The organism is Oscillibacter ruminantium GH1, assembly GCF_000307265.1.
Classification (GTDB): Bacteria; Bacillota; Clostridia; order Oscillospirales; family Oscillospiraceae; genus Oscillibacter; species Oscillibacter ruminantium.
Genome location: NZ_DF158896.1, coordinates 253,658 through 369,000, shown reverse-complemented (window position 1 = coordinate 369,000; position 115,343 = coordinate 253,658). Strand labels below are relative to the sequence as shown.

Below are 115,343 nucleotides of genomic sequence, written 5' to 3'. Positions count from 1 at the left end.
GATCGGTGCCCTTCTGCGCATCCAAAATGACGGAAGACTCCCAAGTATCGCCGGCGGTGATAGGAATGTTGACGCCGGACTTGGCCGCCTGACCGATGATCAAAGAGGCATAGGTAGTGGCGGAGGGAGCAAAGATCACATCCGCACCGAACGTCACCGCATTCTGGAGATACGCGGAGAAATCAGAGGTTCCCTCTGGGAACGTCTCGGACTTCACCTCGCCGCCCAGATTTTGAAACGCCTGCGTGAAATAGGTGCCAAGGCCGGAGCCGTAGTCCTCGCCCAGCATGGTCAGGACGTAGGCCTTCTTGGCACTGAACTGCTCGGAGACAAAGTTTGCCATAACGCTGCCCTGGAAGGGATCCAGGAAGCAGACGCGGAAGTAATACGGATTCAACTCCGTGACAGCGGGGTTGGTGCAGGAACAGCCGATGGCGGGAATCTGCGCCTGTTCAAAGGTGGGGGCGGCGGCAATGCATACGCCGGAGCCATAGGAGCCCAGCACCACGGACACGCCCGCGTTCACCAAAGACTGGGCGGCGGTGATGGCCTTATCGGTGGTCGACTGGTTATCCACGATCTCCAGCTGGATATCATAGGTCTGACCGCCGATGTCCACCGTGGGAACCACCTGATTGGCGTACTGGATGCCCAGTACCTCCTGCTTGCCTCCGGCGCCGTTGTCGCCGGAAGCGGGCTCAAACACGCCCACCTTCAGCACAGGGTTGCTGCCGGAAGCAGACGCACTGCCGCTGGCGGCGGCTCCACCGCCGGCGTCTTCACCGCAGGCAGCCAGAGCAAAGGTCATCGCAAGGGCCATCGCAAGTGCAAGAAACTTTTTCATGTTCTTTCCTCCTGTCTTCATAAAAGAGAATAGCAGCGCCATTCTCTTTGCATAGGAAACATTTTACGTAATTTTTTCCTGTTTTTCAAGTAGAATTATGTACAGAAAGAATCCTTAAAACCACCCCTATCCGGTAAAATTCAGAACCTTTTGGCGGTTGTTGTGTCTTTGCATCAGAGACAAGTGTAGATATTTTAAAAGAAGCGCTCTACATTTGTCTTTCATACAAGGACAGCGTTTTTAGTAATTTCGCCGAAAGAAGCAAAAAATAATTACCTGTTTCTGGGTTTCACTGTTCAAAACCTCCTGATTCCCGAACGCCGCGTAAAAAATTACGCTTCAAAAGAGGGGCGAGCCTGAAAACAGCCGCTAATTTCAAAAAAGAATGCCCCGCTGTCCGTTGGACAGCGGGGCATAATTACTCGTTTTTTAAGCGCTCATGCTTGAGCGGGGGTGGGAGCACGGTCGCCCACCACGGTCAGGAATTCCGACCGGGTCATCGTCTCGTGGGCCAGCAGATAGTTCGCCACGGATTCCAGCTGCGAGCGGCGGGCTTTCAAAATCTCCTCGCACTGATCATAGGCGGTGGCAATCATGCGGCGCACCTCGTCGTCGATCTGGGCGGCAATCTGCTCAGAATAGCTGCGGCCCTGACTCATGGTCCGGCCGATAAATACCTCGTCGTGTCCGGACTCAAAGGACACGGTGCCAATCTTTTCGCTCATACCGTAGCTGGCCACCATTTTGTGGGCGATCTGCGTGGCCCGCTGAATGTCGTTTCCTGCGCCGGTGGAGATATCCCCCAGCACCATTCTCTCCGCGGCCCGGCCGCCCAGAAGGGCTACGATCTGCTCTTCCAAATACCGTTTGGACATGTAGGACCGATCCTCCTGCGGCAGAGAGATGGTCATGCCGCCCGCCTGTCCCCGGGGAACGATGGAGATCTGATTCACCGGGTCGTGGTTGGGCAGGGCGTGCATCACAATGGCGTGCCCCGCCTCATGAAAGGCGGTGAGCCTGCGCTCGTGTTCCGGGATTACCCGGCTCTTTTTCTCCGGACCGGCGATCACCTTGATCTCCGCCTCCTTCAAATCCGCCATAGTGATGAATTTCTGATTCCGCCGGGCCGCCAGCAGCGCACCCTCATTGGTCAGGTTTTCAAGGTCCGCACCGGTAAAACCGGGAGTTCCCTTGGCGACCTCACTCAGCTCCACATCTTCCGCCAGCGGCTTTCCGCGGGTGTGAACCTTCAAAATTTCCTCCCGGCCCTTGATGTCTGGAAGGCCCACGTACACCTGCCGGTCAAACCGGCCCGGGCGAAGCAGCGCCGGGTCCAGCACATCCACCCGGTTGGTGGCGGCCAAGACCACCACGCCCTCGTTGGCGGAGAAACCGTCCATTTCTACCAGCAGCTGATTCAGCGTCTGCTCCCGTTCGTCGTGTCCGCCGCCCACGCCGGTGCCTCTCTGGCGGCCCACGGCGTCGATCTCGTCGATAAAAATAATGCAGGGGGTGGACTTTGCCGCCTCTTTAAAGAGGTCCCGGACGCGGCTTGCGCCCACGCCGACATACAGCTCCACAAAGTCAGACCCGGAGATGGACAGGAAGCCGACTCCCGCCTCCCCCGCCACGGCCTTGGCCAGCAGTGTCTTTCCGGTGCCCGGAGGACCCACCAGCAGAACGCCCTTCGGAATGCGGGCGCCCAAATCCGTATACTTTTGCGGGTCCTTTAAAAACTCCACAATCTCTTGCAGCTCTTCCTTTTCCTCATCGGCTCCGGCCACGTCCGCAAAGGTGATGGCTTTGTCCTTCTCCGAGAGGGTGTGGGTTCGCGCCTCGCTGAAGCGGCTCATGCGGTCGCCGCCAGCTCCGCTGGCCCGGGCGGTCATAAAGTACCACATGCCGCCCAAAATCAGCGCCACCAACACGTACGGCAGCAAAATCGCCAGCCAGTTGGTGGAGTGGTCCGCGTGATACTCGTAAGAGGCGATAATCCCCTTCTGCGCCTGCTGCCGCACAAGATCATTCAGATCGTCATAAAACAGATCGAAGTCATATAGCTCATAGACGGCGGTGGTGCTGCCGTGGACCGCTTCCCGCAGGTGCATGGTCAACGTGTTATCGGAGACGGTGAAACTCTCCACCTTCTCCTGTTTGAACATCTGCACCACCTCGGAATATTCCAGTGGTTCCGCCGGGGAATTGCTGCGCCACAGATATGCGGCGCACACCAGCATAACGATCGCCAGAAAAATAAAGGTGAGCGCGTTTGTGGTTCTTGGATTTTTCAACAGGACTTCACTCCTTTATGGGCCGGTCCGCCGTTTTACCGGGAATAGACCTCCGGTTTCAGTACGCCGATATAGGGGATATTTCGATACTGCTGGCAGTAGTCCAGTCCATAGCCCACCACGAACTCGTCGGGCACCACGAACCCCGCCAAATCGGCGGTGACGGCCTTTGTCCGGCGGGAGGGTTTATCCAGCAGGGTCACAATGGTGATGGAGGCCGCTCCACGGGTCTTGAAATACTCACTGAGGAATGCCAGGGTATTGCCGGAGTCCAAAATGTCCTCCACCACGATGAGGTTCCGACCCGTGATGTCCTGCTGGATGTCGTGAACGATCTTCACACGGCCGGAGGACGTTGTGGCATTCTCATAGGAGCTGACGGCGATGAACTCCACATCGCTCTTCACCTGACAGGCCCGGACCAGATCCGACATGAACACGAAGGACCCCTTCAGCACACCGAGAAACAGCGGATTTTTTCCATGAAACCGTTCATACAGCTCCGCTCCCAATTCCGTGATGCGGCCCTTCAGTTCCTCTTCGGTCACCAGAACCTTCAGGATATCGTTCTCCATCTCACTTTTCATATTGTTTCTCCCTCTATATAAAATGTTACCTGTGCGTCGGTCTTTCCGGTGGAAAAATCTAAATCGACACCCAAATAGGGCGCGGCCGCGACCCGGCCTTCCAGCCGCAGAACCGGCAGTCCGTCCCGCACGCCGGGCGGGACGCCCACATCGGCCCACAGCCGCTTCAGCGTTCGGCTTCCCCGGCTCCCCGGCAGGGTCATCCGGTCATCGGAACGCCAACAGGTTACCTCGACCGGTCCGGGCAAATTCAGGCGGTATGAAAACCTCTCTGCCGTCTCCTCGCCGTCCAGCGCCACGCACCACGCGCCAAAGCGCACCGTCTCCCCCGGTGCAAGATATACCGCCTCCGGCACAGAAGGCGCTTTGAAAAGTACCAGCGCCTCACCGTTGTTCCGGGCCAGCAGCCCATAGGGAAGCGAATACTCCCGCCCTTTTTTCAGCTCCAAAACCGCTCTTACATGGGCGGCGGACAGATCCCTGCGATGACCGCAGGCCCTCTCCATCAGCCCCAGAACCACCCGGCCCCGGACGGCCTCCGGCACATTTTGCAAAATTGTCCAATCCAGCGAAAGGCCGCCTTCCGCCGTCTCCACCCGGTCAAGCGCTTGCACCGCCAGCGTATCCAACGCCGCATCCTCCGCCGCCAAAAAGCCTGCGGCGCGGGCCATGTTTTCAATCGCTTTGGGATTGATATCCCGCAAAACGGGCAGCACCTTGTGCCGCAAGAGATTTCGTGCGGCAAACTCCTCTTGGTTCGTCTCGTCCTCCACATGGGGTAGCGCGTGAGCGGCGGCATACGCCTCCAGCGACGCGCGGGTAAGCTCCAAAAACGGACGGTACACCTTTCCCCGCACGGCGGGGATACCCAGCCCGGCGGAGCCGGTGCCCCGGCAGAGGTTTAACAGCATGGTTTCCGCGTTGTCGTCGGCATGGTGGGCAGTCAGAATTGCCACGCTTTTCCGCTCCGCCGCGGCGCGCTCCAAAAATTCGTATCGCAGCCGCCGGGCGGCCTCCTCAACGGAAAGTCCCTCCCGCTTGGCTTTTGCCCGGGTATCTCCCCGTCCGGCGACAAACGGAACCTGATGCGCAGCGCAGTATTCCCGCACGAAAGCCTCATCCCGGTCCGCCGTCTTGCCGCGCAGCCCGTGGTTAAAATGGGCGGCGGCAACGGAAATCCCTCGGCCCTCAGCCCAGCGCAAAACAACATCCAGCAGGCACATGGAGTCCAATCCCCCGGACACCGCGCACAAAAGCTCTCCCTGTGCCCCGGAAAAGCAGGTCGTCAAAAACCTTTCAGCGGCTGAAAGTTCATTCATCTTCGTCGTATCGTGTCTCCAGCGTGCCGAACATGGTGTATTCCGGCACCCACTTCAACTCCACCTTGCCCGTTTCGCCGTGGCGGTTTTTCGCCACAATGCACTCGGCGATGTTGCGCTTTTCGGAGTCCTCATTATAATAATCGTCTCGGTACAAAAAGAGAACAATATCCGCATCCTGTTCGATTGCGCCGGATTCGCGCAGATCGGACAGCATGGGCCGCTTGTCGTCCCGCTTTTCGTTGGCACGGCTCAACTGGCTCAGGCACAGCACCGGAACGTCCAGCTCCTTCGCCATGATTTTCAGCGTTCGGGAGATGTCGGAAACCACCTGCTGGCGGTTTTCGCCGCTGTATCCCTTGCCTCCGGCGGAGGTCATCAATTGCAAATAGTCGATGACCACCAGACCAAGGTTATCCAGTCTGCGGCACTTGGCGTTCATGTCCGCCACGGACAGCAGCGGGTTGTCGTCGATGCGGATGTCCACACGGTTCAGCGTTGTGGCGGCGTCCGCAATCTTCTCCCAGTCCGTCTCCCGCAGTTCGCCGGTGCGCAAACGGTTGTTTTCCACCAGCGCCTCGGCAGAGAGGAGCCGCTGGACCAGCTGCTCCTTGGACATTTCCAGTGAGAAGACCGCCACGGTCTTCTCCGACCCCTTGGCAACGCTCAGCGCCATGTTCAGCGCCATGGAGGTCTTACCCATACCGGGCCGGGCTGCCAAGAGGATCAAATCGGACTTGTTCAGACCCGTCAGTTTGGCATCCAGCATGGAAAGGCCGGTGGAAAGTCCCGGCAGTCCCGTGGGGGACTCGCTCATTTCGCTGAGCCGGTCCAGCACGTCCGGCAGCACCTGCCGCACGGGGACCATGCTCTGAGCGCCCTGTCCCCGGCGAATGGCAAAAATTTTCTGTTCTGCCGCCTCCAGTGTGGCGGCGGCCTCGCCGCCGCCCTCCTGCACCATGGCGGTGATCTCCGATGCCGCCTGCGCCACCGACCGCAAAAGCGCTTTGTCCCGCACAATGGCGGCGTACTCCATCACGTTGGCCGCGGTGGGCGTGATCTCCATCAGCTGGGCCAGATAGGAGCGGGTGGTGTTCTCGTCGTAGATGCCGTTTTTCTGCATCGTCTCCGCCACCGTGATTCCGTCAATGGGGCGGGCATAGGTGAACATGGAACAGATCGTCTCAAAAATTTCCCGGTTCTGCCGGAGGTAAAAATCCTCGGGCCGCAGCTTATCCACAACCTCTTTTACGCAGTCGGGGTCAATCAAAATAGAGCCAAGCACCGCCTGCTCCCCCTCCAGCGAATGGGGCATTTGGCGCAGCAGCAGATCCTCAACAGCCATGGATACTCACCTCCGGGAAAGTTGTAAATTCTCAGTATGCAGACTCTGCCGCGTTATTTCTCCTCGTAGACGGACACGTACACCGTGCCGACCACCTCAAAGCCCAGCTTTGCCTTGATCTGATAGTTGCCAAAAGCCTTGATGGGCTCTTCCAGCACCAGCTTCTGCTTGGGAATTTCGATGCTGTACTGGGCTTTCAGCCCGTCGGAAATCTCCTTCGTTGTGACGGCGCCGAACAGCCGCCCGCCGCTGCCGGCCTTGGCGGTGATCTTCACCATGCACTCCTTCAGCTTTTCCACCGTGGCTTCCGCCTCGGCCTTCTGGCGCGCTTCCTCGGCCTTGCGGGCCTTTTCCTTCAGGTTCATGGTGTTGATGGCGTCCGCCGTGGCGGCGGATGCCAGCTTGCGGGGCAGAAGGAAGTTTCGGGCATAGCCCTCGGAAACCTCGATCATCTGGCCCTTTTTTCCCTGACCCTTTACGTCCTGCATCAAAATCACTTTCATGTGTATCTCTCCTTATCCGTTCGGCCTGCTGCGGGCCGCTTGTGAATGCGGTTTTTATTTTTCCAGATAGGCGTCAATTGCCGCCTCCAACTGTTCAAGCACAGTTTTGGGGTCGCTGTTTTCAACGCGGCCGCCCGCTGTTGTGGAATTTCCGCCGCCGCCCAGCGTCTCCAAAATCACCTGCACGTTGATATCTCCCAGCGACCGGGCAGACATCAGCACGCCGTCTCCCGCCCGGTAGATGACAAACGATGCTTTCACGCCCTTGAGCGTCAGCAGTTCGTCGGCAGCCTGGGCCGCGGCAACCCGCTCCATGCCATCCTCCTGCACCGCGGCGATGGCGATTTCGTCCCGGTACATTTCTGCCTGACGGATGATATCATAGCGTGAGACCATTTCGCCCAAATCGTTTTGAAACAGCTTCTGCACATCGCTGGTATCCGCTCCGGCCCGGCGCAAAAACGCCGCCGCCTCAAAGGTTCGCCCGCCGGTGCGCATGGTAAAGTGCTTGGTGTCCAGCACGATGCCGGCAAGCAGCGCTTCGGCCTCCTCGCCCAGAAGATCGCTTGGCTCCACCAGATACTGCAAAAGCTCCGTCACCAGCTCTGACGCGGAGGAGGCATAAGGCTCGTGGAAATTCAGGGCTGCGTTTTCAATGTAGCTGGCGGCCCGCCGGTGGTGGTCAATCACCGCCACCCGGTTGCAGGATTCCAGCAGCGCCGGGCTTTCCACAAAGTCCGGCCGGTTGGTATCCACCACGATCAGCAGAGCCCCCGGCTGCATCCGCAGCAGAGCCTCGTTTCCGCTGATGAACACGTCGGTATATTCCACGCGCGCCCGCAGCTTTTCAAGAACGGCTTCCGCCGCGTTGTGATTGAGGTCGATAACCACCTGCGCCTGCTTGCCCAGTTTTCGCGCGGCACAGCAAAGGCCCGCCGCTGCGCCCACAGCATCCATATCGGCAAAGCTGTGACCCATGATAAAGACCTGCCGTGCGTCGTCCATCAACTCGCTGAGAGCGTTTGCCATCACCCGTGACTTTACCTTGGTGCGCTTTTCCGTGCTCTTGGTTCGTCCGCCGTAGAACTCAAAGTCCAGCTTGCCCCGCACCACCGCCTGATCTCCGCCGCGGCTGAGGGCCATCTCCAGCGACAGATTGGCGTTTTTGTAAAGCTCCACCATGCCGTCGGCCTCCCGGCCCACACCGATGGAGAGCGTGGGGTGGGAATTCTCTCCGCCGATCTCGCGCACCGTGTCCAGCACGGTGAACTTCTCCCCCACCAGGCGGGCATAATCCTTTTCCTCCATCAAAAGGAGGTAGCGGTCCCGGTTCGTTTTCACCAAAAGGCCCGCGTCCACCGCCCACTGGCTCAATTTTTCGTCGATCTGGGCCTGAATGGCGCTGCGCTGCGCCTCGCCGCTGACCTTCATCAGGTCCTCGTAGTTATCCACATTTAAAACCGCCACCACAGGGCGGGAATCTACGAATTTCTCCCGCATGGCGTCATAGTCCGTGGTGTCCACCCAATAGGTGGTTGCCACCAGATTTTGGCTGCCGTCCCGGTCTTTTGCCCGGACGAGGCTGCCGTATACCCGGAAGCGGTGGTTGTTCATCACCACCCGGTCAGGGCACTCCGGCTTTCCTTCCAGCAGCCACTCCACCGGAAAGCCCGGCACCGTGTCCTCCACTTTGATTTCAAACAGATGCTCCCGAACGCCGGCCAGCTGTAAAAAATCCTCGTTGCTCCAAATGACCTCGCCGGTGTCGGGCCGGAAAACCATGATGGGCAGGGGGGAGTTGATGAGGGTGGATTTGCTGGCAGCGTCCACGCTGCCGGTCAGGCTGTTGATATACTTTAAAATGCTCTGCTTGCGCTTTTGGGTGCTGGAGCGAAAAATGCAGTACATCCCCACAGTCACAGCGGCCTCCACCGCCGCCAGCATGGGATTGAAGGGGATGGCCGCTGCTGAAAACAGCAGCATACACAGGAAGTAAAGCTTCAGATTCGGTTCCAGCAGCCGGGAAAATTTTTTGTTCATGTCGATTGATCTCCTCCGGCGCGGTGCGCCGTATGCAATGTGATCGCATACCGATAGATTTTATAAGTATACCACCCCTTGCCTTTTCGGGCAAGATTTTTTCGCTTTCCTCAGGTTTTTTAACGCGGTTTCATGGGTCTTCCCGCATTTCGCGGATCGTTTTTCGAAAAATATGTATACAAATCCCGCAAGCGGTGGTATACTATTTTCTAATTACCACGCAAAAAGTCCCGCGCGCTGCGCGTTGAGCAGGCGTTTTCGCCGCTCCGCCGCCGCGGAATGTTGGTTTTTTTGTATTTCACTGGGCAGAACTGCGGTTCCATCCCGGTTTAATAAACGGACAATCTCATAGGGTGCAGCGCGGACGCAGTCCGTTCTTCCGCCGGCGAAACGGGGCCGAGCGGAGACGGATCGTCCTCGATTTGGTGCGGTTTTTTGCAGAGCAAAAGACCTTTGCGCCTTACTTTGGCACGCGTTTTTCCGCCAATCATCCAGAGATATCTCCGTATTCCTACATCATTTATAAAAGGAGTTCTCTATTTATGGCAGAAAAATTGAAAATTATCCCCCTCGGGGGACTGGATGAAATCGGAAAGAACATGACCGTTTACGAGTGCGGCGGCGAGATGATCGTCGTGGACTGCGGCATGGCCTTTCCCGGAGACGACATGTACGGTATTGATCTGGTGATCCCCGACGTGACGTATCTCATCAAAAACCGCGCCCGCGTCCGGGGCCTGTTCATTACCCACGGCCACGAGGATCACGTTGGCGCGATCCCTTACGTGCTCAAGCAGATCAACATGCCCATCTACTGCACCCGGCTCACCGCTGGCCTCATCAAGCTGAAGCTGGAGGAGCACGGGCTGACAAAGTCCACCAAACTCATTACCGTGGAGCCGGGCGAAACCGTCCGGGCCGGGAAATTCAACGTGGAGTTCATTCATGTGAACCACTCCATTGCGGATTCCGTGGCCTTTGCCATCCACACCCACATGGGCACCGTGGTCCACACCGGCGACTTTAAAATTGACTCCACCCCCATCGACGGCGAGGTCATGGACCTTGCCCGGCTGGGAGCGCTGGGGAAAGAGGGCGTGCTGGCCCTTTGCGCCGACTCCACCAACGTGGAGCGTCCGGGCTTTACCCCCTCCGAAAAACTGGTGGGCGCCACCTTTATGCGCCAGTTCTCCGGATGCAGCGAGCGCATCCTCGTCACCACCTTTGCCTCCAACGTCCACCGCATCCAGCAGGTGCTGGACGCCGCCGCCGCCACAGGGCGGAAGGTGGCCGTCACGGGCCGGTCCATGGAGAACATGATGCGGGTGTCTACGGAGCTTGGCTATATGAAGGTTCCCAAGAACACCCTTGTGGACATCAATAAAATTAAGGGCCTGCCGAAAAACAAGCAGGTCATCGTCACCACCGGCTCTCAGGGCGAGGAAATGAGCGCATTGTACCGCATGGCGTTTTCCACCCACCGCCAAGTGGAGTTGGGCGCGGGAGACAAGGTCATCATCTCCGCCTCCGCCATCCCCGGAAACGAGGTCACGGTGGGCCGGGTCATCAACGAGCTGTTCCGCAAGGGTGTGAACGTGGTCTATGACCGGGCGGACATTCTCCACGTCTCCGGCCACGCCTGTCAGGAGGAATTGAAGATCGTCCACGCGCTGACAAAGCCCCGTTTCTTTATCCCGCTTCACGGCGAACAGCGGATGCTGCAAATCCACTCCAATCTGGCCCAGTCCATGGGCATGGAGCGCAATCACATCGCCATCGGCGAAAACGGCTCCGTCATTGAGATTACCGGTAAGAGCATGAAGCTCAACGGAACCGTTCCCTCCGGCGAAGTGTATGTGGACGGCTCCGGCGTGGGCGATGTGGGCGCGGTGGTCATGCGGGACCGCAAGCGTCTGGCTGAGGACGGTATGGTGGTGGTCATCATGCCCGTCTCCTCCCAAGACGGGCAGCTGCTGTCAAAACCCGAGATTGTCACCCGCGGCTTCATCTACGTGAAGGAGTCCGACGAGATGATGCGGGAACTGGAAAACATCGCCTACGAGGCCGCCGCCAATGCTCCCCGCAAAAAGGGCCGGGACGACGGCGAGATGCGCAGCGCGGTAAAATCCGCTGTCAGCAACTATCTGTTCAAAAACACCCAGCGCAATCCCATGGTCATCCCCGTGGTCACAAAGCTGTAAAAAAGAGAAGTCCGCCCGGAGCGTTGCTCCGGGCGGACTTTTTCTGCATGTTCATGACAGGCGCCGTTGCTTTACTCCCATCCGCCCGATAAAGTACGTTTGAACGGGTATACTGACCGCAAGCATCAATCCCCACACGCGGCAGGCTCACCGGCTGCGTTCCATCAGCTCTCCAACGGCCTGACGCAGTTCCAAAAGCGCCCGCTCCGCCTCTTCGGCACTCTCTCCCCGGCAGGAGAGATAAAATTTGATTTTCGGCTCCGTGCCGGAAGGGCGCACCGTCAGCTTGGCCCCGCCGCTCAGATGAAACTCCAGCACATTGGCGGCAGGCAGTCCCGTGGCCGCGCCGTCCTCATAGTCCACTGCCCGCTCCACGGCGAAACCGCCCAGTGCCGTGGGTGGGGCTGTCCGCAGTCCGTCCATCAGGACGTTCATGGTTTCCATGCCTGCCTGTCCGTCAAAGCCAAAGCTCTCCAGCCCGTTGCGGTAGTAACCAAACTCCCGGTACAGCGCCTCCAAGGCGTCCAAAAGCGTCTCGCCCCGGCGCTTATAGTAATTCGCCATTTCACAGGCCAGCATCACCGCATTCACTGCGTCCTTGTCCCGGACGTGGGGGCCGCTGAGATAGCCATAGCTTTCTTCGCAACCAAAAATAAACCGATCCGTCTGGCCCGCAGCCTCCAAAACGCCGATCTGCTCGCCGATGAATTTGAATCCGGTGAGCATCCGCCGCAGCTCCACGCCGTACTTTTCTGCCACCGGCCCTAGCATCTCCGTGGTGACGATGGTGGTGACCGCCACGGGCCGATCCGGCATGGTTCCGGACTCCGTCCGCCTGCGGCAGATGTAGTCCAGCAGAAGCACGCCCATCTCGTTGCCGGAAATCAGACGGTAGCCGCCCTCCCCATCCGGTACGGCGGAACCCATCCGGTCGCAGTCCGGGTCGGTGGCCAGCAGCAGGTCGGGCCGCACCCGGCGGCACAGGTCCAGTCCCTTTTGCAGCGCCTCCCGAATCTCCGGATTGGGATACGGACAGGTGGGAAAGTGCCCGTCCGGCTCCGCCTGTTCATGAACCAAGGTCACGTCCTTGATCCCCAGCTTTTTCAAAAGCCGCTCCACGCACTCAAGGCCCGCGCCGTTGAGCGGCGTATAAACCAGTTTCAAATCCCAATCGGGCATCGCCTCTCCGGCCATGCGGGCAGGGCTTTGTGCGCACACCGCGTCCACAAACGCGTCCAGACACTCGTCCTGAATTTCGTTGATCAGCGGCGATCCGGCATTGGTCAGGCGCACGCCGTCGAAGCAGTCCACCTGGGCGATCTCCTTTTGAATGGCAGCGGCAGTCTCCAGCGTAATTTGGCAGCCATCGTGTCCGTAGACCTTGTAGCCGTTGTACCGGGCGGGATTATGGCTGGCGGTGACACAGATGCCCGCGCCGCAGTCCAGCGCCCGCACCGCCCAGCTGAGGGCGGGCGTTGGCTCCAGCCGGGGATAGATGTGGACAGTAATGCCGTTGCCCGCCAGCACCCGGGCCGCTTCTGTGGCAAAACGGCGGCTTTTGATCCGGCTGTCACAGCTGATGGCCACCCTGCGGGGCAGGTCTGTGCCGTTTAAATAGTTGGCAAGGCCCTGTGTGGCCTTGCGCACCGTATAAATGTTCATGCGGTTGCTGCCTGCGCCCAACTCGCCCCGCAGTCCGCCGGTTCCAAATTCCAAATCCCGGTAGAACCGATCGTTCAACTCCTCCTTGGAGCCTAGATCGGAAAGCGCCTGAAGATCGGACAGCAGATCCGGATCCTCGATGGCGCGGGTCCTCCAGCGGGTAAAATCTTCCCGAAAAGTCATTGCAGTTGCCCCCTTTTATTCTCCATCCATTGATACCATATCAGCCATCGAGAAGCAAGCAAAAATAAAAAATTTGCGTACATCCATCGGTTTCCAGACAGTTCCAGCGCATCCAGCCGCATAGGGAAACAAATCCTGCGGATAATAACTCCACCAAGCCAAATGATACCTTAGGAGGAATTTATAGATGAAAGCCACTGGAATTGTACGCCGCATAGACGATCTGGGTCGGGTAGTCATCCCCAAGGAAATCCGCCGCACCATGCGCATCCGTGAGGGCGACCCGTTAGAGATTTACACCAGCCGGGACGGCGAGGTGATTTTCAAAAAGTATTCCCTGCTGGGCGGGGTGGAGGATTTTGCGGGACAGCTCTGCGAGTCGGTCAGCAAATCCACCGGGGCCGTCTGCGCTGTCACTGACCGGGACAATGTCGTGGCTGTGGCCGGCGGAGGGCGGAAAGAGCTGCTGGGCAAGCACATTTCTCCGGAGCTGGAGGAACAAATGGAGTCCCGCAAGGTATATCAGTTTGACCCCGCGCAACCGCCCATGCCGGTGAGCGACGCCACCGAAAAATTTCAGACTTTGCTGGCAGCCCCCATCCTTTCAGAAGGCGACCTGCTGGGAGCGGTGGTTTTCGTGGGGCAGGACCCCGCTATCCCCGTCAGCGAAACGGAGTATAAGCTGGCGCAGACCATCGCCGCATTTCTGGGCAAGCATATGGAGAGCTGAATCTTAAAAAACGCGCCGGGAAGCAGCTGCTTCCCGGCGCGTTTCACGCACTCTTTCCACTCACTCCCCCAGCGTGGCCAAGCGGCGCATCCCGTCTAAATCGCCGTTGCTCACCGGTGCGGAGAGAACGCCGCCTAAAACAGGGGTGACCTCGCCCTGCTTGGAGCATACCGCGGTCAACGCCGCCGCAAGCGCCGAGCGAAACGGCTCCCCGGTCAGCGCCGCGTCGCCCGGACGGACCGCCAGCACCGTGTCATAGGATTTCTCCGTGACACCGATGACCGCAGTCTCCTCAAAAATACCGCGGGAACGGTTCAGTCCCGCCTTCCATTGATCCGCAAAATCAATCCGCATATCGGCAGGGATCACCGCGACATCGGCAGTGCCGTCCGCCAGAGCGGAGAGAAGCGAAAAACCGCCGTCTTCCCCAAAGCTGCCGGAGGAAAGATTGCTGAGATCAGAGAGGGTATTCCCTTCGTAGTGATCCGCCAGCCACACAGAGGCCATGTTTTTCCCCTCTACGCCGACGACCCAGACTGCCCGGTCCAGTTCGTCCCATGTAAGGGCCGTGCCGGAAGCGGCCCGGGCCGCCAGCTGGCTGCCATAGTCCGACGGGCCGGCTAAAATCAGCAGTCTCTGTCCACCGGAGGATTCTTCGCTCCAGCTGGTTTCCCGGTCCAGCCAGTCGGCGGCGTCTCCGCTGTCGGGCAGGGCGGTTCGCATCCCCGCCGTCAGCAGCGGAACAGCGTCTCCGCCCATCTGTGCGAAGGTGTCTCCCGGCAGCACCGCCAGATCCACACCGCCTTCCGCCAGCGCCTGCATTGTGGCGGCGGGGGACGCGCCAACGGTGATTTCCACCGTTTCCACCTCCACGCCCTGCTCCGCCAAAGCGGATTTCAGCGTATCGGGCAGCGTTTGCAGCGCCGACATCAGTGCGGAGGCCGATACGTTTTCCCCCCGCGTCAGCTCCAGCCGCAGGGCGTCCAGCTTCACTTGTTCGGCGGACACGGCAGAGGACGCCGCTCCATTCCCCTGTCCGCAGGCGGACAGTCCCGCAAGCAGCAAAAGCATCGCCAGCATAAATCCTGTCTTTTTCATGGCAGCCTCCTGTCATCGTCAATTTAGGCGGAAAAACCGGACGGAAGGTCCGGTCTTTTCCGTAAATGGAAGTTCGATCTTTCTTGTGAGATAAGGGTGGACTTTTCTGGATAAACTTGGTATAATAACCACCAAGTTGTCACAATCCTGTACATATTGCCGTCTAAATCTCCGGCATAGGCGAATTTCCAACCGAGCGATTCCCCGAACGCAATATTGCAGTTGTCAAGCAATCGCCCTATTCGTTTTGCGCACTCCGCACACAAGGATTTCTATGATCTAATTGTACCACCGGAATCCGCCGGACGCAAGTCGGCGGCATGGTTATCAAGAATAGGAGGGCTTTAAAATGTATCAATTATCAGCAGATTGTCCCCGCGAAGAACGGCAGGTAGGCGGTGGGACAGGTCTTGTCCGTATGCAGGTGTTGGCACGGGCGGAGCAAATGTACCACAGCGCCCGGCTATTCAACCATATCACGCTGGACCCCGGCTGCTCCATCGGGTATCACGCGCACGAGCACGAAACGGAGTTCTATTACATACTTAGCGGCGAAGCCGTTTTTAACGACAACGGCAAAGAAGTTGTCCTTCACGCCGGAGATGTCACCGAGACTGGTTACGGTCAGTCCCACGGCATGGAAAACCGCAGTACCGCCCCGGTCGAGCTGATTGCCCTGATCGTCACGGAGTAAGGCGGCGATTCACATGAGTGAACTGACTGAACGGCTCCGCACTGCGGGCGCGGATATGGACGGCGCTATGAACCGGTTGATGAACGACGAGGCGCTTTACGCCACTTGCTTCAACTACTTTATGGAGGATCCGTCCTTTGTCGCGCTGGGCGAAGCACTGCGTACAAAGGACTATACCGCCGCATTCGAGGCATCTCACGCGCTGAAGGGCGTGGCGGGAAACCTGGGTCTGACTCAGCTGTATCAGCTCAGCGGTCAGCTGGTGGAGCCGCTGCGCCACGGTCAGCCCGAGAACACCGATCTGGCAGGCCTGTACGAAGCGCTTATCAAGGAGAGGGATTCCTTGAAAGCTCTGACAGGAACGCAATAACTACCCAAGCAGGGTGGAAAAGCAAGATTTTCCACCCTGCGTTTTTCTGCTTATTTTCGTGCGCACAATCGTTCTGCCCTGCCAGCACACGGATACTCCGTATTATGCTCCCGCAAAATACGCCAGGATACTTCATTTATCTAACGAGTTATGGTAATAAAGCCCAAAATGTCATTTGATTTTTTGTAAATATATGATATAATCTCTGTTAATTAGTTGTTATATCTCATTCGCTCATTTTGCATATAGGCACAAAAATTTCAGCCGGTGGCTGAAACATGGAGTTATGATATGGCGAACGAGCTTCGCTGAATTCATACCCCATGCGGCGTTCTGCCCGATTGCCGAGACGCTGCGCAGAATTTATTGAATAAGGAAGTGACTCGAATTGGTTCGCACCGCATACGAACATCTGAAAAAATGGAAAGAACGAAAGACCCGGCGGCCCCTGATCCTGCGCGGTCCCCGGCAAGTGGGAAAAACATGGCTGCTGCGGGAATTTGGTGAAAAGGAGTACGAATGCTCCGTCTATATCAACTTTGAAGAGAACACGCAGATCGCCAGCCTTTTTTCCGGTCCCCCCTCGGTGGATCGGATCATCACGGGACTCGGCCTATGCGCCGGGCACTCCATCGACCCGGCATCCACCCTGCTGATCTTTGACGAGATTCAAGCCGTTCCTCAGGCACTCTCCTGTTTGAAGACCTTCAGCAAGGACGCGCCGGAGTTTCACATTCTCTGCGCCAGCAGCGGACTGGACGCGGCGCTGCGCGCGGGGGCGGCCTTTCCCGCGGAATGGGTGGAGGTTTTCGATCTGCACCCCATGTCATTCTTTGAATTTCTTCTGGCCGCAGGCAAGGAATCGTACGTCACAATGCTTCGTGAGCGCCGCTATGACCTGACGCCCAGCTATCGTCAGGATTACATCCGTTTTTTGAAATATTACTGCTTTGTTGGCGGTATGCCGGAGGCTGTGGCGGCTTTTTCAGAAAGGCGGGACTTCTCCGCTGCCCGGGAGGCACAGCGCCGCATCCTGACCGTCTACGAACAGGGGTTTTCTAAGTCCGCTCCCGCCGAGGCATTGCCGCGCATTCGGATGCTCTGGAACAGCATTCCCCGGCAGTTGGATCGGGATAACCGAAAGTTTATCTTCGGGGCGATGAAGGAGGGGGCCAGAGCGCGGGACTTTGAAACCGCTCTGGCTTGGCTGACGGACAACGGTCTTGTTCGGGACATTCATCGCGCGTCACTGCCGGAATCGCCGCTGGAGGCCAGCGAAGACGTTCGGGCGTTTAAACTGTTTTTGCCGGATGTGGGCCTTCTGGGCTGCCTGCTGGGGCTGCGGCAGGATACCCTTTTGGATGACAACGCCGTGTTTTGGGCATATCACGGGGCGTTGACGGAACAGTATGTCCTCCAGCAGCTGGATTCTCTGAATCAAATGGTAGTGTGCTACTGGGTTGCCGAACGGGGAACGGCGGAAGTGGAGTTTTTGGTGGACAACTGCATGGATGCCATTCCTGTGGAAATCGCCGTGGAACAGAATTTGCAGTCCAAAAAGCTGAAGGTCTTCCGGGAAAAGTTTCATCCCAAGCAGTCCATCCGCACCTCTCTTTCGGACTACCGCCGGGAACCGGGGCTTTTGAACCTGCCCCTCTGGGCACTTGAAACGCTGTAAACCGGATTTTACAAATCAAAACAAAAGCGCTCCGCGGTTCGATTGAACCGCGGAGCGCTTTTGCGTATTCTATTTAAAGGGAGCGCCGGTCAAAGGTCCCACTGCTGTCCCAGACGCTCCACCGGCAGCACCGTTTTCTTCCATTGCGGATATTCCCGCAAAAACGCTTCCGTGGGACGGTAGTCCTCCCACTGGTGCATGGGGATAACCTTCTCCACCCGGGCAAGCTCCAGAAGATACCGAAGGCCCCAATCGGCGGCTCCCGCCTGCCGGGGGTCCAGCGGGACAAAAGCCAGATCAATCTTCCGATCCCGCAGCGGTTCAATGTACCGCTTGAAGTCCGCCTCCATATTTCGGTTCCACGCTTTGTCCTCTTCCTCCCAGTGCCACCAGTTCAAATCCCCGGCGTGGTAAAGGGTCTTCCCTTCGCAGGTGATGAGAAACGCCACTCCCTCGTCGGTAGACGGCAGTGTCTCCACCGTCACACCATGGGGCAGGTCTATTTTCTCATTTCCCCCCAGAATGGAGCACTTTTCTGCCGTTTCATTCGACAGGCCCCACTTTTCCCGATTATGGTCCGAGAGTATGATGTCCTTTCCCAGCAGGAACCGAATCTCCCGCGTATCGTTGTCCAGCGAGAAAATATGGGGATCAAAATGGTCGTGGTGCTGATGGCTGGCAAAGCAGAGCAGGGGTTTGTCGGGCAACGGCTGCAAATCCCCTTTCCACCAGTCCAGAAGCAGACAGAGGTTCTCCAGCTCCACCAAAAAGCCGCTGTGGGCCAAAAAGGTCACCCGCATCATTTGAACTTCACAGCCGTGCCGTAGGCCACCACTTCGGCCGCCCCCTGCATCACGGACGAGGACGCATACCGCATCCCCACCACCGCGTCGGCGCCCAGATTCTCCGCCGCGTCCGCCATGCGCTTGGTGGCAATGGCCCGGGCCTCGTTCAGCATTTCGGTGTAGCCCACAATTTCGCCGCCCACCAGCGTCTTCATCCCGGCCATAAAGTCCCGGCCAAAGTTCTTGCTGTAAACCACGGTGCCTTTCACCACATCCAGCGCCTCAAATTCCTGTCCGGGAATCGTCTCAATAGTTACCAGCTTCATCTTCTTCTCCTCCTGCAATTTCTTTCATTCTTTGATGTCTTACAATTAAAATTGGTATAATCAAAGCCGCGTCCACCGCAGCCAAACACAGCAAAATGATCCCCATTGTGCTGGCGGGGCCGCACCGTCCCCGCAGCCACAGCAGCACTGCGGCCATCGCCGCCTCCCAGAGCACGGCAACGAGCGTGTCTGCGTTGGCTTTTCTGCGGCGTTCCCGCTGCCGGGATTCAAAATCGCCTTGCATCATCTTCCTCCCGCTTGCCAATCTCTCTGAGCCGCTGGATCAGCGCAATGCCCACGCCGATGATAACCACGGCGGGAATTCCGATAAACAGCGCCAGCACCGGCATCGGCGGCGCGCCCGCCGGGTCCGTGTCAAAGCCCCAGAGCATCAGCCAGATTACGCCGATCATCAGCATCGCCATCAAAACCGCGCACACGATGGGGGCCACGTACCGTCTGCGCACATCGTCTTTCTGCTTGTTCATAAAGGTCGTTCCCTCCTGTTCCATCTGTTCCATCTGCGCAAGCACCGCCGCCGCATCCAGATCCTCCAGCGTGATTCCGTTTTCCGCCAGCTGACCGCACACCGTCCGCGCCTTGCTCAGGTTCTCCGTCTCCCGGTCGATGGCCACCTGATGGCGGCGCATGGCGTCCGCCACCGTCAGCCGCCCGCTTTGAAGCCGCCGGATTTCCTCAATGGGAACGCCCAGCTTGCGTAGCAGCTTAATCCGCCGCAGGGCCTCCACATCGCCGTCGCCATAGTTCCGGTAGCCATTTTCGCTGTTGCGCTGGGGATTTAGAAGTCCTTCCGCCTCGTAAAATCGGATGTTCTTCTTGGTGATACCCACCAACTGTTCCACTTCGTTGATCTTCAAAGCCCGTTCCCTCGCTTTCACGTTGTATCCTATACCCTCCACCAAGGGAAAGGTCAAGTGGTTTTGATAAATTTCTAAAAAAAAATATCCCGCCGTGCCCGGGATATGATATACTGAGAAGCAATCAAAAAGAGTGGAACGCGCAAACAGTTACGGCGGCGGTCTCTCGCGGATCAGGACACGGCTTCGTGCGTAATCGCGCCGCAAAATGCGAAATTCAATTAGGAGTATATAATATCATGCCCCATACCCCGCTGACAACTCTATCGGAAATTGTTTTGCCTTTACTGGCGTGGTATCATACCAGCGCCCGGGATTTGCCTTGGCGGAAAACACGGGATCCCTACCCCATCTGGGTGTCGGAGATCATGCTCCAGCAAACCCGTGTGGCGGCGGTTTTGGGCTATTATCAGCGTTTTCTTGCAGCCTTCCCCTCGGTGGAAGCTCTGGCCAACGCGCCGGAAGAGCAGTTGATGAAGCTGTGGGAAGGTCTTGGTTATTACAGCCGGGCCAGAAATTTGCAAAAAGCGGCCAAGACCGTGATGCAGGATTTTGCCGGGAAATTTCCGGATACCTACGAGGAGCTTTTAACCCTGCCGGGGATTGGGGACTACACCGCCTCGGCCATTGCCTCCGCCGCCTTCGGTCGGCGGGAACCGGCGGTGGACGGAAACGTACTCCGGGTATTTTCCCGGCTGGAGGACGATCACAGCGACATAGGGGACCCGAAAACAAAAAAGGCCGTCCGGGCGCGAATTGAGGAGATCATGCCCGACAGTTCGGAGGATATCCGCGTCTTCAATCAGGCGTTTATGGAGCTGGGGGCCGTGGTATGCGTCCCCAACGGCCCTCCGAAATGCCTGCTCTGCCCGCTGGCGGAGCGATGCCTTGGCCGAAAGCGGGGCACGGCGGAGAGCCTTCCGGTGAAAGCGCCCAAAAAGGCGCGGCGGGTGGAGGAAAAAACGGTGTTCATCTTTTCACGGGAGGGGAAAATCGCCCTGCGCAAGCGACCCGAAGACGGCCTGCTGGCAGGTCTGTGGGAATTTCCAAACGTGGATGGCACACTGGACGAGGCCGCTGCCGGAGCACAGGCTGCCCTCTGGGATTTGACGCCGGTGGACTGGGACCGGCGGCTGACGGCAAAGCACATCTTCTCCCATGTGGAGTGGCGCATGACCGGATACGTGTTAAGCGTTGCCGGAAATGGACCGGAGGACTTTTTCTGGGCGGATGGAGCGACGCTGGAAGAGCGGGCCGTGCCGTCGGCTTTCGCCCGCTTTTTGACCGAAGCGAAGACCGCGCTGAACAAGGAGAACCCGGAGCCATAAAATCATAAGGGAGGTCTGTGCCATGGATTTGACGCTGGAGCTTGCGTATGACGATCAGCAGGAGATTCGGCCCCTGTTTCAGGAGTACACGGATATGCTGGTGCAGGAAAGTCCTTCCTTTGCAAATTATCTGCGCATTCAGCACTACGGCGCGGAGCTGGACGATCTGCGGAGCAAATATGGCCTGCCGGACGGGCGGCTGTATCTGGCCCGGGCGGACGGGGCTGTGGCCGGGTGCGCGGCGCTGCGAAAGCTGGACGATACGCGCTGTGAGCTGAAGCGGATGTACGTCCGGCCCCCATTCCGGGGTCTGGGGATTTCCGCAGTCCTTCTGGATCGGATTCTGGCGGACGCGCGGGAAATTGGCTACCGCAAAATTCTGCTGGACACTCTCCCCTTTCTCACCACCGCCATTGCCATGTACAAGCGGCGGGGATTTACAGAGATTCCCTGCTATAACGACAGTCCCCTGCCGGAGACGATTTACCTGTGTCTGACGCTGTGACGCGGCGGCGCAAGTCTTGGAATGCGAACGGAAAGCGAGGAACAAATCATGTTACTGACATTGGAATCGGCCTATGAACAGCCGGAGGTCATGCGCTCCATGATCCAAGAATATGTGGACACTCTGATTTTGGCGGTGCCGCCCTTTGCGTCCTATTTGCAGGTGCAGCACTGCGACGCGGAGCTGGCCAACCTGCGCCAGAAGTACGGCAAACCCGACGGGCGGCTGTATCTGGCCCGGGCGGACGGAAAACCGGCGGGCTGCGTGGCATTGCGAAAGCTGGACGACAAAACCTGCGAGATGAAACGGCTGTATGTCCGGCCCCAGTTCCGGAGAAAGCGAATCGGGGCGGCGCTGGTGAACCGTCTTCTTTCCGACGCGCGGGAAATCGGTTACCAGTACATGAATCTCGATACCCTGCCCATGCTGACCACCGCCATCCACATGTACCGCAGGCTGGGGTTTTACGAGATTCCCCGATACAACGACAGTCCCCTGCCGGAGACGATTTTCATGCAGCTGAAGCTATAATGCGGACAAAGGAGGAATGACGACATGGCCTTTTGGAACCGAGACGACGAGGGTGAGTGGGAAAAATACCAGAAGTCCAGAGGAAAACAGCCGCAGAAACCGCCCCAGCAGCCTCAAGAGCCTCAGGAATCTTGTCAGGAGGACGCGCCCTCCTTTTCCGACGAGTTCCGCGCCTATTTTAAAACCGTACGGCAGGCCCGGCCCGCGGAAAGCAGCGATGCGACCAAGCCGAACGAATCGGGCTTGACAGCAAGGGGCATGCTGGACAGTTTTATTTCCAGCTTTAAGCCCGATCATCACGACAAGCCGGAGGAGCCGGAATCACCGCCGGAGAAATGCCCGTGGTGCGGAAAAGATATGCAAAAGGGCTATCTATCTGGCGGGCGGGACGGCGCCCGCTGGTCAGCAGAAACACCGGGATTGCTGGTCAGCACGGTGTCGATTCAGGACGAGGGCGGCTGGCTGGACAGCGCCTATAAGGTCTGCTGGTTCTGCAAGGACTGTCAAAAAATTTTTTTTGACACGGCAAATCTGGACGCGCCGCTGGGTACAAAGCCCCTCTCCGACAGTATTTTGAATACGCTGTCCGACGCGGAAAAGATGTCTTACGCGGTGCATCAGGGATGCGAAACAGCGCCGCCCGATCATCCGGGAGAAACATACGAGGAAACAGAAAAGGGAGAATAAACAGCAATGGCACAGCTTTACTTCAAGTACGGAGCCATGGGCTCCAGCAAAACGGCAAACGCTCTGATGACCCGCTTCAACTATGAGGAGCGGGGCCAGCAGACGCTTTTGGTAAAACCCCGGCTGGATCAGCGGGACGGCGACCACATGGTTTCCTCCCGCATCGGCCTGAGATACCCCTGCATCTACTTTGACGAAATGCGAAAGATCAACCCCATGGAATTGCAACAAAATGCTTGTATCATCGTGGATGAGGCCCAGTTCCTGTCGAAAGAGGAAGTGGACTATCTCGTCTCTCTGGTGGACGACTGCGGCATCCCTGTCATCTGCTATGGGCTGCGGGCTGACTTCAAGGGCGACCTGTTCCCCGGCAGCGAGGAGCTTTTGGTGATGGCGGACAAGATCGAGGAGGTCAAGACCATCTGCTGGTGCGGAAAAAAGGCCACATTCAACGCCCGGTTTGACAAGGACGGCCATGTGCTGAAAGAGGGCGCGCAGGTGGTGCTGGGAGCCAACGACCAGTACATCGGCTTGTGCCGCCGCCACTGGCGGGAGGGAAATCTCGGCCCGGATTTCAAGGCGGACCAGACATGATCTGTACGCTCTGTCCCCGTTCTTGCGGCGCAGAGCGGACGGAAACCGTCCCTGGCGGTGTCTGCGGTCAACCGCTGACCCCGGTGGCGGCGAAAGCCATGCTCCATCAGTGGGAGGAACCGTGCCTTGTGGGAGTCCACGGCGCGGGATGCGTCTTTTTCTCCGGCTGCAATCTCCGGTGCTGCTTCTGCCAAAACGACCCCATTTCCCTTCAGGGGCAGGGAAAGCCCGTCAGCGCGGCGCGTTTGCGGGAAATTTACGGGGAGCTGATTGCGCAGGGCGCGGCCTGCATTGATCTGGTCACGCCCACCCATTTCACACCCGTCATCGCGGAATCTTTGGAACCGGCGCTGCCGGTTCCGGTGGTGTGGAACTCGGGCGGCTATGAAAACCCGGAAACCCTCCGTATGCTTGCGGGCAAGGTGGATATCTATCTGCCGGACCTGAAATACGCCCTGTCCGCCCCGGCGAAAAAATACTCTGGCGCGGAGGACTATTTCGACTGGGCCAGCGCCGCGATTTTGGAGATGTTCCACCAGACAGGCCCGTACAAAATGGAAAACGGACAGCTGAAATCTGGTGTGCTGATCCGCCACCTTCTGCTGCCCGGAGAACTGGAAAACACCCGCCGCGTGATCGACTGGGTGGCGGAGACGTTCCGCCCCGGCGACGTGCTGTTTTCCCTGATGGCGCAGTATACGCCCCAGCCGGGTGCGGTTGGGAATCTGGCCCGCCATGTGACGAAGGCGGAATATGCCGCCGCCGTGCAATATCTGGAAAACTGCGGTGTTACCGACGGATATACTCAGGAGCGCACTTCCGCAAAAGAGGAATATACGCCGAATTTTGACCTTTCCGGGCTGTAAGGCGGCGCGGCATATTGCGTATTCGGTGTCGCGCGGGAATTATATGGGACTGCCCGGAACAAACTTTCTTTCATAAGCAAGCGGATTCCCCGCAAAAGTCACATGACTTTTGCGGGGAATCCGCTTATCGTATATTTATGAAAGTCTCTTTGCCGACCAACGCTCTGTCTATCCCGGCACTTACACCATTTTTTCAGGGCGCACCGCCTCGTCAAATTCCGTCTCGCTGAGCAGCCCCAGCGCCAGCACCGCCGCTTTCAGGGTCGTGCCGTCATGCAGCGCTTTTTTCGCGCACTGCGCCGCCTTTTCATAGCCGATCTTCGGCGTCAGGCAGGTCACCAGCATCAGAGAATTGTGAAGGTTAAAGTCCATCTTCTCCCGATTTGCCGTCAAGCCCTCCAAACAGTGGACGCGGAAGGATTCCATGGCGTCCGCCAGCAGACGGGCAGACTGCAAAAAGTTCTGCGCGCTCACCGGCAAAAACACGTTCAGCTGGAAATTTCCCTGAGACGCGGCAAAGCCCACTGCCGCGTCGTTGCCCATCACCTGCACCGCCACCATGGTCACTGCCTCGCACTGGGTGGGATTCACCTTTCCCGGCATGATGGAGCTGCCCGGTTCGTTCTCCGGGATATGAATCTCTCCCAGCCCGCAGCGGGGGCCGCCGGCATACCAACGGATATCGTTGGCAATTTTCATCAAGTTCGCCGCCAATGCCTTCAGCGCACCGTGAGAAAAGACCAGTGCGTCCTTGCTGGTGAGGGCGTGAAATTTATTTTGATCGGGGACGAACGTCGTTCCTGTCAAATTCGTGAGATAGCCGCAGACCCGTGCGTCGTATCCCTGCGGTGCGTTCAAGCCGGTGCCCACGGCGGTGCCGCCGATGGCGAGCCGCCGCAGCTCTGAAAGAGACGCTTCCAGCATCCGGCAAGGCGCGTCCACCAGCTCCCGCCAGCCGGAAATCTCCTGCGAAAAGCGGAGCGGCGTGGCATCCTGCAAATGGGTGCGGCCGATTTTGATCACGTCCCGATTCTCCTCCTCCAGCCGCAGAAACGTCTCGCTGAGCCGCTTTGCCGCAGGTAAAACGCTGTTCGCAACCGCCAGAACCGCCGCAATGTGCAGCGCCGAGGGAAAGGTGTCGTTGCTGGACTGGGAGGCATTGACATGGTCATTGGGGTGGAGGGAAATGCCCTGTTCCGCCGCCAGATGGGCGATCACCTCGTTGACATTCATGTTGGTCTGGGTGCCGGAGCCGGTCTGCCAGACGGCCAGCGGGAACTCTCCATCCCACTTCCCATCCCGAATCTCGGCGCACACGGTGGCAACCGCGCCCGCCTGCTCCCCTGTCAGCTTGCCGCAGTCCGCGTTGGCCCGGGCGCAGGCCTCTTTTAAATAAGCAAAGGCCGAGATGATCTCCTTTGGCATCTTCTCCGTGCCAATCTTGAAATTTTCAAAACTCCGCTGAGTCTGCGCGCCCCAAAAATGCTCCGCCGGGACGGCAATCTCCCCCATCGTATCATGCTCCAGTCTTGTCGCCATCTTATGCTCCCCCGTTTTTTTAATCGTTTTCGTGCGGTGCGGAAAGGTCTTTCATTTCTTTCTGCCGCCCTCTGTGTGCTTGTCCGGTGCAGGCCGTGTCCAGTAAACTTGATTGCTGTTTTTCCTCATTATAGCGGGGTTTTTTCCCCTGCGCAAGTCCCCCATGCGGTCATGCGGCTTTCCCTTTGACATCGAAGGCAGGCAAGTTGCGGCGGGGAGGTTCTTTCTTGACACGTCCGGTCACTTGTGATACCGTAAGGACTCAGGAATATACCCCAAATTCACGGGAATATGGAGGAACGATATGACAACGCAAGAGTTGGAACAATTCTGTGCGGCAGTGCGGCGGGACATCATCAACATGACCGCTAACGCCGGCAGTGGGCACCCCGGCGGGTCTTTGTCCGCCGTGGAGCTGATGAGCGCCGCGTTCTGCACCCAGATGCGGGTGGACCCCAAGAATCCAAAGGACCCCAACCGGGATCGCTTTGTTTTGAGCAAGGGCCATGCCGCCCCCTGCTATTACGGCGTTTTGGCGGAGCTGGGCTTCTTCTCCAAAGAGGAATTTAAAAACTTCCGCCAGCTTCACAGCATCCTGCAGGGCCACCCCGACGCGAAGAAGGTCCCCGGAGTGGACGCGTCCACCGGCTCTTTGGGTCAGGGAGTATCCATTGCCGTTGGCATGGCCCTCGCCGCCAAGCATATGGGCAAGGATACGAAGGTTTTCGCAATGTGCGGCGACGGCGAAGCACAGGAAGGCCAGATTTGGGAGGCCTTTATGTCCGCCGCTCATTATAAGCTGGACAACCTCACCGTCCTTTTTGATAACAACGGCCTTCAGATCGACGGCTCCAATGAGCAGGTGATGAGCCTTGGCGACCTGCCGGCCAAACTCCGGGCCTTCGGCTTTGATCTCATTGAACTGGCCGACGGCAACGATGCCGCCGCCGTGATGGAAGCCATGGCCCGCCCCATTGTTCCCGGCAAGCCCCGCTGCATCTTGGGCCACACGGTCAAGGGCAAGGGCGTGTCCTTTATGGAAAATCAGGTGGGCTGGCACGGCAAGGCCCCCAACGAGGATCAGCGGGCACAGGCCCTTGCGGAACTGGAGGGAAAGTAAGATGGCAGAAAAAATCGCTACCCGCGCTGCATACGGCGAGGCGCTGATCGAGCTGGGTGCGCAGAACGACAAGGTCGTTGTTCTGGACGCGGATCTGGCCAACGCCACCCAGACCGGAAAGTTCCAAAAGGTCTATCCCGACCGCCATTTCAACATGGGCATTGCCGAGGCAAACATGGTGGATGTGGCCGCCGGTATGTCCACCATGGGTCTTGTCCCCTTCTGCTCCACCTTTGCCATGTTCGGCGCTGGCCGGGCCTATGAGCAGGTGCGCAACTCCGTGGCTTATCCCCATTTCAACGTGAAGCTGTGCATGACTCATGCGGGCGTGTCCGTGGGTGAAGACGGCGGCAGCCATCAGGCCATTGAGGACCTTGCCCTCATGCGGGTGATTCCCGGCATGACGGTGGTGGTCCCCGCCGACGCCAAGGAGGCCAAAAAGGCCGTTTTCGCACTGGCGGAGTATGACGGCCCCGCGTATCTGCGGCTGGCCCGTCTGGCATCCCCCGTGTTTGAGGAGGACTATCCCTTTGAACTGGGCAAGGCCAACGTGATGCGCGAAGGTGCCGATGTGGCGGTCTTCACCTGCGGTCTGATGGTTTCCGAGTGTTTGGAAGCCGCAAAGCTGCTGGAAGCCGACGGCATCCACGCCGCCGTCATCAATGTCCACACCATCAAGCCCATCGACGCGGACTGCGTCACAAGGTACGCAAAGCAGTGCGGTGCGGTGGTCACCGTGGAGGAGCACAGCGTCATCGGCGGGCTTGGCGACGCGGTAGCGGACGTGCTGATGGGCAAGGTTTCCTGCAAGTTCCAAAAGCTGGGCGTCAGCGACCAGTTCGGCCAGTCCGGCAAGGCCGCAGATGTTCTGCGGGAATACGGTCTTACCGCTGACCAGATCGCGGCAAACATCAAGGCCGGACTGTAAGCCTTTGGTTTTTTCTCAAAGATCACATTAAAAAAACTGGCCGCCGGAAATTCCGGCGGCCAGTCCTTTATATTTTCAGCGATCTGAATGATTCCAAGACTTTGGTAAATCATAGGGACGGTAAGCAGAGGTAAGCACCTTTTCAAAGATCGGCGCGTCCGGGTCCTCCACCCGCTTTAAAATCTCTTCTCCAGCGGCGGTACCCAGCTCGTCCACCGGCTGAATGATGGAGTCGATCTGATTGGCATAAAGCTCATAAAAATCCGACTCGTAATCCACAAAGCTGACAAGATCAATGTCTCCCGCCAGCTGCACGCCCTTGCGGTGCAGATAAATAATGGACTCCGCGGCCATCAGGCCGTTGGTCACGATCACCGCGTCGCACTTTTGCTCCATCAATTCATCAAGACAGACCCGGGCGCTGTTTTCCATGGAGTCGCCATAGCGGATAAACGTCTCCTCCGGTGCAAGACCGCAGTCAGAAATTGCCTGCTGATAGGCGGAAATACGCTCCTTTGTGGTAGACAGGCGGGGCAGACCTCCGATGATGCCGATGCGCCGATCCCCCTTGCCCACCAGACGGCAGACGCTGCGGTAAATCGGCTGGAAATTGGAAACGCACACGGAGCTGAACTTTTTCTCGTTGAACACCCGGTCCACCAGCACCACCGGAAATCCGGCGGGGAGCAGACCGTTCAGCCGATCAAAATTGTCCATGGTACTGGCGATCAAAAGACCGTCCACCAGTCCTGCGGTCAGAAGACGGATGTTTTTCTCCTCCCGCTCCATATCCTCCTTGGTGTTGGCAATAATCAGGTGATACCCTGCAGCCGCCAGATGATTTTCCACCGATTCAATCATCGTGGCGAAAAATTTATTCGAAATATCGGGCACAATAAAGCCGATGGTCTTTTTCTTTCCGGTCCGAAAACTCCGGGCGGAGGCATCCGGCGTGTAGCCCAGCTGGGAAATCGCGGCGTAGACCCTTTCCCGCGTCTCCTCTGAGACGTATCGCGTGTTGTTGATGGTGTGAGAGACGGTAGCCGTGGACACACCGGCCATCTTCGCCACATCGCTGATGGTCACTTTCATATTGGAGGACCGTTCCTTTCTCACTTTCTCGTTTTTGCCGAACCGTCCGTAAACGGTTCCGGCAGAGTGCGGGCGCATGGCGCCATCAGGAGCAAGTCCCGTTTTCCGCGGCTTTTGCCCCTTGCGTAAGCTGTTCGGATCTTACGTAATCATTTAATTTGAGTTTAGTATATGCTCCTTCCGTCCCAACGTCAACCCCCCGCTTTGTCTTTTTCATGAAAATCTGTGCACTTTTCCCATGCATTATGGGTTTTATACAAGGAATTCAGGGAAAGCTTATAGTTTTTGACACTTGAAAAAAAAATCAAGTTGTGATACTATGCTTATGCAAACGATTAACAAAACGTTTGCGCAATCGGTTTTTTAGCGGCTCGATCTGGGCCGTAACTTTGAAAGGGGACTTTATTTCATGAAGACTCAAATTGGTATTAATGGTTTTGGCCGCATCGGCCGTCTGGTTTTTCGCGCCGCTCTGACTCGTGACGACGTGGAAGTTGTTGCCCTGAACGATCCGTTCATGACCCCCGACTATATGGCCTATATGCTGAAGTACGACACCACCCACGGCCGGTTCAACGGCACGGTGGAGTTTGACGAGAACCATCTGATCGTCAACGGCCAGAAGATTACCGTTTTCTTCGAGAAGGAAGTCTCCAACATTCCTTGGGGCAAGGTTGGCGCAGAGTATATCTGCGAGTGCACCGGCCAGCATCTGAGCAAGGATCTGTGCCAAGGCCACATCGACGGCGGCGCGAAGCACGTTGTCATGGGCGCTCCCTCCAAGGATGACACCCCGATGTTCGTCATGGGCGTGAACAACCAGAAGTACACCTCCGACATGAAGTTCGTGTCCAACGCCTCCTGCACCACCAACTGCCTCGCCCCCATCGCCAAGGTTCTTCAGGAGAACTTCGGCATCAAGGAAGGCCTGATGACCACCGTTCACTCCGTCACTCCCACCCAGAAGATTCTGGACGGCGCTTCCCTGAAGGATTGGCGCGGCGGCCGCGCTGCCTGCGGCAACATCATCCCCTCCTCCACCGGCGCGGCCAAGGCCGTGGGCAAGGTTATTCCCGAGCTGAACGGCAAGCTGACCGGCATGAGCATGCGCGTCCCCACTCTGGACGTGTCTGTCGTCGATCTGACCGTTACGCTGGAGAAGCCCGCCTCTTATGAGGACATCTGCAAGGCTATGAAGGCCGCTTCCGAGGGCGAGCTGAAGGGCGTTCTGGGTTACACCGAGGACCCCGTTGTCTCCTCCGACTTCCTGGGCGATCCCCGCACCTCCGTGTTCGACGCCAAGGCCGGTATCGCTCTGACCGACACCTTCGTGAAGGTCGTTTCTTGGTACGACAACGAGTGCGGCTACTCTAACAAGATGGTGGATCTGATCCGCTACATGTCCTCCGTGGATCACAAGTAATCGCTTTTCGCAGACAAACTTTCAAGGGCGCGCCGCAATGCGGCGCGCCCTTGCGTTTTTATCTAGTTTTTCAGACAAGTTAGGCGGAAAGCGCCCCGAAAAGTCAACCGACTTTTCGGGGCGCTTTTTAATGCGTACGCGGCCGCGTATTATTCAACGCTTCCGGGAGACTCTGGAAGCTCCACCTCCGGCATCAGTTCCTCGCTTACGATACTGAGCATTTCTGTCAGCTTCGCCCGATCCTCCGCAGAAAACCGCCGGTCCATCCTTGCTACCACTTCCTTCACATAGGAAGTGCTGATGTTGTAATAGTCAATATACTTCTGCGTCGCCCGCAGGTGGAACTCCCGACGGTCTTCCGGCGACTGAATCCGATTCACATACCCCTTTTTCACAAGGCTGTTGACCTTGTAAGCCGCGTTGGACGGCGAGATATGCAGGAAGGAGGCAAACTCATTGATGGTGGGGCTCCCAAGCGCCTGAATGGATTCCATACAAAAGGTTTCCACCGTGGTGAGGCTGGCCTCCCGCGACTGAAAGCGGGTCAGAACCTCCTGATAAAAATGCAATTTGAACTTGGTGTAGACCTCAAAAAACAGCTGATCCAGCATGGCAAACTCCGCCCTCTCAAAAATTTGTGCCGGGTTCCCGATTCTCACAGTGAGCCGCTGGGCGGCAGTATCACTGTCCGATGGCGAAGGTCAGCTCCGCCGTGGCAACGACCGCTCCATCCACTCTGACCTCCGCCTCCCCGATGCCTACCGGGCCGCGCTGCTTTGTCAGGGTGCAGGTGATCTCCAGTACATCGCCGGGAGTGACCTGCCGCTTGAAGCGCGCGTTTTTTACCGCCCCCAGCAGGGCGATCTTCCCCCGATTGGCCGGCAGGGCCAGCACGGCCACGCCGCCCACCTGCGCCATGGCCTCGATGAGCAATACACCGGGCATCACATGCTTTTGTGGAAAATGCCCCTGAAAGAACGGCTCATTCACCGTGACGCACTTAATTCCCTTGGCCCACTTGCCCTCTTCCCCATCCACAATCCTGTCCACCAGTGCAAAGGGATACCGGTGGGGCAGAATTTGGGCAATCTGGTCGGAATCGTACTGCATTCCCATGCTCACGCCTCCCATTTCTTCAGCAGGATACTGCCGTTGTGTCCGCCAAAGCCCAGAGAGTTGGACAGAGCGTATCGCAGGTCGCTGTCGCGGCCCACATTGGGCACCACATCCAAATCGCAGGCGGGGTCGGGCACCTGATAGTTGATGGTAGCGGGCAGATAGCCTTCTTTCAGCGCCAGCGCGGAAAAAAGCGCCTCCACAGCGCCCGCCGCGCCCAGCATGTGGCCGGTCATGGACTTGGTGGAGCTGACAGCCAGCTTTTTCGCGTGGTCACCAAACACCGTCTTGATCGCCAACGTCTCACCCGCGTCGTTCAAGGGGGTGGACGTGCCATGGGCATTGATGTAGTCCACGTCCTCCGGCTTCGCGCCCGCATCCGCGAGCGCCAGCGCCATAGCCTTCGCGCCGCCGCTGCCGTCCGGCAGGGGGGCGGTCATGTGGTAAGCGTCGCAGGTGACGCCATAACCCACAAACTCTGCATAAATCTTCGCGCCGCGGGCCTGCGCGTGGCCCAGCTCCTCCAGCAGCAGGATCGCCGCGCCCTCGCCCAGCACAAAGCCGCTGCGCTCCGCGTCAAACGGAATGGAAGCGCGGCTGGGGTCCTCGCTCTGCGTCAGCGCCTTCATGGTGGTGAACCCGCCCACGGCCAGCGGCGTCACAGCGGACTCGCTGCCGCCGCAGAGCATCGCGTCGGCGTAGCCGTCCCGGATGTAGTGGAACGCATCGCCCACGGCGTTGGTTCCTCCTGCGCAGGCCGTCACCGGGCAGGAGCACATGCCCCGGAAGCCCGCGTCGATGGCAATGCGGCCCGCCGCCATATTGCAGATGCTCATGGGAATGTAAAAGGGCGACACACGGTCAAAGCCCTTTTCGCGGCCCCGGTCGTGTTCGTCTTCGGTATTCTGCAAAGCGCCAATACCGCTGGACACGATCACGCCGCAACGGTCCAAATCCGCCTGCTCCGCATTGAAACCGCTGTCTTGCAGCGCCTCCCGGGCGGCAATCATGGCAAACTGGGTAAACCGGGCCATATGCTTGGCCTCTTTTTTATCCAAGAAATTTTCCGGCTGGTAATCCTTGACCTCCGCCGCCAGTTTAACCCTCTGATCGGCGGTGTCATATGCAGTGATGGGCGCGACGCCGCACACCCCATTACGTGCTGCCTGCCAGCTCTCAGTGGCAGAGTGTCCGATGGGCGTGATGGCACCGATGCCGGTGATCACAACTCGTCTTTTTTCCATAGTGTTCTCCTTATTTAGGCACTCGTCCCGGCGGACCGCAGTTTTCAATATACCGCGTTTGTTTGCCGGGACAGCGAATCCAGTTACAATTACTTCCGTGGCGGGAAAGCGAGAGATAGGAGGGCTTGCCGTGCTCCTCGTCCCTCTCCTCGGCAAGGACGCAGCGCAATGAGCGAGCTTTCCCAGCAAGGGAAAGGGAGGGATAGGGAGCTTGCGGCTTTGTCACATACCCATGCCGCCGTCCACACCCAGCACCTGACCGGTGATATACGCGGCCTCGTCGCTGGCGAGGAACGCCACGGCACACGCCACATCCTCCGGCGCGCCCAGACGGGCCTGCGGAATGGTGGCAAGCAGCGCAGTCTTCGCCGATTCCGGCAGAGCGGCAGTCATGTCGGTGGTGATGAAGCCGGGAGCCACGGCGTTCACCGTGACGCCCTTGGCCGCCAACTCCTTGGCCAAAGACTTCGTCATGCCGATCACGCCTGCCTTGCTGGCGGCGTAGTTCACCTGTCCGGCGTTGCCGTGAACACCCACCACAGAGCTGAGGTTCACGATCCGTCCGTACTTCTGGCGGAGCATGACGCGGCTCACCGCCTTCATGCATAGAAACGTTCCCTTTAGGTTCGTATCAATGACCGCGTCGAAATCTTCCTCTTTTGTCATCATCAAAAGCCCGTCCCGGGTGATGCCCGCGTTGTTCACCAGAATGTCAATCCGGCCAAATTCCTTCATGGCGGCATCCATCAGGGCCTTAACGGCGTCCGTGTCCGCCACATTTCCCTGCACGGCAAGCGCCTTGCAGTCCAGTGCTCTCAACTCGTCCAGCGTCTCCTGCGCGGCGGCGGTATTCCCCGCGTAGGAAAAGACGACGTTTGCGCCGCCCTCCGCCAGACGGCGGCAGATGGCGCGGCCCAGTCCCCGGCTTCCGCCGGTGACCACGGCGGTCTTTCCTGTAAAGCTCATTTGAATGCCACCTCTTTCAACAGTTCCGGCAGCTTTTCCACGTCCTCCGCCGTCTCCACGGCGAAAACCGGAAAGCCCGGCAGTGTCTTTTTCACAAACCCGCTCAAAGCCTTGCCCGGCCCGATCTCCACCATGGCGTCCACGCCCAGCGCCGCCATGGCGCGAATGCAGTCCTCCATGTACACGCTGGACTGCACCTGCCGCTCCAGCAATGCGGGAATCGTGTCGGATGCGGCTTTTTCGCCGCCCAAGCAGTTGTGCAGCACGGGAATTTTCGGCTCCTTGAATGTCACTGTTTTGAAGTATTCCGCCAGCGCGTCCCCGGCGGGCTTTAAAAGCCGGGTGTGGAACGGGCCGCTGACCTTCAGCGGCATACAGCGCTTCGCGCCGTTCTCTTTTGCAATGGAGGCAGCCTTTTCAACAGCGGCCTTCTCTCCGCCGATGACGATCTGGCCCGGGCAGTTGAAGTTGCAAGGTTCCGCCACGCCCAAGTCGGATGCGGCCTTGCAGGCCGCCGATACCGTTTCGCGGTCCGCGCCTAGCACCGCCATCATGGCGGATTCCACGCCCTTTGCCGCGTCAGTCATAGCTTTTCCGCGAAAGGAAACCATCTTTACAGCATCTGCGCCGTCCAGCACTCCGGCCGCATACAGCGCGGAATACTCGCCCAGCGAAAGACCTGCGGCGGCAGCGGGGACGATCCCCTTCTCCGCCAGCACATCGGTCAACCCCACGGCGAAAGCCACCATGCAGGGCTGGGTATACTCCGTCTCGTTCAAAACACCGTCCGGGTCCGTGAAGGAGACCGTCTTCACGTCAAAGTCCGCGCCGTCCAGCGCGGCACGAAAGGCCGGGTATTTCTCATACAGGTCCGCACCCATGCCGGGGTGCTGCGCACCCTGTCCGGCGTATAAAAAACCCAGCTTCATACTGTCTCCGCCAATTCCCGGATACGCGCGTCACCGCCGGCAACCAGTTCCGCAAAAATCTGACGCACGGGCTTGATCTCATGGAGCATACCGGCCACCTGTCCGGTCATGACGCTGCCAGTCTCCACATCGCCCTCCAGCACCGCCCGGCGCAGGCCGCCCAGCGTGACGGTTTCCAGCTCCTCCAGCGTGGCGTTGCGCTTTTCCAGCTCCAGATAGGTGCGGGACATCTTGTTTTTCAGCACCCGCACCGGCCCGCCGATGCTGCGGCCCGTGACCACGGTATCGGAGTCCTTAGCCTTTAAAATCGCCTGCTTATAGTTTTCATGGATGGGGCACTCCCGGCTTGCCAGCAGGCACGTCCCCACCTGCGCGCCGATGGCGCCCAGCGCATAGGCGGCGGCCAACTGCCGTCCGTCGGCAATGCCGCCCGCCGCAATGACGGGGACGCTTACCGCGTCGATCACCTGCGGCACCAGCGCCATGGTGGTCATCTCGCCCACATGACCGCCGGACTCGGTGCCCTCGGCAATGAAGGCATCCACGCCGTAGCGTTTCAGCCGCTTGGCCAGCACCGCCGCCGCCACCACGGGCATCACCTTGATGCCCGCCTCTTTCCAGGCGGGAATATATTTTCCGGGGTTGCCCGCGCCGGTGGTCACCACCTTCACGCCCTCTTCCAAAATCACACGGGCGATGTCGTCCGCAAAGGGACTCATCAGCATCAGGTTCACGCCGAAGGGCTTGTCCGTCAGCTCCTTGGCCCGACGGATTTCCGTCCGGAGACGGTCGCCGTCCCAGCCGCCGGTGGCAATCATGCCCAGCGCCCCCGCGTTGGAGCAGGCGGCGGCAAACTCGCCGGTGGCAATATTTGCCATACCGCCCTGAATGATGGGAAACTCCGTTCCCAGCAATTCGTTCAGTCTCATATCGTACCACTCCCCCGCAAAATGCCGCGCAAGATGCGGAAGTCCTTTCTATTTACTTAAATTCCACCAGCGCCGCGCCCCATGTGAGGCCGCCGCCGAAGCCCACCAGCATCACGCGGCTGCCGGAAGCAACCTTTCCAAACTGGGAAAGCTCGCTAAGTACCATGGGGATGCTGGCGGCAGATGTATTGCCATACTTTTCAATATTCTTGTAGTATTTTTCTTCCGGGATGTGGTATTTCCGCACCGCCAGATCAATGATGCGGGTATTGGCCTGATGGAACACGAAGAAGTCCACATCATCAATCGTTCTGCCGTTGCGCTTGAGCACCTGATCGATGCACCAAGGGACGGCGGTGACAGCAAATTTGAACACCGGCTGACCGTTCATGAAAATCTGAGGCGGGTCCTTATGCCCCGCGCCGGTGACGCCCAGCATGTCGCTGTCGCCGTGGCAGCCCAGCAGCGCGTGGATGGACTCATAGTCCTCGTTCCACTCCACCACCGCCGCGCCCGCCGCGTCGCCGAAGAGGACGCAGGTGGAGCGATCCTCCCAGTTGATAAACCGGCTCAGCATCTCCGCGCCGATGACCAGACCATGCTTCTGGGGCGACGCCGCCAACATGCACTCCATGGTGTGCATGGCAAACAAGAAGCCGCTGCACGCGCCATTGAGGTCAAAACAGATCGTATCGTCCTGCAATCCTAGATCCCGCTGCACAAGGCATGCGGCAGAGGGAGCCAAAAAGTCCGAAGTGAGAGTGGCCACGATGCAAACGCCGATCTCCTCCGGCTTGATCCCCGCCTTTTCCAGCGCCATTTTCGCCGCCTCGCGGCACATATCGGAGTGAGTCTCCTCCACGCAGTGGTGGCGGGTTGTGATGCCGGTCCGAGAGGTGATCCACTCGTCGCTGGTATCCACAATCTTCTCCAAGTCGGCGTTGGTCATCAGCTTCGGCGGGGTATAGTGCCCCATGCCGCAAATCTTGATTCCGCTCATTGGTCCTCCTTCGGGGGTGTCCCCATCTGTCTGAATTTCTGATACCGCCCGGCCGCCAGCGCGTCTCCGCTCTGCCGGGAGAGGGCCTTAAGAGTTCGGTCCAGCGCGGCGTCCAGCTCCCGCAGAGCGATCTCCGGCGCAAGGTGGGCACCGCCCGCAGGCTCCGGGATAATCTCGTCGATGACGCCCAACCGCTTCAAATCCGGAGCCGTCAGCTGCATCAGCTGGCAGGCCTCCTCGTGCCGGGAGGAATCCTTCCACAAAATCGTGGCAAAGCCCTCCGGCGAAAGGATGGAGTACACGGCATTGGACAGCATCAGCACCCGGTCGGCAACGCCCAGCGCCAGCGCGCCGCCGGAGTTTCCCTCCCCGGTGACGGTAGCCACCACCGGCACGGTGAGCCGGCTCATTTCCATGAGATTCCGGGCGATGGCCTCGCCCTGTCCCCGCTCCTCCGCCTCCATACCGGGATAAGCTCCCGGCGTGTCGATAAAGGTCAGGATGGGGCGGTGAAATTTTTCTGCCTGCTTCATCAGGCGCAGCGCCTTGCGGTAGCCCTCCGGCGAGGGCATTCCGAAATTGTATTTGAGGTTTTCCTCCAGCGTCCGCCCCTTACGTGTGGCAATGACGGTGACGGGCCGCCCATGGAACCGGGCGATCCCGCCTAAGACGCTCTCGTCCTCGCCCGCGAAGCGGTCGCCCCGCTGGGCAAAGAAGTCCGTGAACAGTCCGTCAATCCATTCCCGCGCGTTGGGGCGCTGGGGATGGCGGGCAATCGTCACCTTCTGCGCGGCTGTGATCGGTTCAGCCATTGCGGCCTCCTTTCTCGTGGAGCGCCAGCAGCTGGGAAATCGTCTGGCGCAGCTCGCTGCGGGGCACCACCGCGTCCACAAACCCGTGCTCCATCTGGAATTCCGCCCGCTGGAAACCCTCCGGCAGTGTTTGGCCGATGGTCTGCTCGATGACCCGGGGTCCGGCAAAGCCAATCAGCGCTCCCGGCTCCGCCAGAATTACATCGCCAAGGCTGGCAAAACTGGCGGTGACGCCGCCGGTGGTTGGATTCGTCAAAATTGATAGAAAGAATCCGCCCTTTTCGTCAAATCGCGCCAGCGCCGCGCTGGTTTTCGCCATCTGCATCAGGGAGAGAATCCCCTCCTGCATCCGCGCACCACCGCTGGCGGAGAAAAGGACTAGAGGCAGCTTGGTTTTCCCGGCGTACTCGATGGCGCGGGTGATCTTCTCCCCCACGGCGGCGCTCATGCTGCCGAGGAAAAACCGTCCGTCCAAAACGCCTGCCACGCATTTATGCCCATCCACCGTGCCCACGGCGGTGACCACCGCCTCGTTCAGTCCGGTCTTCTTCCGGGCAATTTCCAGCTTTGCCTGATAGCCGGGAAAGTGAAGCGGATCTGTGGAGGTGATACGCGGGTTCAACTCCCGAAAAGAACCGGGGTCCAAAATCGTGCTGAGGCGGTAGTATCCGCCCAGCGGCAGGTGATGTCCGCACAGGGGGCAGACATACTGCGCCTGCACCAGCGCACCGGCGCTCACGGTTTGACCGCAGCCGGGGCAGGCCGTTCCGGCGGGAACCACATGAGTCCGCCCGTCCCGGAACGCCTTCATCGCCAGCAGCTTTTGCCGCCGCTGAGCAAAAATCGAAGTCATTGTGTCGCCTCACTTTCCGCCGCCAAACGGTCCCAATCCAAAAGCTCTTGCAGGTGATTTTCGAGGAACGCGGTGGTGCACACGCCCCGCACATAGTCGGGATGGCATAAAATCAAATGGCTCAGTCCCGCGTTGGTGGGGAACCCCTCGATGGTCAGCTCCTCCAGCGCCCGGCGCATCCGGCGGATGGCTTCCAGCCGGGTGGGGGCGTGGACCAAAACCTTCGCCGCCAGAGAATCGTAATAGGGCGGCAGCATGTATCCGCTGTACAGGCCGGAGTCAATGCGCACGCCGGTGCCGCCGGGGAAATAGACAAAGCTGGCCGTGCCGGGACAGGGGCGGAAATTCGCCGCCGGGTCCTCCGCGTTGACGCGGCACTCGATGGCATGACCGCTCAACTTCACGTCCGCCTGCTCCATCCCTAAGGGCAGGCCCGCGGCAATGCGGATCTGCTGGCGCACGATGTCAACCCCGGTGACCATCTCCGTGACGCCGTGCTCCACCTGAACGCGGGTATTCATCTCGCAGAAGTAAAACCGGTTGTCCTCCGCCAGCAGAAATTCCACGGTTCCGGCGTTTTCGTATGCAACGGCCTGTGCCGCCCGGACTGCCGCCGCGCCCATCTCACGCCGAAGCTCCGGCGTGAGGCACCGGGCGGGCGCCTCCTCAATCAGCTTTTGGTTCCGGCGCTGAACCGAGCAGTCCCGGTCATAGAGATGGATGGTACGGCCCTGACTGTCTGCCAAAATCTGAAACTCAATATGCCGGGGATTCACCACGAATTTTTCAAGATACATGGTTCCGTCGCCAAAGCAGGCCACCGCCTCGCTTCTTGCCTCGTGAAACGCGGCGGGAAGGTCCTCGGCGGACTCCACTTTACGGATGCCCCGTCCGCCGCCGCCGGCGCTGGCCTTGAGCAGCACGGGATAGCCCACCTCCGCCGCAATTTTCAGCGCGGCGTTCTCGTCGGCCACCGGGCCGTTGGACCCGGGGACCGTGGGGACTCCCGCGGCCTTCATCAGCGCGCAGGCCGCTGCCTTGCTCCCCGCCTTGCGGATAGAGTCCCCAGAGGGGCCGATGAATTTTAGCCCCGCCTGTGCACAGGCGTCCGCAAAATCAGCGTTTTCCGATAAAAAGCCGTATCCGGGGTGAATGGCGTCGCAGCCCGTGGACTTTGCCACGGTCAGCAGTGCCGCCTGATTGAGATAACTGTCGGCGGCCTTGGGCGGGCCGATGCAAACGCTCTGGGTAGCCAGCTGGACATGGAGCGCGTCCGCATCGGCGGTGGAATACACCGCCACGGTTTCGATCTCCATTTCCCGGCAGGCCCGCAGCACCCGCAGCGCGATCTCGCCCCGGTTCGCGATCAAAATGCGCTTGAACATGCTTATGCCTCCCGATAGCGGAAGATGGGCGCGTCAAACGCCAGCAGCTCGCCGTTTGTCGCCAGCACTTCCTCAATCACGCAGTCGCAGGGGGCGGTCACCTCGCTCATCATCTTCATGGCCTCGATCAGGCACACGGTCTGGCCCTTGCGGACCGGATCGCCCACTTTTACCAGCGGCGGCTGATCGGGGGCGGGAGCGGCGTAAAACGTCCCCACCAGCGGGGCGCGGATGACGGGGCCGCTTTCTTCAGCAGGGGCAAAAGCAGAGGCGACTGCGGCGGTTGCGGCGGGGACTGCAGGAGCCGCGGCGCTTCCCGCTCGGCTCAACTCCAGCGTATCTCCGCCAATCGTCACCTTCATGGTCAAAACGCTGCTGCGTTCAAAGCGGTCCAACAATTCAAAAATTTCGGAATTGGTCATGGTTTTCCTTCCTTTTTTCAGCGGCGGCCGGAGGCATCTCCGGCCGCCGCGCGGCCCTTTGACGCCCTTTCGGGCAGTTCAAAAAACTTAAGCCCCGGATTCACAAGCAGGATTAAAGCAACACAGACGGGCTGCCCGCGCTTGTGCATACCGGCTCTTACATGGAGCGTGAAAGGGAACCGGACCGGTTCCCTTTCACGCACTTTGCAAAATCAGGCTTTGTGGTCTTCCAGATACTTCACGATATCGCCCACGGTCTTCAGATTGGGCAGTTCTGCGTCATCAATCGCAACGCCGGTGGCCTCTTCCAGTGCCATGACCAGCTCCACAGAAGCCAAAGAATCGGCGCCCAGATCGTCCGCCAGAGAGGCTTCCATAGTCACCTGCTCGGCCTCGCAGGCCAGAGTCTCCACGATCACGTCGCGTACTTTTTCAAAATCCATGATAAAATCTCCTTAAATCAAATGTTCATTTTTAGCTGTTCATTTTTTAGTCAAAAAAATTGAACTAAAATGTTTGAAGTAATTTTAACCGCCGTGTTCCTGTTTGTCAATAGCAAAAAGCGTGAGATTTTGTCGCCTCTCCCAGTTGGGAAGTGTATATCTTTACCTGACAGGCTTCAAAGGTTTGAAAACAGTGGTCTGCGGGATTGCGCTCAAGGAAAAAGCGTGATAAAATACCAAATCACAAGGGTTTCCGACCCCGCAATACCTTATTATATAATGTATAAACAGTCTTAGAAAGTGAGGGCATTATGAGATATGATTTTGACACTGTGATTGACCGTTCCGGCAATCGCGCAGCAAAATACGACGAGCGGATGAAAAAGTTTGGCACGGAAGACGTGATCCCCCTGTGGATCGCGGATATGGATTTTCGGACCGCCCAGCCCATCATCGACGCGCTGAAAGCCCGGGCCGAGGAGGGTATCTGGGGCTATACCGCCCGGCCCGACAGCTACTTTTCCGCCATCCGGGGCTGGCAGAAGCGGCGCAACGGCTGGGACATTGACCAAAACCTGATGAGCTGGAGTTTGGGCGTGGTGCAGACCATTTCCGCCTGCGTGCGGTTGTTCACGCCGGAGGGCGGCAGCGTCCTGATTCAGACGCCGGTGTACTCCGAGTTTTACGACATGACCGAGGCATGGAACCGCAAGGTGGTGGAAAGCCCCTTTGTGGAGAAGGACGGCGTTTGGGCTGTGGATTGGGCGGACTTTGAAGAAAAGCTCCGCCAGAGCGACCTGTTTCTGCTGTGCAATCCCCACAACCCGCTGGGCATTGTCTGGACGCCGGAGGAGCTGCGAAAAATGGCGGCGCTGTGCGAGAAATACCATGTAACGCTGGTATCCGATGAGATTCATTCCGATTTGATTTTCCATGGTAAAAAGCACACTCCCACCGCCGCCGTGGCCAACAACGTCATTACCTGCATCTCCGGTACGAAGACCTTCAATCTGGCGGGACTGCAAGCATCCGCGGTGGTGTTCCCCGACGCGCACAAGAAGGAGGTTTACGACCACTTCTGGCAGCGCATGGACATCCACCGCAACAACGCCTTCTCGCTGACCGCCATGGAGGCCGCCTTTACCTCCGGCGACGAGTGGCTGGATCAGCTTTTGCCCTATCTCAGCGCCAATTTTGATTATATCCGGGACTACTGTGCTGCAAACATTCCCCAAATCAAACCCAATTTGCCAGACGCCACCTATCTGGTCTGGCTGGACTGCCGGGACTTGGGGTTCAGCAATCAGGAGCTGCACGATTTCATGATTCAAAAGGCAAAGCTGGGCCTGAATGACGGCGTCTCCTTTGGCCGCAGTCTCAGCGGCTTTATGCGGCTGAACGCCGCCTGCCCCCGCTCTGTGCTGGAGCAGGCCATGAGACAGCTGAAGGCGGCTGTGGACGGTCTGGGGCTGTAAGGCCGCACTGCAATCCCGCGCTTTGGCGCGCACATACTTAAAGAACGTGGATTCACTTACGAACGGTTAAAAAAAGGGGAATTGCTATGGACCTGCGCGCGCCGGATTATTTTGAACAATTTCACTGTCTTGCGGGCGCATGTCCCCATTCCTGCTGCGAAGGGTGGGAGGTGGAGATTGACGGAGCTTCGGCCGATTTTTACCGTGCGCTCCCCGGTCCGCTGGGGGAGCGCCTTCGCGCAGCCTTGCAAACCGAGGACGGCGAGGACTATTTTGCTCTGACCGGCACGGGCCGCTGTCCCTTTTGGGACGCGGACGGCCTGTGCGCCATCCACCGCGCGCTGGGACCGGAACATACCGGCGAGGTCTGCCGCAGCCATCCCCGCTTTATCGAGGATTATGGGCCGCTGCGGGAGACTTCCCTCTGCGCCTCCTGTCCGGAGGCCTGCCGCCTGCTGCTGGATTCCACCGCGCCGCTGACATTCCCCCTCACCCAAACAAACAAGGCCGGGGAACCGCCGGACCCATGGCTCTCTCCCCTGCTGGTGTGGCGGGCAAAGGCGCTGGAACTGCTGCAAAACCGTTCTCAGCCTCTTTATTTTCGCCTTGGAGCACTGTTGACCTTTGCCGACGCGGCGCAGGCACTTCTGGATGAGGATGCGGCGGAGGAAATTCCAAGTCTATGCCGGGATTGGACCGGAACGGTCCTGCCCATTCCGCCCGTCGGAGAGGGTCTTTTTCCCGAGGGCTGGGCACTTTTGTCCGGTCTTGAGATTCTTGGGGACGACTGGCGGACACTGCTGCGCCAGGGCGGAGAAACCGTCCCTGGCGCAGTGGCGGAGCCTCTGCTGGAACGGATCACCGCCTACTTTTTATTTCGTTACGCGCTGAAGTCCATCAACGACGGTGATCTGCTGGGACGGATTCAATTCGTCCTGTTCAGCACCTTGACGGTGGAGCGGGCGGCGAGCCTCCTGCCCCTCTCCGAAGCCTTGCGGCTCTATTGCCGGGAGATTGAGCACGACGCGGAGAATTTGGACGCGCTGCTTCTGGCTTTCCGCACCAATTCCGCCTTTGCTCCAGCCTCTTTTCTGAGAACCCTGCGGATTAACAAACTACCTGATATTTGATAAATTACGCAAAAAGTTGCAACCGCATCGTTTATTTTGCACATATTTCAACTTGTCAATCGTCGCAAAATGTAGAAACACACAAATTCCTCTTGACTTTTACGCGGTAATGTGGTATTTAATAATTACCGGAAGGGAGTGAGTCCAATGGGCTAGCACCAGCGGAATCCAATCTCATTTCTCACCGCCGCGTTTGGAAGAAGCCAGCAAATTCTTCGGCAGCAAATCTTTTTTCAGTACCCCGGCAGACCTTGACGAATGTTTAGCAGTTTCCAATGAAACCTCGGCAGAGACCAAAAACGAAACACAGCTCATTTTGATGAGGATCACGAGATTCGGTTTTGGCAGTGTCCAAGGCAAGCTATCTGCGTGTACCTGATGTTTTATGGATTGGCTATCCACCGAACAGTTTCTCGGTTTCTCGGCAATCTCGCAAGTGTTTCCGGTTTCCCGCAAAGCATTTTCTGGTTTCCAATTCCAAAGCCTTCCAAACGTGATTCCACGAAAGTACGAGGTAAAAACATGACAGAAAACCCCAGTCAGAAGTGACCCCCCATCTGCGTTGGACAGATGGGGGGTCGGTTTTTTATGCCGCAGAGAAAGCTGCGGTCTTTTTTGTCTCCTCAAAAAGTGCTTTGATATTTCGTCCTTCTTCGCATTTTAAAGTGCGAATTTATGCAACCATCTCTGTATAGCGCTGAACTGTTGAGATTTTAGGTAAAAACATTCATTTTATATTGAATTTTTATAGGGAAAATGATAGAGTAATGGCGAAATGGTCATCTCCCAGCCCAGCATATGGTCCCATTGCTTGTTTAAACCGCAGTGGGAAGGAGGTCGCAGATGTATACGACAGCAAGAGTTTCATATATCCGACGTTTTGTCGATATTTGGCTGCAGCACAGCGCCAAGTTCTTTCTGTTTTCCGCTCTCTGTATCCATGCTCTGGAAATACCGGTCTGTCTGTTTCTGGACTCTCTGCCGTTGCTCTTTCTGAACGGCCTCAGCTGCTCAATTTATCTGCTTTTGCTGCATACGGAAAAGAAACGGCCGGATCTGGCCGTCACGTTCGCCGAGGTAGAGGTTCTCTTTTTTTCCATCAGCGCCAGCTCCGTTGCCGGACTGGCAAGCGGTTTTTTTCTTTACCTTATCTGCCTGCTGGCCATCAGTTCATATCTGAGCGACGCGGTAAAACATTGCTCTGTCGCTGCGGTGCAGGTGCTGGATTTGGAGGGCATTGTGGTGCTGCTGTGTATCAGCAGCAACATTCCTCTGAAAATCGAGGGCGTTCCCGCGCTGTCGGACGCAGCTTTGCATATACTGTTTGTTATGAATCTGTTGATCTGCGTATGCACCACGCTGTTGTCCGTTTATCTGTCCAGCCAGACACTGCGCCGCCGCAATCAGGAGTTGGAGGCCGCTAACCGCAATCTGGAATACATTGCCTCACACGACCCGCTGACGGGCCTTCAGAACCGCCGAAACTTATACAAGCAGTTGGAGTCGCTCTGTCTGGATGCGGACCGGGATGGCACCGTCTTTTGTGCGGCGATGGCGGATATCGACGATTTCAAGTCCTTCAACGACCAATATGGGCACAACCACGGCGATCTCGTTTTGACCACTATTGCAAGCTGCGCCTGCTCTCGCATTGGGGAGAAGGACATCATCTGCCGCTGGGGTGGAGAGGAAATCCTGATCCTATTTGTCAACACGTCAATTACCGCTGCAAAAAACATTCTGGTCCAGATTCAATCAGATTTACATGCCTTGACTGCGGTGAGAAACCCTCCCTTTTTTCAAGAGGTAACATTGACTTTTGGTCTGGCGCAGCATGTCTTCGGCCAATCCGCGCAGGAACTGGTATCGGAGGTGGACCGTTTGCTCTATCGTGGAAAGCTGGCAGGCAAAAACTGCGTGGTGTGCTGAATTTGTTTTCATATTTGACTCCGAAAGCTAAAAAAGCCCCCGGCGGATTTTATCCGCCGGGGGCTTTTTTCTTCTTCTTCCGGCTCAGGCCTTCCGGAAAAAACCAATGCCAAGCGTATTTTGGCCGCAGTGAGAAAAAATCGTACACCCGGCCTTGCTCTCCAAAATTTCGCCAAAGCGTCCGTCCGCCCGCAGGACCTCCCGGGCCACGTCCGCCAGCTCCGGCCCAAACGCGCTGTCCACCAGCCAGACCCGCTCTGTGTCAATGTCCGTTCGCCCGTCCAGCCGGTCGTGGATATACTCCATCACGACCCGCTCCATGGACCCGCGGTACTTTTTCGTCACGGACATCTTTCCGTCGATAACCTCCACGCAGGGGTGGAGTTTCAAAAGATTCGCGCCAATCGCCGTGACAGCGCTGCACCGTCCGCCCTTTTTCATGTAGTCCAACCGTTCCAGCACAAAGCTGACTTCGGCTCTGTCCCGCAACGCTTCCAGCTCTTCCACAATCTCGGTGGGAGACTTGCCGGCCTGCGCAGACGCAGCAGCCCGCAAGGCCAACTCGCCGATTCCAATCGTCAGATTGGCAGAGTCGACGATATAGACTCCCGGCAGCTCCGCTGCCGCAATGCGGGCATTCTGATAGCAGCTGGAAAATTTAGAACCCAGATTGACATGGACCACCGCGTCATACTTTTCCAGCAGGCGGCTGAACAAATCATGGTAATCCGCTGCGTTCACCGCGGTGGTTGTGGTAATATCTCCGCCTGCATCCACATGGGCAGCAATATCCGCCGGGTGAATATTCACACCGTCCTGATAGAGCTTTTCACCTTTCACAATGCCCAGCGGCACCACCGTAATATCATTTTTCTGCAGCAGCGCGTCAGGCAGATCGCAGGTACTGTCCGTGGTAATTTTGATCATGGGCGGGTCTGCTCCTTTTCATACGTCTGATTTTTAAAAGCTATCCCATATATCCGCAAGCGGCATGGCGCATTTTAAAATAAGATTCATTTTATCATAGCTTGCCCGAAATTTCAAGGTTGCGGCGCAGCCGCAATATATCCTCCGCGGCGGCGCACGATCCCCCCTGCTGCGCAGGCGGGCCGTTTCCTATCAAACGTTATCCGTAAAATCAGATTTCCCTTTACAGGTATTCTATTACAGAGTATACACACTGTCCGGTAAAAATTCAACACTCTATATAAATCTCTCAAAAACCCGATGTGGCCTAGGCCACATCGGGTTCTGCAATACACGACCCGCCCATTAGGGCGCGTCTATCCTTTCCAATTCCAACCCCACGATTCTGGCTTCCAGTCCCGCCGCGTCAGACCGGTCGTGGGTCACCAGCAAAACCGTCTTCCCCGCCGCGCGGCGGCGGATGCAGGTGATGGCCCGTTTTCGATTTTCCTCGTCCAGTCCCGTAAACGGCTCATCCAGTACCAAAAAGTCAAAGGGGACGCTCAGTGCCCGGGCCAGCGCCAGACGGCGCTTCATGCCCCCGGAATACTCCCCGGCGGGCTTTTTCTCCCCAAGGTCCAGACCCAGCTCCGCCAAAAGCTCCGCGGCCGCCTTTTCCTCGTAGTCCCCGCCCAGAATAAAGCGGAGATTGCCGGCCGCATCCAGCCGATCCAGCAGGCGGTCTTCTTGAAACACGGCGGAAAGGCGGGCCTTTTCCAGCCCCATGACTGTGCCGCCGTCCGGCTGTTCCAGTCCCAGAAGAATACGTACCAGCGTAGTTTTTCCCCCACCGGAAGCAGCCATCAGGCAAGTTACGCCGGGGCGGAGCGTCAAGCTGACGCCTTGCAGCACCGGCGTGCCGCCGTAACTCTTCGTAAGATTTTGAATTTCCACGGTCATGACTTCTCCCCCCTTGCGCTCAGCCGGTCCAGCAGGCAGAGAACCAGACGCTCAAAAACAGCGGACACCGCCACAATGCTTACCGTCCAGGCAAACAATTCCGGTGTTTCCAGATAAATTTTCGCGGTGTAGAGCCGCTCGCCCACGGACATAGGGGGCAGGCCGATGACCTCCGCCGCCACGCCGGACTTCCAGCAAAGGCCCAGTCCCAGCGAACAGGCGGAGCGAAACCACGGCAGCACCTGGGGCAGATAAATATCGCGCAGCCGCCGGGAAAGCGGGACACGGAACACCCATGCCATCTCCAAAAGCGCCCGGTCTGTGCGATCCACGCCCTCTAGGAGATTTAGATACACCGTTGGAAACACCATCAGCGCGGAAATAAACCACGAAAGGTGACGGGAGGGCAGCCACACCAGCGCCAAAATAATGAATGACACTACCGGCACCGCCTTTACCGCTGTTACCAGCGGGGCCAGCAGCTCCCGTACGGGGCGGAACCGGGCGGCGAGGGCCGCCAGTACCACTGCCAGCGCGCAGGCCGTGAGAAAGCCCCCCAGAATCCGGGCGGCGGACCAGCCCACCGAATGCCAAAAGTCGGCGGTGACCGCCAGACGGACAAGGCAGACCAAGACTTCCGCCGGAGAGGGCAGCAGCAGCCTCTGCCCCAGCGCTAAGGCCCCCAACTGCCACAATCCCAGCCAGAATGCCACGGCCCAGACCCGGGCGCCGCCCTTTTGGGCAGGACGGGGACCGCCGTCAAAAAGACGGCGGTCCCCTGTTCTCTTTTTTTGCGGTTTACGCGCCGAAGTAGAAATCATCTTTTGGCAAGGCCCCGCCCACGGACGCGGGGTTCAGGTCGAACAACACGGTAAGATAGCCGGAGAGCTTTCCGCTCATCTCCGGTCCCGTCAAGCACACGATGTTGCAGGCGGGCAGCGCCTTTTCCGCCACCGCCGCGTCCACGATGTCATAGGAGCCGATCAGCTGGGCTGCATCCGCCGCGTTGGCATTCACCCAATCCACAGAAGCGGCATAATCCTTTAAAAATGCGTTGACCGCACCGAGGTTTTTCTCCACAACTTCTTTCCGGGCCACCACCACGCCGGTGATAAGAGAGGAACCGTTATTCAGCGCGTCCCACTCCGCCGTCAGATCCAGCGCCACCCGCAGGTCGGCCAGCTTGCTCTGGGCCACGGTGACAAAGGGCTGGGGCAGCAGCGCCACGGTCGCCTCGCCGGATGCCAGCGCGCTGACGCATTCGCTATGCTCGCTCTTCCAGTCGATGGTCACATCCCTATCCGGGTCCACGCCGTTTTCACTCAGCAGATACCGCAGCGCATATTCCGGGGTGGAACCCTTTCCCGCCGCCACAATGGTCATGCCCGTGAGGTCGCGCACAGACTGCACCGCATTGCCGTTTTCCACGAGGTAGAGCACGCCCAGCGTGTTCACCGCCAGCGTCACGATCTGTCCTTCGGTCTTGTTGTACAGCACAGAGGCAAGATTCGCCGGGACACAAGCCATGTCCAGCTCGCCCTGAATCAGCTTGGGGGTGATCTCATCCGGGGACGCCGCCAGCGTAAAGGTATAATCGTTGCCAGTCCCGCCAGCCTTGTCCGTGTCGTCCATCAGCTTGACAAGGCCCATAGCGGTGGGGCCTTTCAGCGCGGCAACGGAATAGCTCTCCCGCGTGTAGGTGCCGTCTCCCGGGGCGGAGACCGAACCGGAGGACGCGCCGTTATTTCCCCCGCAGGCGGCCAGACTCAACGCCATGACCAGAGCCAAAAGCATCGCGGAGATTTTTGTTCTTTTCATCGTTTCTTCCTCTTTTCAGTGATTTTCTTCCAGCTTTTCAGCTGGAGCATAGACGGTCTTCGCAGTGACGCCGCGCAGCCTTCCGATTTTCCCCGACAGCGCGGACACCGTCTCCTGCGGTGCATCCACCGCCACGGAAATGATGTTGATTCCCCGCTTGGGATAAGGCACTCCCATGCGCCCGATGATAGATTGCCCAAATTCGTGCAAAAGGCCATTCAGCGCCTCCACAGAATCCGGGTTGTGGACCAAAATGGCGATCACCGCCACGCGGCTGTCCAAAAAACCAGCTCCTTCCCAATTTCTGCCGTTCAAACCGGCTAAAGGCATTATTTTGCGCTAAAAAATCCCCTCTGCCAAAAGGCAGAGGGGAGAACGTACCACAACGGTGCGCAGGTCATCCCTGCGCTTCCTCCTCCGTCTTCCGGCTCGGAACATATCCTTGCCAATCAGATGAACAGATCATTCAAAGGTGGGCGGGCAGAACGCATCTTTCCGCTCACGGGAAAATCATAGCACGCTTTTTCAGTTTCGTCAACCGCCCGATTTTGACCCAAAGTCCAATCTCAGCCCTTGCCGTTTTTTGAAAAATAAGCTGTCAAAATTTTCAGGCTCTCTTCTCGAAGTATGCCGGATGTGACCTCCGGCTTCCAGCCGGAGTTTTCAAAAACCAGCCGGCAGCATTCCGCGCCCGTCTCCCCCAAAATTTTGCACAGGTCGATATCGCTGGCGCCGTATACCAAACGGCCCAGCTTTGTCCACACCATGGCCCCGCAGCACATGAAGCAAGGCTCGCAGCTGGAGTAAAGCGTATACGAGCGCAGATCCGTGACCCCAGTTTCTCCGCAAAAGCGCCGCAGCAGCCCCGCCTCTGCGTGAAAGGTGGGATCAGTACAAGTATAAATCTGGTTTTCGTTGCTGTATACAACCTCCCCATCCTTCACCAGAACCGCCCCAAAGGGTTCGTTCCCGTGAGCTACCGCCAATTCAGACAGACGGACCGCCTCTTTCATAAACAACGCATCGTTTTCCATATCCGATTCCTCCATTCACATCATTCGCCGTCCATCAGCCGATCCGGGGCGGGCAGCGGCCCGCGTCCAGCGTGAGCTGATAGATTTCGTCTGCCAGCGCGTTCAAATCCACGTCCGAAACCATGCGCCAGCGCCAGTTTCCGTTGGCGGTTCCGGGGACGTTGATCCGGCCGGTATCCCCCAGATAATCCTGCATCTGGGCGATGAACGTGTCTGCCACGCTGGTCTGCCCCGCCAAAAGCAGGCGGCGGCGCAGTTCCTCCGGTGTTTTTGCGCCCAGATACCGTTTGGCGTAAACCGTCTCCGTCCCGTCCGCCGTCCAAGCGGCGGCGGGAGCGTTGTCGTGCGTCCCCGTATACAAAACGCAGTTTTTCACGCAGTTGTGAGGCAGATAACCGTTTTCCGGGCCGTCAAACGCGAATTCCAGTACCTTCATCCCCGGCAGGCCGGATGCTTTCAGCAGCTCGCCCACATCCGGCGTCAGCATCCCCAAATCCTCTGCGATAAACCGCAAATGGGGAAACCAGCTGGTGAGCACGCCCACCAAATCCATGCCGGGGCCGGTTTCCCAGCGGCCCTCCTTGGCAATAGATGCTCCGGCTGGGACGGACCAATAGCTTGCCAGCGCCCGGAAGTGGTCGATGCGGATGGCGTCGAACAACTCCCCCGCCCGCTCCACCCGGCGAATCCACCAGCCAAAGCCGTCCGCTTTCATGTAGGGCCAGTTATACAGGGGATTTCCCCACAGCTGGCCCTCGGCGCAGAAATAGTCCGGCGGAACGCCCGCCACAGCGGCAGGACGACCCTCCCCGTCCAGCAAAAACTGCTCCCGCTCCGCCCACACGTCGGCAGAATCCAGCGAGACATAGATGGGCAGGTCCCCCAGGATTCTGACGCCCGCGGCGTTGGCATAGGTTTTCAAGGCGGTCCACTGCTTTGAAAACACATACTGCACCCAAATCTGATACGCTAAATCCTCCCCATGCTCCGCCTGCCAGCGCTCCACCGCAGAAGGCTCCCGGCGGCGCAAGCCCTCGTCCGGCCAGTCCTGCCACGGCAGGCCGCCAAAGGAATCCTTGATTGCCTGATAGGCCGCATAGTCCCGCAGCCACAGACGCTGGGCGGCAAACGCCGCCGCGCTGTCCCGGTCGCGCGCTCGGGAAAAGGCCAGCCGCAGCAAGCGGACGCGGCTGGCGTTGACGGCGGGATAGTCCACTGCCCGACTGTCTCCCGCCGGAATCGAGGCCAGCTCCTCCGCCGTCAGAAGTCCGTCCTCCGCCAGCAGGTCAAGGTCAATGAACACCGGATTTCCGGCGTGGGTAGAGACGCTTTGATAGGGGGAGTCTCCGTTCCCCGCAGGTCCCACCGGAAGAATCTGCCACCAAGTCTGGCCCGCGCGGCGGAGAAAATCCACAAAATCCCGGGCACTTTGGCCCAGAGAGCCGATTCCATAGGGGGACGGCAGGGAAAAGACTGGCATTAAAATGCCGGCAGTGCGCTCCATTGGCAAGCCCTCGCTTTTCAACATGAATTCAGATACTCAGTTTATGCGATCCCCTGTCGGATGTCAAGAACGGGAGATACGCAAAGGCCAAAGCCGCGCCGTGTGAACACGGCGCGGCTTTGCTTTATTTCATCAGGCAGTACATGATCGCCTTAATGGTGTGCATCCGGTTTTCCGCCTCGTCGAAGACGATAGACTGGGGAGACTCAAACACCTCGTCGGTCACCTCCATGGCCTCCCGCCCAAACTTTTCCCCCATCTCCTTGCCTACCTTGGTCTTATGATCGTGATAGGCGGGCAGGCAGTGCATAAAGCGGCATTGTGGCCCGGCGTTATCCATCAGCTGTTTGGTAACCTGATAGGGACCAAGGGCCGCGATACGCTCCGCCCAAACTTCGGTCGGCTCGCCCATGGACACCCACACATCGGTGTAGAGCACGTCGGCATTTTTCGTGGCAACCATAGGGTCCTCTTCAAATTCCAGCGTTGCGCCCGTCTCTTCGGCAATGGCCTGGCACTGGTCAATCAGCGCCTGATCGGGGAAGTACGCCTTGGGGGCGCAGGCGACAAAGTGCATCCCCATTTTTGCGCAGCCCACCATCAGAGAGTTTCCCATGTTGTACCGGGCATCCCCCAGATACACCAGCTTCACGCCTTTGAGCTTTCCGAAATGCTCCTGCACCGTGAGGAAATCGGCCAAAATCTGCGTAGGGTGAAATTCGTTGGTCAGCCCATTGAACACGGGGACTCCGGCATACTGCGCCAGTTCCTCCACAATGTCCTGGCCAAAACCACGGTACTCAATGCCGTCATACATCCGCCCCAGCACCCGCGCGGTGTCTGCGGTGGACTCCTTCACGCCGATCTGAGAGCCGGTCGGTGCCAAATAGGTGCTGCCCATTCCCAAATCCTGCGCCGCCACTTCAAAAGCGCAGCGGGTGCGGGTGGAGGTCTTTTCAAAAATCAGAGCCACGTTTTTCCCCGCAAGATATTGGTGAGGAACGTTCGCTTTCTTTTTCGCCTTAAAATCGGCGGCGGTATCCAAAAACTCCTGAATTTCCTCAGGAGTAAAGTCCAGCAGCTTTAAAAAGTGGGTATGTCCGTTCACGTTGCTTCCTCTCTTTCTCTCAGCCAAGCGTCTTTTTCATGATGGCGATGCCCGCATCCATCTCCTCTTTGGTGATGACCAGCGGAGGCAGCAGACGCATCCCCGGCCCGGCCGTCAGCACCAGCAGTCCGGCCTCTACCAGCTTGTTGGCAATTTCGCCGTTCCTGTACCCCTCAGCCATCTCAATGCCGATCATCAGTCCCAAACCACGGGTCTTGCCGAAGCAGGGCAGGCACAGCGTCTCGATCTGGGCGCGCAGGTACTCGCCCTTTTCCCGCACCTGCGCCAAAAACTCGTCAGACAGGACATCCTGCACCACAAGACCCGCCGCGCCGCACACGGGGTTTGCCCCAAAGGTGGTGGCGTGGGTGCCGGGGGCCAAGACGTTCCGGCATTTCTCGTTGGCCATGATGCCGCTCATGGGAAGACCGCCCGCAATGCCCTTGGCAAAGGAGCATACATCCGGCAGAATCCCGTACTGCTGGAACGTGAACAGACTGCCGGTACGGCCCACGCCGGTCTGCACCTCATCCACCAGCAGCAGCCAGTCCTTCTCCGCGCAGAGCTTTGCAACCGCCTGCACATAGTTCTTGTCCAGCGGCAGCACGCCGCCCTCGCCCTGTACCAGCTCCATCATCACGGCGCAGGTATCGTCTCCGGCAACGGCTTTCAGAGAGTCGAGACTGTTGGCCTCGGCAAATTTGAAGCCCTCCACAAAGGGGAAGAAATAGTTATGGAATTGATCCTGCCCGGTAGCGGTCAGAGTGGCCATGGTGCGCCCGTGGAAGGAGTTTTTCAGGGGGATGATCGTGGCTCGGCCCTTGCCGTACTTATCAAAGCTGTATTTTCTCGCCAGCTTAATCATGCCCTCGTTGGCCTCGCCGCCGCCATTTGCAAAGAAGACGTTGCTCATTCCGGTGCGCTTGCAGAGCTTTTCCGCAAGGCGGGCGCACGGCTCCGTGTAAAACAGGTTGGACGTGTGCCCTGCCTTTTTCGCCTGCGTGAAAGCAGCCTGAGCCCAAAGCTCATTGCCATAGCCCAGATCACACACGCCGATGCCGCTGGTAAAGTCGATGTACTCTTTGCCCTCCGGGCTGTAAAGCCTCGCGCCCTTACCGTGGTCGATCACCACGTCAAAGCGGCCGTAGGTATTCATTACATATTGATTGGTAAGGCTTTTAATCTCCTGAGAAGTCATCACTCAGTCCTCCTTTTTCAGCATGGTGCCGATTCCGGCATCTGAAAGCAGTTCAATTAGTATGGAATGGGGAATTCGTCCGTCTAGAATGTGAACCCGCTCCACGCCGCCGGAAATCGCCGACACGCAGCACTCCATCTTGGGGATCATGCCCCCGGAGATCACGCCGTCTGCGACCAGCGCCGCCACCTCTTGCGTGTGAACCACACGAATCAAGGTTTCGTCGTCATGAGGGTCTTGAAGCAATCCCCTGACGTCGGTGAGCAAAATCAGCTTTTCGGCTTTCAGCGCCTGCGCCAGCTTGGCGGCAGCGGTGTCCGCGTTGATGTTATAGGCGGTGTCCGCGTCCGTCCCCTGTGCCACGGTGGAGACGATGGGAATGTATCCGGCGGCAAGCGCGTCCTCCACCGGTTTTGGATTCACGGTCGTGATCTCGCCTACCAGACCGTATTTTTCATCCAGCAGCTTCGCCTGAAACAGACCGCCATCCAGACCGCACAGGCCAATCGCGTGTCCGCCCAGCCGCTCCGCCAGAGAGACGAGGTCCTTGTTCACCTTGCCGCAGAGGATCTGCTGAACCACGTCCATCGTCTCTTCGTCGGTGTAACGCAGACCGTCCACAAATTTGGACGCCTTGCCCAGTTTTTTCAGCATGGCGCCGATCTCCGGGCCGCCACCATGCACCACTACTACCCGGATACCCACAAGGCTCAAAAGGATGATATCACTCATCACCGCCCGCCGCAGTTCCTGCGAGATCATGGCGTTTCCGCCGTATTTCACCACGATGGTTTTGCCGGTGAACTTTTGAATATAGGGCAGTGCCTCCACCAGTGTGCGGGCCTGCTGTTCATGTGATGCCATGGATGTTCAGCTCCTTGTGTAGATTGCCGTCTCGCGGCAGGAATCAGTGGCAGGGATTTTGCTCCTATCTTCCCTTCTCCCCGTTCGTCTCGCGGAAAGCCCCCGCTTTTTTCGGAAGAGGAGGCGCAAGGGAGCGAAGCGCAGTTTTCGCCAGCAAGGCGGAAACGAAGCGCGGCGGACTTTGCGCCGACGAGTCAAGTGCGGTAGTCCCCGTTAATCTTGATATAATCATATGTAATGTCGCAGCCCCAGCAGGTGCAAGCGGCCTTGCCCTCGCCCATCTGAACATTGATCTCCACATCGTGCTCCGTGAGGATGGTTTTTGCCAGCATCTCGTCAAAATCCAAGCCCCGGCCCTGATGGCAGACCTCGATGCTGCCCGCCGTACTGGCAAACCAGACATTCACCTTTTCCGGGTCAAATTCCACGCCGGAATAGCCCATGGCGCACAGCACCCGGCCCCAGTTAGCGTCCGCGCCGAAGACAGCCGCTTTGGTCAGCGTGGAGGAAATGACAGACTTACACACCGTCTCGGCGGTCTTCTCATCCGCTGCGCCTGTAACCGTGCAGGTCACCAGATGCTTGGCTCCCTCGCCGTCGCTTGCCATCTTCTTCGCCAAGGCGATAGCAAGAGTCTGAAGCGCCTCTAAAAATTCGCCGTAAGCGGCATTTTTCTCGGTAATCAGCTCATTGCCCGCCAAGCCGTTGGCCAGAACGCAGCAGGTATCGTTGGTGGAGGTGTCTCCGTCCACGCTGATGCGGTTGAAGCTGACCCCCACCGTGTCCAGCAGCGCGGCATGAATCATCTCCGAAGAAATGGCACAGTCGGTGGTGAGGAAGCAGAGCATGGTACCCATGTTGGGGTGAATCATGCCGCTGCCCTTGGCAATGCCGCCCATGCGAACGGTCTTTCCGCCCACGCTTGTTTCCACCGCCACTTCCTTTTTGACCGTGTCGGTGGTCATGATGGCGCAGGCCGCCGCATCGGAGCCTTCCGCGCTGGCGGTAAGGTTTTTTACCAGCTCTGGCACCGCATCCTCAATGACCTTTACCGGCAGGGTCTGACCGATCACGCCGGTGGAGGACACCAGCACATTCTCTGCCGGAATCCCCAGCGCCTTTGCAACGGCGGCGCACTCCGCCTCAGCGTTTTCCTTGCCCATGGGGGCGCAGGCGTTGGCATTGCCGCTGTTGGCAATGATGGCCCGGGCCCTGCCGTCGGTCAGGTGGGCCTTGTCCACATGGATGGGGGCCGCCTTTACCACATTTTTTGTAAAAACCGCCGCCGCCGCACAATCCACGTCGGACACGATCAGCGCCACGTCCTTTTTCTGTAAATTATGGGTCTTAACGCCCGCGTGAAGGCCGGATGCGCGAAAGCCCTGCGCGGCGCAAACGCCGCCATCAATCAATTTCATCTGATTCTCTCCTTATTCCTGTTCCCCAGTTGGCGGGCCAAACGGGGGCCTCCGCTGATTTGACTTGTACGGCGCACACGCGCCGCTGCGTTACTCCAGCCCCGCGCCTTCGTCAAAGCCCAGCACCAGATTCATGTTTTGCACCGCCGCGCCGGAGGCGCCTTTTCCCAGATTATCGAACAGCGCCGTCACGGTGATCTGTTCGTCGTTTCCGGCCACCTCCAACTTCAGCTGATTCGTCCCCGCCAGCATGGCGGCAAACAGCACCGGCCCATCCCCGCCGTAAGGGGCAACAGAAACAAATTTCTGTTCCGCGTAGTACGATGCCAGCGCATCCCGCAGTTCCCGCCCGGACAGTTTTCGGGTCAGCAGATCCCTCTGAAGCATAATCGTGGTGGCCATTCCCTTATAAAAATCGCCCACCACCGGGACAAAGATCGGCGGATGTGTCAGTCCGCAAATCTGTTCCATCTCCGGCAGGTGCTTGTGGTTCTGGTTCAGCCCGTAAATCCGCTCGGATGCAAGCAGCCCGTCCGAATCCTCCGCCTCATACTCCGCGATCATCTGCTTTCCCCCGCCGGAATAGCCGGTGAGGGAAAAGCAGGTCAGGGGATAGTCAGATGGGAGAATCCCCATCCGCACCAGCGGCGCGGCGGAGGAGATCAGGCCGGTGGCGTGGCAGCCGGGATTTGCAATGCGCTTTGCACCCTTGATGGCGGCGCGCTGCTCCTCGGACAGTTCCGGGTAGCCATAGACCCAGCCGGGGGCTGTGCGGTGGGCGGTGGAAGCGTCAATGATACAGGTGTTGGGGTTTTCCACCAACGCCACAGCCTGCCGCGCCCCGTCGTCGGGAAGGCAGAGAAAGGCTACATCCGCCGCGTTCAGAAATTTCTTCCGCTCCTCATCGTCGTGGCGCTTCTCGTCGTCGATGCGGAGAAGCTGGATGTCTTCCCGGCCCTCCAGCCGCTCCCAAATCTGCAATCCGGTGGTGCCGGACTGTCCGTCGATATAGACCTTTGGTTTCATAAAAGCACCCTCTTTTTACTGCATGCTTCGGGCCTTTACAAAGTCCTCCACCGCCTTGATCTGCCGGGCAGTTTCCGCCACGGCAGGCCCGCCGTAGCTGGATCGCTGACCCATGCAGGTTTCAAGACTCAGCGCATCGTATACATCGTCTCCAAAAAGAGGCGAAACCGTTTTCAGCTCCTTGAGACTCAGCTCTTCCAGCGTCTTCCCCTGCTGGCCGCACAAGGCCACCAGATGCCCCACCACGGTGTACGCATCCCGGAAGGGCATCCCCTTTTTCGTCAGATAGTCGGCGCAGTCTGTCGCGTTGATGAAACCATGGCCGGCAGCCTTGCGCATATTTTCCGGATGAACGGTCATTGTGTCGATCATGGCGGTAAACACGGGGAGACACATCTCCACGGTGTCGATGGCGTCGAACACCGGCTCCTTGTCTTCCTGCATGTCCTTGTTATAGGCCAGAGGCAAGCCCTTCATGGCGGTGAGCAGACCCATCAGATCGCCGTATACCCGCCCGGTCTTGCCCCGAACCAGCTCCGCCACATCCGGGTTCTTCTTCTGAGGCATGATGGAAGATCCGGTGGCATACGCGTCGTCCAAATCAATGAATTTAAATTCCCAGCTGCACCAGAGGATGACCTCCTCGGAAAAACGGGAGAGGTGCATCATCAAAATGGACAGGGCCGACAAAAGCTCCAGCGCGTAATCCCGGTCGGAGACGCCGTCCAGCGAGTTTCCCATGGGAGCGTCAAAATCCAGTGCCTTGGCTGTCTCCCACCGGTCGATGGGATAAGTGGTTCCCGCCAGCGCGCCGGAACCGAGGGGGCATTCATTCAGGCGCTTTTTGCAGTCCTCCAGCCGCGTCACGTCCCGGCTCAACATCGCCGCATAGGCCAGCAGATGCTGGGCAAAGGAGATGGGCTGGGCTCGCTGCAAATGGGTGTATCCGGGCATCACCACGGTCTGGTACTTCGCCGCCTGCTTTGCAAGGACGGACTGGAAGTCCAGCAGCTGCGCGATGATGGCAGGAATCTCACGCCGGACGTACATCCGAAAGTCCAGCGCCACCTGATCGTTGCGGCTGCGGGCGGTGTGGAGCCGTTTTCCCGCGTCGCCGATGCGGGCGGTGAGCAGCGCCTCCACATTCATGTGGATATCCTCGTTGTCGGCGGTGAATTCCACCTTGCCCGCCTCGATATCCGCCAAAATGGCCTTCAGGCCTTCGGAGATGGCTTTTGCGTCCTCTTGGGAGATCACGCCGCAGTCCCCCAGCATTTTCGCGTGGGCAAGGCTGCCGGTGATATCCTCCTTGTAAAGCCGCTGGTCAAATTGGATGGAGGCGTTGAAGTCGTTCACCAGCGCGTCGGTTTCCTTTCCGAATCGTCCGGACCAGAGTTTCATAATCTTGCTCCTTAATAGAAATCGGCGGGAGTAAAAGGCTCCCGCCCGATTTCTGTAATTTCAGAGGGGCCGCCGGGCCGGGGGACCGTCCCGGTGGTTCCCGGCGGAACTTCATTTCGCCGGGAGGCGAAAATCAGTTTGGATTACAGCTTGTGCTGCTCTCTCAGCGCCTGCACGGTGTCCGGCAGGCCCCAGAGGTTGATGAAGCCGGTGGCATCGTTTTGGTTGTAGTCGCTTTCCTCAAACGTCACCAGATTTTCGGAATACAGACTGCAAGGAGAGGTAATCCCCGCGTTGATGATGTTGCCCTTGTAGAGCTTCAGCTTCACCTCGCCGGTGACATGCTCCTGCGTCTTGTCGGCAAAGGCGCTGAGGGCCTCCCGCAGAGGGCTGAACCACTTGCCGTTATAGATCAGATCCGCAAAGTCCACCGCCAGCTTCGTCTTCATGTGGGCGGTGTCTTTATCCACGGTGATCATCTCCAGGGCCGCGTGAGCATGATATAAAATCGTGCCGCCCGGGGTTTCGTAAACGCCCCGGTCCTTCATGCCCACCAAACGGTTTTCCACAATGTCCAAAAGGCCGATGCCGTTCTTTCCGCCCAGTTCATTGCACTTGCGGACAATATCGCTGCCCTTCATCTTTTCGCCGTCGATGGAGACGGGAACGCCCTTTTCAAAACCGATGGTCACATAGGTCGGTACGTCGGGCGCGTCCACCGGACTGACGCCCATTTCCAAAAAGCCCGGCTGTTCATACTTTGGCTCGTTGGCGGGGTCTTCCAAATCCAGCCCTTCGTGAGAGAGATGCCACAGATTCTTGTCCTTGGAGTAGTTTGTCTCGCGGCTGATCTTCAGGGGGACATTGTGGACCTCGGCATAGTCGATTTCCTCATCACGGCCCTTGATGTCCCATTCACGCCAAGGGGCAATGATGGTCATTTCTGGCGCAAAGCGCTTGATGGCCAGTTCAAACCGGACCTGATCGTTGCCCTTTCCGGTGCAGCCGTGACAGATGGCGTCGGCGTGCTCCTTCTTGGCAATCTCCACCAGCCGCTTGCCAATGATAGGACGGGCAAAGGCGGTACCCAGCAAATACTGCTCGTAAGTCGCGCCCATCTTCATGGACGGGAAAATCACCTCGTCCACCATTTCGTCGGTCAGATCCTCGATGTACAGCTTGGACGCGCCGGTCTTCTTGGCCTTCTCCTCCAAGCCCTCCAGCTCGTCCGCCTGCCCCACGTTGCCGGAAACGGCAATGATCTCAGGGTCGTTGTAGTTCTCCTTCAGCCAAGGAATGATGATGGACGTATCCAAACCGCCGGAGTATGCCAGCACGATCTTCTTGATATCTTTTTTATCTTTCATAACAGGAATTCCTCCATCGAACATTTTTGATGGGTTTATTATACGGTACTATCGGATATTTATTCAAGTGTAATCCTGCACAAAGATTTTACCAAACTTTGGGTGCTTTTGCATTTATTGATGTTTTATTCTTTGTAAAATGTATATTTTCAATAGTTATACATTTATAGATGGTTTTTTATTATATCGCATCTCTTATATACAAATATACACGCAGATGTGAAATATTCACACCTGCGTGTATACTGAAAATTTATTCTGTTTTTTGAGCAACGCCGCGCAACTCGGCAAGGATGATTTGCAAAGGGCCGCAGGCGCATTGTGCGGCGCTGCCTTAGTTAATTCAGAGACTTCCACGCCGTCTCCAGCGCAATCTCCATCATCTCGTGGAAGGAATCCTGCCGTTCCTGAGGGGATAGGGCCTCGCCGGTAAAGATGTGGTCGGAGATGGTCAGGATGGACAGCGCCTGCTTTCCGGCCCGCTGGGCAGTCCAGTAAAGCCCCGCCGTCTCCATCTCCAACGCCAGAATACCGAACTTGCGGTACATCTCGCCCGCGGCGGCGTTGTCGTTGTAAAATTGATCGGCGGTAAACACCTGACCCACGTCCGCCCGCACACCCAGACATTCCGCCGCCGCCACCGCGTCTTTCAGCAGCGGATAGCTGGCCGTGGCAGCCAGCTGGCCCGGAAAGCCGTATTGATCGGCAAAGTGGGAATTGGTGGAAGCGCCCAGCGCGATCACCACATCCCGGACGCGGACGCTGTCCCCCACGCCCCCCGCAGAGCCGATGCGGATGATGGAATCCACATCATACATATGATATAGTTCGTAGGTATACAACCCAATGGAGGGCACGCCCATCCCGTGTCCCATGACGGATATCTGTTTGCCCCGATAGGTGCCGGTGTAGCCCAGCATACTGCGAACCATGTTGAAGCAGACCGGGTTTTCCAGATAGTGTTCGGCCACATATTTGGCGCGCAGAGGATCGCCGGGCATCAAAACTGCCTTTGCGATTTCGCCGGGCTTTGCCTCATTGCAGGCGGAAGGAGTCGCCACAGTTGATTCCTCCTTGTAATATTATTTGCTGAATACTCCGTTTTGTTGTCGAAATCTTTAAAATTTGTGAAGATTAAATCAGTTTCCCTTGAACAGTGCCGCAAGGGATTTGGTATACGGAGGGCGGCACACGCCCTGCTCTGTAACAATGCCGGAAATCAGCGTGTGATCCGTCACATCGAAGGCCGGGTTATAACACTTCACCTCGGGCAGAGCCATGGGCTTTTCGTACCACAGGTTCTTGATCTCCTCCGGGTCCCGCAGTTCGATGGGAATGTGCTCCCCATCGGGACAGTCCATATCGATGGTGGAGGTGGGGCCTAACACATAGAGCGGAATGCCGTAATGCTTGGCCAAAATCGCCACGCCGGAGGTCCCGATTTTGTTAGCGGTGTCGCCATTGACGGCAATGCGGTCACAGCCCACAAAGCAGGCCTGTACCCAGCCGTTTTTCATCACAATGGAGGCCATATTGTCGCAGATCAGCGTCACATCCACGCCGGAGCGCTGCAACTCATAGCTGGTGAGCCGCGCGCCCTGCAAAAGAGGGCGTGTCTCGTCGGAGTAGACCTTAAACTTCATTCCCCGCTCCGTTCCCAGCAGAATGGGACCCAGAGCCGTTCCGTACCGGGAGGTGGCAAGTGGTCCCGCATTACAGTGTGTCAGGATACCGTCCCCGTCCTTTACCAACGTCAAGCCGTATTCGCTGATGGCCTTGCACTTGGCAATGTCATCCTCGTGGATCGCCACCGCCTCTTCATACAGCGCATCCAGCATCTGTCCCCGGGTGCAGCCCACATGTTCAAGGGCTGTGCGCAGCATCCGGCGAATTGCCCAGTTCAGATTCACCGCCGTGGGACGGGAGGAATCCAAATATTCGCCGTAGTCGCTGAGTTTTTTGAAAAACACCTGCTGATCCTCGCCCCGGATGGACTTGGCCAGCACATACATGCAATATCCTGCGCAGATGCCGATGGCGGGCGCGCCCCGGACCTTCAGCGTCCGAATGGCGTCGTACATCTCCTCCGCCGTTTGAAGGTGGATTTCCTTTTCCTCGCCCGGAAGCAAGGTCTGGTCAATGATATAAAGGGCTTCCGCTTTTCGGTCATAACGGATGTTTTGCGCGTGTATCACGCTTTGAAGTTCAGTCATGTCCACTCCTCAAACCCGGACGATATAGCCGTCCTTACGAGGCGCGGGCGCGTTAGGCTCCATCGCCACATAACCCAGAACGCAGTTGCCAACGCCGATCAGCGTCTCGGGAAGATTCCACTTTTTCAGCAGAGCCTTACCCTCGGGCCGTTCAAAGGTTTCTTTTGCCCGGTTGATCCAGCAGGAGCCAACGCCCTCCGCTGCCGCCGCGTTCATCAGGTTGCCCATTACCAGCGCCCCGTCGCACCGGGCGTTGGCCTCGTTAGTCAGCGTGGGGTCCGCCAGCACCACCGCCACGGTGGGCGCGCCGTAAAACGGGTCCGCGCCGGAATTGCCCTGAATCTCGGCGTTGAGCTGGGAAAGCTGGGCAATTGTCTCCGGGTCCTGCACCAGAACAATGGTGGCGGACTGCTTGCCCATCGCGCTGGGGGCATAGGTTCCGGCCTTCAAAATCTCCTCAAGGGCCGCAGCCTCCACCTGACGGGGCTGATACTTGCGGATACTTCTGCGCTCCAGAAGAGTTTTTACCGTCTCGTTCACAGTTGATCTTCCTTTCTGTCATGACGCCCGCGCCCAATTCGGCGCGGGCGTCTTACCATTCCAAGCAGGCAGGCCCCCGGGACCTTTGCTCAGCGAATTTTAAATTTCTGCATGAGTTCCAACAGGGTCTGCGCCTGCCGCAGCAGATCATCGCTGGTGGCGGCGCTCTCCTCCGCTGTGGCGGAGTTGGTCTGCACAACGCCGGAGATCTGCTCGATGCCCTGATTGATTTGTGCGGCGGAGGATGCCTCCTGCGCGGCGTTGTCCGAGATCTCGGTCACCGTCTTGTTGACTTCGTTCACGCCGTTTACCACGCGCATCAGCGACTGGGCAGTTTTATCCGCGATACCCGTGCCGCGATGCACCGCGTTCAACGCGTTTTCAATCAGCGCCGCCGTATCCTTGGATGCTTCCGCGCTCTTTCCGGCGAGGTTTCGCACCTCGTCCGCCACAACGGCAAAGCCCTTGCCAGCGCTGCCGGCGCGGGCAGCCTCCACAGCGGCGTTCAGCGCGAGGATGTTGGTCTGGAAAGCGATGTCCTCAATGGTTTTGATAATCTTGTCGATCTGGTCGGACGCAGTTTTGATATCCGTCATGGCCTGAAGCATTTCGTTCATCTGACGGTTGCTCTCCTCCGCCTCTTGGCCCACGGCATATACGCGCTGGTTGGCCTGCACCGCACTGTTGGCGCTGGAGGAAATTGAATCGTTGATTTCATTGATCGTTGCCGCCAGTTCCTCCACAGAGGAAGCCTGCTCGGTCGCGCCCTGACTCAGCGTCTGCGCTCCGGCAGAGAACTGGGCGGCGCTGCTGGACACCTGAGAGGTAGCATTCAGGAATTCATGGAACGTCTCGTTCAAAGAATCCAAAATCTGATCCATGGACTTTCGGATCTCTGTGAACTCGCCTCGGAAATCCGCCTGCGGCATTACGAGAAGATTTCCTTTGGAAATCTCCCGCAGGACGTTGTCAATATCCTTAATATAGGATTTCAGAGCCTCCACTGTTTCGTAAAACGCTCCGGTGAGCGTTCCGATCTCGTCCTTGCGCTTGGAAACCTTCACCTCGCTGCTCAAATCGCCCTGCGCCAGCCGATACATCCGCTCTGTCGCCTCGCGGATGGGATTGGCCACGCTGGTAACATACTTTCCCACCAGAATCACGCCCACCACCATGCACACGATGGAGCAGAGCAGCAGCGTCATAACGATATACACAATCGATGCGGTCATTTCCCGCATGGGCGCCACCGCACCCACCGACCAGCCTTCGGCCTCCGTTACCGGGCGGAATGCGCAAATGCGCGCCCCCGTCTCGTAGCTGTACTCATCCACGCCGGTTTCGCCGTTGATCATGCGGGTGTACACCGCGGCCGTGGCCTCATAGCCCGGGTCCGTCTTGCCTTTTTCAATGAAATTCTGCTGTTCTTCCACAAGCTGCGGATTCTTACTGGCGATCATCACACCATCAGCGTCAATCATAAAGACGTTGCCGCTGGTTCCAACCACCACATCCTTGATTTGGTCGCTGAAATACTGCGCGTCCACCGTCAGGAGCACACAGCCGGTGCTGGTGGGCGCAGCGACAAAAAACCGCACTGAGCCGTCTTTCAGCTTTCGGGTGGTGCTCATAGCAGCCTTGCCGCTTTTCGCTTGCTGCACGCACGGGTCAGACAGCAGGTCGGCATTGGAGAGAAATTCGTCCGTTTTTAATACATTTTGCCCAAAAATAATTGCCGCATCGGAAAAACCATAATCCGCAAGCGACTTTTTCACCCGAATGAACGCAGACATCTGTCCGTCCGTCTCCGCCGCGTCATAAATCCGCGCCATAGATTCCGCGTTGCTCTTCAAATTTCGAATCTCGCTGGACACTGCCTTCTCCGCCACCTGACTTATGGCACCCATATCCTCGCGGACGTTGTTCTTAATGGCGTATGTACTGGAAATGATCCCCGCCGCCACGGTCAAAACAATGGTAACGAGAAAAATGGATGTCACCGCGGCAATCATCTGACTGCGCAGTGTGGTCACCTTTGCCCGCTTTTCCTTCTTGGCACCGTTCTTCTTAGCGCTGTTCTTGCTGGCGTCGCTTTTTTCAGCGACGCCGCTCACCTTTTTCTTCTTCATCTTGTTCCTCCCACCGGTATTTCTCTATTTTTCTTTTTATTCTGGTGGGACGCATATCCGCAGGACACGCGTCTTCAGATACCATTCTACTTATCGGCAAAAACGATACAAAATATAAGGGGGGTTTGCAATTTTTAGGTAAATATTCCCCCACACACCGTCGGGCGGCCCCTCAGCAGTCCGTATCTTCCTTGGCGGGGCGCCTCGCTTGCTCCCGGCGGCGGTATTCCTCGCGAAATTCCGCCATCTCCTCTTCGTCCCGGTCATCCAGTCCGTGCAGTCCGCCAAGGCCCTCCATATGGTGGGTCAGCTCGTGGGAGAGGGTGGTCCAAAGTTCATCGGACCAGTCCTCCTCCGTCCACTCCTCTTTTTGGGCCAGAGCGGCGAAAGACCCATAGTAAAGGTTGATATACTTCCCCAAGCAGTCGTCGCAGAATTCCCCCATGATGTACAGCTCTCCGCCGGGAAATTCCGGGTCCTCCACCGCGTCCTCCAGCAGATTCACCCCGCCGTTGAGTCCCCGGAACAAAGCCTGCGGAAACTGCTCGGCAATCTCATCCAGCGCGTCGCCCGTCTCGTCAAAGGTCAGCATGGTCACAGGAATCCGCCTCCTATTTGTTACTTCGCCTGCTTCATGGAAAGGGAGATTCGCTTTTTCTTCGCGTCCACTTCCAGCACAACCACCTTCACCACATCTCCCACGGATACGGCCTCGGAGGGGTGCTTGATGAACTTGTCGCAGACCTGTGAAATATGCACCAGTCCGTCCTGATGAACGCCGATATCCACAAACACGCCAAAGTCGATCACGTTGCGGACCGTTCCGGTCAGCGTCATGCCGGGCTTCAAATCCTTCATATCCAACACATCCGTGCGCAGCACGGGCTTTGGCAGCTCGTCCCGGGGATCGCGGCCCGGCTTTTGCAGCTCCGCCGCCACGTCCAGCAGCGTCGGCAGGCCCACGCCGCACTCCGCCGCCGCCTTTTCTTCGCCATAGGCCTTCAACCGGTCGGGCAGGCCCCCAAGCGTCCCGGCCTTCACGTCGTCCATGGTATATCCAGTCAATTTCAGCAGCTTTTCCGCTGCGGCATAGCTCTCGGGGTGGACGGCGGTGTTATCCATCACATTTTTGCTCTCCGGCACCCGCAAAAAGCCCGCGCACTGTTCAAATGCCTTTGGCCCCAGCTTTGGTACCTTCAAAATCTGTTTGCGCGCGGTGAACGGGCCGTTTTCCTCCCGGTATTTCACCACGTTTTTAGCCGTGGTCCCGTTCAGTCCCGCCACATAGCCCAAAAGGGAGGGCGACGCCGTGTTCACGTCCACGCCCACGGCGTTCACGCAGTCCTCCACCACGCCGCCCAGTGCCTCGTCCAACTGCTTTGCGGGGCAGTCGTGCTGGTACTGGCCCACGCCGATGGCCTTAGGGTCGATTTTTACCAGCTCCGCCAGCGGGTCTTGCAGCCGCCGGGCGATGGACACGGCGGAGCGGAGGTTCACGTCGTACTGCGGAAATTCCTCCGCCGCCAGCGGACTTGCGGAATAGACGGAGGCCCCGGCCTCCGAAACAATCATGTAGCTTAGCTTTCGGCCCATGGCGGAAAGTTTTTCAATCAGCTCCACCGCCATCTGCTCCGTCTCCCGGCTGGCGGTGCCGTTGCCGATGGCGATATGCTCCACGCCGCAGCTCACGGCCATACCGGCCAGCTTGTTGATGGCCTCGTTTTTCTGCCGCTCGCCATAGGTTGGATACACCACGGCGGTGTCCAGCACCTTGCCGGTGCCGTCCACCACAGCGACTTTACAGCCGTTGCGGTAGCCGGGGTCCAACCCCATGGTGACCTTGCCCTTCACCGGCGGCTGCATCAAAAGCGGTTTTAGATTCAGCGCAAACTGCCCGATGGCCCCTTCGCTGGCGCTGTCGGTGAGAAAATTACGAATTTCCCGCTCAAGGGAGGGAAACAGCAAACGATCCCACGCGTCGTCCGCTGCCGCGCGGACAAAGGCGTTGGCGGCGGAGCCGGGACGCAGCACCATGCGCCGCAGCGTTACCAGCGCGGCCTCCCGGTCGATCTCAAGGCCGACTTTCAGTTTTTCCTCCCGTTCACCCCGGTTGACAGCCAAAATTTGATGACCCTGCAAACGGGAGACGGACTGGTTGAAATCGTAATACAGGCGATAGACCGTATCCTCGTCGGTTGCGGCCTCGCTGTAGAGGATTGCCTGCCGCTGCAAGAACCCCCGCAGGGTCTTACGGACCTCTGCATCGTCGCTGATCCTCTCGGCCACGATGTCGGAAGCCCCCGCCAGCGCGTCCTCCGCCGTTTCCACTCCTTTTTCCGGGTCGATGTATTTCGCGGCTTCCAAAAGCGGGTCGGGGCAGTCCCGTTCCTGCGCGTACAGCAGCAGCGCCAGCGGCTCCAGCCCCTTTTCCTTTGCCACGGTTGCGCGGGTACGGCGCTTTTGCTTATAGGGTCTGTAAAGGTCCTCCACCTCTGCCAGCGTCTTTGCGCTGTCAATGGCGCAGGCCAGTTCCTCCGTCAGCTTGCCCTGGGTTTCAATAGCGGACTTCACCGTCTCCCGCCGCTCCTGCAAACCCCTCAAATAGGTGAGCCGCTCGTCCAGCGTCCGCAAAACCGTGTCGTCCATCGCTCCGTGAAGCTCTTTGCGATAGCGGGCAATAAAGGGAATGGTGTTGCCCTCGTCGATGAGCTTCACCACGTTTTCCACATACTGCGGATTTTGCTTCAATTCCTCGGCCAGTTGTTGAATGATCGGGTCCATAGATCTCGTCCTTATCTTCAGATTTGTACGTTTCCCTTATTTATGATACAGCGCTCCGCTGCCGAATTTCGCCTCGCAGCTCACCCGGATTCCCAACCGCCGCAGCAGCTGCTCGTCCACCGGGGAGAGAATCACGGTGAAATGTGCCTCGCAGTCCCGCAGCTTTGGCAGCTGCTGCTGGGCAAGCTCCGCCAGCGGGTTGGTCAACGCGGAGATGGTCAGTGCCAGGAGCACCTCGTCCGTGTGGAGGCGGGGGTTTTTGTGGCTGAGATATTCCGTTTTCAGGCGGCATACCGGCTCCAGCACCTGCGCGGAGATCAGCTCCAGCTGATCGGCGATGCCGCCCAACGTTTTCAGCGCGTTCAGCAGCAAGGCCGACGCCGCCCCCAGCGTGGCGGAGGTCTTACCCGTGACGATGCGTCCGTCCGGCAGAAGCATGGCTCCGGCGGGCGCGCCGGTGTCCTCCGCCTTGGCAAGGGCCGCTCCCACCGCAGGACAAACCTCCGGCGTCACGTCGGCCTGATTCATTAAAAGCTCCAGCTTTCGAACCGCTTCCGCATCTCCCCGGCCCCGGGCCGCATCTGCCTTTGCGGTGTAAAACCGCCGCAAAATCTCCCGCCGGGATGCCAAACGGCACACCTCGTCATCCACAATGCAGTTGCCCGCCTGATTGACCCCCATGTCCGTGGGGGACTTGTAGGGCGAGGAGCCTTGAATCTTGCGGAACATGGCGTCCAGCACCGGGAAGATTTCTACGTCCCGGTTGTAGTTCACCGCTGTTTTGCCATAGGCCTCCAGATGGAAGGGGTCGATCATATTCACGTCGGAAAGGTCCGCCGTGGCGGCCTCATAGGCCACGTTTACCGGGTGCTTCAGCGGCAGGTTCCAGATGGGGAACGTCTCGAATTTCGCGTATCCCGCCTGCACGCCCCGCTTGTGCTCATGATAGAGCTGGCTGAGACAGGTGGCCATTTTCCCGCTGCCGGGGCCGGGAGCCGTCACCACCACAAGAGAACGGCTTGTCTCGATGAAATCGTTTTTCCCCAGTCCTCCGTCACTGACGATATGCTCCACATCCGCAGGATAGCCTGCAATGGGATAGTGGCGGTAACACCGCACGCCCAGACTCTCCAACCGGTAGCGGAAGCTCTCGGCGGCGTCCTGTCCCTCCCACCGGGTGATGACCACGCTGCCCACGTACAGTCCCAGCGCTCGGAAATTATCAATCAGGCGCAAAACATCCTCATCATAAGGAATGCCCAGATCGCCCCGAATTTTATTTTTTTCGATATCCCCCGCCGCGATGGCGATGACAATCTCCACATCGCTTGAAAGCTGCTGAAGCATCCGCACTTTGCTGTCCGGTGCAAAGCCCGGCAGCACCCGGGAAGCGTGGTAATCGTCAAAAAGTTTTCCGCCGAATTCCAGATAGAGCTTTCCCCCAAAATCCCCGATTCGGCGGCGGATATGTTCCGACTGGAGTTTTAAATATTTTTCGTTGTCAAATCCGATGTTTTCCATGTTGCGCGTCCCCTCCCGCGTTTTTTCACTGTTTTCTATATAATAAAGGTATCCCATCTCCGCTGTCCGGACATGATAGCGGCAGACGTTCCTTCGATCCTCCGCAAAGCGGAGGAGAAAGCGATGGTCTGTCTGTAAAGCGGCCGACATCCGGATAGTTTGCCAAAGGCGCAGAGCGCCGTTGTAGTAAATGATATCCATCTGCAAAATAGCCGCTCATGGTTATTCTACCACGAACATTGTCTTTTGAAAAGCGCACTTCCTCTTTTTTACCGGAAAGCGCGTCGGAACGGTTGACTTCCCGGCCGGAGCCGGATACAATTTTGATATCAGCGCATTATCCGACCACTTGTTTCCCATTTTAGGCCGTCGGCGTGGTTTTTTTCTCGCGCCGGACTGGCACAGCCGGAAAACCATATTTGACGAGGGGGCCGAACCATGTCGAGAACGCCCAATGCCTGTCTGCTCTGCGGTGCGCCGCTGCGGTATTACGAACGGGAGCGGGAATTTGAATGCGCCGTCTGCCACAAGCATTTTCCCGCCAACGCCGATTGCGAAAACGGACACTTTGTCTGCGACGGGTGCCACGAAGCGCAAGGCGTGGCTGTCATCCGGGAGGTCTGCCTTTCCAGCTGCGAGCGAGATCCCGTGGCTCTCATGTACTCCATCATGGAATTACCCGCCATTTATATGCACGGCCCGGAGCACCACATTCTGGTGGGCGCGGCGCTGTTGAGCGCCTATCGCAATTCCGGCGGAGCGTTGGACTGGCCGGATGCGCTGGAGGAAATGATCCGCCGCGGGCAAAAAGTTCCCGGGGGAACCTGCGGCTTTTGGGGCTGCTGCGGAGCAGCGGTATCCGCCGGGATGTTCGTCAGCATCGCCGCTGGAGCCACGCCCCTGTCCGGCGAGGCTTGGGGCCTTGCCAACCGCATGACGGCGCTGGCGCTGGACCGCATCGGATCGCTTGGCGGGCCGCGGTGCTGCAAGCGGGATTCCTTTACCGCCGTTTTGGCGGCAATTGAATTTTCCGAGCAACATCTGGGCGTGCGCATGGAGGCACCGGAACAGGTGACCTGCTCCTTTTTTCCGGAAAACGCCCAGTGTTTGGGGCGGCGGTGCCCCTATCATCCCCGGAACACAAAATACGTCCAGTAAACGCGGTATTTGTAAAATTGATATTCGACATTAAAAACGAATCCTTTACTTATGCCCGTTTCACCTGTATAATTAATAAGGTTGTGGGTCTTCACTGAAGAAGATTTTCCCCAACCAAAACGAATGAAACTTTTGGGAGGCTGGCGCTATGGCTAACTGCGCGATTGTAGGCATCAACTGGGGCGACGAAGGAAAGGGTCGGATGGTGGACCTCATCACCGACCAATACGACGTGGTCATCCGCTATCAGGGCGGCGGCAACGCCGGACACACCGTGATGAACGAGTTTGGCAAGTTTGCTCTGCACCTGCTGCCCTCCGGCATCTTCCGCAAGGGCGTGGTCAATATTCTGGGCAACGGCGTGGCCGTGGACTGTGAGAGCCTGTGGTCGGAGATGGAGGACGTGCGCGCCAAGGGCGTTTCCATTACACCGGAAAACCTGAAGATCAGCGACCGGGCCTCTTTGCTGCTGCCTTGGCACCGTCTGCTGGACGGGCTGGAGGAAGCCCGCCTGAAGGACAAGAAATACGGCTCCACCAAGCAGGGCATTGCCCCCTTCTATTCCGATAAGTTCCAGAAGAAGACCATTCAGGCCGGGGAGCTTTTGTATCCCGAGCACCTGAAGGCTCACCTTGCCGACCTTCTGGAGTGGAAAAACCTCACCATTGAAAAAGTATATGGTGCAAAGCCCTATACCTTGGATGATTTAATGGCGTGGGTGAACGATTTCGGCGAAAAACTGAAGCCCTTCGTGTGCGACACCGGCGCATTTTTGCGTCAGGCCCAGAGCGAGGGGAAGAAATTCCTGTTTGAAGCCCAGTTGGGCTCTCTGCGGGATCTGGACTACGGCATTTACCCCTACACCACCTCCTCCAACGCCATCGCGGCCTATGCCCCCGTTGGTTCCGGCGCGCCTTGGGCGAAGATTGACGAGGTCGTGGGCGTGGTAAAGGCCTATTCCTCCTGCGTGGGCGAGGGTCCTTTCACCTGCGAGTGGTTCGGCGACGAGGCTGAAAAGCTGCGGGAAGCCGGAAATGAGTACGGCGCGAAGACCGGACGGCCCCGCCGGGTCGGCCCTATTGATCTGGTCGCCACCCGCTACGGCGTGGAGGTTCAGGGCGCCACCAACATTGCCCTGACCAAGCTGGATGTGCTCAGCTATCTGGATAAAATCCCCGTGTGCTCCCACTATGAGTTGGACGGCAAGCAGACCGACGCATTCCCCTTCCCCGCCGTTTTGGCTGACGCAAAGCCGGTGACGGAATATGTGGACGGCTGGAAGTGCGACATCTCCGGTGTGCGCAACTGGGACGATCTGCCCAAGGCCGCCCGGGATTATGTGGAGATGGTGGAAAAGGCCATCGGCTGCCACATCGGATATGTCTCCGTGGGTCCGGAGCGGGACTCTATCATCCTTCGATAACGCGCTTCAAGAGGGGCTTTGCCCCTCTTGTTCCGCTTCATCACGAAACAGAAAGAGGTTGACCTATGTCCAAAGATCATTATGAATCCCCGCTGGCGTCGCGGTACGCCTCGGAATATATGCTGCATTTGTTCTCCCCCGACACAAAGTTCCAGACTTGGCGGAAGCTCTGGGTGGAGCTGGCCCGGGCAGAACACGAGCTGGGACTGCCGGTAACGGCGGCACAGGTGGAGGAGCTTTCCGCTCACATCTCCGACATCGACTATGACTGCGCCGCCAAGCGGGAAAAGGAAGTCCGCCACGACGTGATGGCTCACGTCTACACTTATGGACAGGCCGCGCCCTCCGCCGCAGGCATTATCCATCTGGGCGCAACCAGCTGCTATGTCACCGACAACGCCGACCTCGTGATCTATCGGGACGGGCTGAACTATCTCCGGGGCGAGTTGTGTGCGGTGCTGCGGAATTTGGGCAAGTTCGCTGAAACCTACAAGGCCATGCCCACTCTGGGCTACACCCACTATCAACCCGCGCAGCTGGTCACCGTGGGTAAGCGGGCCACCCTCTGGATGCAGGATCTTCTGGCCGATCTGGAAGAGCTGGACTTTGTGGTGGACAACATGAAGTTTTTGGGCTGCCGGGGCACTACCGGCACGGAGGCCAGCTTCCTTGATCTGTTCGAGGGCGACGGGGCCAAAATCGACGAGATGAATCGCCGCATCGCCGCCGCATTTGGCTTTGACAAGTGCTTTGCCGTGTGCGGTCAGACCTATCCCCGAAAGTTTGACAGCCGAGTGCTGAATGTCCTCTCCTCGATTGCGCAGAGCTGCTATCGGTTCGCAAACGACCTGCGGCTTTTGCAGCACGACCGGCAGCTGGAGGAGCCTTTTGAAAAGAATCAGATCGGTTCCTCCGCCATGCCCTACAAGCGCAACCCAATGCGCTCCGAGCGCATCTGCTCTTTGAGCCGTTATCTGATGGCGGATGCCATGAACGCCTCCATGACCGCCTCCGTCCAGTGGCTGGAGCGGACGCTGGACGACTCCGCCAATCGGCGCATCAGCCTTCCCGAGGGCTTTCTCTGCGCCGATGCGATTTTGCGCCTGATGACGAACGTCACCGACGGGCTCCACGTCAACGAGAAAATCGTGGACCGGACGGTGCGGGAGTATCTCCCCTTTATTTCCACGGAGAATTTGATGATGGAGGCTGTGAAGCGGGGCGGAGACCGCCAGCAGCTCCACGAGATCATTCGGGAAAACTCCATGGCCGCCACCGCCAGAATGAAGCAGGGTGAGCCTTGCGACCTGATGGAGCGGCTGACCAAGGAGCCGGCATTCAAGATGACCCCTGCGGAGATTGAGGCTATTTTGGACCCAAAGCTCTACATTGGCCGCTGCCCCGCTCAGGTGGACGCATTTTTGGCGCAGGCTCGCCCCGTGTTTGCGGGCGCGTCGGCGGAAAACGTAGAGATCAACCTTTAATTGTCCGGGCGGACCGGCTGTGCCGGTCCGCCCCCTTTATCTCCACAGAGGGAAGCTTTTTTTCATTCAGCTGCACAAAGTACCCCGTCCGGCAACATCCGTCCGCCATCCAGCGCACTTCTTTGTGGATTATGACACCGCAATTAGAAAAATTGCAGAAATCCGCTATGGATATTCGTCTATTTTGACGTTGACAGTCCGCCCCGCGAATGATAAACTTTCACCATCGAATCCAAAAGGGTCGTACCAAACAATTGAAACATCGGCAATGGCGTTGATGGAGAAAAGTACCGCGGAAAATCGGTCAAAGTGAGCAGGCGGCAGTGGAAAGCCTGTACAAGAGTCCGCGCGAAGAACACTCCGGAGCTGCGATCTGAACGCGGGATTCCCGCTAATAAGAAAGACGAGTTGCGATCGTTATCTCGCACGGGCTTGTTGGAGCCTTGAAGGTGACTGTTTTTACAGTAAGTTAGGTGGCACCGCGGATAGCAGCTATTCGTCCTAAAATTTTAGGATATAGCTGCGTTTTTATACCCTCTCCCAGCGAGAGGTAAAAAAATCCGGAGGTGCTTTTATTTATGTGTTCCATCATGGGTTTTTCCAGCAAAGTGCTGACACAGGAAGAGCTGCGCGTCTATTTTGACCGCACCCTTTCCCGCGGCCCCGATATGAGCCGCATCGTTGAGACAAAATCCGGCTATCTCTGCTTCCACCGTTTGGCCATTATGGGGCTGAACGAGGCGGGGATGCAGCCCTTCGAGCTGGAGGGGGATTGCGTGGTCTGCAACGGCGAGATTTACGGGTTCCGCCCTCTCCGCCGCCAACTGAGCGAGCACTATGCGTTCAAGAGCGAGAGCGACTGCGAGATTCTGCTCCCCATGTTCCATGAATACGGTCTTTCCATGTTCTCCCGGTTGGACGCGGAATTCTCCATGATTATCTACGATTCCATGACCGACTCTCTGATTGCTGCCCGGGACCCCATCGGCATCCGCCCCCTGTTCTACGGGTACGATGCGGTTGGTTCCATCGTCTTCGCCAGTGAGGCGAAAAATTTGATCGGTCTATGTGACGAGGTCTGTCCCTTCCCTCCCGGCTGCTACTATGCCTACGGCAAATTTATCCGGTACGCCGACATCACCAGCGTGAAATCCTACACCCGGGACAATCTGGAAACCACCTGCAAAACCATCCGCAACAAGCTGATTGCCGCCGTGGATAAGCGGCTGGATGCGGACGCCCCGCTGGGCTTTCTCCTTTCCGGGGGCCTTGATTCCTCTTTGGTTTGCGCCATCAGCTCCGTGGTTTTAGGTAAGAAGATTCGGACCTTTGCCATCGGTATGGACAAAGACGCCATCGACCTGAAGTACGCCCGGGAGGCCGCCGATTTCATCGGATCGGACCACACCGAGATTTATATGACCCGGGACGATGTAATCAAGGCACTCCCTGATGTAATCGCCCTTTTGGGCACTTGGGACATCACCACCATCCGCGCCAGCATGGGCATGTACCTTTGCTGCAAAGCCATCCACGAGCAGACCGACGTTCGGGTTCTGTTGACCGGCGAGATTTCCGACGAACTGTTCGGCTATAAATACACGGATTTCGCCCCCTCCGCCGCGGCGTTCCAGCAGGAATCCAAAAAGCGGGTTGATGAACTCTATATGTACGACGTGCTCCGGGCCGACCGCTGCATCTCCGCCAACTCCATCGAGGCCCGCGTCCCCTTTGGCGATCTGGACTTCGTTAAGTACGTGATGGGCATTGACCCCGCCATGAAGCTCAACACCTATGACATGGGCAAGTACCTCCTGCGCCACGCCTTTGAAAAGGACCATCTGCTGCCGGACGACATTTTGTGGCGGCAGAAGGCAGCCTTCTCCGACGCCGTGGGCCACTCCATGGTGGACGATTTAAAGGCCTATGCCTCATCGGTATATACCGATGAGGAATTTGACTGCAAGCGCCGCAAATACGACCATTGTATGCCTTTCACGAAGGAGAGCCTCCTTTATCGGGAGCTGTTTGAACAGTCCTATCCCGGTCAGGCCAAAATGATCAAGGATTTTTGGATGCCAAACAAGACTTGGGAGGGCTGCAATGTGGATGACCCCTCTGCCCGCGTCCTTTCCAACTACGGCCAGAGCGGCAAATAAGGATATTCCGGGATTTCCGGCTCCCGATCTCGGCGATTATAATTGTGATAATGTCATCAGACAGAAAATAGGAGGATGAATGATATGATTACCACCCCGACTACCATGCCCGAACTGTTCGGCAGCCTCGTCTTTAACGAGGAGACGATGCAGCAGCGTCTGTCTCCTGCTTCCTACGCGGCCTGGAAAAAGTGCATTACCGACGGCACCTCCTTGGACATCTCCATCGCCAATGAGATTGCCGAATCCATGAAGCAGTGGGCCGTGGAGCATGGCGCAACCCACTTTACCCACTGGTTCCAGCCCATGACCGGGGTGACCGCCGAGAAGCACGACAGCTTCGTCTCCCCCATCGGCGGCGGAAAGATCGTGATGGAGTTCTCCGGCAAGGAACTGGTCCGGGGTGAGCCGGACGCATCCTCCTTCCCCTCCGGCGGTCTGCGGGCCACTTTTGAGGCCCGTGGTTATACCGCTTGGGACCCCACCTCCTTTGCTTTCATCAAGGACGGCAGCCTTTGCATTCCCACGATTTTCTGCTCTTATTCCGGCGAGGCGCTGGATAAGAAAATGCCGCTGCTGCGCTCCATGGACGAGGTCAGCCGTCAGGCCGTCCGCATCTTGCGTCTGTTCGGCGATACGGAAACTAAGCGCGTCATCCCGCAGGTAGGGGCGGAGCAGGAATATTTCCTGATCGACAAAGAGGGCTATAAACAGCGCGAGGACCTGCGGATGTGCGGCCGGACACTGTTCGGCGCCAAGCCCCCCAAGGGGCAGGAGCTGGAGGATCACTATTTCGGAGCCATCCGTCCCCGGGTTGCCGCCTACATGCAGGAGCTGGACGAGGAGCTGTGGAAGGTCGGCGTTCTCTCCAAGACCAAGCACAACGAGGTGGCTCCCTGCCAGCACGAGATGGCCCCCATCTATACCGACGCCAACACCGCCTGCGACCACAATCAGCTGGCCATGGAGCTGATGAAAAAGGTTGCCGACCGCCACGGTCTGGTCTGCCTGCTCCATGAAAAGCCCTTCGCCGGTGTGAACGGTTCCGGCAAGCACGACAACTGGTCCTTGAGCACCGACTCCGGCAAAAACCTTCTGAAGCCCGGCTCCACCCCCAGCCAGAACGCGCAGTTCCTGCTGTTCTTGGCCGCTTTTATTAAGGGAGTGGACGAATATCAGGACTTTTTGCGTGCCACCGTTGCCTTTGCGGGCAACGATCACCGTCTGGGCGCGCAGGAAGCGCCTCCCGCGGTGGTGTCCATTTTCTTGGGCGATGAGCTGAACGCCGTTGTGGAATCCATCATCAACGGCACGAAGTATACCGACGCGGGCAAGCGGACGCTGGAAGTGGGCGTGGATGTGCTCCCCTCCATTCGGCAGGACAATACCGACCGCAACCGCACCTCTCCCATGGCCTTCACCGGCAACAAGTTTGAATTCCGGATGCTGGGTTCCTCCCAGTCTGTCTCCGGCCCCAATATCGCGCTGAACACCATGATGGCAGAACAGCTGGAGGAGTTTGCCGACCAGCTGGAGAAGGCCAAGGACTTCACCGGCGAATTGCAGGCTCTGATCCGCAAGACCCTCACCGAGCATCAGCGCATTATTTTCAACGGCAACGGCTATGAAGACGCTTGGATCAAGGAGGCGGAAAAGCGGGGTCTTTCCAACCTGACCTCCACTGCCGACGCCCTGCCCGCCTATACCGCCAAGAAGAACATCGACCTGTTCACCAGACACGGCATCTACACCAAGAGCGAGATCGAGGCCCGTGCCGAGATTCACATGGAGAACTATGTCACCACCCTCACCATTGAGGGCAACACCATGGTGGATATGATCCAGCATCAGATTCTCCCCGCCGTCAGCAACTACGCCGACCATCTGTGCCAGCGGATCTATCACAAGGACGCTTCGGGCGTGTCCTGCAAGTTTGAAACCGTCACGGCTAAGAAGATCGCCGATCTGACCGACAAGCTGATGGATGCCGCGGAGAAGCTGGAACAGGATCTGAGCAAGGTTCCCAGCGAATCCAGAAAGGCCATGGACTACATCCACAAAACTCTGCTGGGCGACATGTCCACCGCCCGGAAGCTGGCCGACCAACTGGAGACTGCCACTGCCAAGGAATATTGGCCCTTCCCCGTGTACAGCGATCTGCTGTTCTATATGTAATCAAATTTCCTCCGGGTGCGCAGATTGCGAGAGCAAGCGCAGAAATCGGCGCACCGGCGCAAAAAGCCCCCTGACGCGATTGCGTCAGGGGGCTTTTGGACGGAAAAGTTAGGGCAGCAGGTCAAAGATCAGCGACAGCAGCGAGGTGAGCAAGCCGCACAGTCCGATGGCAAGGCCGCTCATGGCCCCCTCCGTCTCGCCCAATTCCAGCGCCTTGGCGGTTCCCATGGCGTGGCTGCACGCACCGATGCCCAAGCCCGCCGCCAGCGGCTCCCGCACGCGGAACAGCCGGATCATCAGCGGAGCGCACAGATTTCCTATAATTCCGGTGAAGCACACCGCCGCCACCGCCAGAGAGACGATTCCGCCATGACCGCCAGCCACCGCCGCGGCGATGGGTGTGGTAACGGATTTTGGCAGCAGGGACATGGTCAGTTCCCGGTCCAGCCCAAACAGGCGGCACAGGCCGTATACACAGCCGATAGAGGTGACGGTTCCCACCGAACAGCCCACCACCACAGGCAACCAATATTTTTTCAAAAGGTCGATCTTCATATAGATCGACACGGCGAGACAGGCCGTGGCAGGCCCCAGAAACAGGTTAATCAGGCTTCCGCCCTGATAATAATTTTCATAGGGAATCTGCAAAACCGTCAGCGTCAGGATCACCAGCACCACCGCGATCAGCATTCCGTTGCAGATCACCTTGTTCACTTTTTTCTGGATAGCCATGCCGATCCAATAGGCCGCAATCGTCAGCGTCACACCGAAAAGCGGCGAGGAGGTCAATTCCATCATCATTTTCGGTTCCTCCTGTCGATCAGCTTCATCGTCAGCTGCACGGCCCAAGCGGTAGCGGCAAAGGTAGCTATCATGCTGACCACACAGACCACCAAAAACGCGGTGGCGTTGCTCAAAACAGTCTCTTTATATTGGATGATGCCCACGGTGGCGGGAATGAAGAAAAAGGGGAGGTTCCCCAGCAAAAAATCGGACTTCTCCCGCACATGATCCACCTTCACAACTCTCACCAGCAGCAAAATCAGCAAAAGCACCAGTGCAATGACGCTGGATGGGAAGGTAATGGGCAGCAGCTTTTCAATCAGCAGACTGATCCAGCACAAGCCGAAGAGAATCGCCACCTGCTTTAAAATTTTCATAGGAACCGACCTTTCTCTTTAAAGTAATGCAATGTTTCTATTTTACGGTCGATTCCGGGGGAATGTCAAACGGAACCGTGGTCTTCCCGTTCATTTTCAGCGGAAAGCACAGAGCCTTCCCCACAATGCAGGAAGGCTCTGTGCTGTTTGCCACTGCCGCGTCAAAACGGCATGGATTTTTTCAGTTCCTCCCGAAAATCCGGGTGTGCAATGGAAATCAGCGCCTTGGCCCGCTCCAGCGTACTCTTGTAGCGCAGATCCGCCACGCCGTATTCCGTCACCACATACTGCACAAAGGTGCGGGGCGTGGTGACCGCCGCGCCGAGCGCCAGCGTGGGGACGATTTTGGAACGAAGTTGCCCGTCCCGATCCCGATAGGCGGATCGCAGCGCGATCACGCTTTTGCCACCCCGGGACCACTGGGAGCCGATCACCCATTCCAACTGTCCGCCGGTACCGGAATACTGCTTTGCACCCACAGTCTCGGCGTTGACCTGTCCCGTGAGGTCAATCTCCATGGCGTTGTTGATGGAGACTACCTTGTCGTTTTGGCAGATGTTGCGCGGTTCGTTGGTCCAGCTGACTTCCTTCAGGCAAACAGCCGGGTTATCCGCCGCAAAGCGCCACAGCGCTTTGTCTCCCACAATATGACTGGTGACCAAGCGGCCGGGCAGCAGCTGTTTCTTCGCCCCGGTGATGACCCCCTTTTCCACCAGTTCCATCACGCAGTTGGTCAAAACCTCCGTGTGCAGGCCCAGATCCCGCTTTCCCGCGTGGGCAAGGCACGAGCCTACGGCGTTGGCAAGACCCCCCAGTCCAAACTGGACACAGGCTCCGTCCGGCACCATCTCCGCGATATATCCGGCGATGGCCTGATCCGTCTGGTCGGCGGGGGCCACGGTGGATTCTGTGAGAAGAAAATCATCCTCAATAATCCCATCTACCTCGGACACATGGATCAGCGCGTGTTCCTCCCCATCGCTGCAAATGTACGGCAGATTCCGGTTCACCACAACGATCAGCCGGACATCGGGCCGCTCAAAGACGCACCGGTTCAGCGTCCCGCTCCAAAGGCTCCGACTCATCCATCCTTCGGCGTTGGGCGGTGACACGGCCGCCACCACCGTCTTGGGGCTTCGGGACGCCATCCAGGCCCCGGTCTTACCCAGATGCGCGGGCACAAAATGCAGGTTGCCCTGCGCCGCGAATTTGCGCTCCAGCGTAAAGAAATCCGAATTGCACGTCACATGATCCCGGCAGTCCGGACCCATCAATGCCGTGGGGTGGAGCATGAACAGCGCGTCCAGCTCAATGTGCCCGTTTTCCCGAAGCAGACGGTTTGCCAGCGCCGCGTCAAATTTCTCCGGCCAGTTGGACGCTCCGCTGATGGCAATGGGACCGTCAAGGGAAACTTGAGCGGCAGCTTTCTCCGCATCGGTCAACAGCGCCTGATACTGGGCCTTCCAGTCCATCTGCCCCGTCAGGCGGCCCCGGCGCGTGGGTTGCAGTTCTTTCACGGCTCTTCCTCCTTTTGTGGTATGACAACAAGTCCCGTTGTATGATGTTTTTATCATAGCATGGGGCTAAAAAAAGCGCAAGGCAAAAAAATCGCTGAAATTCACACTCTTTTAAGATTTATACACTTGTAATTCAAACGGCATCCGTGATATAGTGAAGGCACTTTTCAGGAGGCGTGCTTTTTCGCCGCCATCCCAAACAGGAGGTACACTTTGCAGAAACGCAGTCATAAGCTCTTGGCGTCCACTCTGCTGGAGGCTCAGAACGGATTTCAGCGAAAACGATTTGAACTCGCTTTTCTGTTCGGCTCTTTTCAACCGGACTGTAACCCCCTCTCTTATCTGAAAGGATCTATTCGCAGCTATACGTTTCGCGGACATAATTATACAAATTCCGACCAGTATATTGCCAGCCGCATCGGGCGGCTCCAGCACCGGAATAAAAACTGGACCTGCTGGCAGTATTATACGCTGGGCAAGCTCACGCACTATCTGGCGGACGCTTTTACCTATCCCCACAACGAGAACTACCCCGATTCCCTGATGGAGCATCGGCGGTATGAAGACGCGCTGCGGGAATATCTCAGCTCTTATCTAAAGGTCTGGGGGTTGCGCCCCGCTCACCCCGCCGGTGAGGATTTGGCGGACTGCCTGCAAGCCTTGCACCAGCAGTATATGGATGCCGGAGCGGACATGCGCCGGGACGTGCGCTATATCATTGAGGCCACAAGCCTGCTGATGAGCGGCGTTTTGCCGGAACCGATTCTGGCAGCAGTTTGATGGATTTGTCCAATTTTTAGTGGTGTATTTGTAATTATTTGGCTATTTTGCCCCTGTTCTTTTAACATCGGGCATGGTATGATCTCAGTAATTTAAAGCATCACAATGAGGAGACTATTTATGTCCACTTTCACTTTTGCAGCTGAATACCGTTACTTTAGCTTTACCTATTATTTTGGTAAGGCTTATTTTGGTTGGGCTGAAAACGAGTGTTTGTGCGACTGATATTGTCAGGAACTATCAGTACATGACGACCCGCAGCCAACCGGCTGCGGGTCTTTTTTGTACCATTTTTAGGAGGAAAACGCTATGATCGTCATTCTCAAGAGCAATCCCAACCGCGAACAGTTGGAGAGTCTTATCAATTGGCTTCAGGAAAAAGGCATCACCATCCACACCAGCATCGGCGAGTCCCACACCATTTTAGGTCTGGTGGGCGACACCTCTCAGCTGGACATCGACCTGATCGCGGCGTTGGACATCGTGGACGACGTGAAGCGGGTGCAGGAGCCTTACAAAAACGCCAACCGCAAATTCCATCCCGAAGACACGGTGGTGAAGGTGCGAGACACCCAGATCGGCGGCGGCACGCTCACGATTATGGCGGGGCCTTGCTCTGTGGAAAGCGAGGAGCAGGTCGTTTCCATTGCCAAAGCCGTGAAGGCCAGCGGGGCCACCATGCTCCGCGGCGGCGCGTTCAAGCCCCGCACCTCTCCCTACTCCTTTCAAGGTCTTGGCGCGCAGGGACTGGAATTTCTCAAGGTCGCCCGGCAGGAAACGGGTCTGCCCATCGTCACCGAACTGATGGATATCTCCCAAATCCCGCTGTTTGACGACGTGGACGTGATTCAGATCGGCGCACGGAACATGCAGAATTTCAACCTTTTAAAAGAAGTCGGCAAGCTGGATAAGCCCATTATGATCAAGAGGGGCATGTCTGCCACCTATGAAGAGTGGCTCATGAGCGCTGAATACGTCATGGCCAGCGGCAACCAGGACGTGATTCTCTGCGAGCGGGGCATCCGTACCTTTGAAAGCTACACCCGCAACACTCTGGATCTGGCCTGCATTCCCGTTTTGCGCAAGCTGACCCACCTGCCTATCATCATCGACCCCAGCCACGCCACCGGCAAAAGCTGGCTGGTGGACCCCTTGGCGGTGGGCGCGGTAGCCACCGGAGCGGACGGTCTTTTGATCGAGGTTCACAACGACCCGGCCCACGCTTTGTGCGACGGCGCACAGTCCCTTAAGCCCGAGGCGTTTGACACGCTGGCAAAGAAGCTGCTCAAGATGCATAACTTCTGTGCCGCCTTGGAGGGCTGAGGCCATGAACGTTGGCATCATCGGTCTGGGCCTGATCGGCGGGTCCATGGCAAAAAGTGTGAAGGCCCGCACGGCCCACACCGTTTGGGGCCTTGACACAGACGCCGAAACCATGACGCTGGCCCGCATCTGCGGCGCCATTGACGGAACGCTGACCGACGAGAACCTGCCTCAGTGTGATCTGATTCTGGCCGCCGTCCGTCCCGGCGCGGCGATTGCGTGGGTGGAGACGCACGCAGAGAAAATTGCAAAGTCCGCCATTTTGGTGGATCTCTGCGGGGTGAAGCGGGCAGTCGTCGAAAAAATCGCACCCATTGCGGAAAAACGCGGCTTCGCCTATATCGGCGGGCATCCCATGGCGGGCTTGGAACGGGGTGGTTTTGTCAATTCCAGCGCCGGTCTTTATGACGGGGCCTCCATGATCCTAACACCCGATAAGAGGACGGACATGCAGCTGCTGGAAACGTTGAAAGCCTTCTTTTTGGATATTGGCTTTGCCAATCTCACCTTCTCCACCCCTGACGAGCACGACCGCATCATTGCCTACACCTCTCAGCTGGCTCACATCTCTTCCAGCGCATACGTGAAGTCGCCGGAGGCGCAGAAGCGCCGGGGATTTTCTGCCGGGAGTTTCCGGGACATGACCCGGGTGGCTCGGCTGGACGAGGCCATGTGGACCGAATTGTTTTTGGACAACGCGGATTACCTCACGGAGGAATTGGACATTCTCATTGAACACCTGAATCAATATCTGGGCGCTTTGCAGAGCCGGGACGCGGAAACGCTGCGCAGTCTCCTGAAAGAGGGCCGGGATCGGAAGGCGACCGCAGGCGGCAATTGAGAGAGCCGCAAGCTCCATATCCCTCGCTTTGGCCCGATGGGCCATAGCTCCCTCTTTTCGCGGCGTCTCTCTCTTCCGGTGCAAACGCTTTGCTGGTTTGCCCCGGAGCTAGGACGGGGGATGCGTTCCGCAAGCTCCATATCCCTCGCTTTGGCCCGATGGGCCATAGCTCCCTCTTTTCGCGGCGTCTCTCTCTTCCGGTGCAAACGCTTTGCTGGTTTGCCCCGGAGCTAGGACGGGGGATGCGTTCCGCAAGCTCCATATCCCTCGCCATTGCGAGGAATCCAAAACATTTTAAACGACGGGAGGCCGTTATGGCAAACACCATCCGAACCATACCGATCAAAACACACCCGGACTACACCGTCTCCATCGGCCCGGGGCTTCTGGGCCGATGCGGAGAGCTGATTGCCTCCGCACTGCCCCCCTGCCGCGTGGCCGTGGTGACGGACAGCAACGTTGCAAAGCTCTATCTGCCCCAAGTGACGCAGAGTCTTCAGGCGGCGGGGTTTTCCGTCTGTACCCACGTTTTTTCCGCCGGGGAGGCGCACAAAAACCTCTCCACCCTCTCTGAGGTATTGGAGTTTCTGGCGGAGGAGCAGCTCACCCGCAGCGACTGCGTGGCGGCTCTGGGCGGCGGTGTGTGCGGCGATATGGCGGGCTTTGCTGCGGGCTGCTATCTGCGGGGCGTGAACTACGTTCAGCTTCCCACCACGCTGCTCTCCGCGGTGGATTCCTCCGTGGGCGGCAAAACCGCCGTGGACCTTCAGCATGGGAAAAACCTGGCGGGACTTTTTTTGCAGCCCTCCGCCGTTGTCTGCGACACGGACTGTCTTAAAACCCTTCCCCCGCTGGAGCGGGCGGACGGAGCCGCTGAGGCCATCAAGACCGGCGTTCTTTCGGACGAGGGACTGTTTTCCCTGTTTGACACGGACGATTTCACCGCCGACCTCGGAGAGATTGTGGCGCGGTGCATTGCCTTCAAAGGCTCCGTGGTGGAGCAGGACGAGCTGGACAACGGTCTTCGACGGACGCTGAATCTGGGGCATACCGCCGGTCACGCCATCGAAAAGTGCAGTGCTTACGCCATCCACCACGGGCACGCCGTGGCGGCGGGTCTTGCAATCATTGCCCGGGCGGCAGAAGCGCTTGGTTGGACAGAAGCGCCCTGTGCGGCGCGGATTTGCGGCGTGCTCAGGCGCAACGGACTTCCCACCGGAACGGAGTATTCCCCCGCGCAGCTGGCGCAGGCGGCGCTGGCGGACAAAAAGCGCCGGGGCGGCGAAATATCTCTGGTGATTCCCCGAAAAATCGGAACGTGCGAGATGAAGACCGTCCCCGTCGGGGAGCTGGAGTCCATCTTCGCCGCTGGGTGGGAGGACCGCTGATGGACATCCGCATCAACCCCAAGCCCCTTGGCGGCACGGTAACGCCGCCAAGCAGCAAATCCATGGCCCACCGCCTGCTGATCGCCGCCGCGCTGGCAAACGGCGTGAGTACCGTGTGCAATGTGGCCCTTTCTCAAGACATTGCCGCCACGCTCCGGTGCGTGGCGGCTCTGGGCAGCACATGGGAGCAGCCAGAGGCAGGCGTGATCCGCATCCGGGGAATCGGCGGAAAGCTGCCGAAGCGAAATAGTCCGCTGCCCCGCTTTGACTGCGGGGAATCCGGTTCCACGCTGCGGTTTTTGATTCCCATTGCCCTTGCGACAGCGGGAGGCGGGGTCTTCACCGGACAGGGCCGATTGATGGAGCGGCCTCAGCAGCCCTATTTCGACCTGTTTGATGAACGGGGCATTGTTCACGAATGGAACGAGGGCGTGCTGACCGTTCAGGGTGCTTTGCCCAGCGGAGAATATCGGCTTCCCGGCAATGTTTCCAGCCAGTTTTTCACGGGTCTTTTGTTTGCTCTGCCTTTGCTTGCGGGGAACAGTACGCTGGTAAGCACCACAACGCTGGAGTCCTCCGGCTATATTTCCATGACGTTGGAGGCGCTTCGCGCCGCCGGAATCACGGCGGTGGGCCGCCCTGAACAGGGCCTCTATCAGGTGCGTTCCGGCGCCTATCGGCCCTTTAACGCCACGGTGGAGGCTGACTGGTCTCAAGCCGCTTTTTGGTACGCTGCAAACGTTTTGGGCGGCGATCTCCAAATTAACGGGCTGAACGCCTGCTCCGCGCAAGGCGACATGGCTGTGTCGGAATACGCCCGCACCCTGTCCCGCCCCGGCGACGTCTCCATCGACGTATCCGGCTGCCCCGACCTTGTCCCGCCGCTGGCGGTGATGGCGGCCGTGCGTCAGGGTACTACCCATTTGACCAACGCTGCCCGGCTCCGGCTGAAGGAGAGTGACCGGCTGAAAACCACCGCCGCCATGCTGACCGCCTTGGGCGGCGATGCGGAAGAGGGAGCGGACAGTCTTATGATTCGCGGCGTCCCTCATCTTTCCGGTGGCACGGTGGACGGAGCCAACGACCACCGCATCGTTATGGCCGCGGCGATTGCCGCCACCCGCTGCGCCGGCCCCGTCACCATTTTGGGTTCCGAGGCGATCAACAAGTCCTATCCCTCGTTTTTTGAAGACTATCTCGCTTTAGGAGGTGACGTACATGGCGTCTGAATTTGGAAACAACCTGCGCGTCAGCATTTTCGGGCAATCCCACGGCGCGGCCATCGGCGTGGTGGCAGACGGTCTGCCCGCCGGCGAGTCCGTCAACATGGATGAACTGGCTCATTTCATGGCGCGCCGCCGCCCCGGAAAGAACGCGCTTTCCACCGCGCGGCAGGAGACGGATATCCCCGCCTTTCTTTCGGGACTTCAGGACAACGTAACCTGCGGCTCTCCGCTGTGTGCAGTCATCGAAAACCGGGATCAGCACTCCGGGGACTATGCCGCGCTGTCGGATACCCCCCGTCCCGGCCACGCGGACTACACCGCATGGGTTAAATGGGGCGGCAAGGCGGACATGCGGGGCGGCGGGCATTTTTCCGGCCGTCTCACCGCGCCGCTGTGCGTGATCGGCGGGATCGCCAAGCAGATTCTGGCTCGGCGGGGCGTCTACGTGGGTGCGCACCTGCTCTCCGTGGGCGAGGAGGGCGACATTCCCTTTCCCTCCCGGCCCACATCGGCTCTTTTTGAAGAGGTTTCCGCAAAGTCCTTTCCCGTGCTGGACGACGTGTGCGGTGAACGGATGAAAGGCGTGATCATGGCCGCGTCTCAAGAGGGAGACAGCGTTGGCGGCGTGGTAGAGTGCGCGGCAGTCGGCCTGCCCGCGGGCCTTGGCGAGCCGATGTTCGGCGGAATGGAAAATCGTCTGGCTGCGGTGCTGTTCGGCATCCCCGCCATGAAGGGGCTGGAATTCGGCGCGGGGTTCGAGGCCGCAGCCCTGCGGGGCAGCGTTAACAACGACCCCTTCTGCATCCGAAACGGACGAGTGGAAACCACCCGGAACCGCTGCGGCGGAATTTTGGGGGGCATCACCAACGGGATGCCTTTGACACTGCGGGCGGCGTTCAAGCCTACGCCCTCCATCGCAAAGCCCCAACAGACCGTGCGTCTGAGCCGCATGGAGGAGACGGAGCTGGTCATCTCCGGGCGACACGACCCCTGCATTGCCCACCGGGCCGTTCCGGTGGTAGAGGCCGTGGTCGCCACAGTCCTGCTGGACATTTTACTGGATGAAAATTAAAAGGAGGCCCACATATGGAACTTTCTGAGATTCGGGAAAAAATCGACACGGCGGACGAGGCCCTGCTGAAGCTGTTTTTGGAGCGCATGGCTCTCTCTGAGGACGTTGCCGCCGCCAAGGCTGAACAAGGACTGCCCATCTCCAACCGGACGCGGGAACGGGAGATTCTGGCCAAGGTAACCGCAGAGGCCGGAGACAAGGAGCGCTACGCCTATCACCTCTTCACCACACTGTTCCACCTTTCCCGTGCGCGGCAGGCGGAACTCACCGGCGCGCCCACGCAGGTGGCGGCGCGGGTGCGGGCCTCTTTGGAAGCAGGGGGCGAGGTCTTCCCCCAGACGGGTCTTGTGGCCTGTCAGGGCATGGAGGGCGCCAACTCTCAGGCCGCCTGCGACCGCCTTCTGCCTCGGGGCAACATCGTCTATGTGAAGAGTTTTGAGGCGGTGGTTTCCGCCGTGCAGTCCGGGTTGTGCAAGTTCGGTGTTCTTCCTATTGAAAACAGCTCCAACGGCTCGGTTCGCGCAGTATATGACCTGCTGCAAACCAAGCACCTCTCCATTGTCCGCAGCACCCGCCTTTGCATCCGCCACGAGCTGCTGGGCCTTCCCGGCGCAAAACTGGAGGATCTGACGGAAATTTACTCCCACCCGCAGGCCATCGGCCAGTGCGGGCATTTTCTGGAGAGTCTTTCCGGCGTACGAGTGATTCCCTGCGACAACACCGCCTCCGCCTCCCAGATGGTGTCCCAGTGCAAAGACCCCCATGTGGCAGCTTTGTCCTCTCATGCCTGCGCGGAGCTGTACGGCCTCAGCGTTTTGAAAGAGGATGTGCAGGACAGCGACAACAATTACACCCGCTTCATCTGCGTCACCAAGGACCCCGCCATCTACGCGGGTGCCAGCCGGATCAGTCTGATCTTCGCCTGCGACAACAAGCCCGGCGCACTGTATGACATTCTCTCCAAGCCCGCGGCTTTGGGCATCAACATGACGAAACTGGAAAGCTGCCCCGTCACGGGCCGGAATTTTGAGTTCATCTTCTTCATTGAGCTGGAGGCCGATTTGAAGGATCCGGGCGTTCTGCCCATGCTGGAGGAGATGGAGCGCTCCTGCCAGAGCTTCCACTTCCTGGGCAACTACGCGGAAGTGTGAGCCGATGCCGGAGAAGATTTACGGCCTGCTGGGCCGAACGCTGGGCCACAGCTGGTCCGTTTCCATCCACGCGGCGGTGGGCAATCAGGGCTATCGATTGATCGAGTTGGAGCCGGAGGAGCTTCCCGCCTTTTTGGCACGCCCCGATATCGGCGGACTGAACGTCACCATTCCTTACAAGCGGGACGTGATGGCTTACTGTGACGTGATCGACCCTGCCGCACAGGCCATCGGCAGTGTGAATACGCTGGTGCGCCGTCCGGATGGAAAACTCTACGCTTGGAACACGGATATCTCCGGCTTTTTGTACATGGCTCGCCGGGCGGGCGTGGAGATGAAGGACCGTAAAGTGATGATCCTTGGCAGCGGCGGAACCTCTCTTACGGCGCAGGCGGCAGCTCGGGCCTGCGGCGCGCGGGAAATCGTGGTCGTCTCCCGCCACGGCGCGGATAATTATGACAATCTCAGCCGCCATGGCGACGCAGAGATCGTGGTAAACACCACGCCGGTGGGCATGTACCCTCACACCGGAGAATCTGCCGCCGATTTGACAAGGTTTCCCGCCTGTCAGGGCGTGCTGGACGTGGTGTACAACCCCCGGAGGACGGCGCTGCTGCTTCAGGCGGAGGCGCTGGGCCTTCCCTGCTCCGACGGGCTGCCCATGCTGGTCTTTCAGGCCACGGCGGCGGAGGAGTATTTCTTCGACCGGAAAATAAATCCTGCCGAAAACGAGCGCATTTTGGCTCTTTTGCGCCGAGAGATGGAGAACATTGTTTTAATCGGGATGCCCGGCTGCGGAAAATCCACCGTGGGTGCGGAATTAGCCGCCTTGACCGGGCGGGGGGCGGTGGACTTGGACGCGGAAATCGTGAAGACCGCCGGAAAGTCCATTCCCGATATTTTTGCACAGGACGGCGAACCCGCTTTTCGGGCTCTGGAGCAGCAGGCGGCAGAGCGATTCGGAAGGGAGAGCAAGAAAATTCTGATCTGCGGCGGTGGGATTGTAAAGTCCCCTCAGAATTACGGATTCCTTCACCAGAACGGCCGAATTTACCAGCTGGATCGCTGCCTTGAAAAGCTCCCCACCGACGGTCGTCCCCTGTCTCAAGGGGCAGACCTCGCCACTATGGCGGCGGAGCGCGCCCCGCTGTACCGGCGGTTCCGGGACGCATTGATTGACAACAACGGCGCGCCTCAAGACGCCGCCGAGCGGATTTGGAGGGATTTTTGTGCGGATACTGATTCTCAACGGACCTAATCTGAACATGCTGGGGATCCGGGAGCCGGAGATTTACGGGCACGAAACCTATAACGATCTGTGCTCCATGATCCAGAAGGAGGCGAGTCACCTTGACGTGGGTGTGGAGTTTTACCAGTCCAACCACGAGGGGGGACTGGTGGACGCCATCCAGCGGGCCTATGGGATGATGGACGGTATTGTGATCAATCCCGGCGCTTACACCCACACCAGCGTAGCCCTGCTGGACGCGGTGAAGGCCGTTGGCATTCCCACGGTGGAGGTTCATATCTCCGACCCGGACACCCGAGAGGATTTCCGCAAAATCTCTTACATTCGTGCGGCCTGCGTCAAAACCATCAAAGGCCACGGCCTTTCCGGCTATGTGGAAGCGCTGCGGTTCCTCTGCGGTAAATAAACCAGTAACCATGAAACCCCGGACCCTCGTCTTGCGGCGAAGGTTCGGGGTTTTTGCGCCAGTTTTCGGTTCGGTTCGTTTTTGGACCGAAGCCGCTTCGCGTCCGCAGACAGGGCAAAAGAAATCATCCCTGTTTTCGGGTAAGCAGTGCCTTCCGTTTGGGCCCCTTCTCTATTTGCCGGGTTCCATCATTCGGTCCCTCATCATCAGTATGCAGGCATCAAAAAAGTCCACCCCGGCTTAAGCCGGGGCGGACTTGCTGACAGCGGTAATCAGGGAACCATCAGAGCCTAATTACTTCTTAGACTCAGCAGGCTTCTTGCTGGTCAGGGTCTTCCAACCCTCAACCACCAGAATGAAGGCCAGCACAAACAGCACTGCGGAGAACAGCACCTGCAGCACGTCGGCAGGCACAGTGGGAACCTCGGGGGGATTCATCAGCCGACCGAGTTTCGTCTTGAAGGTAATGGCCAGAGAAGTCAAAGTTGCGAGCAGCATGAAGACCATGGGGATATAGAACATCTTGTTGTTCTTGCCCACGTTGCCCAGCCATGCGGCACAAGCCAGCAGAGCCAGAGCAGCCAGCAGCTGGTTGGCAGCGCCGAACAGCGGCCAAATCTTGTCGTAACCGCCCAGCATCAGCATACCGCCCAGAATGACGGTAATGAGGGTGGAGACAAAGGGATTGGAGATCAGCTTCTTGAAGCCGGTGAGGTTCTTGACATCCTCGCCCTCGTCCACGAAGAACTCCTGCAGCATGTAACGGGCCAGACGAGTGGCAGTATCCAGAGAAGTCAGGCAGAAAGCGGACACAGCCAGAATCAGCACGGAATACATCACATCGTAGGGCATGCCAACCTTAGTCAGCATGAATGCAACGCCGGTAGCAAACACGGCGGTGGGAGAGCCGGAGGGCATACCGCTCTCAGCAAGAGCCATGCTGCTGCCCACAGAGGCCAGCGCATCGCTGTTGCCAAACAGAACGCCCACGCAGATCAGGGAGATCACAGCCAGACCGCACTCGATCAGCATGCCGCCGTAACCAATGGCCATGGCGTCCTTCTCGTTGTCCAGCTGCTTAGCGGTGGTGCCGGAGCCCACCAGAGAGTGGAAGCCGGAGATTGCGCCGCAAGCCACAGTGATGAACAGCACGGGGAAGAGCTGGCTGTTGCCGTTGATGCCGCTAAAGCCCGTGGCCGCAGGCAGAGCCATGGAGGGATGAGCCACCAGAATGCCGATAAAGGCCAGCGCGATCATGCCGTACAGCAGGAAGCTGTTCAGGTAGTCACGGGGCTGGAGCAGAATCCACACAGGGGTGACGGAAGCGATCAGAATGTAAGCCAGAACGAACACGTTCCAGAAGTTGGCACCCATGTGAATGGGGAAGTTGTAGCCCAGCACAATGCACAGCACCAGCGCGGCAACGCCGATCACCGTGGACACGCCCAGAGGCGCGTTGCGGCGATAGACAAAGAAACCGAACGCGACAGCCAGCACGATGAACAGCAAGGAGATGGAAGCGGTGCGACCGTTGGCGATGTTATAAGCGTCGCTTCCCGCAGCGCCGGAAGCGAAGGTGCCCACCACGATGGAGCCGAAAGCAGCAACCACCAGCAGCAGAGTCAAATAAGCGAACACCAGGAACAGCTTCTTGCCCCGGCGGCCGATGTTGACCTCAATCACATGGCCGATGGACTTGCCCTCGTGACGGATGGAGGAGAACAGAGCAGCAAAGTCATGCGTGGCGCCGAAGAAGACGCCGCCGACGAGGATCCACAGCAGGACGGGGACCCAGCCGAACACAGCTGCCTGAATGGGGCCGTTGATAGGGCCTGCGCCGGCGATGGAGGCGAAGTGATGGCCCAGCAGGACGGGGGCCTTCGCGGGGCAGTAGTCGAGGCCGTCGGCCAAGGTGTGGGCCGGGGTCTCGCGAGAGGGATCAACACCCCATTCTTTTGCCAGCCACTTGCCATAGAACAAGTAACCGCAGACAAGAACAACGATGCTGATCAGCAGGATAACCAGTGAGTTCATACAGTACTCTCCCTTCTTAATTTGCCTTGGGTTGGAAATTGCGCTCGAGATTTTTGCGGGCTTCCTTGCCGGCTGGATTGCTGAGGAAGGTCATGCTCGAAGTTTCCATTGCCGCTATGTGATACTCCATCCAGCCACGGAGTGTCAGCCAAAAGTTCTTGCGGTACCGATACCGCTTGAGGGCCTTTTTTGCGTCCTCGTCGATGGTGTCCGCCAGAATCACCAGCGTCACATAGGAGAACATGTGCTCACCGTGAGGGTTCACCTTTTTGGCGCCCGCCTCCCGCGAGAGATCAATCTCCTTTTTCAGGGTTTCAAGATCCAGATGCTCCGTTAAATAAAAGTAAACATACTCATGTTGCTCCGACGCGTAAACCGTGTGGGCGCGGGTTGCCACATAATTTTCCTCGCGGAAGTGATAGTCCGCCGCAGCGGAAAAAGAGCCGCCTTCCACCTCTACGTCACGTTCCACATCAAAGTAGTAAGCGTAGGCCTTCAGCAGCTTTTCCAGATTTTCCTGCAATTGGGCATTTTCCATAATATCGATTACCTTGTCTCACAATTTTCTCAATTCTAATTACAATGCCATTATACACGTCCATGTTTTGTTTGTTAAGGGGGTTTTCTTAAATTTGTGTACAATTTGTGAATAGGACCTATAAAATTGTAGAAATTAGCAATAAACTCCTGTGACTGCTAAGTTGTATGTCCGCTTTTTCAACAATAAATTATAGATATTTTTATTTAATTTTACCATATGATTTGTTAATATAGATATGCAGGCATCATTTCGCAGGTCTGTATTTTGAGTGAAAAAAGGCGAACTCCTATGCCGTTATTTGCGTAATTGGTAACTTTTTTGCACAAAATAAAGCGCGCCCTGAATCCAGGGCGCGCCGCAGGTTGTTAAAAAAAGTCCATTTTCCGTTTACGCTCTTAACGCATCGATCAAATGTTCCAAATGAATCGTTCTATCATAATAGATGAATCGTATGCACAGCGAGGTCCGTTAAGAAAGTTTCGATTATCGTTCACACTCTTAACGTGTGGATCAGATGCTTCATGTGAATGCTCATCGCGTGGCGCGCACCCACATCGTCCCGCCGCAGCAAAAATTCTAAAATCATTCGGTTGTCCGCCACAGCCACTTCCTGCATGTGCTGGCGGTTCTCGGAAATTTGCAGAATCTCGCTGACAGCGTCATTGATGATGGGGTACAAACGGCGCATGTATTCATTGTGGGATGCCCGGATGATGCTCAAGTGAAAGTCCTGATCCGCCGCGGGCCAGTCCCCCCCGGCGGCGGCGATTTGCTCCATCCGTTCCGCCTTGCGGCGAATTTGCTCCAGCTCTTCGTCGCTGGCCCGGAGGCAGGCCAGCGCCACCGTTGCCGGCTCAAAAATCAGCCGCATTTCAAACAGGTCCTTGGCTCTGGCGCGGGACTTTAAATCGCTCAGAGTCGTCATATCCACCGGGAAACGGGGCAGTTCCTTTGCCACAAACGTCCCTTTTCCCCGCTTGATCTCCAGCACACCCTGCGCCACCAGAAACGAGATCGCCTCCCGCAGCGTGGTGCGACTGACTCCCAAAAGATCGCTTAATTCATTTTCATTGGGCAGCTTGCTGCCGCTTTCATAGCGATGCTCCTCTGTAATCATATCCAACAGCTGTTCCGCCGCCTGTTCGGACAGCTTGGCTTTTTTCGGTTCTTCCATTGCGTTCCTCCTCCGGTGCGCATGCAACGCACACCTCTTTTTCCCATCATTTCCATTCCTTACGCGTATTACCCATACTATATCAGATATGCGTTCGGCGAAAAGCACAAGAACTTCTCTTGACATATGATGTCGAATCAGTTATACTGACATCATACAACGCATATTAAAATAATACAACTCTTTTTTGAGCATTTGAAAGCGAGGGTCCGCTTTGATAGCATCTGCTGATCAGGTTTGTTCCAACCGCGTTGTCCTTGTGTGCGGGCATTATGGAACCGGGAAAACCGAGTTTGCCGTGAACTATGCGCTGGCGCTGGCTCACGCAGGCCATACCGCCATGCTGGCGGACGTGGACATCGTCAATCCTTACTTCCGTTCCCGGGAGCGGAAGGAGCTGCTGGAAAGCGCAGGGGTCCGGGTCATCTGCTCCTCGCAGGCTTGTACCGATGCGGACGTGCCCGCCCTGCCGGCAGAGATTTTAACCATTCTCGAAAACCGGGAAGTCCGCGGCGTTTTGGACGTGGGCGGCGACCCGGTGGGCGCCCGGGTTCTGGCCCGGTTCCAGCCCAAGATTGTTCAAGAGGACTATAACCTCCTGTTCGTTCTGAACGCCAACCGTCCGGAAGTGCGGACGGTGGAGTCTGCATTGCTGTATCTCAGGAGCATTGAGGCTGTCACCGGCCTCACCTGCGGCGGCATTGTGAACAACACCCATCTATGCGGCGAGACAACGCCCCACGAAATTCTAAAAGGCGCGGAGCTGGCCGAGGCGGTCTCGAAGGAGGCCGGAATTCCTGTTGTGTGCCATGTGGCGGAGCAGCGCTTCACCGGCGAGGAGAGCCTCGCGGAACTGAACCTGTTTCCCATTGACATTTATATGAAAAAACCGTGGGAACTGTAAAAAAGGTTTTTAAACGAAGGGAGGCAAATGAGTATCATGACAGCAAAGGTAACATTTGACCGGGACCGGTGCAAGGGCTGCGAACTGTGCGTTTCCGTCTGTCCGAAGCACATCGTCGCCATCGACATGGATTCTATCAACCGCAAGGGCTATCACCCCGCCGGCGTGACGGACATCGCATCGTGCATCGCCTGCGCCAGCTGCGCCAAGATCTGCCCGGATTCCATCATCACTGTTGAAAAGTTCTGATAAAGGAGGTCGAGTTTTCGTGGAAAAGGAATTGTGGAAAGGCAACGAAGCGATTGCGGAGGCCGCGATTCGCGGCGGCTGCGACTGCTTCTTCGGGTATCCCATCACCCCGCAGAGCGAGGTGCCGGAATATCTTTCGTTACATATGCCCCAGCACGGCAAGGTTTTCGTTCAGGCCGAGTCCGAAGTAGCCGCTATTAACATGGTGTACGGCGCTGCCGGCTCCGGTATGCGAGCTATGACCTCCTCCTCCTCTCCCGGCGTTTCCCTGAAGCAGGAGGGCATCACCTATCTCGCCGGCGCGGAGCTTCCCGCCGTCATCGTCAACTGCATGCGCGGCGGCCCCGGCCTCGGGACCATCCAGCCGGCTCAGGGCGACTATTTTCAGGCTACCCGCGGCGGCGGCAACGGCGACTACCGCACCCTTGTTCTGGCTCCCTCCAACATTCAGGAAGCCGTGGACTTTGTGCAGGAGGCGTTTGACATCGCCGACCAGTACCGCAACCCCGTTCTGGTGCTGGCGGACGGTCTGATCGGCCAGATGATGGAGCCCATCGAATGGCACGAGATCCCCAAGCGCACCCTCCCCGCCAAGGATTGGGCCGCCACCGGCCTTCACGGCCGCGGCCACCACAACGTCATCAACTCCCTGTATATGGACCCGGACGAGTGTGATGATTTTAACGCGCATCTTGCCAAGAAGTATCAGACCATTAAGGAAAACGAGGTTCGTTACGACACGAAGGACACCGAGGATGCCGAGCTTTTGATCACGGCCTACGGTACTCCCGCGCGTATCGTTTTGACCGCGCTGGAGCAGCTCCGCGCTGCGGGCATCAAGGCCGGACTCTTCCGCCCCATTACCCTGTGGCCCTTCCCGGAGAAGGCGCTGCACGATCTGGCGGGCGAGAGCCATATTAAGGCGATTCTGGACGTAGAAATGAGCATCGACGGTCAGATGATCGACGACGTGCGCCTGAGCGTGGAGGGCCAGAAGCCCATCAGCTATCTGGGCCATGCCGGCGGCGTGATCCCCACCGTTGAGGAAATGGTAGAAGCGGGCAAAAAGGCCCTGAAGGAGGCAGAGTAACATGGCAGTGGTCTATCAGAAGTCCAAGGGACTGACGGATAAGGAACTTCACTATTGCCCCGGCTGTAACCACGGCATCATCCACAAGCTGGTGGCCGAGTCTTTGGATGAGCTGGGTCTGCTGGACGACGCCATCGGCGTGTGCCCCGTGGGCTGCTCCGTGTTCGCCTATAACTACTTCAGCTGCGATATGCAGGAGGCCGCCCACGGCCGCGCTCCCGCTGTTGCAACCGGAATCAAACGCACCCATCCCACCCAGCCGGTCTTCACCTATCAGGGCGACGGCGACCTGGCCTCCATCGGCGCAGCTGAGATCGTTCATGCCGCTATGCGGGGTGAGAAGTTTACCACCATCTTTATCAACAATGCCATTTACGGCATGACCGGCGGCCAGATGGCCCCCACCACCCTGATCGGCCAGAAGGCCACCACCTGCCCGCTGGGCCGGACGCAGGAGCAGGCCGGTATGCCCATCCGCGTGTCCGAGATGCTGAGCACGCTGGACGGCTGCGTGTACGCCGAGCGCGTCTGCGTCACGGATATCGCCAACCTGAACAAGGCCAAAAAGGCCATCAAGAAGGCGTTCCAGCTTCAGATGGAGGGCAAGGGCTTTACCTTTGTGGAGGTCCTGTCCACCTGCCCCACCAACTGGGGCATGACGGCACTGAAATCCATTGATTGGCTGAAGGAGAACATGATCCCCTACTATCCCCTCGGCGTCATCAAGGATACCAGCGCGGAGGTGAAATAAGATGAAGAAAGAAATCATTATTTCCGGGTTTGGCGGTCAGGGCGGTCTGGCCATCGGCAAGAATCTGGCGGAAGCCGGCATGGCCGAGGGCATGAACGTCACTTGGGCCCCGTCCTATGGTCCCGAGATGCGCGGCGGCACGGCCAACTGCTCCGTGGTCCTCTCTGACAAGCCGGTGGGTTCCCCCATCTTCAACCATCCCACCGAGCTGATCGCCCTGAACGCCCCCTCTCTGGAGAAGTTTGAGGCGGGCGTGGTTTCCGGCGGCACCGTGTTTGTCAACAGCGACGTGGTCACCGACAAGGTGTCCCGCGCAGACCTGAAGGCCTATTATGTCCCCTGTGCCAAAATTGCCGACGAAGTGGGCAATCCCAAGGTGGGCAACATGGTCATGCTGGGCGCGTATGTGGCTGCCACAAAGGTGCTCAAGCCCGAAGCCATCGAGAACATGATTCAGGAAATGTTTGCCGGTGCCAAGGCAAAATTTATTCCGCTGAATATTGAAGCGTTCCATCGCGGTATGGCCTGCATTCAGTAATCCAATTTCCCGGACGATCAATTGCCCGGCCGTCGGAAAACCGGCGGTCGGGCGACCTCCCACATACTTTCGTGCAAAATTACGATTGACTTTCTATTCCAGACGGGGTATAAATAAATTTAATCCTTTAACTGAATAGCATAACGCGATGAACGGAAATTGCCGTCGGGATCGCCGCTTCAGAGAGCTGCCGCATGGTGCGAGGCAGCGGACGCGGCCCGCCGGTCTGGTCTGGGAGCGGTCCCGCCTAAGGGGAGTTTTTCCCTGTTAAGCGGCAACGGAAGCCCTCCGATAGCGGGACAGTACGCGAAAGCGTGCAGAAGTGGCCGCAGAACGCGGCAAAGAGAGTGGTACCACGGAAGTTTGGCTTTCGTCTCCCTGTTTAACAGGTTGGCGAGAGCCTTTTGTTTTATAACTTCAAAAAATATGTAAGGGAGAGTCTTAAAATGCTGAATATCAAGATCACCAAAACCACTTCCCCCAAGGCGAAACCCACCGATGAGTCCAAATTGGGTTTTGGCAAGACCTTTACCGACCATATGTTTATTATGGACTATACCCTGGGCCAAGGCTGGCACGACGCCCGCATCGTCCCCTATGCCCCCATCTCTCTGGACCCCTCTGCCGTGGTATTCCACTATGCACAGGAGTGCTTTGAAGGCATGAAGGCCTATCGCACCGCCGAGAACAAGATCCAGCTGTTCCGCCCGGACTGCAACGCCCGCCGCATGAACAACACGCAGGATCGTCTGTGCATCCCCGAAATCCCCGTGGAGGACTTTGTGCAGGCCGTTAAGGCTCTGGTCGAGGTTGAGAAGGATTGGGTTCCCCACGCTGACGGCGCTTCCCTGTACATCCGTCCCTTCACCATTGCCACCATGGCCCAACTGGGCGTTCATGCCTCCAGCAGCTATCAGTTCATCATCATCTGTGCTCCTTCCGGCGCTTATTATGCCGCAGGTCTGGCTCCTATCGACATCTATGTGGAGGACACCTATGTCCGTGCCTGCCCGGGCGGCACCGGCTTTACCAAGTGCGGCGGCAACTACGCCGTGTCTCTGCTGGCCGGAAAGATTGCCGAGGAGAAGGGTTACAGTCAGGTTCTGTGGCTGGACGGCGTGGAGCGCAAGTATGTGGAAGAAGTGGGCGCCATGAACATCTTCTTTAAGATTAATGGCAAGCTCTATACCGCTTTGGCACAGGACAAGGACGGTACCGTGCTCCCCGGTGTCACCCGCCGCTCCATCATTGAACTGCTGAAGGACTGGGGCTACGAGGTTATCGAGGGCAAGCTGGCCATTGACGATATCATGAAGGCATCCAAGGAAGGCAAGCTGGAGGAAGTTTTCGGCACCGGCACCGCCGCTGTCGTCTCCCCCGTCAAAAAGCTGGACTACGAGGATCAGAGCGCGCTCATCGGCAACGGCGAGATCGGTGAACTGACCCAGAAGCTGTATGATACCCTCACCGGCATCCAGTGGGGCAAAATCCCCGACACCAAGGGCTGGATTGTTCCTGTCTGCAACGGCTGATTGTTCTCCCTTTCCATATGCGGTTTGCCCGGCTGCTTTTGCAGCCGGGCAAACCTTTTTTGTGCGCCGCGATTAGAATCTCCTCACAGATTGCACAACCTGAGAAACCGTGAAGGGTTCGGCACTTCCATGGGCTAAAATCCGGGGCCGCGCTTCTTCCTCTCGGAAGGGCGCGACCCCGGCAAGCTGTTCTTCCGCAGGAAATCCGTTTCCCCGCTTCAGCCGATAAATCCCCCGTCGGCGGTCAGGACCTGTCCGGTAATGAAGGAGGCGTCCTCTCCTGCCAAAAACGCCACCGCCGCCGCGATATCCTCCGGCGTTCCCAAGCGGCCCAGAGGCGTGTCCTGCGCCAGAGCATCCATCGTTTCCCGCCCCAAAGAGCTAACCATGTCCGTGTCGATGCAGCCGGGAGCCACGGCGTTCACCCGAATATGCGATGGAGCCAGTTCCAGCGCCAGAGATCGGGTAAGCCCCACCACGGCGGCCTTTGTGCAGGCGTAAGTCACCTCGCAGGAGGCGCCGCGCAGCCCCCAGATAGAGGAGAGATTAACGATGCTCCCCCGCTTTTCATGCAGCATGTGGGGCAGCACCGCCCGAATCACATTGCGCATTCCACCTACATTCACGGCAAAAGCCCTGTTCCAAGTTTCGTCGTCCACATCCTGAAACAGCCCTCCCGGCAAAGCGATTCCGGCATTGTTCACCAACGTCTCCACCGGGCCTAATTCCGTCTCCACGGCGTGAAGCATAGCTTTTACCGCATTCGGCTCTGCCACATCTGCCTGAAACGCGCCAGCGCGGCAGCCTGCCTGCCGCAGTTCATTTACCAACTCCTCCGCTACCGCGCGGCTCTGCTGGTAATTCACAGCCACATCGTATCCCTGTTCTGCCAACTTTCGGGCAATTGCCCGTCCAATACCCCGTCCGCCGCCGGTAACCAGCGCTACTTTTTTCAAAGTCTCCCGCTCCCTTCTTCCCGCCCGTCAAGCGGCCCGGGTTCTAAATCACATTGATGCTATTATAAATACTTTTTCCCGTAACTGCAACCCACATTCGCAGTCCTCAGAGCAGCTCGCGTCCACGATACGCTCTGTTCAGCGCGTAAAAGCGGCGCGTGCCGCACGCGCATTCTCAGGCTGCGCCAATGGCAAAGTTCTCCCGCTTTCCGATTGACAGCGGGGTGGAAAGCGGGTACAATACCAATTGGTCCTGTTTTTCCCGCATTTTTTGATTGGAACGGTGTACTTTGCACCGAATGCTTATCCATCCTGCATCACACGCTATGTCTCTGTAATTCAGTTTGACCGAGCGTCCGCTTTCAAAAGGACCTGCTGTGTTTTCTTTTCTGCATCGTCCATGCACTCCGAAATTGGATATGTCTCCGTAGCTCAGCTGGATAGAGCATCCGCCTCCTAAGCGGAAGGCCAGCGGTTCGAATCCGCTCGGGGACGCCAAAAGCAATGCCCAAAGCCTTGATTTTACAAGGCTTTGGGCGTTGCTTTTATCTTGTGCGTTTCACTTCCCTACTGATGAAGGCTGGATAGGCGGGAAATGTTGCGTTGGCAAAGCGAGGTTGGTGGTAAGCAGCACGGAAAAAGATATCACTCCCAGCCGTCTTACATCCTCAAGCACTTCATATTCTTGCAGTTTGGAGATAGCAGCCGGTTTCCTTCATGCAATCAGATCGCGGCTTTCTATCACTCCACCTTCATCATTCGGTACCCCACGCCGATATGCGTTTGAATGTACTGCGGTGCGTTTGTATCTTTCTCCAGTTTTTTTCTGAGCGTCGCCATAAATACGCGCAGGGAGGCAACATCGTTGTCCCAGCTGCTGCCCCAAACCCTTTGCGTAATAAACCTATGGGTCAGCACCTTTCCAACGTTTTTGGCAAGTAGAACAAGCAGCTTATACTCAATCGGCGTCAGGTGCAGCTCCTCCTTATTGAGATAGGCGCAGCCGGCGGCATAGTCGATGCTCAGATTACCATTCGTAAACATGGCATTGGATGCAAGGGTTTCCCCCTGCATGACCGCAAGCCGCCGCTGAGTCACGCGCAGCCGCGCCAACAGCTCCTCAACGGAGAAAGGCTTGGTCAGGTAATCGTCCGCGCCGGCGTCCAGCGCGTCTATCTTATCCGTATCCTCACTCCGGGCGCTGATGACGATGATAGGGAGGTTCGACCATGTGCGGATTTTCTTGATAACCTCCACCCCGTCCATGTCCGGCAGGCCCAAATCAAGCAGCACAATTTCAGGATTATGGGAAGAAGTTTCAAGAATCGCCCCATCGCCCGAACTCGCGGAGAGAAAACGATAATCATGCGCTCTGAGCGTGGTTGTAATCAGGTTACGAACCGGCGCATCATCCTCAACGACTAATACCAACGGTTTATTCATGCAAGGTTACCTCCCCTATCGGCAGTGAAAATACAAATACTGTCCCCTGCGGCACATTGTCCGAGACGGATATTTTTCCGCCGTGCGCCTGAATGATGGATTTACAGAGAGAAAGCCCCAAGCCAAGGCTGCGGCGGCTGTCGGCAACCCGGTTATTCCCGCTGTAAAACATATCGAATACACGCTTCTTTACGTCGTTTGAAATGCCGGGCCCGTCGTCCGCGATGCTGACAAGAACTTGATGTTCCTTTTTTTCTGTAAAAATGGTGATTGTAGACCCCGCAGGTGTATATTTGATTGCGTTATCCACAATGTTGATGACCACCTGAACAATCAGCTTCGCGTCCATTTTGGCGAGAATGAAGTCCTCCGCACTTTTCGTGATGATGGTATGCTGGACACATTTGCGATTCACATGACACAGCGCTTCGGCAATCACTTCGTCCATCAGCTCGCTCGTTAGGTTCAAATTCATCCGGCCTTCCTCAATCCGGGTGACAGACAGAAGATTCTCCACCAAGTTGATCAGCCACATGGAGTCGTCGTAAATGTCCGAGTAAATATGCTTTTTCGTGTCCTCATCAAAGCAGTCGCCGTTTGAAAGCAGGTTGCTGGCGTTGCCGGATATAGAGGTCAGCGGTGTACGCAGGTCGTGTGAGATCGCCCGAAGAAGATTTGCCCGGAGCTGCTCGTTCTTTGCGGCGACCGCCGCTTCCTCTTTTTCCCGCGCGTTTTTTTCGTTTTCAAGGGCAAGGGCACACTCGCCGAGAATAGAGAGCACCACACTGTTTTCAAATACATCCAAAGGCCGTTCCCCGATCTCAATCCCCACCACGCCATATACGCTTTGATTGACGCGGATAGCGAGATAGAGGCATTTTGCACCGGAGAGTGTGTCCGTGGTCGCTCCTGCGTGTTTGTTGTTCTCGGATACCCAAACCGCCACAGCTCTTTCATTTTCGGTCATGCAGCTATCGTCACAGGAATCCTTCTCCACAAAAAACATATGCGGCTTGCCAAGTTCCCCGCCTTCCAGGGGATAGGCTATGATGTTTTTACCTAGCAGCTTTACAAGCTGCTCAGCCGTGGCCGATAGAATGGACGCGCTGTCTTTTGCCTGTTGTAAGAGCTGATTGGTGTCGAACAAAATCTTGGTGCGGTAGGCGGCCTGCGCCGACTTTTTGGCGTGTTCTTTCAGCTTTGCCGCAAGAGAGCCCATAATGAACGCAGCCGTGAACATGACGGCAAACGTAACGGGATAACTGCTGTCATACGCCTGAAAGGTATACCGCGGCGTTGTGAAGAAGAAGTTAAACACCATCACGCTGACAACGGAGGCCACCAGGCTGTAAGCCCGATTCGTTGTGATGATCGAAATAATGAGAACCCCAAGGATGTATACCGTGATGATGTTGGCCTCGGTAAAGCCCAGTTTGTAAAACAGCAATCCGGCCAGTGTTGCCAAAAATAAAACGCCAATGGTTTTTGCGATATCTCCAAGGGAAAGGACGTTCTTTGTCCGTTTTGCTTTTCGCTCCCGATAGTCCGCGCCTGTCTCGCTGTCCGGGATGATATGAACATCGAGACTCGGCGTATTTGCAATCAGCCGTTCTGTCAGGGTGGGCTTTGCGAAGAACCATCGGCGCGTTGCCGTGCTTCTTCCTATCACGACCTTAGAAACGCCGGAAAGCCGCGCAAACTCAGCAATTTGCAGCGGCACGTCGTCCCCGAAAACCGTTTCAATTTGTGCGCCAAGCTGCTGGGCCAGTCGCGTATTGGTTTGCAGCCGCTTTTTGTTTTCGTCACTCATGGCGGAAAAGTTGGGCGTTTCTACAAACAGCGCCGTAAACGCCCCCTTAAAAGCGGCGGCCATGCGCGCAGCCGTGCGGATAATTTTCGCATTGGACGGAGCCGAGGAAAGGCAGACCAAAATATGCTCATCGGTACGATAGTCGCCGTTTGCCTGTACCCGCGCGCTTTCCGTCAGAAGATTCATGCGGTCGGCACACCGGCGCAGAGCCAATTCCCGGAGCGCGGTTAAGTTTTCCACCGTGAAGAAGTTCTGTGCCGCGCGCTCGGCCTGTTCATCCTGATATACGTTGCCGCCGCTTAATCTTTCCAGCAGTTCCTGCGGCTCTATGTCAATCAGCTTCACCTGATTGGCATTGTCAAACACAGAGTCCGGGATTCGCTCCCGCACCGTGACGCCGGTTATGGACGCCACAATATCGTTCAAGCTCTCAATATGCTGGACGTTGACTGTGGAATAGACGTCGATGCCCGCGTTCAGCAATTCCTCCACGTCCTGATAACGCTTTGCATGCCGGCAGCCGTCCGCGTTGGTATGGGCAAGTTCGTCTACCAGAATAAGCTGGGGCTTTCTCTTCATTGCGGCGTCCAGATCAAATTCGCGCAAAAGAATGCCGTTATGCTGTATCTTCAAGCAGGGAAGCTGCTCCAAGCCATTCAAAAGTGTAGAAGTTTGCGGTCTTGCGTGGGGCTCCACATAGCCTGCGGCCACGTCAATGCCGCTCTTTTTTGCAGCGTGCGCGGCTTTTAGCATGGCGTAGGTCTTTCCCACGCCTGCGGCGTATCCGAAGAATATTTTGAGGTGGCCTTTATGCTGCGGCTGTTCCTCCCGCGCGATTGCGGCCAGCAGCTTATCGGGATCTTGCCTTTGCAGCGTCATAGATTCACCTTCTTCCTGTTGCAAAGCAATTATACCTTTTCCCAGCACGCATTTCCAGCCTGTTGCTGTAAATCATGTGCGGCTTGCGCTGCAAAATCCTCAGCCACGCCATTACAAGCCCCTTTTACCCAAACAAGCTGCTGCAAAACCCCTTTTGTTTCAAGGGGGCATAGCGGCAGAGCGGCGTCTTTTACCAGCACGGCGCTGGGTCTGACCAAAACATCCTCCCTGCCGTATTGAGAGGATTTTTGGCCAGCCGTCTCACAGGGGATTATCGCAGCATCCAATTGCCCGCCATGCAGCCGCGCAAGAATGATATTGGCGTCCGCCGTGTAAAGATAGACCGCAGTATCGGGATGTGCTTTGCAGATCAGCTCCAAGGTCCGCGAAACCGCACCCGCAGCCATAGGGTCAGAAAAGGCGATGCGCAAGGCATGTGCCCCACCAGCCGCTCTTTCTTGAATCTCCTGTGCATTGCGTTTTAAAAAGGCGTCCAGCCGCTTCATGACGAACCACCCAAACGAAAAAACCGCAGCGACGCCGAGAAGCAATCCGATGTCCTGCATAATACGCTCCCCCCTTGCAGCATCAACCGGTCAAATATGAAAGCATTTTTGAATATCCCGATTGCTTCCCAGTACCAGCATGGTTGCGTCGGCAGGCAAGCGGGTGTCGGATGTTATCGACATTTCAAGCTGTCCATTTCTTTTCAGCGCCATGATGTTGACACTATACTTTCGCCGAATATCCACCGCGCCTATGGTCTTGCCCACCCAGCTTTCCGGGATTGCGATTTCAAAAATAGAGTGGGTGTCGTTTAATTCTATGTAGTCGAAAATATGCTCGGAGCTGTACCGGATTGCCGTCCATGTGGCAAGCTGCTTTTCCGGGTACACAATCTCGTCTGCGCCATTTCGCAGGAGAAACTTGGCCTGCACATCCCGCGCCGCGCGGGACACAACGAGCTTCGCGCCCAATTCCTTCAGCAGCGAGGTCGTTTCCAAAGAGCCTTGAAAATCGTTTCCTATGGCAACGATACACACGTCGAAATTGCGAATGCCCAAGGATTTTAGAAACGCCTCGTTTGTGCTGTCCCCGATCTGCGCGTTGGTGACATAGGGCAGTATCTCGTCGATTCTCTCCTCGCATTTGTCCACAGCCATTACCTGATTGTTCAATTCCTTGAGCTTCAGGGCTATATGCCGCCCAAATCGGCCCAAGCCTATTAACAATATTGATCTCATCGCGCAGCTCCTTATCCAACCGTTATTTTTTCTTGAGGCAGTTTGGAGACATTTTCCTTTGTGCCAGATAGAACAGCAAAGATCAAGGTAAGTCCGCCCACTCTGCCAAAATACATCAGCAGAATCAGGATGAGCCTTGACGCAGGGCCAAGCCCCGGCGTAATCCCCAGCGACAGCCCCACTGTGCCGATGGCCGAGGCCGTTTCAAACAGGCAGGTCAGCATGGGCAATCCCTCCATAGAACTAATCAAAAAACCGCCCAGAAGAAAAAGCAGAAGATACATCATGGAGACGACCGCCGCATATTTGACCGTTTCGCTCGCGATCCGCCGCCCGAAGCAGCAGGTATCGTCCCGCTTGTGAAACACCGCAAACGCGGTGAACAGCAGCACAGCCAGCGTTGTGGTTTTCATGCCGCCCGCGGTGGAGCCGGGAGAGCCGCCGATCAGCATCAAAATCGTCAATAGTATCTGCCCCGGCTCGCTGAGAGCGGTGAGGTCCACGGTGTTAAACCCAGCCGTCCGCGGGGTAATGGACTGAAAAACCGAGGAAAGCACCCGCTCGCCTGTGGGCATATCCGCCCAGACAGGAGCGGCGAACTCAACGAAATAGAAGTATAATGCCGGGAGTATAATCAGCGCCGCTGTTGTGCTCAGGATCACCTTGCTCTGCATCCGGTATTTTGAAAGATGCAGCCTGTTTGTCTTGATATCATCCCAAGTCAAAAACCCGATACCGCCGACCACGATCAATGTGGGAATAGTCAGACTGACAACGGGGTTTGCCGAATAGGCGGTCAAGGACGAAAACGGCGCTTTCAGCCCCATTAAATCGAATCCGGCGTTGCAAAAAGCGGAAATGGAATGAAACAGCGCATACCACGTTCCTTTTGCCGCGCCAAAGTCCCGGATGAACACGGGAGCCATGACCGCCGCGCCGATCAGCTCAACGGCAAAGGTAGTTTTTAAGACAAAGCCTGTGAGCCGCACAATACCGCCCACCTGCGGCGCGGCGATGGCCTCCTGCATCGTGCTGCGCTGCATAAGGCCGATTTTCTTTCCGGACACGATGGCAATGGATATTGCCACCGTCACGACCCCCATACCGCCGATCTGAATCAGCAGCAAAATGACCGCCTGCCCGAACAGCGACCAATAAGAGGCCGTGTCGTGGATTACCAGTCCGGTCACACACACGGCAGAGGTGGATGTAAAAAGCGCATCAGAGAAGGATGCTCCCAACCCGTCCCGCGTGGCGAAGGACAGCGTGAGCAGCAGCGCACCGAATAGGATCACCAGCAGAAAACCAAATAGGATAATCTGAAAGGACGATAACCTTCTCTTTTTTAAAAGCAAACCCTGTAGCCCCATGCCCTTAAGCCTCCTGACGACACTCTCGCTTTAATGCCTCTTTATCGTATCTTAATTATGCAAGCAGCCGCACAAAGACGGCGTAAGCGAATAGGAAGGTACATTAAGGTCGCATTAAGATGGGCTCTGAGGGAGTTCCGTTATGCGGGCAATATCCCATCCAGCATCAGGTTCGTCTCCAGCACGTTGACTGTTTCCTCTCCAAAAATACCGAGAAATTTTCCGGTTGTGCACGCGGCAATGATCTCCCGAATTTTCGCCTCACTTTTGTTGGAGGCCGCAGCGATACGTGCCACCTGATATTCAGCCGCCGCCGGAGAAATGTGCGGGTCGAGTCCGCTGCCGGAACAGGTCACAAGGTCTACGGGTATGGCTTTTTCATCCATAGCGGGATTTGCCCCACGTATTTTTTCAACCCGCGCCGCTATAAGCGCGGCATATTCCTCGCTCGTGGGACTGAGGTTAGAGGGCGCGGAATACAGGAGCGTATCGCCATCGGCATCCTGATAAGTAGTTACATCCAGATTCATGATGCGTCCCCACAGATGGGCGTCGTCGGTATAGGTTTGTCCAAGCAGCTCGCTCCCGTATTTTACGCCGTCTGCCTCAATGATGCTGCCGTTTGCCTGATTGGGAAACAAAACCTGTGCAAAACCTGTTACAATCCCGGTGTACGCCACGCCGCACAGCAGCGTGAAAATCAGGAAAAGCCCCGCCGCACGGGATAAGATTTCTTTTGCTGTTTTCATAATGGTTCCTCCTTATGCAAGACCACATGCGGTCAAAAGCATATCAATGAGCTTCACAAAGATAAAAGGTGCCGCCAGACCGCCAAGGCCGTATATCAGCAGATTTCTGCTCAGTAATTTCCCGGCGGACACCTCACGGTACTTCACGCCCTTAAGCGCCAAGGGAATGAGCGCAATGATAATAAGGGCGTTGTATATGATCGCCGACAGCACCGCGCTTTGCGGGGAATGCAGCTCCATGATATTCAGCGCCGTCAGGCCCGGGTATAGGCCCATAAACAATGCGGGAATGATGGCAAAATATTTTGCCACATCGTTTGCAATGGAAAAGGTGGTCAAGCTGCCGCGTGTCATGAGAAGCTGCTTGCCGATCCGCACGATGTCAATGAGCTTGGTCGGCGAGGAATCCAAGTCCACCATATTGCCCGCTTCCTTTGCCGCCTGTGTGCCGGTGTTCATGGCAACCGCTACGTCGGCCTGCGCCAATGCGGGCGCATCGTTTGTCCCGTCGCCGGTCATGGCTACCAGATGTCCCTTGCTTTGAAAGTCGCGAATCATCGTCAGCTTTCCTTCCGGTGTTGCCTCCGCGAGAAAGTCGTCTACGCCGGCCTCCGCCGCGATGGCGGCGGCTGTCAGGGGGTTGTCCCCGGTAATCATGATGGTCTTGATGCCCATTTTGCGCAGGTCCGCGAACTTCTCCTGCACCCCCTGCTTCATGATATCCTTCAGGTGGACGACGCCAAGAATTTTCCGGTTTTTTGCAACCACCAGCGGAGTACCCCCTTGGCGGGATATCTCCTTCACCGTCTGGTCGCACTCGTCGGAATAGATTCCCCCGCTTGCCTCCACATAAGCTCGAACAGAATCCGCCGCACCCTTGCGGATCTCCTGCCCGTCATAGTCCACACCGCTCATGCGCGTGGCCGCTGTGAAAGGAATGAAACGCATCCCCTTGTCTTGCAGCGTTCTGCCTCTAAGGCCAAACTTTTCTTTTGCCAGCACCACAACGCTTCTGCCCTCCGGTGTCTCGTCGGCAAGGGAGGAAAGCTGGGCGGCGTCGGCAAGCTCGTGGGGGTCGGATCCATCCACGGAGATAAAATTGCAAGCCTGCCGGTTGCCCAGCGTGATCGTGCCGGTCTTATCCAGCATCAGAATATCAACATCCCCGGCGGCTTCAATGGCACGGCCAGACATGGCCAGCACATTTGCCTGATTGAGGCGGCTCATACCGGCGATTCCAATGGCGGAGAGCAGCGCGCCGATGGTCGTGGGCGCAAGGCAGACCAGCAATGCAACGAGCGTTGTGAGCGAGGTTGGATTGGCAATACCCGCCTGTCTCGCTGAAAAAGCAGAGTACGCATACAGGGACACTGTGACCAGAATGAAGATGATAGACAACGCCACAAGGAAAATCTGAAGCGCAATCTCATTGGGTGTCTTTTTCCGGGACGCTCCCTCCACCATGGCGATCATCTTGTCAAGGAAACTCTCTCCTGCCTCATTTGTGACCTGAACTACGATCCAGTCGGAAAGAACGGTTGTCCCGCCCGTAACGGCGCTGCGGTCGCCGCCCGCCTCCCGGATGACCGGAGCAGACTCGCCGGTGATGGCGCTTTCATCTATGCTGGCCGCGCCCTCTACAACCTCACCGTCCGCAGGTATCTGTTCTCCCATTTTGACGAGTACGATGTCGCCCTTTTTCAAAAGAGCCGAGGATACCGTTGTCACGTCCTCCTTGCGGTTGATAGCCGGGATGCAGTGCGCTTCCACATCCTTTTTTGCCGCCCGCAGGGAATCCGCCTGCGCCTTGCCGCGCCCCTCGGCAATGGCTTCGGCAAAGTTTGCGAACAGGCAGGTGAACCACAGAATAATTGCAATGGTCAGCGTATAGCCAGAGGGCGCGTCCATAATTCCGAACAGGGATATGATCCACAGGACGCTTGTCAAAATCGCGGAAATATAGACGAGCAGCATCACCGGATTTTGCGCCTGCGTTTTAGGCGCAAGTTTTACAAAGGAATCTTTCACGGCCCTGCCGAGCATTCTTTTGTCTGTAAATGCACCGTTTGTTTTTGTTACCATTTAAGTACCCTCCTTTAGGCGATGCCGCCGAAGAATTCAGCCAGCGGCCCCAGCGCAAGCGCGGGAAAGAAACTGAGCGCGCCGATAAGCAGCACCACAAAAATCAACAGAAATACAAACATTCCATTGGTTGTGGAAAGCGTACCCGCCGTCATGGCGATCCGTTTCTTCCCCGCCAAGCTGCCTGCAATCGCCAGCGTGCCAGCTATGGGAAGAAAGCGGGCAAACAGCATTACAAGGCCAAGGGAAACATCCAGGAAAACGGTGTTCGCGTTGAACCCCGCAAAAGCGGAGCCATTGTTGCCGCCCGCTGATGAAAAAGCGTAAAGCAGTTCGGAAAATCCGTGCGCGCCGCTATTATTCAGGCTCTGCGCCACCTCCGGCACCATTGCCGCAGCGCCGCTGCCTACCAAGATTGCAATCGGTGTTGCAAGGCACATCAGCACAGCCCATTTCATTTCGTAAGGCTCAATTTTTTTACCGAGGAATTCCGGCGTTCGACCAACCATCAGGCCCGCAATAAAGACCGTGAGGATTGCAAAAGCCAGCATACCGTAAAGTCCGCAGCCCACACCGCCGAAAATGACCTCGCCAAGCTGCATTTGCAGCATCTGCACCATCCCGCCCAACGGCGTATAGCTGTCGTGCATGGAGTTGACCGAGCCGTTGGAGGCCGCTGTGGTAAATGCCGCCCATGTTGCAGATGCGACAATGCCGAAGCGAGACTCCTTGCCCTCCATGTTGCCTCCGGCCTGATCTGCCATGCTCACATCCACGGCGCTGTTTTCGGAAAGTGCCGTGGCAGCGTTTTGTTCATTCACCGCAAGGACCCCCAGGGCGGCGGCAAGCATCAGGAACATGGCCAGAAAAATTGCAGTGCCCTGTTTTTTGTTTTGAACCGCTTTTCCAAAGGTAAAGCAAAGCGCGGCAGGGATCAGCAGCAAGGAAATCATCTCAATCAGATTGGTAAAGGCGCTGGGGTTCTCCAGCGGATGTGCGGAGTTGACGCCAAAAAAACCGCCGCCGTTTGTACCGGTCTGCTTGATTGCAATCTGACTGGCCGCAGGGCCAAGGGGAACAAACTGCTCCGTCACAATCTCCGCGTCGGAAACAATTTTACCGTCCACGCTGACGGTTTTGGCCGCAAGGTCAATAACCGCATCCTCGAGTATTTCACCCTCCGCGCTGACGGCGACAGGCTCAAGCAGCGTCACCGTCTCAGCAGACTTCAAGCTCTGCACAACGCCGCCGCCCACCAGCAGCAAAGTGATGGCAAGATTCAGCGGCAGCAGAATCTGTACAATGATCCGCGTCATATCCACCCAAAAACTGCCCAGTCCTTTTTCTTTCACCTTCGTAAAGCCGCGGATGAGTGCAAACAATACCGCAATGCCGGTGGCAGCAGACACAAAGTTTTGCACCGTCAGTCCCAGAGCCTGCGTCAGATAGCTCAGAGTCGCTTCGCCGGAATACGCCTGCCAGTTGGTATTGGTCACAAAGCTGGCAGCGGTATTGAAAGACAAATCCCAGTTCACTCCTCCAAGCCCCTGCGGATTTCCCGGCAGGACTCCTTGCAGGAGTTGAAGCAAAAACAAAAAAACAAATCCGATGCCGGAAAATATAAGAATAGAAACAAGGTATTGCTTCCACGTCATATCCTCGTCCCCCTTGATGCGGAGGACTTTGTAAACAGCCCGCTCACAGGGAGTAAATATTTTTGAGAACGTGGTTTTCTCGCCATACATGACGCGCTTGATGTACGCGCCCAGCGGAATTGCCAGCGCAACTAAAATTGTGAGATAAAGAACATATTGTATAATGGACCCGGCCATGGCGCCTTCCTCCTTCATAAATCGCGTGCGCTGTGTTTGTGCGCATCATGCGTGTGTTTGGATACTTTTTCATATATAAATGTAAACAGAGCGAAGGCTGCGATGGTGATAACCCCAAGACCCATGCGCCACAAAAAGTAGGTTCCCATTATTGCCTGTCTCCCTTCATCAGAATGTAGATGTAATCGATCAGCAGCGCAGCGGCGCATACGCCAATCATGCCAATAAGAACTTGCATCGTTTGTTTCCTCCATATCGCAACAAATTGTAGCCTTCAACTGGTAAAAAAGGCATTAGCAGTTCTGGAGCAGCATTAAGTCTGCGTAAATTCACAGCCAGTCAAGCAGCCACGAAACAGGAAGCATCATGAGTGTCGTGCCGGCACAGACCGCGATCAGAACAAAAATCGGCACCCCTATAAACATTCCCAAAAAGCCCAAGACTGGATGCCTAAAAAGAAACCGTTCGGCTTCTTGGTTAAAGGCGCTCTCCCACTTCCTGATTTTCTGAATCATACATGCCACGTCTCATTCCTCCTTGCGCATTCAGAATAACAGAGGAGATATAAAAGCGGGCAAAAAGTACAGCTTGTGAGATTAAGGTAAAATAAGCGGGCCGCCTGCAATTGATACAGGCGGCCCGTTCTGAAATTTGAATGGTCAATTCTAAAAAGCAAATGATGACTGCTTGCCGCCCCCCTGCGTCAATATTTCCGTTAATCGCACACGATTTTCATAGCGGCATGAAGGGTTTCATCGGAAAATCAGAAGACATAGGAATTGCTCAAATCCGTTGCTGTTTCAGCGTATCAGATTTCCCGGCAGGCGGCTTGTTTGAAGCGCAAGTCTGATGGCTCCGGCCCGTCTGACCATGGATATCATGTTTCGCTTGCGGAAGGGACTTGAAACATCAGGCAGGCCACAAGTTCAAAGCGGTTGCCGATCACCTTTGTATCCAGCGTCCCGCCGTATCGGGCGGCGATTTCGTGCATTCCGCGGATACCAAACCCATGCGCTTCTGCGTTCTCTTTCATTGTGGCAAACATTCCACGTTTTTCGGTCGTCGCATCCTCAAAGCTGTTTTCCACCCGCAGCATCAGCATCCCCCGATCCGCCCGGACGCGAATCTCCACCCGCTTGTCCTGCGCGTTTGCGGCGGCCTCCATGGCGTTATCCAACGCATTTCCCAACAGCGCACACAGATCGGTGTCGGCAATCGGCAGATTTTCCGGCAGCTTTTAGAGACTTGCAGCGTTTTATTTTTAATATCGGATACAGGAAAGCCAACCGCTATTTGTAAAATATTTTCCGGTAAACTCTTAAACTTTACGGAATTATTTGCTAAAATAGAAAATGAACAGGTACTTGCCAATTGCACTGTCCCATGCTTCTTTTAAAAGAGATGGAACATACGCTGCATGTTTTGGTCATGACCGCGTTTTTGAAAATTGCAGCGCTCAAAAATTTTTGCGGGAATCATGATAGATCGGGGTTTTCTATGGAACTGCTTGTGATATCGCTGTTTTGTTTCGCCCTGCTTTTGTGCGTTTTGCTGAACTTTTCGATTCTCTACGCACTGGTGGGCGGTCTGTGTATCTTTCTGCTCTATGGGGTACAGAAAGGATTCACATGGCGGCAAATGATTCGGATGTCTTTTGCCGGAGTCAAAACAGCAAAAAATGTCCTGCTCACTTTCTTCCTGATCGGAATTCTAACGGCTCTATGGAGGGCGGCGGGAACCATTCCAACCATTGTTTGCTACGCTTCTTCCCTGTTTCAGCCTTCTTTATTTCTTCTCATGTCCTTTTTGCTCAACTGCGTGGTATCGGTGCTGACCGGCACAGCCTTTGGCACGGCCGCAACCATGGGCGTGATCTGCGCGACCATGGCGGTGACCATGGGCATTCCCCTTGTGCTTGTTGGCGGCACGGTTCTTTCCGGGGTCTATTTTGGCGACCGGTGTTCCCCGGTATCCACCAGCGCATTGCTGGTCGCGGAACTGACGGATACCAACATTTTCGAAAACATTCGGAAAATGCTCAAAACCGCCCTGCTCCCTTTCCTAGCCAGCTGCTTTGTCTATCTGCTGATCGGCTTCTTCACGCCCCACGGCGGTGCAGTTATGGATCTTGTTCCTCTGTTTGGACGAGAATTCCAACTGCACTGGATCGCGCTGCTGCCTGCGGTCCTGATTTTGGGTTTATCGGTTTTTCGGGTCAGCGTCAAGTTGTCCATGTCCCTCAGTATACTGACTGCAATTCCCATCTGCCTGCTGTTGCAGCGAATTTCCATCCGCAATTGTGTCGTTTTCGCCATATTTGGGTACAGGGCTCAGGATACCGAGGTAGCCGCCATGCTGAACGGCGGAGGAATCATTTCCATGCTGCGGGTTGCCGCCATCGTGTGCCTTTCGTCCGCGTACTCCGGGATTTTCCAGCAGACCGGACTGCTGGACGGTATCCGCTGTAAAATTCTTGCGCTGGGAAAACGCTTTACACCCTATGCAGCCATGCTCTGTACCTCCGCTCTGACCGGTCTGGTGGCCTGCAACCAAACGCTGACCATTCTGCTGACCCATCAGCTGTGCAGAGAGGATGAGTCAGATCCGCAGACCTTGGCAATTCAGCTGGAAAACACCGCCGTTGTGGTGGCGCCGCTGATCCCATGGTCAATTGCCGGAGCGGTTCCCCTTGCATCCGTCGGCGCACCCACGGTCAGCATCCTTCTGGCGGTCTTTCTTTATCTGCTGCCCATTTACCGCCTGTTCCTCTCTTTCCTTGAAAAACGGAGGCAGCCACAAACATCTTGAATTCATTCAGCTTACAAGGCACTTTGCTTGCCATGATACAAGTTGGCACACTGCTGTAAAAATGGAGAATTATTGGTAATGGTTGAAAACGATTCCCTCTTTGCAGCAAAGCATGTGGTCACGATACTTCTTTCCATGCCGACTCTGCTGATTTGGTGTTCCCTCCTCAGATAATCCGATCCACAACTCTGCCCCATACAGCAGCGGAGACGCCCCCCATTTTCAAGTGCGGCTATCTAAATACCGATTCCTAATAAAACCACTGAAGTCTGGACGGTCTTTTTCTGCGCAGCATCGTTGTTGTCCTTGCCGGGGGGGTCGCCCAACTGCGTCCTCCGCCGATACAGCGTTTCTATTCGTAATTCACATAAAACATCTGTGCAAAACAGCACCCCAAAGTTATTAGTAACTTTGGGGTGCTGTTTCCTTTAGTTTCCGTGCGGGGGGTCATTCTCCGGCCCGTCGCCGGAAATGTCAGCGGGGGACGAATCGACGCTCTGCGCAGAATTCTGCGTCTCAGCGCCTTCGGCGGACGGCTCCGCCGGCTCTTCCGCAGGAGCGGGTGCTTCGATCTTCTCGGAGATCATATGCACCTTTTTGGCAGGAGCCTCGATGCCCGGTGTTTCCTGACGGGTGGAGGCATATTCATCCTCCACCAGCGCCGGGTCCCGGCCCTCGATAATGGCCACCATCTCCGCGCCGGTAATGGTTTCCTTTTCCAGAAGATAGGCAACCACCTTGTCCATATCCTCGCGGCAGTCCTTAATGACCTCTACCGCCTGAAGGTAGCAGTCGTTCAAAATCTCCCGAACCGCCTTGTCCATGGCGGCGGCGGTATCCTGCGCACAGTCCATGCCGTATCCGCCGTCCAGATACTGGTTGCGGCGGGAGGCCAGCGCCATCATGCCGAACTCGCCGCTCATGCCGTACATGGCGACCATGTTCCGGGCCACCTGCGTGGCGTCCTGAATGTCCTGAGACGCGCCGTTGGTCATGGTGTTCATCACCACTTCCTCGGCGGCTCGGCCGCCCATGGACACCTTGATTTTCGCCATCAGCTCATCCCGGGTGCGCAGCTCCGTCTTGTCCTCCTCCGGCATCAGCAGGGTGTAACCCAAAGACCCCTGCGTATGGGGAACGATGGTGATCTTCTGCACCGGCTCGCTGTTTTTCTGCTTGAAAGCCACCATGGCGTGGCCCACCTCGTGGTACGCCACCAGTTTTTTCTCAAATTCCGTCAGAACGCTGCCCTTTTTCTCCGTTCCGGCGATGACCAGCTCAAACGCGGCCAAAAGGTCCGCCTGATTGACGGCCTTGCGCCCCAAACGCACCGCCCGCAGCGCCGCCTCGTTCACCAAGTTTGCAAGGTCCGCGCCCACGCATCCGGCGGTGGCCAGCGCCACCTTTTTCAGGTTCACGTCCTCGCTGAGGCGGATGTTGCGGGTATGAACCTCCAACGTGGCGATACGGCCCGCAAGGTTGGGCCGGTCAATGGTAATGCGCCGGTCAAACCGGCCGGGACGGAGCAGCGCCTGATCCAGCACCTCCGGCCGGTTGGTGGCCGCCAGCAGGATCACGCCCTTGGTGGGGTCAAACCCGTCCATCTCCGCCAGCAGCTGGTTCAAGGTCTGTTCCCGCTCGTCGTTGCCGCCCATGCGGTTGTCGCGGGATTTGCCGATGGTGTCGATTTCGTCGATAAACACGATGCAAGGGGCCACCTTGCTGGCCTCTTTAAAGAGGTCCCGGACGCGGCTTGCGCCCACGCCCACAAACATCTCCACAAAGTCCGATCCGGAAATGGAAAAGAACGGCACGTTGGCCTCGCCTGCCACGGCCTTGGCCAGCAGCGTTTTGCCGGTTCCCGGAGGGCCGACCAGCAGCGCGCCCTTAGGCAGCTTTGCGCCGATTTCCGTATACTTTTGCGAGTTGTGGAGGAAGTCGATAATCTCGGTGAGGGATTCCTTGGCCTCATCTTGACCCGCCACATCCCGGAACGTGACGCCGGTGGATTTCTCCATATAAACCTTGGCGTTGGCTTTGCCCACGCTGCCCATGCCGCCGATGCCGCCCATGCCGCCGCCCTTTTTTGCCATGATGCGGAACACCAGACTCAGCAGCAGCATCATAATGGCAAAGGGCAGGATATAGGTAATGAGCATTTCCAGCACCGGGCTGATCGGCGGGGTATAGGGCGAAGAGAAGTCCACATTGTGGGTCAACATCCGGGAAATCAACTCGTCATCGTTTAGCGCCACGGTGTAAAGCTGGAAACTGCCA

At 57.4% G+C, this 115,343-nt stretch carries 104 protein-coding genes, 1 tRNA gene and 1 other annotated feature (2 of these 106 running past the window's edge); of the genes, 39 read left to right on the top strand and 66 right to left on the bottom strand.

The annotated features are described in order from the left end of the window. From ON16_RS01840 to ON16_RS01810, 7 genes are all read right to left on the bottom strand, one after another. On the bottom strand, positions 1-844 hold the 5' portion of the coding sequence (locus tag ON16_RS01840) for an ABC transporter substrate-binding protein (RefSeq protein WP_040658901.1). 374 nt of this gene lie to the left of the window's left edge; 844 of the gene's 1,218 nt are visible here — the first part of the coding sequence; the start codon lies at positions 842-844; its stop codon lies off the left edge, out of view. 437 nt (positions 845-1,281) lie between these two features. Continuing rightward, positions 1,282-3,135, bottom strand: coding sequence for an ATP-dependent zinc metalloprotease FtsH (gene ftsH, locus ON16_RS01835; protein ID WP_040658899.1), 1,854 nt, complete (start codon positions 3,133-3,135; stop codon positions 1,282-1,284). Positions 3,136-3,170: 35 nt separating this feature from the next. Continuing rightward, a complete protein-coding gene (gene hpt / locus ON16_RS01830; protein WP_081579564.1) occupies positions 3,171-3,722 on the bottom strand; it encodes a hypoxanthine phosphoribosyltransferase in 552 nt (183 codons plus the stop codon). Beyond that, positions 3,719-5,041: a tRNA lysidine(34) synthetase TilS gene (gene tilS, locus ON16_RS01825; RefSeq protein ID WP_051131465.1), complete on the bottom strand. Its 1,323-nt coding sequence runs from the start codon at positions 5,039-5,041 to the stop codon at positions 3,719-3,721. The genes hpt and tilS overlap by 4 nt, the downstream gene beginning before the upstream one ends. Next, positions 5,034-6,386 (bottom strand): replicative DNA helicase, encoded by a 1,353-nt coding sequence (gene dnaB / locus ON16_RS01820; protein ID WP_040658897.1) that lies wholly within the window; start codon positions 6,384-6,386, stop codon positions 5,034-5,036. Before dnaB ends, tilS begins: the two co-directional genes overlap by 8 nt. A 53-nt stretch (positions 6,387-6,439) precedes the next feature. Further along, positions 6,440-6,889, bottom strand: a complete 450-nt coding sequence (gene rplI, locus ON16_RS01815; RefSeq protein WP_040658895.1) for a 50S ribosomal protein L9 — start codon at positions 6,887-6,889, stop codon at positions 6,440-6,442. Positions 6,890-6,943: 54 nt separating this feature from the next. Then, entirely contained in the window at positions 6,944-8,929 is a 1,986-nt protein-coding gene (locus tag ON16_RS01810) for a DHH family phosphoesterase (RefSeq protein ID WP_040658893.1), read from the bottom strand. Between the two features lie 542 nt (positions 8,930-9,471). Here ON16_RS01810 and ON16_RS01805 point away from each other — a divergent pair. Beyond that, positions 9,472-11,130 (top strand): ribonuclease J, encoded by a 1,659-nt coding sequence (locus tag ON16_RS01805; protein WP_040658891.1) that lies wholly within the window; start codon positions 9,472-9,474, stop codon positions 11,128-11,130. A gap of 147 nt (positions 11,131-11,277) precedes the next feature. Here ON16_RS01805 and ON16_RS01800 read toward each other — a convergent pair whose 3' ends face one another. Beyond that, positions 11,278-12,975: a phospho-sugar mutase gene (locus ON16_RS01800; RefSeq protein WP_040658890.1), complete on the bottom strand. Its 1,698-nt coding sequence runs from the start codon at positions 12,973-12,975 to the stop codon at positions 11,278-11,280. A 187-nt stretch (positions 12,976-13,162) separates the two neighbouring features. Here ON16_RS01800 and ON16_RS01795 point away from each other — a divergent pair, with 187 nt between their 5' ends. Beyond that, entirely contained in the window at positions 13,163-13,705 is a 543-nt protein-coding gene (locus tag ON16_RS01795; protein ID WP_040658888.1) for a stage V sporulation T C-terminal domain-containing protein, read from the top strand. Positions 13,706-13,765: 60 nt separating this feature from the next. Here the strand turns inward: ON16_RS01795 and ON16_RS01790 are convergent, their stop codons facing one another. Beyond that, positions 13,766-14,803, bottom strand: coding sequence for a PhnD/SsuA/transferrin family substrate-binding protein (locus ON16_RS01790; RefSeq protein WP_040658886.1), 1,038 nt, complete (start codon positions 14,801-14,803; stop codon positions 13,766-13,768). A gap of 349 nt (positions 14,804-15,152) precedes the next feature. Between ON16_RS01790 and ON16_RS01785 the strand changes: the two genes are divergently transcribed. The 3 genes from ON16_RS01785 (at position 15,153) to ON16_RS01775 (ending at position 17,545) form a co-directional block, all read left to right on the top strand. Then, positions 15,153-15,497: a cupin domain-containing protein gene (locus ON16_RS01785; protein WP_040658884.1), complete on the top strand. Its 345-nt coding sequence runs from the start codon at positions 15,153-15,155 to the stop codon at positions 15,495-15,497. Between the two features lie 13 nt (positions 15,498-15,510). Continuing rightward, a complete protein-coding gene (locus tag ON16_RS01780) occupies positions 15,511-15,867 on the top strand; it encodes an Hpt domain-containing protein (RefSeq protein WP_040658882.1) in 357 nt (118 codons plus the stop codon). A gap of 388 nt (positions 15,868-16,255) precedes the next feature. After that, positions 16,256-17,545 (top strand): ATP-binding protein, encoded by a 1,290-nt coding sequence (locus tag ON16_RS01775; protein ID WP_040658880.1) that lies wholly within the window; start codon positions 16,256-16,258, stop codon positions 17,543-17,545. A gap of 89 nt (positions 17,546-17,634) precedes the next feature. On the opposite strand, the gene ON16_RS01770 is transcribed toward ON16_RS01775, so the two are convergent. Genes ON16_RS01770 through ON16_RS01755 form a run of 4 tightly spaced genes read right to left on the bottom strand, consistent with a single transcriptional unit; the run spans position 17,635 to position 19,555 of the window. Beyond that, positions 17,635-18,348 carry an MBL fold metallo-hydrolase gene (locus ON16_RS01770; RefSeq protein ID WP_243441744.1) on the bottom strand — a complete coding sequence of 238 codons (714 nt, stop codon included), beginning with the start codon at positions 18,346-18,348 and terminating at the stop codon, positions 17,635-17,637. After that, entirely contained in the window at positions 18,345-18,656 is a 312-nt protein-coding gene (locus ON16_RS01765) for a YbjQ family protein (protein WP_040658877.1), read from the bottom strand. The genes ON16_RS01770 and ON16_RS01765 overlap by 4 nt, the downstream gene beginning before the upstream one ends. Next, positions 18,637-18,900 carry a hypothetical protein gene (locus ON16_RS01760; protein ID WP_040658875.1) on the bottom strand — a complete coding sequence of 88 codons (264 nt, stop codon included), beginning with the start codon at positions 18,898-18,900 and terminating at the stop codon, positions 18,637-18,639. Before ON16_RS01760 ends, ON16_RS01765 begins: the two co-directional genes overlap by 20 nt. Continuing rightward, on the bottom strand, positions 18,884-19,555 hold the full coding sequence (locus ON16_RS01755) for a MerR family transcriptional regulator (RefSeq protein WP_243441743.1): 672 nt from the start codon (positions 19,553-19,555) through the stop codon (positions 18,884-18,886). The genes ON16_RS01760 and ON16_RS01755 overlap by 17 nt, the downstream gene beginning before the upstream one ends. A 218-nt stretch (positions 19,556-19,773) precedes the next feature. On the opposite strand from ON16_RS01755, the gene mutY reads away from it, so the two are divergent. Genes mutY through ON16_RS01725 form a run of 6 tightly spaced genes read left to right on the top strand, consistent with a single transcriptional unit; the run spans position 19,774 to position 24,045 of the window. Then, complete coding sequence (gene mutY / locus ON16_RS01750; protein WP_040658871.1) at positions 19,774-20,862, top strand: A/G-specific adenine glycosylase; 1,089 nt, start codon at positions 19,774-19,776, stop codon at positions 20,860-20,862. A 22-nt stretch (positions 20,863-20,884) separates the two neighbouring features. Then, the gene (locus tag ON16_RS01745) at positions 20,885-21,367 is read left to right on the top strand and encodes a GNAT family N-acetyltransferase (RefSeq protein ID WP_040658869.1); all 483 of its coding nucleotides are present in this window, start codon (positions 20,885-20,887) and stop codon (positions 21,365-21,367) included. A gap of 48 nt (positions 21,368-21,415) precedes the next feature. Next, positions 21,416-21,898 carry a GNAT family N-acetyltransferase gene (locus tag ON16_RS01740; RefSeq protein WP_040659800.1) on the top strand — a complete coding sequence of 161 codons (483 nt, stop codon included), beginning with the start codon at positions 21,416-21,418 and terminating at the stop codon, positions 21,896-21,898. Between the two features lie 24 nt (positions 21,899-21,922). Continuing rightward, positions 21,923-22,585, top strand: coding sequence for a PF20097 family protein (locus ON16_RS01735; RefSeq protein ID WP_040658868.1), 663 nt, complete (start codon positions 21,923-21,925; stop codon positions 22,583-22,585). Positions 22,586-22,591: 6 nt separating this feature from the next. Then, on the top strand, positions 22,592-23,179 hold the full coding sequence (locus tag ON16_RS01730) for a thymidine kinase (protein WP_040658866.1): 588 nt from the start codon (positions 22,592-22,594) through the stop codon (positions 23,177-23,179). After that, positions 23,176-24,045, top strand: coding sequence for a radical SAM protein (locus ON16_RS01725; protein WP_040658865.1), 870 nt, complete (start codon positions 23,176-23,178; stop codon positions 24,043-24,045). Before ON16_RS01730 ends, ON16_RS01725 begins: the two co-directional genes overlap by 4 nt. A gap of 180 nt (positions 24,046-24,225) precedes the next feature. Here the strand turns inward: ON16_RS01725 and fumC are convergent, their stop codons facing one another. Further along, positions 24,226-25,584, bottom strand: a complete 1,359-nt coding sequence (fumC, locus tag ON16_RS01720) for a class II fumarate hydratase (protein WP_040658863.1) — start codon at positions 25,582-25,584, stop codon at positions 24,226-24,228. Positions 25,585-25,888: 304 nt separating this feature from the next. Here fumC and ON16_RS01715 point away from each other — a divergent pair, with 304 nt between their 5' ends. Continuing rightward, positions 25,889-26,704, top strand: coding sequence for a transketolase (locus tag ON16_RS01715; RefSeq protein WP_040658862.1), 816 nt, complete (start codon positions 25,889-25,891; stop codon positions 26,702-26,704). A 1-nt stretch (position 26,705) separates the two neighbouring features. After that, positions 26,706-27,632, top strand: a complete 927-nt coding sequence (locus ON16_RS01710; RefSeq protein ID WP_040658860.1) for a transketolase family protein — start codon at positions 26,706-26,708, stop codon at positions 27,630-27,632. A gap of 75 nt (positions 27,633-27,707) precedes the next feature. Here the strand turns inward: ON16_RS01710 and ON16_RS01705 are convergent, their stop codons facing one another. Beyond that, positions 27,708-28,724 carry a LacI family DNA-binding transcriptional regulator gene (locus ON16_RS01705; protein ID WP_040659799.1) on the bottom strand — a complete coding sequence of 339 codons (1,017 nt, stop codon included), beginning with the start codon at positions 28,722-28,724 and terminating at the stop codon, positions 27,708-27,710. Between the two features lie 409 nt (positions 28,725-29,133). On the opposite strand from ON16_RS01705, the gene gap reads away from it, so the two are divergent. Beyond that, entirely contained in the window at positions 29,134-30,147 is a 1,014-nt protein-coding gene (gap, locus tag ON16_RS01700; protein ID WP_040658858.1) for a type I glyceraldehyde-3-phosphate dehydrogenase, read from the top strand. Between the two features lie 149 nt (positions 30,148-30,296). Here the strand turns inward: gap and ON16_RS01695 are convergent, their stop codons facing one another. The 12 genes from ON16_RS01695 to acpP form a co-directional block, all read right to left on the bottom strand. Beyond that, positions 30,297-30,758 (bottom strand): MarR family winged helix-turn-helix transcriptional regulator, encoded by a 462-nt coding sequence (locus ON16_RS01695; RefSeq protein ID WP_040658855.1) that lies wholly within the window; start codon positions 30,756-30,758, stop codon positions 30,297-30,299. Between the two features lie 70 nt (positions 30,759-30,828). After that, a complete protein-coding gene (fabZ, locus tag ON16_RS01690; RefSeq protein WP_369384220.1) occupies positions 30,829-31,263 on the bottom strand; it encodes a 3-hydroxyacyl-ACP dehydratase FabZ in 435 nt (144 codons plus the stop codon). Positions 31,264-31,265: 2 nt separating this feature from the next. Continuing rightward, complete coding sequence (gene fabF / locus ON16_RS01685; protein WP_040658854.1) at positions 31,266-32,507, bottom strand: beta-ketoacyl-ACP synthase II; 1,242 nt, start codon at positions 32,505-32,507, stop codon at positions 31,266-31,268. 222 nt (positions 32,508-32,729) lie between these two features. Next, positions 32,730-33,473: a 3-oxoacyl-[acyl-carrier-protein] reductase gene (gene fabG / locus ON16_RS01680; RefSeq protein WP_040658852.1), complete on the bottom strand. Its 744-nt coding sequence runs from the start codon at positions 33,471-33,473 to the stop codon at positions 32,730-32,732. Then, positions 33,470-34,402, bottom strand: a complete 933-nt coding sequence (gene fabD, locus ON16_RS01675; RefSeq protein ID WP_040658851.1) for an ACP S-malonyltransferase — start codon at positions 34,400-34,402, stop codon at positions 33,470-33,472. Before fabD ends, fabG begins: the two co-directional genes overlap by 4 nt. Continuing rightward, positions 34,399-35,331, bottom strand: a complete 933-nt coding sequence (locus ON16_RS01670; RefSeq protein ID WP_040658850.1) for a nitronate monooxygenase — start codon at positions 35,329-35,331, stop codon at positions 34,399-34,401. Before ON16_RS01670 ends, fabD begins: the two co-directional genes overlap by 4 nt. Before the next feature lie 52 nt (positions 35,332-35,383). Further along, positions 35,384-36,331 carry a beta-ketoacyl-ACP synthase III gene (locus ON16_RS01665; protein WP_040658849.1) on the bottom strand — a complete coding sequence of 316 codons (948 nt, stop codon included), beginning with the start codon at positions 36,329-36,331 and terminating at the stop codon, positions 35,384-35,386. Beyond that, on the bottom strand, positions 36,328-37,143 hold the full coding sequence (locus ON16_RS01660) for an acetyl-CoA carboxylase carboxyltransferase subunit alpha (protein WP_040658847.1): 816 nt from the start codon (positions 37,141-37,143) through the stop codon (positions 36,328-36,330). The genes ON16_RS01665 and ON16_RS01660 overlap by 4 nt, the downstream gene beginning before the upstream one ends. Beyond that, on the bottom strand, positions 37,136-37,996 hold the full coding sequence (gene accD, locus ON16_RS01655; protein ID WP_040658846.1) for an acetyl-CoA carboxylase, carboxyltransferase subunit beta: 861 nt from the start codon (positions 37,994-37,996) through the stop codon (positions 37,136-37,138). The genes ON16_RS01660 and accD overlap by 8 nt, the downstream gene beginning before the upstream one ends. Next, positions 37,993-39,381, bottom strand: coding sequence for an acetyl-CoA carboxylase biotin carboxylase subunit (accC, locus tag ON16_RS01650; protein WP_040658844.1), 1,389 nt, complete (start codon positions 39,379-39,381; stop codon positions 37,993-37,995). Before accC ends, accD begins: the two co-directional genes overlap by 4 nt. Before the next feature lie 2 nt (positions 39,382-39,383). Then, entirely contained in the window at positions 39,384-39,803 is a 420-nt protein-coding gene (locus ON16_RS01645; protein ID WP_040658842.1) for an acetyl-CoA carboxylase biotin carboxyl carrier protein, read from the bottom strand. 212 nt (positions 39,804-40,015) lie between these two features. Beyond that, positions 40,016-40,246, bottom strand: coding sequence for an acyl carrier protein (acpP, locus tag ON16_RS01640; protein WP_040658840.1), 231 nt, complete (start codon positions 40,244-40,246; stop codon positions 40,016-40,018). A 311-nt stretch (positions 40,247-40,557) separates the two neighbouring features. On the opposite strand from acpP, the gene ON16_RS01635 reads away from it, so the two are divergent. The 3 genes from ON16_RS01635 (at position 40,558) to ON16_RS14845 (ending at position 44,780) form a co-directional block, all read left to right on the top strand. Continuing rightward, entirely contained in the window at positions 40,558-41,721 is a 1,164-nt protein-coding gene (locus ON16_RS01635) for a MalY/PatB family protein (RefSeq protein WP_040658839.1), read from the top strand. 86 nt (positions 41,722-41,807) lie between these two features. Then, complete coding sequence (gene fliB, locus ON16_RS01630; protein WP_040658837.1) at positions 41,808-42,851, top strand: flagellin lysine-N-methylase; 1,044 nt, start codon at positions 41,808-41,810, stop codon at positions 42,849-42,851. A gap of 843 nt (positions 42,852-43,694) precedes the next feature. Next, the gene (locus ON16_RS14845) at positions 43,695-44,780 is read left to right on the top strand and encodes a GGDEF domain-containing protein (protein ID WP_051131464.1); all 1,086 of its coding nucleotides are present in this window, start codon (positions 43,695-43,697) and stop codon (positions 44,778-44,780) included. 84 nt (positions 44,781-44,864) lie between these two features. Here the strand turns inward: ON16_RS14845 and ON16_RS01620 are convergent, their stop codons facing one another. The 21 genes from ON16_RS01620 to ON16_RS01520 form a co-directional block, all read right to left on the bottom strand. Continuing rightward, entirely contained in the window at positions 44,865-45,707 is an 843-nt protein-coding gene (locus ON16_RS01620) for a DegV family protein (RefSeq protein WP_040658835.1), read from the bottom strand. A 345-nt stretch (positions 45,708-46,052) separates the two neighbouring features. Further along, the gene (locus ON16_RS01615; protein WP_040658833.1) at positions 46,053-46,646 is read right to left on the bottom strand and encodes an ATP-binding cassette domain-containing protein; all 594 of its coding nucleotides are present in this window, start codon (positions 46,644-46,646) and stop codon (positions 46,053-46,055) included. Then, entirely contained in the window at positions 46,643-47,467 is an 825-nt protein-coding gene (locus ON16_RS01610) for an ABC transporter permease (RefSeq protein WP_040658832.1), read from the bottom strand. The genes ON16_RS01615 and ON16_RS01610 overlap by 4 nt, the downstream gene beginning before the upstream one ends. After that, entirely contained in the window at positions 47,445-48,464 is a 1,020-nt protein-coding gene (locus tag ON16_RS01605; RefSeq protein ID WP_040658831.1) for an ABC transporter substrate-binding protein, read from the bottom strand. Before ON16_RS01605 ends, ON16_RS01610 begins: the two co-directional genes overlap by 23 nt. Before the next feature lie 15 nt (positions 48,465-48,479). Next, positions 48,480-48,746 carry a TM1266 family iron-only hydrogenase system putative regulator gene (locus ON16_RS01600; RefSeq protein ID WP_040658829.1) on the bottom strand — a complete coding sequence of 89 codons (267 nt, stop codon included), beginning with the start codon at positions 48,744-48,746 and terminating at the stop codon, positions 48,480-48,482. A 284-nt stretch (positions 48,747-49,030) separates the two neighbouring features. Beyond that, the gene (locus ON16_RS01595) at positions 49,031-49,498 is read right to left on the bottom strand and encodes a nucleoside deaminase (protein ID WP_040658827.1); all 468 of its coding nucleotides are present in this window, start codon (positions 49,496-49,498) and stop codon (positions 49,031-49,033) included. A 34-nt stretch (positions 49,499-49,532) separates the two neighbouring features. Next, complete coding sequence (gene malQ, locus ON16_RS01590; RefSeq protein WP_040658826.1) at positions 49,533-51,002, bottom strand: 4-alpha-glucanotransferase; 1,470 nt, start codon at positions 51,000-51,002, stop codon at positions 49,533-49,535. A 124-nt stretch (positions 51,003-51,126) separates the two neighbouring features. Further along, positions 51,127-52,110, bottom strand: a complete 984-nt coding sequence (argF, locus tag ON16_RS01585; protein WP_040658823.1) for an ornithine carbamoyltransferase — start codon at positions 52,108-52,110, stop codon at positions 51,127-51,129. A 19-nt stretch (positions 52,111-52,129) separates the two neighbouring features. Further along, a complete protein-coding gene (locus ON16_RS01580) occupies positions 52,130-53,308 on the bottom strand; it encodes an aspartate aminotransferase family protein (RefSeq protein ID WP_040658822.1) in 1,179 nt (392 codons plus the stop codon). Positions 53,309-53,311: 3 nt separating this feature from the next. Continuing rightward, positions 53,312-54,172, bottom strand: a complete 861-nt coding sequence (gene argB / locus ON16_RS01575; protein ID WP_040658820.1) for an acetylglutamate kinase — start codon at positions 54,170-54,172, stop codon at positions 53,312-53,314. 194 nt (positions 54,173-54,366) lie between these two features. Further along, positions 54,367-55,590, bottom strand: a complete 1,224-nt coding sequence (gene argJ, locus ON16_RS01570; RefSeq protein ID WP_040658818.1) for a bifunctional glutamate N-acetyltransferase/amino-acid acetyltransferase ArgJ — start codon at positions 55,588-55,590, stop codon at positions 54,367-54,369. Positions 55,591-55,680: 90 nt separating this feature from the next. Continuing rightward, positions 55,681-56,616: an N-acetyl-gamma-glutamyl-phosphate reductase gene (gene argC, locus ON16_RS01565; protein ID WP_040658816.1), complete on the bottom strand. Its 936-nt coding sequence runs from the start codon at positions 56,614-56,616 to the stop codon at positions 55,681-55,683. A 15-nt stretch (positions 56,617-56,631) separates the two neighbouring features. Beyond that, on the bottom strand, positions 56,632-58,017 hold the full coding sequence (gene argH / locus ON16_RS01560; RefSeq protein ID WP_040658814.1) for an argininosuccinate lyase: 1,386 nt from the start codon (positions 58,015-58,017) through the stop codon (positions 56,632-56,634). A 143-nt stretch (positions 58,018-58,160) separates the two neighbouring features. Continuing rightward, entirely contained in the window at positions 58,161-59,384 is a 1,224-nt protein-coding gene (locus ON16_RS01555; RefSeq protein WP_040658812.1) for an argininosuccinate synthase, read from the bottom strand. 338 nt (positions 59,385-59,722) lie between these two features. After that, a complete protein-coding gene (deoD, locus tag ON16_RS01550) occupies positions 59,723-60,445 on the bottom strand; it encodes a purine-nucleoside phosphorylase (RefSeq protein ID WP_040658810.1) in 723 nt (240 codons plus the stop codon). 78 nt (positions 60,446-60,523) lie between these two features. Then, on the bottom strand, positions 60,524-61,597 hold the full coding sequence (mtnA, locus tag ON16_RS01545; protein WP_040658808.1) for an S-methyl-5-thioribose-1-phosphate isomerase: 1,074 nt from the start codon (positions 61,595-61,597) through the stop codon (positions 60,524-60,526). 9 nt (positions 61,598-61,606) lie between these two features. Beyond that, the gene (locus tag ON16_RS01540; RefSeq protein ID WP_040658807.1) at positions 61,607-62,137 is read right to left on the bottom strand and encodes a nitroreductase family protein; all 531 of its coding nucleotides are present in this window, start codon (positions 62,135-62,137) and stop codon (positions 61,607-61,609) included. An 89-nt stretch (positions 62,138-62,226) separates the two neighbouring features. Continuing rightward, complete coding sequence (locus tag ON16_RS01535; protein ID WP_051131463.1) at positions 62,227-64,266, bottom strand: methyl-accepting chemotaxis protein; 2,040 nt, start codon at positions 64,264-64,266, stop codon at positions 62,227-62,229. Between the two features lie 172 nt (positions 64,267-64,438). Further along, positions 64,439-64,858 (bottom strand): metallopeptidase family protein, encoded by a 420-nt coding sequence (locus tag ON16_RS01530; RefSeq protein ID WP_051131529.1) that lies wholly within the window; start codon positions 64,856-64,858, stop codon positions 64,439-64,441. Positions 64,859-64,884: 26 nt separating this feature from the next. Next, positions 64,885-67,047, bottom strand: a complete 2,163-nt coding sequence (locus tag ON16_RS01525) for a Tex family protein (protein ID WP_040658805.1) — start codon at positions 67,045-67,047, stop codon at positions 64,885-64,887. A gap of 36 nt (positions 67,048-67,083) precedes the next feature. Beyond that, positions 67,084-68,568, bottom strand: a complete 1,485-nt coding sequence (locus ON16_RS01520) for a DUF1846 domain-containing protein (RefSeq protein WP_040659794.1) — start codon at positions 68,566-68,568, stop codon at positions 67,084-67,086. A 438-nt stretch (positions 68,569-69,006) separates the two neighbouring features. Between ON16_RS01520 and ON16_RS01515 the strand changes: the two genes are divergently transcribed. From ON16_RS01515 to ON16_RS01495, 5 genes are all read left to right on the top strand, one after another. Beyond that, on the top strand, positions 69,007-69,726 hold the full coding sequence (locus ON16_RS01515; protein WP_040658803.1) for a DUF5714 domain-containing protein: 720 nt from the start codon (positions 69,007-69,009) through the stop codon (positions 69,724-69,726). 148 nt (positions 69,727-69,874) lie between these two features. Next, on the top strand, positions 69,875-71,149 hold the full coding sequence (locus tag ON16_RS01510; RefSeq protein WP_040658802.1) for an adenylosuccinate synthase: 1,275 nt from the start codon (positions 69,875-69,877) through the stop codon (positions 71,147-71,149). A 65-nt stretch (positions 71,150-71,214) separates the two neighbouring features. Continuing rightward, entirely contained in the window at positions 71,215-72,633 is a 1,419-nt protein-coding gene (purB, locus tag ON16_RS01505) for an adenylosuccinate lyase (RefSeq protein ID WP_040658800.1), read from the top strand. 265 nt (positions 72,634-72,898) lie between these two features. Then, positions 72,899-73,140, top strand: a binding site (T-box leader). 71 nt (positions 73,141-73,211) lie between these two features. Next, complete coding sequence (asnB, locus tag ON16_RS01500; protein ID WP_040658798.1) at positions 73,212-74,792, top strand: asparagine synthase B; 1,581 nt, start codon at positions 73,212-73,214, stop codon at positions 74,790-74,792. 84 nt (positions 74,793-74,876) lie between these two features. Beyond that, the gene (locus tag ON16_RS01495; RefSeq protein WP_040658796.1) at positions 74,877-76,967 is read left to right on the top strand and encodes a glutamine synthetase III family protein; all 2,091 of its coding nucleotides are present in this window, start codon (positions 74,877-74,879) and stop codon (positions 76,965-76,967) included. A 108-nt stretch (positions 76,968-77,075) separates the two neighbouring features. On the opposite strand, the gene ON16_RS01490 is transcribed toward ON16_RS01495, so the two are convergent. From ON16_RS01490 to ON16_RS01480, 3 genes are all read right to left on the bottom strand, one after another. Continuing rightward, positions 77,076-77,765, bottom strand: a complete 690-nt coding sequence (locus ON16_RS01490; protein WP_040659793.1) for an LrgB family protein — start codon at positions 77,763-77,765, stop codon at positions 77,076-77,078. Then, the gene (locus tag ON16_RS01485) at positions 77,765-78,127 is read right to left on the bottom strand and encodes a CidA/LrgA family protein (protein WP_040658795.1); all 363 of its coding nucleotides are present in this window, start codon (positions 78,125-78,127) and stop codon (positions 77,765-77,767) included. Before ON16_RS01485 ends, ON16_RS01490 begins: the two co-directional genes overlap by 1 nt. Before the next feature lie 161 nt (positions 78,128-78,288). Further along, a complete protein-coding gene (locus ON16_RS01480; RefSeq protein WP_051131462.1) occupies positions 78,289-79,644 on the bottom strand; it encodes an acetyl-CoA hydrolase/transferase family protein in 1,356 nt (451 codons plus the stop codon). Positions 79,645-79,857: 213 nt separating this feature from the next. Here ON16_RS01480 and ON16_RS01475 point away from each other — a divergent pair, with 213 nt between their 5' ends. From ON16_RS01475 to aroQ, 9 genes are all read left to right on the top strand, one after another. Continuing rightward, complete coding sequence (locus ON16_RS01475) at positions 79,858-80,424, top strand: zinc dependent phospholipase C family protein (protein ID WP_040658793.1); 567 nt, start codon at positions 79,858-79,860, stop codon at positions 80,422-80,424. 309 nt (positions 80,425-80,733) lie between these two features. Further along, positions 80,734-81,747: a 3-deoxy-7-phosphoheptulonate synthase gene (gene aroF / locus ON16_RS01470; RefSeq protein ID WP_040658791.1), complete on the top strand. Its 1,014-nt coding sequence runs from the start codon at positions 80,734-80,736 to the stop codon at positions 81,745-81,747. Positions 81,748-81,751: 4 nt separating this feature from the next. Then, positions 81,752-82,588: a prephenate dehydrogenase gene (locus tag ON16_RS01465; protein WP_040658789.1), complete on the top strand. Its 837-nt coding sequence runs from the start codon at positions 81,752-81,754 to the stop codon at positions 82,586-82,588. A gap of 314 nt (positions 82,589-82,902) precedes the next feature. Continuing rightward, complete coding sequence (gene aroB / locus ON16_RS01460) at positions 82,903-83,976, top strand: 3-dehydroquinate synthase (protein ID WP_040658787.1); 1,074 nt, start codon at positions 82,903-82,905, stop codon at positions 83,974-83,976. Beyond that, positions 83,976-85,205, top strand: coding sequence for a 3-phosphoshikimate 1-carboxyvinyltransferase (locus ON16_RS01455; RefSeq protein ID WP_040658786.1), 1,230 nt, complete (start codon positions 83,976-83,978; stop codon positions 85,203-85,205). Before aroB ends, ON16_RS01455 begins: the two co-directional genes overlap by 1 nt. Further along, positions 85,195-86,274 (top strand): chorismate synthase, encoded by a 1,080-nt coding sequence (gene aroC, locus ON16_RS01450; protein WP_040658784.1) that lies wholly within the window; start codon positions 85,195-85,197, stop codon positions 86,272-86,274. The genes ON16_RS01455 and aroC overlap by 11 nt, the downstream gene beginning before the upstream one ends. Positions 86,275-86,288: 14 nt before the next feature. Then, positions 86,289-87,425, top strand: coding sequence for a bifunctional chorismate mutase/prephenate dehydratase (locus ON16_RS01445; protein WP_040658782.1), 1,137 nt, complete (start codon positions 86,289-86,291; stop codon positions 87,423-87,425). A gap of 4 nt (positions 87,426-87,429) precedes the next feature. Beyond that, positions 87,430-88,683 carry a shikimate kinase gene (locus tag ON16_RS01440; protein ID WP_040658780.1) on the top strand — a complete coding sequence of 418 codons (1,254 nt, stop codon included), beginning with the start codon at positions 87,430-87,432 and terminating at the stop codon, positions 88,681-88,683. Next, positions 88,655-89,080 (top strand): type II 3-dehydroquinate dehydratase, encoded by a 426-nt coding sequence (aroQ, locus tag ON16_RS01435; RefSeq protein ID WP_040658778.1) that lies wholly within the window; start codon positions 88,655-88,657, stop codon positions 89,078-89,080. Before ON16_RS01440 ends, aroQ begins: the two co-directional genes overlap by 29 nt. Before the next feature lie 294 nt (positions 89,081-89,374). On the opposite strand, the gene ON16_RS01430 is transcribed toward aroQ, so the two are convergent. The 3 genes from ON16_RS01430 to ON16_RS01420 all read right to left on the bottom strand — a co-directional run bounded on the left by ON16_RS01430 (position 89,375) and on the right by ON16_RS01420 (position 92,829). After that, the gene (locus ON16_RS01430) at positions 89,375-91,114 is read right to left on the bottom strand and encodes a carbon starvation CstA family protein (RefSeq protein ID WP_040658775.1); all 1,740 of its coding nucleotides are present in this window, start codon (positions 91,112-91,114) and stop codon (positions 89,375-89,377) included. Between the two features lie 16 nt (positions 91,115-91,130). Beyond that, positions 91,131-91,652, bottom strand: a complete 522-nt coding sequence (locus ON16_RS01425; protein WP_040658773.1) for a DUF8052 family protein — start codon at positions 91,650-91,652, stop codon at positions 91,131-91,133. A 493-nt stretch (positions 91,653-92,145) separates the two neighbouring features. Further along, positions 92,146-92,829, bottom strand: a complete 684-nt coding sequence (locus ON16_RS01420) for a FadR/GntR family transcriptional regulator (RefSeq protein ID WP_040658770.1) — start codon at positions 92,827-92,829, stop codon at positions 92,146-92,148. A gap of 214 nt (positions 92,830-93,043) precedes the next feature. On the opposite strand from ON16_RS01420, the gene ON16_RS01415 reads away from it, so the two are divergent. The 6 genes from ON16_RS01415 (at position 93,044) to ON16_RS01390 (ending at position 97,893) form a co-directional block, all read left to right on the top strand. Continuing rightward, entirely contained in the window at positions 93,044-93,733 is a 690-nt protein-coding gene (locus ON16_RS01415; protein ID WP_051131461.1) for a P-loop NTPase family protein, read from the top strand. A 27-nt stretch (positions 93,734-93,760) separates the two neighbouring features. Continuing rightward, complete coding sequence (locus ON16_RS01410; protein WP_352415156.1) at positions 93,761-93,982, top strand: 4Fe-4S dicluster domain-containing protein; 222 nt, start codon at positions 93,761-93,763, stop codon at positions 93,980-93,982. Positions 93,983-94,001: 19 nt separating this feature from the next. Further along, on the top strand, positions 94,002-95,072 hold the full coding sequence (locus ON16_RS01405; protein ID WP_040658766.1) for a 3-methyl-2-oxobutanoate dehydrogenase subunit VorB: 1,071 nt from the start codon (positions 94,002-94,004) through the stop codon (positions 95,070-95,072). A gap of 1 nt (position 95,073) precedes the next feature. Further along, a complete protein-coding gene (locus ON16_RS01400) occupies positions 95,074-95,823 on the top strand; it encodes a thiamine pyrophosphate-dependent enzyme (protein WP_040658764.1) in 750 nt (249 codons plus the stop codon). A gap of 1 nt (position 95,824) precedes the next feature. After that, the gene (locus ON16_RS01395) at positions 95,825-96,361 is read left to right on the top strand and encodes a 2-oxoacid:ferredoxin oxidoreductase subunit gamma family protein (protein ID WP_040658763.1); all 537 of its coding nucleotides are present in this window, start codon (positions 95,825-95,827) and stop codon (positions 96,359-96,361) included. A 446-nt stretch (positions 96,362-96,807) separates the two neighbouring features. Continuing rightward, a complete protein-coding gene (locus tag ON16_RS01390) occupies positions 96,808-97,893 on the top strand; it encodes a branched-chain amino acid aminotransferase (RefSeq protein ID WP_040658762.1) in 1,086 nt (361 codons plus the stop codon). A 218-nt stretch (positions 97,894-98,111) separates the two neighbouring features. Here the strand turns inward: ON16_RS01390 and ymfI are convergent, their stop codons facing one another. Beyond that, complete coding sequence (gene ymfI / locus ON16_RS01385) at positions 98,112-98,849, bottom strand: elongation factor P 5-aminopentanone reductase (protein ID WP_040658761.1); 738 nt, start codon at positions 98,847-98,849, stop codon at positions 98,112-98,114. Positions 98,850-99,270: 421 nt separating this feature from the next. Here ymfI and ON16_RS01380 point away from each other — a divergent pair. Further along, positions 99,271-99,347, top strand: a tRNA-Arg gene (locus ON16_RS01380). Between the two features lie 243 nt (positions 99,348-99,590). Here the strand turns inward: ON16_RS01380 and ON16_RS01375 are convergent. From ON16_RS01375 to ON16_RS01330, 10 genes are all read right to left on the bottom strand, one after another. Further along, positions 99,591-100,292 carry a response regulator gene (locus ON16_RS01375; protein ID WP_040658760.1) on the bottom strand — a complete coding sequence of 234 codons (702 nt, stop codon included), beginning with the start codon at positions 100,290-100,292 and terminating at the stop codon, positions 99,591-99,593. Beyond that, a complete protein-coding gene (locus ON16_RS01370; protein ID WP_040658759.1) occupies positions 100,285-102,981 on the bottom strand; it encodes an ATP-binding protein in 2,697 nt (898 codons plus the stop codon). Before ON16_RS01370 ends, ON16_RS01375 begins: the two co-directional genes overlap by 8 nt. A gap of 29 nt (positions 102,982-103,010) precedes the next feature. Next, positions 103,011-103,547, bottom strand: a complete 537-nt coding sequence (locus ON16_RS01365) for a LysR substrate-binding domain-containing protein (protein ID WP_040658758.1) — start codon at positions 103,545-103,547, stop codon at positions 103,011-103,013. Between the two features lie 30 nt (positions 103,548-103,577). After that, positions 103,578-104,225: a potassium channel family protein gene (locus tag ON16_RS01360; RefSeq protein ID WP_040658757.1), complete on the bottom strand. Its 648-nt coding sequence runs from the start codon at positions 104,223-104,225 to the stop codon at positions 103,578-103,580. A gap of 11 nt (positions 104,226-104,236) precedes the next feature. After that, positions 104,237-105,595 (bottom strand): TrkH family potassium uptake protein, encoded by a 1,359-nt coding sequence (locus tag ON16_RS01355; protein WP_040658756.1) that lies wholly within the window; start codon positions 105,593-105,595, stop codon positions 104,237-104,239. Positions 105,596-105,735: 140 nt separating this feature from the next. Beyond that, on the bottom strand, positions 105,736-106,344 hold the full coding sequence (gene kdpC, locus ON16_RS01350) for a potassium-transporting ATPase subunit KdpC (protein ID WP_040658755.1): 609 nt from the start codon (positions 106,342-106,344) through the stop codon (positions 105,736-105,738). A gap of 12 nt (positions 106,345-106,356) precedes the next feature. Beyond that, a complete protein-coding gene (gene kdpB / locus ON16_RS01345; protein ID WP_040658754.1) occupies positions 106,357-108,426 on the bottom strand; it encodes a potassium-transporting ATPase subunit KdpB in 2,070 nt (689 codons plus the stop codon). A 14-nt stretch (positions 108,427-108,440) separates the two neighbouring features. Continuing rightward, positions 108,441-110,258, bottom strand: a complete 1,818-nt coding sequence (gene kdpA / locus ON16_RS01340; RefSeq protein WP_040658753.1) for a potassium-transporting ATPase subunit KdpA — start codon at positions 110,256-110,258, stop codon at positions 108,441-108,443. Positions 110,259-110,587: 329 nt separating this feature from the next. Beyond that, positions 110,588-110,782: a hypothetical protein gene (locus tag ON16_RS01335; RefSeq protein ID WP_144032023.1), complete on the bottom strand. Its 195-nt coding sequence runs from the start codon at positions 110,780-110,782 to the stop codon at positions 110,588-110,590. Between the two features lie 353 nt (positions 110,783-111,135). Beyond that, entirely contained in the window at positions 111,136-111,459 is a 324-nt protein-coding gene (locus tag ON16_RS01330; protein ID WP_274531945.1) for a GHKL domain-containing protein, read from the bottom strand. A gap of 296 nt (positions 111,460-111,755) precedes the next feature. Between ON16_RS01330 and ON16_RS01325 the strand changes: the two genes are divergently transcribed. Then, positions 111,756-113,066: a Na+/H+ antiporter NhaC family protein gene (locus tag ON16_RS01325; protein ID WP_040659789.1), complete on the top strand. Its 1,311-nt coding sequence runs from the start codon at positions 111,756-111,758 to the stop codon at positions 113,064-113,066. A 428-nt stretch (positions 113,067-113,494) separates the two neighbouring features. Here the strand turns inward: ON16_RS01325 and ftsH (ON16_RS01320) are convergent, their stop codons facing one another. Beyond that, positions 113,495-115,343, bottom strand: the 3' portion of a protein-coding gene (gene ftsH / locus ON16_RS01320; protein ID WP_243441742.1) for an ATP-dependent zinc metalloprotease FtsH. 419 nt of this gene lie beyond the right edge of the window; 1,849 of the gene's 2,268 nt are visible here — the last part of the coding sequence; its start codon lies off the right edge, out of view; its stop codon occupies positions 113,495-113,497.

Excerpts from the sequence above, each read along its gene's own strand:
- hpt (WP_081579564.1), bottom strand. The coding sequence starts at position 3,722 with ATGAAAAGTGAGATGGAGAACGATATCCTGAAGGTTCTGGTGACCGAA.
- tilS (WP_051131465.1), bottom strand. The coding sequence starts at position 5,041 with ATGAATGAACTTTCAGCCGCTGAAAGGTTTTTGACGACCTGCTTTTCC.
- dnaB (WP_040658897.1), bottom strand. The coding sequence starts at position 6,386 with ATGGCTGTTGAGGATCTGCTGCTGCGCCAAATGCCCCATTCGCTGGAG.
- rplI (WP_040658895.1), bottom strand. The coding sequence starts at position 6,889 with ATGAAAGTGATTTTGATGCAGGACGTAAAGGGTCAGGGAAAAAAGGGC.
- ON16_RS01810 (WP_040658893.1), bottom strand. The coding sequence starts at position 8,929 with ATGAACAAAAAATTTTCCCGGCTGCTGGAACCGAATCTGAAGCTTTAC.
- ON16_RS01805 (WP_040658891.1), top strand. The coding sequence starts at position 9,472 with ATGGCAGAAAAATTGAAAATTATCCCCCTCGGGGGACTGGATGAAATC.
- ON16_RS01800 (WP_040658890.1), bottom strand. The coding sequence starts at position 12,975 with ATGACTTTTCGGGAAGATTTTACCCGCTGGAGGACCCGCGCCATCGAG.
- ON16_RS01795 (WP_040658888.1), top strand. The coding sequence starts at position 13,163 with ATGAAAGCCACTGGAATTGTACGCCGCATAGACGATCTGGGTCGGGTA.
- ON16_RS01790 (WP_040658886.1), bottom strand. The coding sequence starts at position 14,803 with ATGAAAAAGACAGGATTTATGCTGGCGATGCTTTTGCTGCTTGCGGGA.
- ON16_RS01785 (WP_040658884.1), top strand. The coding sequence starts at position 15,153 with ATGTATCAATTATCAGCAGATTGTCCCCGCGAAGAACGGCAGGTAGGC.
- ON16_RS01780 (WP_040658882.1), top strand. The coding sequence starts at position 15,511 with ATGAGTGAACTGACTGAACGGCTCCGCACTGCGGGCGCGGATATGGAC.
- ON16_RS01770 (WP_243441744.1), bottom strand. The coding sequence starts at position 18,348 with ATGATGCGGGTGACCTTTTTGGCCCACAGCGGCTTTTTGGTGGAGCTG.
- ON16_RS01765 (WP_040658877.1), bottom strand. The coding sequence starts at position 18,656 with ATGAAGCTGGTAACTATTGAGACGATTCCCGGACAGGAATTTGAGGCG.
- ON16_RS01760 (WP_040658875.1), bottom strand. The coding sequence starts at position 18,900 with ATGCAAGGCGATTTTGAATCCCGGCAGCGGGAACGCCGCAGAAAAGCC.
- mutY (WP_040658871.1), top strand. The coding sequence starts at position 19,774 with ATGCCCCATACCCCGCTGACAACTCTATCGGAAATTGTTTTGCCTTTA.
- ON16_RS01745 (WP_040658869.1), top strand. The coding sequence starts at position 20,885 with ATGGATTTGACGCTGGAGCTTGCGTATGACGATCAGCAGGAGATTCGG.
- ON16_RS01740 (WP_040659800.1), top strand. The coding sequence starts at position 21,416 with ATGTTACTGACATTGGAATCGGCCTATGAACAGCCGGAGGTCATGCGC.
- ON16_RS01735 (WP_040658868.1), top strand. The coding sequence starts at position 21,923 with ATGGCCTTTTGGAACCGAGACGACGAGGGTGAGTGGGAAAAATACCAG.
- ON16_RS01730 (WP_040658866.1), top strand. The coding sequence starts at position 22,592 with ATGGCACAGCTTTACTTCAAGTACGGAGCCATGGGCTCCAGCAAAACG.
- ON16_RS01725 (WP_040658865.1), top strand. The coding sequence starts at position 23,176 with ATGATCTGTACGCTCTGTCCCCGTTCTTGCGGCGCAGAGCGGACGGAA.
- fumC (WP_040658863.1), bottom strand. The coding sequence starts at position 25,584 with ATGGCGACAAGACTGGAGCATGATACGATGGGGGAGATTGCCGTCCCG.
- ON16_RS01715 (WP_040658862.1), top strand. The coding sequence starts at position 25,889 with ATGACAACGCAAGAGTTGGAACAATTCTGTGCGGCAGTGCGGCGGGAC.
- ON16_RS01710 (WP_040658860.1), top strand. The coding sequence starts at position 26,706 with ATGGCAGAAAAAATCGCTACCCGCGCTGCATACGGCGAGGCGCTGATC.
- ON16_RS01705 (WP_040659799.1), bottom strand. The coding sequence starts at position 28,724 with ATGAAAGTGACCATCAGCGATGTGGCGAAGATGGCCGGTGTGTCCACG.
- gap (WP_040658858.1), top strand. The coding sequence starts at position 29,134 with ATGAAGACTCAAATTGGTATTAATGGTTTTGGCCGCATCGGCCGTCTG.
- ON16_RS01695 (WP_040658855.1), bottom strand. The coding sequence starts at position 30,758 with ATGCTGGATCAGCTGTTTTTTGAGGTCTACACCAAGTTCAAATTGCAT.
- fabZ (WP_369384220.1), bottom strand. The coding sequence starts at position 31,263 with ATGGGAATGCAGTACGATTCCGACCAGATTGCCCAAATTCTGCCCCAC.
- fabF (WP_040658854.1), bottom strand. The coding sequence starts at position 32,507 with ATGGAAAAAAGACGAGTTGTGATCACCGGCATCGGTGCCATCACGCCC.
- fabG (WP_040658852.1), bottom strand. The coding sequence starts at position 33,473 with ATGAGCTTTACAGGAAAGACCGCCGTGGTCACCGGCGGAAGCCGGGGA.
- fabD (WP_040658851.1), bottom strand. The coding sequence starts at position 34,402 with ATGAAGCTGGGTTTTTTATACGCCGGACAGGGTGCGCAGCACCCCGGC.
- ON16_RS01670 (WP_040658850.1), bottom strand. The coding sequence starts at position 35,331 with ATGAGACTGAACGAATTGCTGGGAACGGAGTTTCCCATCATTCAGGGC.
- ON16_RS01665 (WP_040658849.1), bottom strand. The coding sequence starts at position 36,331 with ATGAGCGGAATCAAGATTTGCGGCATGGGGCACTATACCCCGCCGAAG.
- ON16_RS01660 (WP_040658847.1), bottom strand. The coding sequence starts at position 37,143 with ATGGCTGAACCGATCACAGCCGCGCAGAAGGTGACGATTGCCCGCCAT.
- accD (WP_040658846.1), bottom strand. The coding sequence starts at position 37,996 with ATGACTTCGATTTTTGCTCAGCGGCGGCAAAAGCTGCTGGCGATGAAG.
- accC (WP_040658844.1), bottom strand. The coding sequence starts at position 39,381 with ATGTTCAAGCGCATTTTGATCGCGAACCGGGGCGAGATCGCGCTGCGG.
- ON16_RS01645 (WP_040658842.1), bottom strand. The coding sequence starts at position 39,803 with ATGACCAATTCCGAAATTTTTGAATTGTTGGACCGCTTTGAACGCAGC.
- acpP (WP_040658840.1), bottom strand. The coding sequence starts at position 40,246 with ATGGATTTTGAAAAAGTACGCGACGTGATCGTGGAGACTCTGGCCTGC.
- ON16_RS01635 (WP_040658839.1), top strand. The coding sequence starts at position 40,558 with ATGAGATATGATTTTGACACTGTGATTGACCGTTCCGGCAATCGCGCA.
- fliB (WP_040658837.1), top strand. The coding sequence starts at position 41,808 with ATGGACCTGCGCGCGCCGGATTATTTTGAACAATTTCACTGTCTTGCG.
- ON16_RS14845 (WP_051131464.1), top strand. The coding sequence starts at position 43,695 with ATGTATACGACAGCAAGAGTTTCATATATCCGACGTTTTGTCGATATT.
- ON16_RS01620 (WP_040658835.1), bottom strand. The coding sequence starts at position 45,707 with ATGATCAAAATTACCACGGACAGTACCTGCGATCTGCCTGACGCGCTG.
- ON16_RS01615 (WP_040658833.1), bottom strand. The coding sequence starts at position 46,646 with ATGACCGTGGAAATTCAAAATCTTACGAAGAGTTACGGCGGCACGCCG.
- ON16_RS01610 (WP_040658832.1), bottom strand. The coding sequence starts at position 47,467 with ATGATTTCTACTTCGGCGCGTAAACCGCAAAAAAAGAGAACAGGGGAC.
- ON16_RS01605 (WP_040658831.1), bottom strand. The coding sequence starts at position 48,464 with ATGAAAAGAACAAAAATCTCCGCGATGCTTTTGGCTCTGGTCATGGCG.
- ON16_RS01595 (WP_040658827.1), bottom strand. The coding sequence starts at position 49,498 with ATGGAAAACGATGCGTTGTTTATGAAAGAGGCGGTCCGTCTGTCTGAA.
- malQ (WP_040658826.1), bottom strand. The coding sequence starts at position 51,002 with ATGGAGCGCACTGCCGGCATTTTAATGCCAGTCTTTTCCCTGCCGTCC.
- ON16_RS01580 (WP_040658822.1), bottom strand. The coding sequence starts at position 53,308 with ATGACTTCTCAGGAGATTAAAAGCCTTACCAATCAATATGTAATGAAT.
- argB (WP_040658820.1), bottom strand. The coding sequence starts at position 54,172 with ATGGCATCACATGAACAGCAGGCCCGCACACTGGTGGAGGCACTGCCC.
- argJ (WP_040658818.1), bottom strand. The coding sequence starts at position 55,590 with ATGAAATTGATTGATGGCGGCGTTTGCGCCGCGCAGGGCTTTCGCGCA.
- argC (WP_040658816.1), bottom strand. The coding sequence starts at position 56,616 with ATGAAACCAAAGGTCTATATCGACGGACAGTCCGGCACCACCGGATTG.
- argH (WP_040658814.1), bottom strand. The coding sequence starts at position 58,017 with ATGAAACTCTGGTCCGGACGATTCGGAAAGGAAACCGACGCGCTGGTG.
- ON16_RS01555 (WP_040658812.1), bottom strand. The coding sequence starts at position 59,384 with ATGAAAGATAAAAAAGATATCAAGAAGATCGTGCTGGCATACTCCGGC.
- mtnA (WP_040658808.1), bottom strand. The coding sequence starts at position 61,597 with ATGACTGAACTTCAAAGCGTGATACACGCGCAAAACATCCGTTATGAC.
- ON16_RS01535 (WP_051131463.1), bottom strand. The coding sequence starts at position 64,266 with ATGAAGAAGAAAAAGGTGAGCGGCGTCGCTGAAAAAAGCGACGCCAGC.
- ON16_RS01530 (WP_051131529.1), bottom strand. The coding sequence starts at position 64,858 with ATGCTGACCTTTGACGAGACGGGCGACGCGCTGGATGAGATTGCCGAG.
- ON16_RS01525 (WP_040658805.1), bottom strand. The coding sequence starts at position 67,047 with ATGGACCCGATCATTCAACAACTGGCCGAGGAATTGAAGCAAAATCCG.
- ON16_RS01520 (WP_040659794.1), bottom strand. The coding sequence starts at position 68,568 with ATGGAAAACATCGGATTTGACAACGAAAAATATTTAAAACTCCAGTCG.
- ON16_RS01515 (WP_040658803.1), top strand. The coding sequence starts at position 69,007 with ATGTCGAGAACGCCCAATGCCTGTCTGCTCTGCGGTGCGCCGCTGCGG.
- ON16_RS01510 (WP_040658802.1), top strand. The coding sequence starts at position 69,875 with ATGGCTAACTGCGCGATTGTAGGCATCAACTGGGGCGACGAAGGAAAG.
- purB (WP_040658800.1), top strand. The coding sequence starts at position 71,215 with ATGTCCAAAGATCATTATGAATCCCCGCTGGCGTCGCGGTACGCCTCG.
- asnB (WP_040658798.1), top strand. The coding sequence starts at position 73,212 with ATGTGTTCCATCATGGGTTTTTCCAGCAAAGTGCTGACACAGGAAGAG.
- ON16_RS01495 (WP_040658796.1), top strand. The coding sequence starts at position 74,877 with ATGATTACCACCCCGACTACCATGCCCGAACTGTTCGGCAGCCTCGTC.
- ON16_RS01490 (WP_040659793.1), bottom strand. The coding sequence starts at position 77,765 with ATGATGGAATTGACCTCCTCGCCGCTTTTCGGTGTGACGCTGACGATT.
- ON16_RS01485 (WP_040658795.1), bottom strand. The coding sequence starts at position 78,127 with ATGAAAATTTTAAAGCAGGTGGCGATTCTCTTCGGCTTGTGCTGGATC.
- aroF (WP_040658791.1), top strand. The coding sequence starts at position 80,734 with ATGATCGTCATTCTCAAGAGCAATCCCAACCGCGAACAGTTGGAGAGT.
- ON16_RS01465 (WP_040658789.1), top strand. The coding sequence starts at position 81,752 with ATGAACGTTGGCATCATCGGTCTGGGCCTGATCGGCGGGTCCATGGCA.
- aroB (WP_040658787.1), top strand. The coding sequence starts at position 82,903 with ATGGCAAACACCATCCGAACCATACCGATCAAAACACACCCGGACTAC.
- ON16_RS01455 (WP_040658786.1), top strand. The coding sequence starts at position 83,976 with ATGGACATCCGCATCAACCCCAAGCCCCTTGGCGGCACGGTAACGCCG.
- aroC (WP_040658784.1), top strand. The coding sequence starts at position 85,195 with ATGGCGTCTGAATTTGGAAACAACCTGCGCGTCAGCATTTTCGGGCAA.
- ON16_RS01445 (WP_040658782.1), top strand. The coding sequence starts at position 86,289 with ATGGAACTTTCTGAGATTCGGGAAAAAATCGACACGGCGGACGAGGCC.
- ON16_RS01440 (WP_040658780.1), top strand. The coding sequence starts at position 87,430 with ATGCCGGAGAAGATTTACGGCCTGCTGGGCCGAACGCTGGGCCACAGC.
- ON16_RS01430 (WP_040658775.1), bottom strand. The coding sequence starts at position 91,114 with ATGAACTCACTGGTTATCCTGCTGATCAGCATCGTTGTTCTTGTCTGC.
- ON16_RS01425 (WP_040658773.1), bottom strand. The coding sequence starts at position 91,652 with ATGGAAAATGCCCAATTGCAGGAAAATCTGGAAAAGCTGCTGAAGGCC.
- ON16_RS01420 (WP_040658770.1), bottom strand. The coding sequence starts at position 92,829 with ATGGAAGAACCGAAAAAAGCCAAGCTGTCCGAACAGGCGGCGGAACAG.
- ON16_RS01410 (WP_352415156.1), top strand. The coding sequence starts at position 93,761 with ATGAGTATCATGACAGCAAAGGTAACATTTGACCGGGACCGGTGCAAG.
- ON16_RS01400 (WP_040658764.1), top strand. The coding sequence starts at position 95,074 with ATGGCAGTGGTCTATCAGAAGTCCAAGGGACTGACGGATAAGGAACTT.
- ON16_RS01395 (WP_040658763.1), top strand. The coding sequence starts at position 95,825 with ATGAAGAAAGAAATCATTATTTCCGGGTTTGGCGGTCAGGGCGGTCTG.
- ON16_RS01390 (WP_040658762.1), top strand. The coding sequence starts at position 96,808 with ATGCTGAATATCAAGATCACCAAAACCACTTCCCCCAAGGCGAAACCC.
- ON16_RS01375 (WP_040658760.1), bottom strand. The coding sequence starts at position 100,292 with ATGAATAAACCGTTGGTATTAGTCGTTGAGGATGATGCGCCGGTTCGT.
- ON16_RS01370 (WP_040658759.1), bottom strand. The coding sequence starts at position 102,981 with ATGACGCTGCAAAGGCAAGATCCCGATAAGCTGCTGGCCGCAATCGCG.
- ON16_RS01365 (WP_040658758.1), bottom strand. The coding sequence starts at position 103,547 with ATGCAGGACATCGGATTGCTTCTCGGCGTCGCTGCGGTTTTTTCGTTT.
- ON16_RS01360 (WP_040658757.1), bottom strand. The coding sequence starts at position 104,225 with ATGAGATCAATATTGTTAATAGGCTTGGGCCGATTTGGGCGGCATATA.
- ON16_RS01355 (WP_040658756.1), bottom strand. The coding sequence starts at position 105,595 with ATGGGGCTACAGGGTTTGCTTTTAAAAAAGAGAAGGTTATCGTCCTTT.
- kdpC (WP_040658755.1), bottom strand. The coding sequence starts at position 106,344 with ATGAAAACAGCAAAAGAAATCTTATCCCGTGCGGCGGGGCTTTTCCTG.
- kdpB (WP_040658754.1), bottom strand. The coding sequence starts at position 108,426 with ATGGTAACAAAAACAAACGGTGCATTTACAGACAAAAGAATGCTCGGC.
- kdpA (WP_040658753.1), bottom strand. The coding sequence starts at position 110,258 with ATGGCCGGGTCCATTATACAATATGTTCTTTATCTCACAATTTTAGTT.
- ON16_RS01325 (WP_040659789.1), top strand. The coding sequence starts at position 111,756 with ATGGAACTGCTTGTGATATCGCTGTTTTGTTTCGCCCTGCTTTTGTGC.